The following is an 81,624-nucleotide window of genomic DNA, read 5'->3' as shown; positions in this document are numbered from 1 at the left end:
AGACTAGCTGGTATAACAACACTTGAGCAAGCAAATGAATTTTTAAACTCCTACATAAAAAAATTCAATGCTAAATTTGCCTTACCAGTAGATAGTATCAAATCTGTATTTGAAAAGCAACCTAGTTCAGATAAAATTAACCTTACGTTAGCTATATTAGATTCTCGCAAGATTGATAGCGGTAGCTGTATTAAATTTAAAACAAAATACTATATTCCAACAAACAAAGATGGCATAGCTGTACACTATCATAAAGGCACCTCCGGTATGGTTATTGAATCTTTTGATAAGCAACTATATTTTTGTATAAATAATCAAGTATATGCTCTGGAATTAATCCCAGACCACTTACCAACTTCAAAGAACTTTGACTTTGTAAAAATACCAAAAGAGCCAAAGAAAAAGTATATTCCTCCTATGACACACCCTTGGAGACAATCTTCTTTTGAGAAACATTGTAAAATGCAGGCTCATCGCCTTAAAACCGATGTTGCGTAGCAATAAAAAAGCACCAGATTTTTCTGGTGCTAATAATTAAACTATTTTAGGACATTTTCAAAAACAGTTGACATAAATTTTAAACTTATTGCTTTTTTAACACCCTTATGTTTTTATCATAGGTTCATTTTTGTTAACACTAAAATAAAATATATAAAACTACAGATATTTTTTTCGAATCCACATTCCAATGCAGTCTTCATAACTTAAACCTTTTATTTGATAAAAACATATTTTATTATAATTTAGTAAAACCATAAAAAAAGCTGAAATGCATTTAAGTTTACCTTAAATCATACATTTCAACTCTTTAAATTTATACTTAGCAAATTATAAATAACTTTTTAGATCATAAGTCTAATGCTAGGGACTAAAATATAATCCTCAAAAACCTTAATGTTACTTTAAGTTATTGTCACTAAAACTGTTCTTCCTTATTTTAATAATCCCAACACCACTTGTAATTTTTATATTGTTCTTATTACTTTTTAGCATACCTTTATTATAGTTCTGGTTTCATAATTAGCATAATTGAAATTCCATATTAAGTTTCCATAATTAAATGAATTACTTTGCATATTTGCATTCCAATTTTTATATGTATTTTAACTTACCATAGCACTTGGAATTGTCTTTGCAAACACTGATGTTTATACCAATGTTGCAATAGCTAAAGTAGCACTTAATGTTTTTACATGCTTTTTCATAACTCTACACTTTTCCTAACTCATATGTTTTAATACTGTTTGCCTAAACTTATATAATTAACTAAATTATCATAAAGCCTGTGCCCTACCTCAGATATATTTGATAGCTTTAACAAGCCTATTTCATAATAATAATGAAGGGCTCTTATAATGATACCTGTAAGTTTTGATGTTTCATTTACAGTTTTAAACTGATTTTTCATCCCAAAAATCCTCTACTTGCTTCATAATTTCACTTGCAGGTGTTAATGTAGCTTCTTCAATTGATTTTCCTGTCTTTTTCAAATAATACTTAATCATATAATAACCACATGCATAACCCGCACAATAAGGAAGTCCTACAGGAAAATATCCTTGCAGCTGTGCAAGTTCATCACCCCAAAGATATGCTGTGATACTCTCAAGTCCTGTTACATCTAAGGCATCTCTAATGATTGGCTTGATATAATCATTTAAAGTATCCATCTCAGTTTTGCTTACCCAAGGTCCAATCATATCCTCACCAAACATTGATGTAGCAAAATTTTCAGCAAGCCCTTCACAGATCATCATTTCTGCTAATGTAATATCATTCTTCCACTTTTCAAATTGAAAACGTACATTATGATTGCATTCATGAGCCAAAGCAGCAGGGATCTTGCTAATACTATATTCATTTGGTGCCAGTCCTACAAAAATATATCCAGGAATACCACCATCTCCAAGATAACCATCACTCATTGATATATATGGACTTTTTGGATTTGCAAGTATAATAGAAAACTTATACTCTTTTACTGGTAATTCATATCCTAATTTTGTAAAACGTTCTAAAGAGCTTTTAATGGTTTTTTCACAGGTTTTCCATAAATTATCCTTTGAAATTAAATTTATAACTTCCTTTTTTGTTTCATCTACCTCTGATGGTGGCAAATTTCCAAGCATACTACTTGCCATAATTACATCATAGCCACCTTTCTGTGGGGACTTAAGAGGCACATTAATGCAAGACCATTTAAATTCAAAAGGCTTCATTAATTCATAACGATAAATATCATCTCTCTTTTCCTTTGGTGAATTCATCATTTTTTTGTAAATTTCATCTGAACGTATTAGTGTAATGTTCACCCAATCACCTCCTTTGCAATATTAATATACACTATTACGTAACGTACGAGTCAATATATTTTAAGAATATCAATCTATTCTACAAAATTAAATATACTAATTAGTTCTTTATTATTTATTATTAAATAATAAATGAGACTACCGTTACAGTAGCCTCATTTATTACTTCTTATATTTTCATTTTAATTTGTATTTTATTTTTTCTATAATTATATCATCCGAAACACTAAACATATTATCTATAAGCTCAGTTCTAAAACTTCCTGTCCCCTTAACATGTTGAGAAATTTCACCACATATCCCCATAAGAGCTACTGCAAGTACAGTACCCTCTAGTATATTGTCACAAGAAATATAGCTTGCTATAAGTGCAGTAAGCATACAACCTGTTCCCGTTATCATTGAAAGCATTTCACAACCATTCATTATCAAATATGTATAGGTGCTATTTGTTATTACATCTATCTCTCCTGTTGCTACAATAACAGATCCTGTTTGTAGTGACAATTTCCTTAGCAATTCTATATTTTCATCAGAATTTTCCTTTGTTATAATGTCACATGCTCCAACATCAATTCCTCTTGCATCACTTTTCATACCACAAAACGCTTTTATTTCAGACATATTACCTTTAATAACACTTGGATGACACTCTGAAATGAATTTATTTGCGTAGTCTAGACGAAGTTTACTACACCCTACACCTACAAGGTCAATTACTTGTGGAATTTTGTTTTGAAATGCTGTCTTACCTGAAATTAACATAGATTTCATTCTGTTATCTGTTATATTCCCAAGATTAATCCCAAGTGAATTAGAAACAGCAGTAATTTGAGAAACTTCTAAAGGATGTTCTGCCATAATAGGTTTTCCACCAACAGCCAATACCATATTTGCACAATCATTTATTGAAATAGGATTTGTAATACAGTGGATAAGAGGCTTTTTTAATTTAATACTCTGTCTTATTCGCAATAGGTTGTTTATTATTAGTTCTTGGTTTATCATAAACTTTTGCCCCCAAACTTCTCTGGATTTTTGCAAGCATACCACTCTTACTTAATGCTCCTAGAAAAACAAATGCAATTGTTCCTCCAATAAGTGTTCCCATAATAAATGAAGGAACATAAAAGATCCATGTAAGCCCTGTTCTACCCCAAACAAATGTCATAACGGGATATGAAAGTATGGCTCCTATAATACCCGTTCCTATAACCTCACCTATAACAGCACAAATCAACTTCCCTTTAGATGCTCTGTATAGAACTCCAGATAAAACTGCCCCAAAAACTGCTCCAGTCAAAGCTAATGGCGGAATTCCCATAAAAGACATTCTTATTACACCAATTAATGTAGCACAAAGTAGTGAATACCAAGGTCCCAGAATTACAGAACATACAATGTTAATAAAATGAGCCATAGGACACATTCCTTCAATACGAAGAATTGGTGAAATTACAACTCCCATTGCCACCATCATTGCTAACATAAGTTTTTTTAATAGTTTTGAGTTTTTTTCCAAAATAAAATACCTCCTTAACAATATTTATTTTCCTAATATGTCATATAGGAAATAAATTCCATTAGCAAGGTAGAATTTAGCATAACTAAATAGCGTTTTCCTATATGATATAGACCATGTTGGTCGGTCGAAGCTGAAAAGCTTCCTCTCATCTTGAAACACAAGCTCCCTCGCTATTTAGTTTTATTTTTTCTATAAAAGCTCCGAGCGCTCCCTCTTCGCTTATTAAATATTATTCCTTGAAACATAAAAAATGGAATACACCAAATAAGGCATATCCCATTTATACTCATAAAATATATAATCAAATAGTATAATTTAAATATTTCCTTACGTCGGCATTACCCGAATCAAGTTATGGGTCGAAGCATACGCTTCCTCTCAGCCTGCATTGCAAGCTCCCCTTTTTTAATTATATCACACAACTTTCTTGGATTCAATATAGCCTGCAATCAAGTCTTAGTTGGCAATTATCTTTCTTAATGTAGTAATTTATTACTCTAACAACTTCATTAAAAGTACATAAAAGATTATCTCTTTTTTGTACACTGAAAGCTTTTCTCTTTTATCTCAACAATATCAATATTTTGCAATCCACTTTTTAATACGAGCTTACGTAAAAAAGAATTATACATAAAGGGACATTTTAGTAGTTTTAAGAAAATTTTTATACGAATATTAAGAGTTTTTAACCTATATTTTTTGTTAGCATTTTTACTATGAGCATTTAACACTTTACTTAAAACCTGAGCACTGCTAATGGCCAAACTAATTCCCTCCAGTGAACTGGGGCTGATAAATCCCGCAGCTTCGCCAATCAAAAAAGCATTATCTTTTCCGCAGCAAAAATCATAAAATGTTGACGGTCGTAATACCATGCAAGCCTCGGTTTTCATAGGCTCTACAAACTGAAATCCAATTTTCTCTAACTTTCTTTTCTGATTTTCAAATCGTTTCCTAGAACTACCCATAGGAAATGCACCACCAAAAATAAACTGATTGTCCTTTGAAATGGACCAAGAACAGCAGTCTGTATTTTCCGGGTCGAAAATACAAGAATAAAAGCTATTTTCGTGAGTTTCAGGAAACCATTGTTGAATTGACATGTAAGTTCGTATTCTTTTTTTAGGATAAAATGTACGACGTATCAGAGAATTTGCACCATCTGCCCCCACCAGGTATCTGCTGATAATAACCTGTTTTATACCATTTTCATAAAAAGTTACTCGGTAACCTTCCGATATTTTTTCAACGACAGAACAACGAGAATTGCTGTGAACCTCCACATGGTTCGGAATAAGTGATTTCAACCATAAATCAAATTTATGGCGATCAATATTAATATAAAACCGTTGATAATGGCGAAGGAGATCATTTTTCAAGTCTATGGTTTTAACAGCAAAAATCTGAGGGTCAACCATAACATCCTTTGGAAGAGTCATGCCTAACTTTGCCAATGCTTTCTGTGCGTCGGAAGAAAGCAATCCTCCACAGGGTTTCTGAAATCCGTTTTCACTAGAGTTTTTTCTGTCAATAGCAATGGTTTTATATTCTTTAGAAAGCAGTTGTGCTAATATTGCACCAGAAGGTCCTAACCCTATAATTGCAATATCGTATGACATAATCATTGTTTTTTTCATCCTTATTCCCCACTATCTATATCTTTATCTTCCCTATACTCTAAAATATCTCCCGGTTGGCATTGAAGTATTCTGCACAAAGCATCAAGAGTTGTAAAACGAAAAGCTTTCACCCTGTGATTTTTAAAGTTTGATACATTTGCCATTGTCATTCCTAATTGTTCTGATAACTCTGTTAAAGATATTTTACGTTTTGCCATCATAACATCCAAGTTAACTATAATCATATTTGCCCCTCCTTTTTAGAATGTCAAATCATTTTCTTCTTTAATTTCAGCAGCTCTTTTAAATATGATAGACATAATCAAAAACAAGAATCCGGCTGTTACGGCAACAAAAATCATAATTATTATAGGTACTATAGTCATTGCATATAGATAAAAATCAAGTACTACATATAAAAATAGGTTACTTAGAATGAAAAAAACAGCTTCTGTAAATGCACAGATAGCAAGAACTTGAAATTCTTTTGATATAATTGGTGAAAACGAATTTTCACTTGTAAGTAACTTACAGATTTTTTTTAACTTAAATAAGGCTATCAAGTAAGGAACTGCACACACATAAATACATGCTGTTAATATCCACTCCATATTTAAAACTGATAACTTCATCTTTGAACTTTTTAAAAGTGCTGTCAATGAAAGTGGAGTACCTATAAGTGCAAGAATTGTTAAAATAATTCCTGCAATCACTAATCCATTTAATATTTTTGAAATTGTTCTCTCTTTCATAAAAATTACCTCACCTTAAATTAGTTTTTGTTCATTGTTTGCAACCTTATTATATATCAATATTTCAATAATTACAATAATTATTTATCGTTATTCTTTATATTTTTATCGTTTTTATTTCTCATTCTTTTACTTAGATATTTATAGCCTTTTGATGTTTAATAACTAAAAAGCCCACAGACAGAGCCTGTGAGCTATAAAATCAAAAATTTATTTTAGAGGAGAGTTCGCGCCAATTCAATAATCTTCTTAGAATTCATTTATATCACTTTTTTATGCCTAAATCAGATATACTTTACATCTCTTCTTCAATTATCTGCCCATTTTTCTATATGGCAAGTTAATTTTAAAAATTAAGAAATAACAACTTTAGTTCTAAGTCCTTTGGGTATATTTTGAATATCTATTATTTTTTCAATATTTTTATACTTCCTGATGAGGTTTTAAGCATAACTTTATTATTTTTCGTCCCTATTTGCCCATTTATATCTTTTTTATCAGTTATTTTTATAGGAAAATCAGATTTAAAGTTTCCACTGGAGGTTTTGGCTTCAATCAAAAATTCAGCAGTGTCAGGAAGCTCTAATGTAACACTCCCCGAAGAAGTTTCTATATTTACGTTATGATCTTCAAAATTCTTGTAGTCTACCAACACTTTCCCTGAATTACTTTTTAAATTGAAGTCTCCAATGCTGTTTTTTAAGTTGATACTTCCCGAAGAAGTCTCTATTTCAGCCTTTTTAGCAGTATACTCATCAATGTTAATTGTCGATGATTTGCCTACCATTTTAAAGTTTTCTGTGTCTATACTTTTTATGTTAATGCCCCCTGAAGAGGAAGTTATAGAGATTTCTTTTGCATTTACTTTTTCCGCTTCTAACTTACCGGAAGAAGTATCAAGTGCAAAGTTTGCTAAATTAAAAGAATCCATCTTTACAGCACCTGACAACATTTTAATTAAAAGATTTTTTGTATATGCCTTAGGGATATATACATCCAAAACAACGTCTTCATATAGTGGCAAGTTTTCATATTTGCGCTGTACTGTTAAAAAAAGAGTTTTATTGTCTGTTTTAGATATAAGCTTTATTTCCTGCATTGCTTTACCATGGAAATCGGCCTTTACCTCATTGCTTGTTTCGTTTCTTATAAAATGAACATCTACACTTGTCATATCCACCTGTATTGAATTAATCTCATTCATAGAAACGCTTTCTTCTTCATTGATTTCTCTCATCATATTTAACCTTCCCAAACCTAAAGCACTCATAATTACTATCACTCCAATCACTATTATGATTATTTTCTTGTTAGATCTTATTTTCATTTTTCAGTCTCCTGTATGAAATTTTTTCTATTTTATGAAACTTTGAACCGTAGATGCCTGATTCCAAATCAATCAGATCATACTCTACTAAATCTTCCGCCTTTACGTTTTCAAGCTTTGTAGGTTTTGCATTCATTTCTTGTGTCATCAATTTTGCTACCTTCTCCTTGTTCATTTTGTGATATGATTTGTAAATGATTAATGTTTTTAATATTCTTTTCTAAATCCCCTTGCAACATGAATGAATATCTATTTGTTCATTCATATTGCGACAAAAAAAACTGCATGTTCATATAAATACTGATCATAATTTATTCCTTTTGTAGTAAAGATTTTACCCACTCACGTTTATCCTATAGTGCACACCCACCTTTTGTTTTAGTCAACTCTGCATGGTTCTTACGAATTTTACTTAATAATTTGGACTGCAAGGCCTTTTTTAACGATAAATCTTTTAAATTTGTATCAGAATAATGTGCAAAAGAACATGGTTCTAAGTCACCTTCAGCACTGACATGAATGAACCCCCTTCCTACGGAAAGACAACCTCCAAATGCCACTTCATCACCTGGAAACTTACAAACAAACCTGAGATTTTTTTCCTGAAAGAATCTAGAATAACAGCAAGCTCCGTTCTTTGTTCTTCTGTAATTATAATATTCTCGGTTGCTTCCTTAACTGGAACATACTCCACAAAGAAAAATAACTGGCAACCTGATTCCATAAGATCCTTTATAAAAGATTCACTTGTTAATGTCTCGAAATTTGTTCTTGTAGCAGTAAATGAGAGATTGTAAAAGATGCCCCAATTTTTGAATCAATATTTTCAAATTCATTCACGTACAGCTAAAAAAACACCTGACTGTAATCCTTCTATTTTCGGAAATCAGTCAGACCTTTCATTATAAACTCCACTAAGTAGTCTATAATCTGTGGGAAATGATGAATACCGATTTCTTCCTTGTGAATCTCAATATAAGGTACTGAATTAAAAAGACTAAGTATAAACTCATCATCCAGATCGTCCCTAATTTTCTTTTCAGTCTTCCATTTTCTGATTAACTCTGCTATACTACTATTCGTCAATTCATAAATACTCTCTATTCCTCCCTCTTCATAAAATTCCTTCTCCAATTTACTAAAGAGATCTCTGTTATACCATTCCTTCAGTATAGGATTGGAATGCATACCATTTAGGTTGATAGCAATAGCTTCTTTAACCACTTTTATTGGATCATTATCCATGTCAACAGATTCCATGATACTCTTTTTTAATTTCTCATTTTCTTTTAAATAAATCTCAATGAAAAGCTTCTCTTTGGAGGAATAGTAGTTATAAAATGTCCCTACTGCTATTCCAGCCATTTTTGCAATATTAGAAACATTCGTATCTTTAAATCCTTTAGAACTAAATAATTTCTTCCCACAATTAAAAATATCAGCTTTTTTATCTTCCATTTTATTAACCTCCAGAATATGAATGAATTTTTTTGTATTCATTCACATTCTAGCTCAGAAATAACGTGTTGTCAATCTAATTATTTACATTTCATATGAACTATAAAATAGTATGTTACACGAACTGTAAGTGGATAATATTCTTAAACAATTAGGACATACAATAAAAAACATGACAGACGACCAAACTGACTCAGTATGCCCTTGCTGATCGTATTGGTATTACATCAAAATACATAATGGAGGTAGAAAATAAAGGGATCAGTCTACTGTGTCTACTTATTTTTTTGAACAAAGTTTTTTCTATTTTGCAAGTTCCGAAAATAACCCCTCTACAAATGGATAAATTTTTTTGAATTTCTGATATTTTGTTTCATATTTTGATGCCAGCTCTAGTTCTGGTTCCACGGTGTCAATTACTTTTACAATCTTTAATGCTGCATCTTTTACAGAAGGATATTCTCCATTGGCTACAGCTGCCAGCATAGCGCCTCCTAATGCCGGACCTTCTTCGGATTCAATAACATCCACCTCGTATAATATGGTTGTAACATTTGATAGAAAACATCTTTATTTTCTAACGAACATTACTAATCTAATTTTTAATATTATTCTTTATTTTATTAAGAATCCTATCGGATATTTAACCATTTCATTTTCTAGTTTTCTATCTTAATACCTAAAAGGAAACTTAACTTTAATTGTGGATCATTGTATAATATCTCCTGAATAGAGGTTAGATGGACTCCCCCAGGGCATCTCGGTAGAGATCATACCCGTAAATAAGCGTATCATTCCATCAGTGAGATTTCTATGGTTTAGCTGGTTGGGTTTCCCGTAGGGTGTTACCACTGGAATTACCCGTGTCACAAACGAGGATGTAGACTCATTGATAGAAATGGATGCTCTATTCTATCTCAAACTAATTAAAGTAAAGGAGATATTAATTATGTCTAAATTTTTTTATAATCCAACAGTAGGTATTGATGTTTCAGCAGACTTTTCTATGATTGCTATTCTTTCACCTAACGGTGATACTTATAGAAAGGCATTTAAGATTAAACATGACGTGGACGGTTTTAACCACTTACTTAAACAAATAAAGAAAGTGGAGAAAGAGTTTAACATGAAAACTGGCATTTTCATGGAGTCCACTGGCGTGTACCATTTATCTCTTTTCCACTTTCTTAAAACCAACAACTTAGAGGCTTATATTATTAATCCTCTAGTTACTAATTCTAACAAAAATAAAAACATAAGAAAAGTGAAAAATGATAAAAAAGATGCCTTATCTATTGCTAAAATAGGTAAATTTGAAAACATAAAAGCTTATAGTTATTTTGATGTCCCTATATTTACCTTAAAATCTTTATGCCGTGATTACTACAAACTTATTGATACAAGATCAACATTCAAGAAGAAATTATCTGCTGATTTACGTGTTGTTTTTCCAGGATACAACACTGTATTTTCTAATATAACTGGAGTAACTTCAATTGCTATTCTTAAGTGTTATCAAACTCCACAAGCTATTCTTGATGCCCCTAAAGAAGATATTATAAAGATTCTTAAAGAGTCATCTAAAAAGAATATGATCTGGTGCAATAATACTTATAATAAATTAATTAAAGTTGCTTCTAATGCTAAATTCATTGCTATATCATCTATTGGATTGTCAATAAAAATAACTATTAATATTGAAACTATCGAAAATTTCAATAAGCAAATAGATCTAATATTAAAAGAAATAGAAAATCTTTTGCATAGCAATAATATTTCTTCAAAGTTTAAACAAAATATCCTGTTATTAATGTCGATACCTGGAATTGGTTTTATTTCTGCTGTAACTATCCTAACTGAAATCGGAGATTTTCAAGGTTTTTTAAAACCTAAGCAGTTAGTTGCATATTTTGGCATTGATCCTTCTGTTAATGAATCTGGTAAGTTTAAAAGTGATAAAAATCAAATCTCTAAAAGAGGTACTCGTTTTGGACGTAGAGCTTTATATGCAATAGCTTTAGCTTCTATACGAACTAAACGTATACTGGCGAAGCCAACAACAAAATCTTACTAGACTACTATAAAAACAACCTAAACGGTAAAAAGAAAAAGGTAGCTTTAGTAGCCATAATGCATAAGCTTGTAAAATATATTTTTGCTGTTCTACGAAACCAAAAAGAATACGAGCAACGCTTACCAAAACTTCATCATAAAATGTATCTTGAGAATTCCAATAATTCTGCAGCCTAATCGGCAGCAAAATTGTCACCAATTTTGTATTGTTCGTATTTTGAAGAATACTTTTTTGTCATGCACTTTTTTAAAAATTACTTCCCCAAAAATTTTTATTGACTTTTACTAGCTGGTCTTATTCTATAACAAATGTATTAATTGTATGTGCTTTTACAATTGTTGAAAATACATCGTTTTTATAATTGCATGTAAATTCCCTATCTCTATTTTGACTGTTTAATAAAACAACTACCATTTGTCCATTCGGATTTTCAAATGCAGTAGCATTTGAAGTCCAACATCCTGTTGTCTTTACAATCTTAGCCCCAGGTTTCACAAAATGAGAAAAATGCTTCATTAGATAGAACTCAGGTTGTAAAGTTAATTCTCCTGTTTTTTCATTAATAGTAGCTAAAGAATTCTGTGTCCATCCCCAAGTAGAAATTCCACCTTCTAAAAGTACCATGTTCCAATAAGCATATCGTTCCGCGCCATGACGAAAATAATACCACATAAGAGTAAATATATATTCTGCCTGTTCCCATTCATTTAATCCATCTCCACATTCACTCTCAGTTTGCATAATACGCATTTCAGGAAAACTTGCTTCAATCTGTTCCAACTGATGCTTACCCCCCCACTGAACTCCTACACCGGTTATATATTTTTTTGCTTCTTTATCTGAAAGTACAGTATTTGCCCACTGATCATAAAATTGATGATAGGGGTCTCCTAATCCTGGCCAACGATAATCTGTAAAAGGTCCATTAATTGTTCCAAGCCAAAGTTCCGTATCCAGTCCACTTTTCTTCAATTCCGGGCCCAGATATCCTTTAATAAAATCACGCATATCTTCACCATACCAAAGGCAAGATGGGAATTTTTGATCTGCCATTGGCTCATTCTGTACATGCACCATAGAAACTTGAATGTCTTGCTCTTTATATGCCTGTATAAACTTTACAAAATATCTTGCATAAGCATCTAATACTTTTTCATCCATTATAATTCTTCCGAAATTGTATGCTTTTTTCGTTTTCATCCATGTTGGCGGACTCCATGGAGATGCAAACAAGGTTAATTCTGGGCAGTATTTCTGGGCCTCCTTAATAAATGGGATGGTGTATTTTTTGTCACGTTCAATATTAAAATCTTTTAACTCATAGTCTTCATATGTTTCATCACAGCTGTACCATTCCAAACTGAAATCATTAGCTCCAATCGGAACACGCCCCATGTTAAAATTACAGCCTTCTTTACTATACAATTCTTTGATAAAATTCTCCCTTACTTCTGCTTCTACTTTCTTTAGAGCATCCCATCCTAACTCATTAAAACATCCTCCAAACCCCAATACTTCCTGCCCTTTTTCTGCAGTAAGATTCAATGTGTCTTCATATATTTCTGATAAATGAATTTTTTGTTCTTTCCAATATTCCTTTTCTCTACTTTCCACGTGGATAATCGTTTTCATATCAAACCACTCTCCTCTCTTGTTTTAAATTAAATTATAGCAACTTGTTTTTATATCAAACAGAATCTATACAAACGAAAAAATAGGTCGATTTTAACTTTCCATCTTATCGACCTATTTTTATAATTAATTCTTATTATATTTTTTTCTTAATTCCCTTGGTGTACAACCATAAGTATGCTTAAACATTCGCATAAATAATTTATAATTGTAAAATCTATGCTTTTCAAGAATTTCTTTTATAGGATAATCTGTATTTATTAAATCTCGATACACATGTTCTATTCGAACAGTATTCAAATATTCTAAAAATGTAATTCCTGTCTGTTGTTTAAAAAATCTAGAAAAATATATCTTATTAAGATGTACTACTTCTGCAATTTCTGAAAGTGTCATATTTTCTTTATAATGTTCATTGACATATTCCATAATCGTGTGCATACGCAATTGATTTTTTTCAGATTTTAATAAAGCTGCTTCATCAATCTTATATGAAAAAGAATGAATAAGTATATATATCAATTCAAACACCAAGCTGTAACACAAAAAAACATAGCCTTCTGTCTTAAATTCATATGCACTAAATAAATCCTTTAATATTGTTCTAATATGCATTAATTTTTTTTGAACACACTTGTCTTCTGATTTAGTATCTACTTTAAACCGATATTTACGAACATCTGGTACAAATTTTTTCAAAAAACTCACAGGAATTTGTAACAAAATAGCAGTGTTTCCTTTTATATTTCGGGTTGAATGGATACTCATCGGGTTTACTACCACGAAATCATTTTCCTCTAAGTACAGTGCTTTATTATTATCAAAAAACTCTAGACTTCCACTGAGAATATATATAATTTGAATCCAATCATGGAAATGTTTTGTAACAACACTGCCGGGATCAATATTAAAAGTTAATTTAATATCTATAATATCATTCGTTTTAATAAACTCATGTCTATATGTTTTCATACTACCACCTACTAATACATATTTTATTAAATTACACTTTAAATTTTCTCACCCAAACTTTAAATTCATTATGATCTTACTTTTATTTTTTTACTAATAATATAGAGTTTTCTACTTTGTATCACGTATTTTGGCGAAACCTTATATTTAAATAACTTTTTTCACATAATCCAGTTTCAATCAAGGTATAATTCTTTTCATTTCATTTACTCTAAAAATGCACATTCATTTTTTCAAAAATGGTGAAAATGTTAAATTTATCAGGCCTTTCCCTCAAGAAGAACTACAGTCTCCCCATTTATGTAATTTTATATCATAATAAAAACACAGGATAAATAGTAACAATTAAACTATCTATCCCTAGATTTTTTCCAATATATAAATTATAACAATATTTCAAACAAATTTATAATTATTTTATAAATTTATCTTTATATTTTTTATATACTATTTCTTGTTCTCATATCGTCTCCATTTATTTCTATAGCATCTGCACTACATATTCTATGATCATTATAAACACAACTATAAACTTCACAATTAACCTCTCGAACCATAATAATCCATTAAATATTATTGAAATAATTGCACACCAATGTTACACTTAAACGAGTAAGTAATCTATTGTTGTACTACTATTATAAGGCTTGCAAAATCAATAAAAGAGGTAATGCCATTACGTTTGCAGTATTGATAATAAGACATACCCTCGTGTGCTGAATCAAGAAGAAGCTTTATTACGTTAAAGTGAGAGAAAAATACATTTATTAATAAAAGGTGCGAAGCACCGCTTTTTTCGATGAAGTTCTCAAGCATTTTGGCAAAAAAAGTGGGGGATTTTGTTGCTATGAAGCCATAAGAGTGACTAGTAACGGAATTTTAATAAAAATGTAATCTCAAAGCCGCATAAAATAAGACTTTGAGATTCCGAGAGATTATTTTTACAATTAGGAGGTAAAATGTATGGATTTTCATATGCCAGAGTACAAAATCGACTACGAAGTAAACAAGCCCAATCCATATCCACTTCTTTCTGAAGGAATGAAGAAGGTCATTGATTATCAGGCAGAACACTCTGCCGATGCTTTTGATACCAATTGCTCTTGGGATGAATTGAGAACGAAATATGTAGAAGAACGTCGTTTTTGGAATGAGGGAGGGCCAAAGCCCTGCAAAACAGTGGAATTAACGGTGGAAGGTCCGATCGGTCCGATCCCTGTGCGCATTTATTACCCTGATGATAAACCACAGCATCATGCTTTAGTATTCATTCACGGGGGAGGATTTACCGTAGGAAGTATTGATACTCACGACCGCATGATGCGAAGTGTCATGGCTTCCAGCAAATGCGCAGTAATCGGTGTCGACTATCATCTTGCTCCAGAAACTAAATTCCCAGTTCCACTATTTGAATGCACTGCTGTCATCCGCTATTTCCATGAGCATGGATCTAAATATGGTATTCTTCCGGATAAAATGGCAATTGGTGGCGACTCCGGTGGAGCAAATCTAGCTTTGGGTTCAGCGCTTTATCTACGTGACGTGTTTGGCGATAACGATTATATCTGCGCACTACTTCTCTATTATGGTTCTTACGGTATGATGGACGGTCCTTCCTGGCGCTTGAATGGAACCTCCTTAGACGGTATGCGCAAAAGTGATATGTCTGCTTACGTCAGCTACTATTTGGAAAATCCCTCATTGGATGGAGAAAATCCATATTTTGCTACCTTGAATAATGATTTAACCCACGGAATACCTGCTACTTATTTATGCTGTGGCAGCTTAGATCCACTCTTAGATGATTCTCAAACCTTACATAATATATTAGCGCTCCATGGCGTGCACACGAAATTTGAGCTAATTCCTGGTGTACTGCATGCATTCATGCATTACGGGCGTATGATGGATGAAGCCCTTGACTGCTTAAAACACAGTGGTGAATTTTATGCTTCCATCTTAAAAGAATAAAAAAACTTGCCGGACTCATCACTGGCTATCCATCTACCGAATATATTATAAGGAGTGCCGCACATGCGAATATAAATCCAAATACGGCACTCCTTTTCGATATCTTCATTTAGTTTTTCATATTTTTACATAACTAGGCGGTGTCGGTGCAATTGTAATCCTACTCTCGTACGGTTCATTATGAATCTGGGCAAGAAGCAGTCTTGCACTCTCCTTTCCTCCACATAGGTATCCCGGTCTGCTGACCATAATCTTCATCCCAGGAACTACCGGAACATCCGAATCCGAAAGCACAGCAATCTTAATTTCCATTTCTTTTCTCTGATATAAGGCAGCGCATAAATGCTTTATCATCACTCCCCATCCACAAATCACGGCATCATTCTGTTCAAATGATCTAAGTCTTGGGAGAACATTCTGCACAAGAGACCGCTTACACATATCATCAAATGCCATATGCCGTTCGTCCGAAGATGTGCCTTCCATGATGGGTACCTTGCACACTATAAGCTCAGCATCCGGATACAATTTCATGGCTTTTTTCAATCCGCATAACCGATACTCCTCCTGCAGACTATCTACGCCCGGCTGCCAGTACAGAATCCGCTTCGCACCCTCTCCTAAAAGACAACATGCTACTTCAAAAGCCCCACCTTCATAATCAAAGCTTACAGAAGCCAGACTCTCTTCTTCGGGACAGCAGTCACAGGCAACAAACGGAATTTTATAGTTGTCAATCATCTTACTGCATACCGGCGGCAGACCATCCGACGAAATAAAAATAACCCCATCCGTCCGACGCTGCAACACGCTTTTCACATACTCCGGACACTTACTTTCTTTTTTCATGTGGAAATCCATCAGCATAAGACCATATCCTTCTACCCCCAGCACTTCCCGTATTCCCTGCAGCAACCTGGAGAATCGGCTCTGCGCCACAGATTTCTCCAATGCCACCGCGATACATTCCGTACTGTTCTTACGAAGAGAACGGGCGGTTTCATTCGGTACATACTTTAAACGCCTCGCTGCATCTAACACCGCTTCACGTGTTTTATCTGATATCTTCTGATTTGTATTATTGTTTAGCACATAAGATACTGTGGTATGTGAAACCCCTACCTCTGCCGCAATATCTTTAATTGTTATTCTTTGCATAAAAACATTCTCCTTATCACTGCCTCATGCAGCAGTTATCGGTCTCTACTCTAAAAAATTTTCATTTGTCTGAGTATACCAAACTATTCTTGTTATGTAAATAGCACAATTTATACAAAACAAAAGTACCACCCCACTATTTTCTATCAGGGTGGCACTTTTCCACGTTCCAATACTTTTTACATATCTGCCTGCCTTAACGATGCTTTATACTCGTCCGTCTTTCTGTATTTTAAAATCTTACGGTCACTGATAAAGGCACAGATTAAACTGAGCGCCATAGCCGCCATACAAGTAATAAATACAAATTTGTATCCGCCAACCGGGTCTGCCTCTAATCTTGCACCGCACATGGAAGTGTAAAAGGTATCTGGAAGGAATCCCAAAATAGATGCAATTCCGATAACGCTCCCCACCTCATTTTTCTGTGTTCCGAGTTCATCCACAACTGCATAGTACAATGCACGGAATACTGGATAACACAAGGTAGAGAAAATCATAATAATCATAATTGGAAACATCATTGCCTTAGAGCCTGGCACAAGTACCAACAATACATAGCTGATTACAGAACCAATTCCAGCATAAATCATAAACTTACTTGAACGCCCCATCTTTTTAGCGGCAAATGCTGCTATGGCAGCACCTATTAACGTACAGATTGTACGGTTATAATTTGCAAAAATAATGGTAGTATTCTGATCCATACCACATATCTTCGCCAGATATGGGGCCATATAAGATATTCCTGCCTGTGCCATACATGCACCAAAAATCATTCCAGAAAGCAAATATGTAACCGGCCTCTTAAATGCTTGACCCATTGCTTTGATACTGTCAACCAATCCTTCATTTGTAGCGCCCTCAACATTTGTTGCAGGCATAAGGAAAGCCATTGCAATACCAACAAGAATCATAACCACACTACAAGTGATGACCACATAACTCATTGCTCTCGCACTATTAGCTGAATATTTTGTAAATATACCAACAAAAATAGTTGTCAGTACAATACCTACAATACCACGTCCTGCTTCCAAAGAACCATACATACTTCCTTGCTCATCTGCACCTGCAATTACATTAATACATTTAATAGATGCTGACCAGTAAGTCAGTACTGTCGTAAATGCCCATGCAACATGGATGATCATTAGCATCGTGTAGCTTGGCCATGTAGCTTCCCATAATCCAAGGACGCCTGTTCCTATCATTGAAAAAATCAAAAGCTTCTTTGGATCAAACTTATCTGCAATCATTCCTCCGGGAATATAAAGAATAATATTTACAATACCATACACATTTAACAATTTACCATAATCAGCATCCCTTCCAATCAGCCCCATTGCTTCCTGAAGCGGTACATAATAAGTATACATCAGATATGGCAATACATAGATGGTGTTCAACGACAACATCATCAAGATAAGAGTCGTAATTTTTCCAGATTGTTTTATTTTACTCATTTTTCTCCCTCTTTCATTTTATTTTTTGTTCTTATATCCTAGTATTCAATTGTACGGCTATTGATGAAATGTCCGCAGATTAATTCATTTACAGGAACATTAACAAATGTATTTGGGCTTTCCGCGGCATACAGATTCGGACGCAAGCACTTCTCTCCTGCCCTAGTCCTATTTAATTCCCATATATCTAGCTATAACCATCTTCTGAACTTCGCTCGTTCCTCCATAGATTTGTGTAATCTTCGCATCGCGCATCATTCTTTCCATCGGATACTCTCTAGTATAGCCGTATCCACCACACAGATGAACCGCTTTGCTAGTCACATACTCAGCAGTTTCAGACGCATATAATTTTGCCATTGATGCTTGAGCAGCATATTTTTCCCCTGCTGTCTTCATACATGCGGCACGGTAGACCAACATACGTGCAGCGTCAACACGTGTCTGCATATCTGCTAATGTAAACTGTGTATTCTGGAAAGCAGAAATAGTTTTTCCAAACTGGATACGCTCTTTTACATACGCAGAAGTTACGTCAATTGCCCCCTGTGCAATACCAAGCGCTTGTGCCGCAATAGCAATACGTCCCCCATCAAGTGTTTCCATGGCAATCTTGAATCCTTTTCCAACTTCGCCAAGTAAATTTTCCTTTGGAACCTTAACATTGTCAAATATCAGCTCATAGGTAGCAGAGCTGCGGATTCCCATCTTATGCTCCTTACTTCCGAAGGTAAATCCTTCCATACCTTTCTCAAGAATGAATGCACTTATTCCCTTATTTCCCAATTTCTTATCTGTCGCTGCAAAGATTATATATACATCAGCGTAAGACCCGTTGGTAATAAAAATCTTACTTCCATTCAGCAAATAATGATCGCCCTCATCTGATGCCGTTGTTGCCTGAGCAGCAGCGTCAGTACCGGCATTCGGCTCAGTCAAACCAAACGCACCAAGCTTTTCGCCTGCGGCTAAATCTGGAAGATATTTCTGTTTCTGTTCTTCTGTCCCAAAAGCAAGAATAGGCCAGCAGCAAAAAGAGGTATGTACTGATACGGCAACTCCTGTACTTGCACATGCTTTTGAAATTTCTTCTACTGCCATAGCATATTCCAGGTCTCCCATTCCGACTCCTCCACACTCCTCTGGAATCGGAATACCCATTACACCGATTTCGCCAAGCTGAGGTATTAACTCTTCCGGAAACCTTTCCTCTTCATCAAGTTTCGCTGCAATAGGTGCAACTTCCGCTTCTACAAACTCCCTAATTGTGTCACGTAATAATTCTTGTTCATCATTTAATTTAAATTCCATAATTTTCTCCTTTCACTTATTAAAATGTGTTTGGAAACCCTAAGTTCTCCATTTATCTCAATCCTGGAGGGTGCTTATTTTAACTTCCCCTCCAGAATTTGAAATAATAATTTTAAGTAAAACTAAATAAAAACCATAATATAATGAGTGCTATGCACTAAAATAATGTTAGTGTTATTCGAGAGCCTACTAAAAATTAGTTTCCGAATTCACTTTTACTATACCTGATATCTCTTATCTATATTTTTTCAAAATCTGCTTGCTTGCAATAACTGTCTGAATCTCACCAGTACCTCCAGAGATACGTGTGATTCTAAGATCACGGTAAATACGGCTTACACGGCTTCCGCAGAATCCGATACCTGCCATAACTTGCATTGCATGATCTACTACAATATTGGCAGATTCAGAGCAGAATTGCTTTGCAATAGATGCTTCTTCTCTTCTTAAGCAGCCATTATCCTTATTCCATGCATAGCGTAGTAACATATCACGCATTGCTTCAATTCTCATAGCCATCTCCATAATATGGTTTTGAATTAACTGTAATCTTCCGATTTCTTTACCAAAAGCGATTCTCTGGTTTGCATATTTACATGCATCTTCGTATGCACACAAAGCTTGTGCGTATGCGTTGAATGCATCAATAAGACGCTCATAGTCAAATCCCTTTGAAGTCGCTAGTAGACCATTTCCCTCTGTGCTGAACATATCCTTTTCTTCAATTTCTACATCATCAAACCAAATATCATTTACATTTTCCATATGAAGTCCCATTGTCTCCATAGGTTCCTTCTTACAATTAGGAACATTTGTAGGAACAAACCATAAAGTCAACTGTTCTGGATTTTCACTGTTCTTCGCAAGTGTTAAGCAGTAGTCACTTCCTTGCGCACCAGATATAAAGTGCTTGTGTCCATTAATATATACTTTACCGTTTTTACGTGTATATGTTGTTAAAATTGTATTGCTTGAAAGATCTGTACCTGCAGTAGGTTCAGAAAATCCTTGTGAATATGCTGGATGTCCTTCAAAAAACAATGGCATGAATTTTTCAATCTGCTCTTTTGTTCCATTTTCAAGTAATGCATCTGCTTTAACATGATCCCAGAATAAGTACACTGGAGTTCCACATCTTCCTAAAGCTTCCATTACAAGAAGCATTGTAATTGCACCCTCGCCGTCTCCACCTGCTTCTTCTGGTAAAAACATACTAAAACATCCTAATTCATTTAAAATATCCCAAAATTTTTGTGGATGTTCATGATTCTTATCGCATTCCTGAAAATAACTCTCTAAATTTTCACGTGTCAATGCCTCTTCAATTGCTTGTACCATTAATTCTTGTTCTTCTGTAATTTTAAAATCCATACTATTTTCCTCCATTATTCTATCTATAATTTTCCCTTACGGGAAGACTACTCATTTTTCAATTATTTTCCCTGCCAGTTAGGTTTTCTTTTTTCCAAAAATGCTCTTGGTCCTTCTACAGAGTCTTCTGTTTTTTCTATATAATCCCAGCAACGGTTACAGAAACGTTGTGCATCCTCTTGTGATATTTGAGGAGCAATGTGTAAAATTTCTTTAGTAAGCTTTAGAGAAATCGGTGCATTTGCAGCGATTATTTGCGCAAGCTCTAAAGCCTTTTCAAGTACTTGATCTGACGGAACCACATAGTTTACCAACCCAATCTCATATGCGCGTGAAGCAGGAATTAATTTTCCAGTCAAGCACATCTCTGCTGCAATTTTAGGTGGTACAAGTTTTGGAAGACGAATCAATCCACCAGTAGTTGCTAATAACCCTACTTTAACTTCAGAAAGTCCAAATTTTGCATGTTCTGCCGCAACGATAATATCACATGACACTGCAATTTCAAGTCCCCCTGCAACTGCTGTTCCATTTGCTGCGCAGATAATAGGTTTTGTGGATACCCTTTCTGTGATTCCTGCGAAACCATGTGGCATAACTGTCTGACAACCGCCATTTTCATCGTATGCACTTAAATCTTCTCCTGCACAGAAACTTTTTTCTCCAGCACCAGTTATGATAATGCAACGTACCTTTGAATCATTTTCTGCATTATTTAAAATTTCTTCCATCTTTGCAGATGTTTCTGGATCAATGGCATTTCTCCTTTCATTACGGTTGATTGTTATAATCAACACTCCACCTCTTAATTCTGTAAGTACTTTTTGATTTTCCATGCTTCTTTACCTCCTTTTATTTATATGATTTGCCAAAATCTTTGGCAAATCATTTTAAATATGGATTATATCTTTTTTCTGCCGAAAGTGTCGTAACTTCCTCATGCCCTGGATACACATTATAGTCTCCTTTGATTTCTGAAATTCGACGTAAGGACAAATACATTTGGGCATCATCACCTCCGGCAAAATCAGTACGCCCAATACTGCGGCAAAACAGTGTATCCCCTGTAAATAGTCCATCTTCCACCAAAAACAGTACTGATCCTTTTGTATGCCCCGGCGTATGATATACGGTAATATTAAAACCTGCCAATTCCAGCTTCTGTCCTTCTTCTATTCCTCTGACATTCGGAAATGCAGTTACGGTTTGAAAAACCATACCCATGTCATACTGTTCTTTTTCTTTCGGGCAATCCAGCGAATGGCAGTACACAGGAAGCTCTTTCCACACTTCCTGCAACTTGGGAACTGCCAAAAAGTGATCATAATGTCCATGCGTAAGAAGAATTGCCTCTGGAACCAGATTCTGCTGTACAAGGCATTTCCTAATCACCTCTGCATCATCTGCGGGATCAATTAAAATACATTTTCCCAAAACCTTGCCTGAAATAATATAACAATTTGTATTAAACATTCCCAAAACAAGTCTCTGTACTTTCATAGCTCTCTCCACTACATTCTCCTTGTTATTTTTTAGAACATGTGCTCACCAACAACACCATCATCTATTAATTTTTGAATCTCTTCATTAGAATATCCTACATTCTCCAATATATCTCTTGAATCTTGTCCCAACAGCGGTGAACCTCTGTGAATTGGGCAAACCTCATCATTGAATCGGATAGGGTTATTGTAAAAGCGGATGTAGCCAATTTTATCTTGCCATACCATTTCTGTAACATCTGTCTGATTCGCGTGGTCTGATGTATAAGCTTCAATAAATGGAAGCATCTCTGATGCCGCAACTTTTACTGCTAAAAGCTTTTCTTCTATCTCTTTGCGAAACATAGTACGAGTCACTGCTTCTATCTTTTCAATAAGCGCTTCCCTGTTTGCAATACGTGCTTCATTTGTTACAAATCTGGAATCCGAAAGCAATTCCGTCAATTGTAAAGTATCGGCAAATATTTTCCATTTTTCCTGCGTATCGGCAATGATTGATACCCATCCGTCTCTTGCTTCAAATATCCCATAAGGTGCTACAAAGCGATCATGATTTCCAAAGCGCGCCTGTGCACTTCCTTCCATACCATAATCCATTACTGTTTCTGCACATGCCTCCATTACAACATCTGACATTCCAACGTCAATTCTGCATCCCTTTCCAGTTCTTCGAGCTTCTATCAGTGCCATAAGCACCGCATTAAACCCGTATACTCCGGTAAGCGTATCACAGTTTGCATTTCCTGCCTTCATTGGAGCTCCATCTGTCTCACCACTGCTTGCAGCAAAACCACCACGTGCTGCCGCGATTGCATCATAGCATGGGTATTTCATCAATGGTCCGCTGGCACCAAAACCGCTTAATGACATGAATACAATCTTGGGATTGATCTCCTTTAATTTGTCATACCCAAGTCCCAATCGGTCAATCGAACCACTTTTAAAATTTTCTAATACCACATCACAATGTTTTACCATCTCATAAATTACATTTTTCCCTTCCTCTGTGGAAAGATCTAGTTCAATACTTTGCTTATTTTTGTTATAGGCACAGTAAAGCGTACTCATGCCATTTACAAATGGATCCCATGTTCTAGATTGATCACCGGCATTGTATCTCTCTACTTTCCACACCTCTGCCCCTAAATCAGCAAACTGCCACGACGTGAAAACTCCCGCCAATGCAATGGTAAAATCCAAAACTTTCATGCCTTTAAATACACCCTTTGATTCCCATTTTGCCATCTTTCCTACCCCTTTCCATATGTTTCATCCCTGTCAGATTACTCCGTCTGCGCGCAAACGTGCAATCTCGCCATGTTCCATATTAATTCTCGCTAGATAATCATCGGTATTTTCTCCAAGTAACGGTGCAGACTCAATCACATTGTCCTCTTTCCCATCCCCTGAAAACTTCGCCGCTTTTCCAATCTGTAGCATATCTCCAAGCTTTTTATCATGAATGTGAAGCAACATCTCTCTGTTCGCAACTTGTTCATCACGCACCAGTTCCATCACAGTATTACATGGGCCTCCTGGTACCATCGCCTCTCGGCAAATCATATCCGCCTCCTGGATTGTAATTGTCGCAAAATAATCTTTTAACTGCTGATCCAAATCTCCGAAATAATTTTCCATTGAACGTGCAGGATCATGTGCGTATCGAGGATCTTCTGCCCACTGATTTTTACCAGCACACTGTGCAAATGAAATCCATTGTGCATCACTACCGATACTCAAAGAGAACCAACCATCCTTACATCTAAATGTATCAGTAGGGTTTGTAGTTGGAAATCCATTTCCAATCCTCTTTGGTAACTCGTTCATGCCAAGAAGACCTTCTATAAAAGTATCATCTAGTGACATCAACGTATGCCATACGCTGACAGAAACCTTTACCCCTTCACCTGTTTTCTGCATACTTAGATAAGCCGCCATCATTCCGGCACTTAGATGCCATCCTGCATAAATATATCCCAATGGGAAACCGAATTTCGTAGGCTTTGCAGGAAACCCAGTCTTTTCTTGTAAACCAGAACGGGAATTAATAAGCAAATCATAATCAGGCATATCCTTCCACGGTCCGCTTTCTCCATAAGGTGTAAGAACTCCGTAAATTAATTTAGGGTTCTTTTCTTTTAAAGTTTCAAATCCAAGTCCCAGTGCTTTCATATCCTCTTCTTTTTTATTGACAATAAGCATATCAAATTGTGGTATGAGACGCTTTATAATATCCTGGCCTGCTTTTTTATTGATATCTAGCGTCATGCTCTTTTTACCACGATTGTAAAAAGCCTGATAAATTCCTTCACCAGCATCTGCTGCACCACGTCTACGAACAGAATCTCCTCCGTCTGGTTTCTCAATCTTTAGGACCTCCGCACCATAATCAGCAAACATGCTGCCTGTATACGGATTACCATCTGTCATATCCAAAACCTTTAATGAACAAAGTGGCTTCATAATCTGCACTCCTTTCTTATCAATTTTATTCTTATCACCTTTATTCTCATCAATTTTACTTTTACGTTAAAGTTGGTATGAAAACAATTTATAAATTGTATGTTAAAAGTATAACACACACTAAAATCATAAGTCAAACTATATTATTTAAAATATAATATCGTTTTCATTGAATAATTTACACAATATAATGTCATTTTTTCCTATAATTCTCTATATTTTTCCCATTTTATCCAATGTATTTTTGGATTTTTCGCAAAAATTAGTATTTTTCTTCTGGTAACCTGTTGACAAAAAAATTCTTTTTGTTATCATAAAAATAAGCATAATGCTTTCACGAGAAAGTAACGCTTGTAATATAGTACTTATAATATAGTACTTGTAATATTCTTATAAACAAATAAAAATATAGTGTAAAGAAAGGATATATGGGTGACTATTATGAAAATAATTGCATGTTGTAAAGTTGTTCCAAATGAAGAAGAAATCAACGTTCTCCCAACTCGGGAATTATCCATGACTGGTGCTTCCTCAAAAATCAGCCAGTATGACTTAAATGCCCTTGAAACTGGAAAACAGTTAGCAGCTGAAACAAATGGAACTATGACTGCACTTAGCGTTGGTCCAGCATCAGCTTTAACAAATTCAAAAATCCGAAAAGATATTTTATCTAGAGGCGCAAACGAATTAAGCCTTGTACAGAATGACTCAGATGAATGTTTTGATTCTCTACAAACTGCCAAGGCAATCGCTGGGGCATTAAAGGTTATGGAATACGATGTTATACTATGTGGAGCTGGATCTAGTGATCTTTATGCACAGATAGTCGGCATTCAGGCCGGCACTTTACTTGATATTCCTGTCATTAATAATGTTACCAATATAAAAGTGTTATCAGAAACCATACTTGAAGTAGAACGTACATTAGAAGATGAGGTAGAAGTATTAGAGATTTCTCTTCCCGCAGTATTATCTGTTTCTTCTGAAATTAATGTACCATCCGTACCAAGTATGCGTGACATTATGAAAGCAGGTAAAAAACCTGTAAATGAGTTAACTATCGAAGCAGAAATGTCTGCATCAACACAAACATTAGAACAGCTCGCTCCTGCTCAACAGGAACGCCGTCAAGAAGTTATTGAGGGCGATGGTGAAGAAGCCGTTGACGCACTTGTTCAATTCTTAAAAAAAGAAGGTTTCTAAAAATTAATCTAGTAAAGGAGGATAATTGATATGGCTATTCCATCTATTTTTATTATAAGTGATAATTACTCTGTGCTTCCCGAATTCTGCTGTGGAGCAAAAAAACTTGCTGACAGTGTTACCGCAATTGTTTTCGGTGATGAGACTGCTGCAAAAGCTGCTGCAAACTGCTCAGCTGACAAAATGATTTTTTGCCCTGTTACTGAAGAAGGTGCACCGGAGGATTACGCTTCTGCTATTGCTGCTGAAATAAAAGCAGTACCAAATGCAATGGTATTGGTAAACAATAGCACCCGCGGACATGTGTTAGCTGGAAAGATTTCTGTATATTTAGATACTGCTGTTATCAACGCTGCTAATGATCTTTCTATTGAAGAAGATAAATTTGTATGCAGCCGCATGGTATATGGAGGTACAGCACAGCGTAAAGAGGTGTTTACAAAACCTTACGGTATAGTTACCATCTCAAGCGGTATTTTCGATGTAACACCTGATGCATGTGAAACTACAGATATAAGAGGTATTGAAGGTGCACCAAAAGATGCCATTCGACGTATCTCACGCAATGAAAAAAAGGAAGGTGCTGTAAATCTCGTAGCTGCAAAACGTATTGTTGATGTAGGTCGTGGACTTGCTGCAGAAGAAGATTTAGATATGTGCCGTAATTTAGCTAAATTGCTTGATGCAATGGTTGGATGTAGTCGTCCTGTAGCCGAAAACAATAAATGGATGCCAAAAGCATGCTACTTGGGAATTACTGGTGTACAAGTAAAACCTGACTTAATCATAACTTTAGGTTTATCCGGACAAGTACAACACATTGGAGGCATTAACAAATCAAAGGTTATCGTTGCCATCAACAAGGACAAATCTGCACCTATCTTCAAGAATGCCGATTTTGGACTTGTAGGAGATATGTACAAAATTGTTCCAGCACTAATTGAAAAACTTTCTTAAATAAAATTCTACAAACACGAGGAGTATCACTATGGTAGCAAATATGGTAGGTAGTAAAACATTAAAAAGCCAATGGAACGAAACAGTTTCTTATTACAGAGACCGCACTTTTTTGAAATACATTTCTGTCAATGATGAGGTAAATTGCTTTACCTATCATGAATTTGACTGCAAGGTAAAACAGGCTGCCAATGTTTTTTTGGCGTTGGGCATTCGTAAACAAGACTTAGTTGCCCTTCATCTTCACAATAAACCTGAATATTTGATCTGCTGGCTGGCTCTGGCACAAATCGGAGCTGTATCTGTTCCAATTAATGAACATTTTCAAATTGATGAATGTAGATACATAATTAAAAAATGTGATATTTCCCGTGTGATTACAGAACCACGTTGTTTGAATATTTACACAGAGCACTATAACGAGTTAAAACTTGACACTCTTATTTTAACAGATGGCTTCAGTGAAGATTCCCGCGTTCATATGCTAGAAAAAGAGATGGCGCTTCAGTCAGTTTCATTAAATGAGCAAGTTTCCGTTTCTACGGAAGAAACCGCTGTTATACTATTTACTTCCGGTACTACTAAACATCCGAAAGGCGCAATTTACACCCACTGCAATGTCATTTATGGCGGGCTATTTCACTGTGCACAAATAGGTATGCGCACGGAAGACATATTTTTAACTTCTATGCCCTGTTATCATATGGATTTTCAAGAAATGGCTGCGACTCCAGTTATCTGCGCCGGTGCAACACTTGTTATGGTGGAGCATTATAGTGCTCACAGATTTTGGCGTCAGATTTGTGAAAATAAAGCAACCTATACAGATACAATGTCCATCCTGAATCGAACTATGATGTTACAACCTGTACAACCCTGGGAAAAGAACCATCATTTAAAGGAAATCTATTTTTCCATGGGTTTGAGTAGGGAGGAAAAGGAAGCTTTTGAGGAACGTTTCAATGTACGACTATTAAACTCATATGGCATGACAGAAACTGTTTCCGCCGTAACTTGTGTTCCACTTTATGGAGACCAGCATTGGCCATCCGTAGGTCGTCCAGCCATCTCCTATGAAATAAAAATTATAGACGAGAACGGTAATACGCTCCCTGCCTGTTCAGAAGGTGAAATTTGCGTACACGGCATCCCTGGATGCTCAATCATACCTGGATACTACAAGGACGAAGAGGCTACCAAACTACTCATTGATAAAGACGGCTGGCTTCATTCTGGGGATTGGGGCTATCTGGATGATGATGGCTGGCTCTTCTTCCTTTGTCGTTGCGGAGATATGATTAAACGTTCCGGTGAAAATATCAGTTGTGTGGAAATTGAGTGTGTCCTCACATCGCACCCTATGATTATGGACGCCGCCGTTGTCGGGGTACCTGATTCCATCCGTGATAAGGCAGTAAAAGCCTTCGTGAAGTTGATAGATGGTGCTACATTGACAGAGGATGAAATCATCCTTTATTGCAAAGACCGCCTAGCTTGCTTTAAAGTCCCTGAATTTGTGGCATTTGTAAAAGATTTTCCCCGCACTGCCACAGGTAAAATCAAAAAAAGAGAACTAATAGAGGCAGACAAACAATAACTTTTCACTAGGAGGAATGATTATGAATATACTTGTATGTGTAAAACAAGTACCCGATACTACCGAGATCAAAATTGATCCCGTAAAAAATACACTGATTCGTGAAGGTGTACCATCCATCGTTAACCCATTTGACGGATACGCCTTAGAGGCAGCTGCACGCATTAAAGATGCAAATCCAGACACAAAAATCACCGTTATTTCTATGGGACCAGAACAAGCAAAAAATGCATTAAAAGAATGTCTAGCCATCGCCGCTGACTCCGCATATCTAATAACTGACCGTGCATTTGGTGGTTCTGATACACTTGCCACAAGCTACATTCTTTCTGAAGCTATAAAAAAAGTCGCAGAAATCGAAGGAGACTTTGATCTTATTTTCTGTGGTAAACAGGCAATCGATGGAGATACTGCACAAGTAGGTCCCGAAATTGCGGAACATCTTGGCTATTCTCAAATTACTTATGCCCTAGAAGCAGAACTTAGTGGCAACCAAATCAAAGTTAAAAAGGAAGCAGAGGAAGGCATTCAAATTATTGCTTCTACTCTACCTTGCGTCGTAACATATACAAAACCATCTTGGGATCCAAGACATCCTACTATTAAACGTAAAATGGCAGCAAACAAAGCTGAGATTCCAAATATCACAGCAGCAGATCTTTCTAGCATCAATTTGGAGCGTGCTGGTTTAAAAGGTTCTCCTACAAAAGTCAAGAAAACTTTCGTACCGCCAAGAAAAAGCGGCGGTGTAAAAATCGAAGAAGAATCCGGCGCAGATGCAGCACAAAAGCTGTTCTCTCTTATGAGCGACGCTGGTATCATTTAAGGAGGAAACATTCATGGAAGTCAAAAGCAAAGATCTTTGGGTATTTATAGAAACAAAAGAGGATGGTTCAGCAAAAAAAGTTGGTCTTGAACTTTTAAATCCTGGAAAAGACATGGCTGAAAAACAGGGTGGAAGCCTCACTGCCATCATTATTGGTAACAATGTCAACTCAGCTATTGAAGCCGCTTCAGCACACGGTGCCGATAAAATCATTGTTGTCGAAGGCGAAGAATATCAAAATTACTCTACAGATGCCTACACAGCTGTTTTAGAACAATTAGTAGAAAAATATGGTCCAACAAGTATGCTTATTGGTGCAACAAACAACGGACGTGATCTCGGTCCACGTATTGCATGTCGTTTAAAAACTGGCCTAACTGCAGACTGTACTTCATTAGATGTTGATGAAGAAACTGGAAACGTTGCATGGACACGTCCGGCATTTGGCGGTAACTTAATGGCAACTATCATGTGCCCAAATCACCGTCCTCAGCTTGGAACTGTTAGACCTGGTGTATTTAAAATATCAGACGAAGCAATCTCTAATGCCGAAGTTATCCGAGAAAATATCCATATCCCTAAATCTGATATCCGCACACAGATTCTTGAACTAATTAAAGAAATGGATGCAGAAACAATCGATTTAGAAGGTGCACAAATTATTGTATCTGGTGGTCGTGGTGTAAAAGGACCTGAAGGGTTTGCTCCGATTAAAGCACTTGCCGAAGTTCTTAATGCAACAGTTGGTGCTTCTCGTGCAGCAGTTGATGCAGGTTGGATTTCTCACCCTCATCAAGTAGGACAAACTGGAAAAACAGTTGGTCCAAAACTTTATATTGCATGTGGTATCTCTGGCGCAATTCAACATATTGCTGGAATGAGCAGTTCAGATGTCGTTGTTGCCATCAACAAAGACCCTGATGCACCTATCTTTGGTGTTGCCGATTATGGTATTGTTGGAGATTTATTTGAGGTTCTTCCTGTACTTACAGAAGAAATCCGCAAAGCAAGAGCATAATTTTATTTTTAACAAAAGGTTAAAATCAAAAAAGTAGTTTATATAATTCATTTTTGTAAGGCTGCTTTCGCTAATTAATTAGCGAAAGCAGCCTTTGTAATTAGAACTGTATTTTGATTCTAATTGCAAGGAGGCAAACACCATGACTTATACCCAGAACAGAAAATCATGTATACCTCGCAAAGTGCCTAAGACATAGGATTTCTAAATATCTGCCCGTTGTATCAACACTACCGTCTCCACATGCAACGAGCGGGGTGGATTGATGTCTTTTACATTGTCGGTAGTCGGAAACAAGTCAAAGGCACTTTTTGCACTATCGGTAGGCGGGAACATATCCATCCCTAGTGCCATAACGCTTATTAAAGGCTTGTTTTTCTCAATTATTGATGTAGTAATCTATAAACCAATATTGTATCTGGCAAAACTTTATAAAAGAAATAAAGATCATTAGAACTTCAATTCGCTCCATTTTTGTATCAGATGGATGTGCTAATTCATTCCTAGTTATCCTGGTGAAGTTTGCATAAGTCTGAAATGCTACTTTATCAACCGTTGGCAACATTTTCTTGAATTCTAGATCTGATACATTGTTTTTTATCTTATCAAAATACTTTTTGTAGCAATTAAATTTTCCCGAAGCCATTCTTATATTAGCCAGCTCAGATTGCATCTGTAAAAACTCAGTATTGAAATTCCTAGATAAGAATCCAAGTAATGCATCTAATTTCTCATCAATTATTTTTTCACTGGCTAAACCAAGCATAATTACTGCCGCTTCCATGCAATTAGCGTTGTAACACTGTAAAGCTTCTTTAATATAGAATTCTACCCATTCAGAAATGCTTGGGATACTTTTTATCTTGTCAAAATACCCATCTATATCATATGGTAAAACTCCCTGTTCTTCTAAACATTTAAGCCCGTATTCTGTTACATGAAAATAGGGTAAATTGTGGCCATAATTGCCTACTGCACCAGGCGCTATAATTCCTTGGTTAAGCAGTAGATGAAATTGCTCAAATATATTCTTTATATCACTACGGCTAAAATTTGTTGTGCTAAGTGGATGAAGCATGAAACCACTTGCACCCCATGCAGCTCCACGTAGAGGAACCTTTTCTTTAATCAGTCCTCTTTTTACTGCAAGACCTTCCATAAGACGAAATAAATCTGATTGTGCACCTTGATAACCATACATTTTGAATGTTTTACCTTCTGAATCAATATCTGCTTCTTCATATGCCAAAGTTTCTAACATTAGATTTCTGATTTCAATTGAAGATAGATTTCTTGTATCCGTTTCCATCTGATTTAACCTCCACACTAGTTAGAAAATTCAAACTTACTTAAACAGAATTTACCCTAACAACTCACGTATCTTTTCCGTTAGTATCGCTTTTCTCGCCTCGTAAAACTCCTCAAAATTCTCCAGTTCAAGCGAAACACCCTCTGGGATAAGTGATTGTTTTATAAACTCTGCTTTCTGTACATCATTCATATCATTATAATAATCTGCAAGTCTCATATCACTTTTACTAGAATTACTTCTACCTTCTAGGAGATGTAAATTAGCTAGTCTGTTTCGATTACCTCTCCATCTTCTCCAATCTTCCATAGACACAGAAATTGGTTTATTACCATCAAATCTTTCAAATGGGTGGAGGTGATCCTGTTCATATTTGAAGTGGTTATTTCTCCAATCCAAACTAAGGAAATATAAGGCTTCACTGGCAACTCTACTGCCTTTTTCCTCATTTAAAATATCTTCAATTTTACCGTCTGTTACTCTAAGATCGTTCATTTGGTTAAGCATGTCCACCGTTATTTCATAATCATTTTCATTAATTCTACTTTTCATCTGTTGCAACTTTCCAGTTGTACCTGATTGGAAATAAGTAAACAAAACTGCTCTAATCAAATATGCACGGATACCATCAAGGTTATTTTTATATTCAGGATTATAGTAGATAAAGTAGATAATCGGCAATAGCACGTTCCAGCTGCTTGCAAATCTACTAACCTCGATTTTCATTTCCTTTAATGTGACTTCTAGATTTTTTAACGTCTTTTTGAATTCGCTCCAATTATTTTTTAATTCTTCCGCTATGCTTTTACTTATATTTGATTTGACAACATCTCCATAAATCATAAGAGCAGAACGAATTATAAAATCTGTTCCGAATCCTACATAAGAGTCAACAAGTAGTTTTCCAAATTCAGTTTTTGCACTTGGCCAATATGCCTCAAGTATAGACATAGTGATTTCAGATTTTCGTAGAGCTTTACCGCCACTATTAAATCTTACAAACATTTCAAGTGCATCATCTTGTTTCATATCATGGATTTCTGTATAGCGAATTAACTTTTCTACAAAAATCTTGTTATAGAGTTTATTTAAAATGTTTCTAGCATAATCTTTACTATCTGAAGGAACCTTAGAAATAACCTCTTCAATAGCTTTATTTCTGGTACTTTCATCTTGAAATCTTGGGTCTAGTATATTTTTTATCTCAAATTGTGTTGGGCTTAACTTGCCAACTTTTTCACTAAATTTTATATCATATTTTTTACTATTATATTCTTCCTCATCAACCGTTAGTTTGTTTTTGTTTAACTCAATCAATAACTTTGTAACAATACCACCACTATTTTTTCTTCTTGCATATTTCTGCCGAATAAAAGCATTACCGAATAAAGAAAGAAATAATGAAGTCAATCTCTGTTGCCCATCAAGCACAGCTGTGTCAGTTTTATTAACATTTATATTGCTTAATTCATAATTCACAGTATCTGCTTGCTTACGATTATCAAAAGTTACTTCATATAAAAAATTACAAAAGTATGTATCCCAAGTTACATTATCATCATCTAGATGCCAAAACAAAAAGGTTGCTATAGGGTAATCTAGAAGAATAGAATCCCACAATTTTTCAACTTGCTCCATACTCCAAACATACTGTCTTTGAAATGCCGGCATAACATATTTACCTTCTTTAATATTTTGCATAGCCTCATAAATACTTATGCTGTTATCAATTAATCTGCTCATGCTTATCCTCCTAACTATTCTTAGGTAAATTACATTGATTGCAATTTATGTTTTCTACTCAGTATGCACTCTGATACAAAGTACTTGTTTTACTGGTATCTGATTTTGCTAAATTACAATCTTGACAAGATAACTGGATGTTACACACATCGTTTAATCCACCTTCATTCAATGGCACAATATGGTCAAAGTGTTTTTCATTATCTTCTAGTATCGAGTATAATCCCGTCAAATCTCTTTTACAAAAAACACAACAACCTTTATCTCTAAATAAAACAGCACGTTTCACCCATTCAGGAATATATTTTCTTTTTCTTAAATTATCTTCAAATGCAACAGCCTGTTGTTCATTAAATCTTAATAGGAAATCTCGATTTTGAAACAAAATATATTCCACTTCCGTTGCGATATCATTAAGAACATCCTCGAATAGTCCGTCTTCATATTCATTCAGGTATTCAATATAGTTATTATATGACTCAAGATAATCATCATTATTGGCTTCAAAGCCATTTCTTAGGGAGATATCTATACCTCTATATTTTAGAATTGCTTGATTTATCCAATTGATGGGATTAAAATCTGCAATTTCTCCTGAGTTTGCAATATAATTGGCCTGCTCATAGAACACCCTATCAATAAGCCAAAAGCAATATTCCCTTAGTACAGACACCTTTGGAAAATCTTCTGGCTCAACTTCAAACTGCCGTTCTGTAAATTCAGCATTAGTTCTAGCATAATCAAATTTCCCCATGCTTTCATTAGCAAGATGACAGAAATAGTACACGTTGAAAAATTTCATATTTATGACCATCATTAAACCTCCCCATTGTAAAAACTCGATTTATACTTCATCAGAATATCTTCTACTTCACTCCAAATCCAAACATTCTCTCCATCATCCTCAAATACTTTACCATGACTTTTAGCTCCATCTATTTTCATTTGTGAATAATTATTTTTAAAGGTAGGCACATATAACTCTGGGTGTTCCTTATCACTGCATAGACGTTCCATCATTGAAATCGTGGCTTTACCAGCAATATCAACTGCAGTAAAGTAAGCTTTTATAATTTTATGATTATACTGTTCTGTCTTTAATGCCCACACAGGAATACGCTGAATAGCCTTCCCATAATAATCTTTATTTGTTTCCTTAGTTTTTTTGGATATTGTTTTAGGGTTGTATTCGTGAGAGGCCTTTTCAAAAGTCTTAGCAATATACCATCTCATACACATTTCAATAGCTTCTTTTTCAGAATCCTTAGAGATGTTCATAGCAAGACAAAATTTCTCATATACATCCTCATCTATTAAAAAGTTAACATTTTTACTCATATTTTCACGCCCTTGTTAATAAAATGAAATCTTATCTTGAGTTTAGTACTAAATTAGTATTTAGTCAATACTAAACACTAATTTAGTTTCAATTAAAAAACCCTACAAGCAATTTAGCCTGTAGGGTAATGTAATAAAAACTATAAAACCACATCAATCATAGTACCCGACTTAAATTCCACTGTGAGTTTATCATCATAGACCGTTATTTTCTCTATAAGTCTCCTTACTAGTTGCTCATCATACTCCTCAAGGAGGGTGGATTGTTCATTTAGGAATTTTTCCATATCTTCTAGCCTTTGCTTGGAGCCTTTTTTGCCAGCTTCTTCTGCTAAAGCCTTATGCCTTTCCTCTCTGAGCCTATAAATCTCATCGGCTATATCGTTATAATCTTCTTTGGAATTGGCCAGTCTCAAAAGGTCTTTTTGTAATTCCTCTAGCTTTTTATCTATCTCGGCAACAATATTATTGTCCGTTTCACTTATCACTATTTCTATATTTTCCTTTAAGATAGTTAAAAAGCCATCCTTTTGCCCTATTAGTTTATTAATTGCCTCCACCGTAGCAAGGCCTATCATATCCTCCAGCACGGTTCGGGAATGACAAGTTAACCCTGTATTCTCAAGTCTACTGACGCATCTCCAAACAATCGATTTTTTACCTCGGTTATTCCAATGAACTCTACGGTATATTTCGCCACACTCTCCACAGAAGATAATTTGTGAAAATACATGATTTGAACTAAAGTTTCTTTTCTTTCCACTAGTACTTATATGTCCTCTACTTCTACGAACTAACTCTTCTTGTACCTGCATGAAGATTTCACGCGGGATAATGGCTTCATGGTTATTCTCTACATAATACTGAGGTACGATTCCGTTATTCACAACCCTCTTTTTTGTAAGAAAATCTACCGTATAAGTTTTTTGGAGCAATGCATCACCAATGTATTTTTCATTGCTTAATATTTTCCTTATAGTACTGGTATGCCACCTTTTTTTCCCCGCTCCCGTAAGTATGCCATCAGCTTCAAGTCCTTTTTTGATTTTATCCATACTTGAGCCTTCAAGATACTCTCGGTAAATCCTTTTGACTATTTCAGCTTCCTCCGGCACAATTACTAATCGCTTATTTTCATCTTTGGTATATCCTAAAAACCTAGAACAATTGACCATTACCTCTCCCTGTTGGTATCGGTATTGATAGCCAAGCTTTACATTCTGGCTTAATGACTGGCTCTCTTGTTGCGCTAAGGATGCCATAATGGTAAGCATAATTTCACCTTTGGCATCCAGTGTATTGATATTTTCTTTCTCAAAATATACCGCAACATTTTTATCTTTAAGTTTTCTGATGTATTGTAGACAGTCCAAGGTATTTCTAGCAAATCGGCTTATTGATTTGGTAATAACCATATCAATTTTCCCAGCCATGCACTCATCAATCATCCGATTAAATTCGTCGCGATTTTTTGTATTTGTGCCGCTGATACCATCATCAGCAAAGATCCCTGCAAATTCCCACTCTGAATTCTTCTTGATAAACTCTGTATAGTGTTCAATCTGCACTTCGTAACTACTAGCCTGCTCATCACTATCTGTAGAAACTCTGCAATAAGCAGCGACCCGAAGTTTTGGTGTTTCATCTTCTTTTCGATTGTTGCCTACACGTTTTATTGCAGGTATAATCATTACATTTTTATTAATTGCCATCTTGCTGCACCTCACTTTCTATTAAGCTATATACAAATTCCGCTTGTGTAAAAGGATTTGTATACTTCTGAATTACTTGTCCTATGGTAAATTTCTTAGAAATAGTAGGTTTATCTTCTGTCTTGGGTTCAAAGATTCTGCCTAGCTTTTTTGCTCTCTTTACCCTCTCTGCTTCTGCTTTTTCGTAGGTTTCTTTATCAATGATGGCAGGGTAATAATCATCACCAAGATAACGTTCATTTCTTAGCATCCTTCCAGCAGTTCCGTGATAAGCATCTATTCCAGCAGACTTTGCCGCGACCGATAAGGAAAGGCCTGATAAGTAACCCTTATATAAATTCCTAACCTTTTCAGCTTTTTCTTCATCGATAACTGCTATTCCATTCTCTATCCTATAGCCATAAGGCGTGTGCGCCATTTTTCTCACATCCTTTCCCTTAGTGTGATTCCACATTTCAGAACGAAACCTATCTCTACCCTTGAGTAAACTATAATTTTTTCAACATAATCATTGAAAATTTGCTCGCTAAAGGTATTTATCATTTCAGCCTTATTTGTAAACTTTATTAAGTTACTGACTTCTTGCACCTTTGATAATTCTCCATTTAAAGCATGAATTAAAGCTTCTTTTTGCCCCATATTATTATCTGCTTCCATTTGCAGTTCATTGTTTTCTCTGTTAAAAAGGGCAGGTTCTAGATACCCCTTTGCCATAAGCTTTACAAGCAGTTCTCTCTGTTCTGCATTTTTTTCAATTTGCTTCTCTAATTCCTGAATTCTTGAAAGGTTATCTGAGTTGCTCATTCCACGCAAAGCATCTAATAGTGGTTGTAGAATAAGTTTTCTGCCGAAAATCAGCTTGTTCATCATAGTAACAAATGCCGTCTTTATATCCTCATCTCGAATAAACTGCATTGAACATTCGGTTATCTGCTTTAAGTGTTTACTGCAACACCAGGCTACATATTTTCTTGTGCCGGATGAATGAATTCGTCTTTTAAAGGTGCTCCCACATTCCGAGCAAATAATTTTTCCGGAGAAAGAATACCGGTTTTGGTACTTATCATTACGCTTTTCTATTCCCTTTTCTTTTGCCCTTTGATTTAAGGCAGCCTCTACTGCTTCAAACACTTCATGGCTGATAATTGCCTCATGGTGATTTTCTATTAAATATCTGTTTTTCTCACCATAATTGGTGCGCTTATTAAAACGGGAATCTGTATAGGTTTTTTGCAGTATAACATCCCCGGTATATTTCTCATTTTTTAGAATTCCTCGAATTGTGGTAGCAGTCCAACGACCGCCTCTTTTAGAAGGGATACCCTTTTGATTAAGATCATCTGCTATTTTCTGTGTACCCTTGCCTGATAATACTTCTGCAAAAATATACTTCACAATTTCTGCTTGCTCAGGATTTACCACCATTTGACCGTCAATGTTGTCATAACCATATGGTGGGTATGAAATCTTAAAAGTTCCGTTCTGAAATCTCCTTTGAATTGCCCACTTGTTATTTTCCGAAATGGAGATTGACTCACTTTCTGCAAGCCCGCTTAATATAGAAAGCATCAGTTCACTTTCCATTGATTGGGTATTGATATTCTCTTTCTCAAAGTAGATATAAATCCCAAGGTCCAACAGTTTACGAACCATCTCCAAACAATCCGTAGTGTTTCTTGCAAACCTACTAATGGACTTTGTAATAATTAAGTCAATCTTCTTGTTTTCACAATCTGACAGCATTCTTAGAAGTTCCGTTCGGTTTTCTTTTTTAGTGCCACTAATTCCCTCATCATAATACAAGCCAACATACTCCCATTCTGGGTTTGCCTTTATGTAAGCCTCATAATGGGATTTTTGCGCTTGTAGACTTACTAACTGTTCATCACTACCCGTAGAGACACGACAGTATGCGGCTACTCGTAGTTTAGGTTTGATAATCGATGCAACCTTATTTCCTTCTATTTTCGTTATCTTTTTCATCGCCTCACCTCCTTCTTGGTAGGTCACATATTACCTCTGAAACCCTTATATATCAACGAATTCAGGGCATTATCTCTGCTAAAAAAGGAGAGAAAGATTGGCGATTAAGTGCCTCTATCTTGTTGAATTCTGCTTCCGTTATTAAACCTTTTTGGAGCATCTTTCTAAGTAATTTCTCTGCTTGAATATAATCAAACTCACGCTGTAGCTGCTCCTGTGACATTTTCTTTAATTCGGTGCTTTTGTCTATAACCCCATCTGAGATCTTCATAACTTTTTTATCCTCATGCTGATTCATGTAGAATCACCTCCTACCTAATAGCCGCGGGAACAGGTCGAAGTTGAGGATTTGTAAAAATTAAATTAAATCAGAGCATAAAAAAAGAGCCTGCAAGGGAATAACCCCCACAGGCTATATACATCTAATAGTTAATATTTTTTAGGGAAACTCTGTAAAGCTAAAGCATAATTGCCTATTAACTCGCTCCCCTTGATTAATCATACTTAATAAATGCATCCGTAAATCCTGCCTTTTTAGCTTTTGCAAGCTGTGCCTCAGCATTTGCTTTGACAGTGTATGCACCTATTTGTACACGATAGTATTTCTTTTTCGCTGGTTCTGCTGATTTTTCTTCTTCGCTTAGAAGTTTCTTAACATCTGCTCTAAAGGTATCCATGGTCTTGCCATGCTTAGGAAACCAGTGCATAACATCCGCATGGTTACTGGCTATACCTTGCTTATAGCCTTCACTATGACAGATGATATCCTTCTCACTTAGTCCATAGAGTTTGCAAAGATGTACACAAAGCTCTACTGCTTCCTTATAAACAGCAGGAAAATACGAGGCATCGGTTAGACCGTCCTCGCAAATCTCAAATCCTATATGCGTGTTATTCGCATCTCCTCCAGCATGCCAACCACGATGATTCCAAGGCAATGTTTGGTATGTGGCAATGGAGCCATCTGCTAACTTACCAATAAAAGCATGGACGCAAACTTGACGACCTCCGGGTTTATCCTGATTCCAATGATTGTTGTATTGGTTCTTTCCGAGCAAACCGTCATCTGGACCAACATATCTCTTCAACCACGGGTTGTTAGCCCCTGTTGAATGAACCATTATACCCTTCGGTTTTATTGTTTTGCCTGCTTTGTAGCAGGCGTTGTTCGTAAGTATTAGTTTGTATAATTTCATTATAATCACCTCAACATTTAATCATTTGGCTCAGGTGTAAGATGGACAGGGTACAGGTGATAGGTAAACTTTAAATCACAATAAGCATTTGATGATGTTCCATCACTTCCCATACAGATATACAGTCCATAACCGGCTGGAACTCTGGCCTGCCGCATTTGAATATGAATGTGCAAGGATTCTGCTGAAGTATTCGATCCGACAGGTGTACTCCGTTGAATTCTGGTGAACGTCTCCTCATCATTGGAAATATACAAGTCTAGTTCCTTTTCACTAGTATCCGATTGACGACAAAGAGTTATCAAATGGCAATCATAAGCCGTCGTATACAATTCTCCGCCCTGACCGCCAATAACCACACTATTAATAGGTAATATCGTGTGCAAAGGACCACGGACACTGTTTGCACCGCCTGAACCCGAGACATTACCCGACAAAATATATCTTGAATAGGCCGAACGGGTGAAGTCACTAATAATAGCCGTTGCTGTGGATGAGAGAGGTATTGCGGAAGTCACATTTTCTGCTCTTTCAAGTAGAAAAAGGCTCTCACCTGCCTCAACGGTAGTACTACCTATGGAAAACCTCTGACTTGTCCAGTAAGCTGTACAAATTGGGTTTGGATCAGTCCCAGTTCCATAGGCAATATTCATTTCGTCATCAATGCCCCTTATAGCTCTAGCAAGTGTCTTAACTGTATTACGAAGGGTGTCTTGAATTAGAACCTGCACATTATTTGCAGCTGGACTACCCAAAGCTGTAACGAAGGTATATGTTATCATGCCAATCACTACATTGTTTCCATTTGCTATGTTGTTAAATGTGATGGCTGCTCTCCGGCTAATCATATCCGGTGCACTAGCTGTTTCTATTGGATGCAAATGGTTGAGTAGAATACCTGTTCGCCTATATAAATTTTCGCGGGTATCCTCAACCAAATTGTGTGTTGTATTTAGCAAATCATAGTTGTTGTTTAATAGATTGTAAGTGAGGTTGAGCAGATTATTTATTTCATCAATATCCAGTTCAGCTAAAGCTGAAAGCACTTTATTTAACCATTCCTGTGCAGGAGGTTCTGGTGGTTCAGCAATTCCATCCACAAGAGCATCCTCGACTATGGTTAGTATTCTTGTGCTCTTTCCAACCACATCACCATAAGTAACCCTTATTTCAAGCCGACCAACACCAACAAATGATGTGTCAGTTGCATTGGGCTGCCATGTAAGGACACCATCAGCGTAGTTCGTGACTACCGGATATGCAACCCCATCAGGCCTTTTGTAAATCGCATTTAAGGAGGCACTTGAGTAGTTATCTTCCAGTAGGCTTGATACATCAAACTCAATATTTCGGTAATTGTGTTCACCGCGTCGACCAATGAATACCGTTACCGCTTTCGTTAAGTCAATCATATTTCATCACCTGGCTTAGGAGGTTCCTCATCACGACCATGTAGTTGCTTAAGAACCGCCTTTAGTTTTTCTGGGATGGGTAGTCCAATATGACCTGCATTCTCCAAAATGGATACACCCTCGTTACTTAGGTAGAAAAAGATTACCGCTGTTCGCAAAGCGCTGCTATCATATCCTGCACTCCCCAAAATTTGTGTATCAAGAATATGAGCGATACCTACCATTACAAAGATGAGAACCTTTTTGAAAATTCCCTTGGCACCAATTTCGCTGGACAGCTTTTTATCTGTAATCGCACAAAGGACACCTGTCAGATAATCAATAGCTACAAAAGTGACCAGTGTATATAGAAATCCGTCAAACTCGCCGAGAAACCATCCAAGAAAAGCACCAACAGCCGCAAAAGCTAACTGTATCCAATTCCAAATCTCTTTCACTGTAAACACCTCCATTACATTAATTTGTGTATTTAAAAAAGCACCCCTGTAAAATACAAGAGTGCTGTTGCCGTATCACACACCTTACAGCATCAGTATAAGATCGTGGATTTGTTGCATCACATCCGCCTTTGGACGCCCTGTTCCAATAGGGAGCCATGTCACAGGTGGTATATCAAATGCTGCAGAAGAGTCAAAACCATTAACCACTGTAATGATAGTATCAATAGCCTTTCGGATTTCAGTAATGTGAAATGGCCATTTTTTAACTGTTGTTCTTCCCGCAATAATCTCTTCACTCCAAATTACAGGGGATAAGTTGTAATAACTTAGCACTATATTTAAAGCGGTTCGAAGCGTCTGAATATGTGCTGCCTTTACGACAGTCTCATTTGCAGTAATCGTTTCAAAAGGTGGCGGTAATATAGTAAATGTCCTGACAACTTCTGTGCTTGCAGACTCAATATCACTATCAAGACAGCGGAAGGTTACAGTATGGTTTCCTACTGCAAGCGGTTCCGCTTGGTACACCGTACTAACACCATTTCCCAGATAGCCACTCGTAGAAAATCTCTCAGGATTATCCACACTATTAACCCACTCACCTGAATCAATCTTTACTTCCACAATCTGTGTCTGACCGTCTGGTTCAGTGCCTGTAGTAATCATAAAGCATGGTGTAGTGTTATAAGTAGACTTTCCGGTCATAGGACTGACGATGATCGGAGCAGCAGGCGGACTGTTTTTCTTTACCGTGTTACTAACCACATGGCTTGAAACTGCATCAAGTGTATCTGTTACGTTTATTCGATAGCGGGTATACATTCCAGGTACCGGGGAAGCATTTACCTGATGGGTACCTGAAGTAGCACTTGAAATAATAGTAGTCAATGCTTCGTATACCGACCAATTTATACCGTCTGCTGATGTAGCTTGTTGAATAACATATTGCTTGATAGCACTGGTTCCCGGTATTGTTCCGCTCCACATAAGAGTTACTGTATTCGTCTCATATATTGAAGGAGTTGCAGTAAAAGAAGTAGGCGGAATGGGCAGTGTATTTCTGCGGACAGTGTTGCTAGATATAGTCCAGTCAGAATAAAAACTCTCTCCAGCCGTACCACGTGTCCTAACTCTATACCTACGGTAATAACCGCGAGTTGTCGGTGGGCTAACAACTACGCTGCCACTTGTTGTTGAGGTAACCGTTATTGTTAATGCTGTCCATGCTCCCCATGTGCTGTTATCTGCCGAGTCACTATATTGAATCTCATAGGATGTGATGGTGTTGCCTGCTCCACTGGATGCACCACTCCATGAAAGAGTAACATTTCCTTCAGCTAAAGTTGAACTTACCGAGCAAGCAGTAGGTGCTCCACAAGCCGTGATATCACAGTAAATACTATTACTGATTTTTTCCGATGAGTAGACATCGAGATTATCTATCGTCCATACACCAAATTGAGTATATGTTCCTGGAACTCGTGACACGTTAGGGTTATAACTACCTCCACTAGCCGATAGGGCCAATATGGTTAGAACATTCCATGAACTCCATGTACTGTTATCCGTAGATGTTCGACTAGCAATCTGGTACCCCTTGATTGCACTCGTACTTCCAGAAGCTCCGCTCCAAGTAAGCGTAATTGTTTCATCACTATAATTGATTGGAGTAGCAGTCACTGTAGTTGGTGGGCTAGGAACTGTGTTTCTGCGAACAGAGTTCGACGATACTCTCCAGCCTGAATAATAACTTGCTCCTGCTGTACCTCGAGTTCGCACCCGAAACCTACGATAATTCCCCCGTGTTGATGGTGGTGCAACTGACAAGCTGCCACTAGTAGCCGTGGTGGTTACTGTAGTTAGTGCTGTCCACGATCCCCAATTCAAATTGTCAGCAGAATCACTATACTGTATCTCGTAGGAGGAGATGGCATTATTTGTACCACCGGAAGCACCACTCCATGATAATGTAACATTGTCCTCCGAGAGGGTTGCACTCAATGAACAGGATGTCGGAGCACTACAAGCTGTGGTTCTTATTGCCCAGTTAATGGTTAACACTATCTGGCTTAAATCATCTCTAGCTCGAAATCCCATATAGTTTAGTGTGCTGGAGCCAGCATCCATGAATAAACAATTACTAGCTCCACTACCGATGGAATCAATGAGTGCGGTGGAAATTGCGATATCCTTTGTACCCTGTCCGGCAGAAACAGTATAGCTATATCCAGAAGTAACTTTCGTAGGTCTACTCCCGGATATGCTGGTACCCGAACTAGGAGATGGCAAACCATATGCATTTCCAGCATAAAGTGTTATCGTTCTGGCTGAACCCCAATCACCTGCAGCTATCCTAACAAGACGAATACTGGCAGAGGTAGGATAATAGTTTGCATAGGTATTTCGAATACTTGTAAGGTCAAATAACATGGCACCAACATTCTCATAATTATTGGCTGGGGCATAAACCCCTTGTCGAACGTAGTCGGTTACACCCGCAATCCAACTGCCATTACGCCATGTACAAGCATTTATCGCTTGATAGGTTGCCATAGAAATTCACCTCACTCGTAAACCGCCGATACCAATGAGTTCACTAACCCACAAAGGCTGGTGTTTAATCTGGTATCAGTAATGTTATTTGCTGCTATTGATGTAGCCGCAGCAGGTACAAGAACGTCTGCAATACCGAGTTCATACACATCGCTGGTTCTTGTTAAGTCTGGAGCCACTGGTGTAGCAGCTGGAGTCCCTGTAACAACTGCAAGCTGAATATTCCTGCTGATTTGGCTTAAGCGAACAACAATCCGGTCAATGCGTGGATTGCTACCGTGCGCTGTAGCGAGGGGCATATTTAACGCATCTGTATTCTCATATCTATATCCATTAATCCACGCACTTCCAGCCGCCACGCTTACTGCCAATCCCATCCCTGGTGATACCTGCAGATTTGTAGCTGTTTTATAAAATATCCCGTTTGAAACAAGACTTCCAAAGTATGCTGCAAAATCCGTGGCATCATAGACTCTATCTCCATCGGATGAATTGAAAAATCCGCTTTTCTCCATACAAAAATTCCTCCTTCCTAGATGGTTTTCGTATACTCGATAACCACGTAGCCCGTATAATCTGTCCGGTCAATACCAGGTTCAACAACGACATTTGTTTTATCCACATAAAGGCCGATTTGTGAAGCGAAGTTGTTATACCGTGCAAGCGGTAGTGGCAAGAAGTTAGTGCCATTTGTTGCAAAGCCAGATAAACTAACAACTGTACTTAGGTTTGCAATACCATGGGCTACGCTCCCAGGAGTAGCATTGGGAAGGGAGCCGAGGTTTACAACTTTTCGATATATTACCTTACCATCTATCCATAGACGCCCTGTGTTTTGTTCTGTCATAGAGTAATCAGTAAACGCAGAGGAGATTTTAGTTGCTGTAATCGTTCGTTCTGCAATCTTTGTACCAGTGACCGCTCCATTTGCAATCCGTGCTGTAGTTATTGGATCGTTATTAATATTTAACCAGTTCGCTTCACCAGACGGATTGTTAAACACAAAAACAGATATCACATAAAACGTCATTGTATTGCGTGATATAAAAAATCCCATTGCCCGCTGATATCCGTTTCCCGTGTTATCCCCGCTATGCTTTACCAAAAAGACATGCCCGTCATCGCTTGGCTGATCACTGAATTTGTTGCCGCTCCACGAGGTGAAATAAAAGGCATCTCCAGGGCTCATATGGTGCAGGGCATACTGGCCGATCGATATAGCTCCTTCTCCAACAATTACCTCAAGTGAGGGCAGTTTCCCAAACAGATTGTTGATACTATCGGTAACAGTATCTCCTTGGATATTGGGGTCAAGATCATGAATATCTCCAAGTGTTTCTGACACATTGCCTAATGCTTCTGCAATATCAGAGATGCCAGTTGGGGCAGATAATGCCGTTTTAACCTCACTCATATCAGAGCGAATTTTTTGAGCTATTGTTAGCTCGCTCTTTCCGAATACTACGCTGATGCTTTGACCGTCCGCGTCATAAGTCTCCTCCACTTCAGCGATTCGTGTTGTCATAGATACACCCCATGCTTTGGAAATAACCTTAACAACCTGGCCAAGGTCAAAGTCTACCTTATAAGTCAGGTTGCCATGTGGGTTAACTGATGTATCAAAGGAATATCGTATTACTTGCTCATTTAGCTTGCTCTGCCCACGAAAAATCAGCGTATTGATATAGTCCACTCCAAAATCTTCTGCCCGTAGGTCTTTAGCATCCACAAAAATCTCATGTCGAGTTTCTCCCGATCCACTTGTAATTGCTACAAATGTCCGCTCTGCACCTTCGCCCTCCCCACCAACAAGAGCAGTGTTAGCAAAATCTGCTGCACTTACTGTATAAACCTGCTCAGTTAGGTTCTCATACTCCTTAGAGAACACTGCCTGTGATTCAGTCCCCTTATACAGCATTATTGTAAAAACCCCTGTTTCAGGAGTAAAAATAGTCTTGATACCAACCTCCGAAACTTCACATAGTTCCGTCACTGCGTCCATCAAGTTGCGGTACGAAATCTGGGTGCTAATGGGTATATCCAGGCTTGGGGATGAAAAGGATATACCGCTGATCTTTCTTGCTACATCAGAAGGATTGATAAGGTTATTTTCTATAAGTTGCTCCACACAATCAGAAATGTCACCGGACAATTTCTCCGTTTGCCATACAATGCGTCTAGCAAGAAAGGACGTGGCAAAGCGACCACTTACCGTAATAAATTCCTGATCCGTCTGAGACAAGGAAAGATGCTCAATAATCCCAGCTTCTTCATCATCGTTCTTCAAAATGATATTTCCTTCTTTTAGAAGTTCGGCATTCTCTTGTGTGGCGATGGCTTTTAGTTCAAATGAACCACACTGAGAATAACGCCGTGTCCATCGAAGATATTCGAAAGATTCCACGATGCCCACAAGCTCCCGGTTTGTATTAAAGATATATAGTTCCATACTCACACCCCCAGAAATTGTGGACGAAAGTAAATACTGACCTCCAACAGTTCCATATTAACTGAAGCGTCATAGCGCAGTGTGTTAGTACCTGCCGCAAGCTGGAAAAACGTTGAATTGGTGTCCAATAGTGAAAAAGCATTTGTAACCGTTGACCCTACAACCTGGACCACACGCTTACCAGCGAAATGGGTATACACACGAAGTTCATCACCAGCACTCATTGTAGTGAGAAGCCGGATATATTCTCCCGTGTCTATGTTTAGTAGTTCAGGGTTGGTAACCGTACCCAGTGCTCGAAATACGATTTCGCATCCACAAGATACATCACCAATGTTTTCTACTGTGATGATTTGGCTCGGCTGACGCATTCCAAACTCCATACCACTTACTGGTATCTCCAGTTCAAACTCAAATAGAGGTATCCATGATGCCAGTTCCTCTCTCACCTCATCCAATGTTTCGAAGAAAGGGGATGGACATAGTAAACTTACAAAGAAGTTTGGTATGCGTTGTCTAGTAGAAACAGTAAATCCTGCTTCCTCTACCACACAAGCAATTTGCCGTCCACGATATAAAAGAGTTCCTCGCATTTTTGGAGTAAATATCTTAAGAAATCTCTGTCTCCGTACATAAGCCTCGTCAAGAGAATCCGCTACGACCGTACCTTCTAGCGTGATATTACGCATATCCAGTGTGGAGGAAATATAAAAAGCACCGTCTTGATCCGGTGCCTTAAATGTATTAACGGTCTGGCGTATGTTGCCTGTTCCGTCTATCTTGGTAAGAAAATACGGGCGGCTTTGTTTTAGGGTGATACTCTCACCGTTTGAGTTAATATAAGTAAGTTCCACTGCCAGACCTCCTTTAATATTCTAGTGCCAGTTTGCGAGACAGATTTTTGAATTCCCTGGCTAATTCTTTTTCAGATAGAGGCTTTGGTGACACAACAGAGATATTTTGAGTGATACTTGTACCATTGGCATTCCCTTGCCCAGATAAACCTCTGTAATTAAAATCAAAACTAGTTGGTACAGCATTTTGCATATCCCTTGAAACTGCTGTCATTGCATCCTCAAAACCTACACCAATCCCTTCACCCATATTGTGGCCAATTCCAGCAAATAGCTTTGAAGGTGAACTGATGCCGAAGAAATTCTTAATCTTTGATACAACATTGCCGAAAAATCCAGAGATTTTACTCCATAGCCATGCACCTGCATCTGAAATACCTTGCCACAGACCTTTGATTAAGTTTCCACCTACTTTAGCCATCTGGCTTATATAACTGGTAAAAGCATTGACCAATCCTGAGATAATCTGAGGTACAGCCTTGACGATCTCTACGATTATCCTTGGAAGATTCGCAATTAATGCCACAAACAGCTGAACACCGGCCAAGATGATCTTGTCGATGTTACCTACAATAGCGTTTACCAAGGATGTTATTATTTTCGGAATAGCCCCAACCACAGTAGTGATAATTTGTGGGAGTGCCTGTATGAGTGATATTAATAGACGTATGCCCGCATCTATAATCAATGGAATTGACCCAATAACTGCACTGATAATACTGTCGATAATCTGCGGGATTGCTTCCACGATTGCTGTGATGATAGTAGGCAGTGCTGTAACCAATGAAGTCAATAATTGAATACCAGCATCAATAATCTGTGGAATGGATTCAACTATAAAATCCACTATTGCTTTTATGATGACAGGTAAGGATGATGTTAGTTGAGGTATTGCATCTACCAATCCCTGTGCTAATCCTATAATCAACTGCAAAGCGGCATCCAAAATAAGTGGTAGGTTATCCATTAATCCTTGAACAATCTGCGTGACCGCCGAAACTGCTGCGGGTATAAGTTGTGGTAGAGCCATGCCAATACCCTCCACAAGTGCGGTTACCAGTTCTATTGCTGCATTTATGAGCAGTGGCAGATTATCAATCAACGCACCGACAATTGTCATTACTGCATCTACTGCCGCTGGAATCAGTTCAGGCAGTAAGTTCAAGAGTGTCTCCAACACCTGCGTGAACAGGCTCGTGACAGTTTCCAATAACATCGGAAGCAGGTCACCTATTGCTGTTAAAATCGCATCGAACGCAGGTGGGAGTGCGGTTACGATGTTTTCTAAAACAGGCACGATATTTTTAACGACTGCACGGAATGCATCCACAAGATTTTCCGTCAAATTTGTCATGTCTGCATTAGCGTTACCAAGTCCTGCTGTAAAAGATCCAAGTGCAGCTTGTAATAACCCAATAGAACCAGAAATGGTCTCAGTTGACTCTCTCGCAAAGTTTCCGGCATACTGCTGTGTGTTTTCAAAAAACATCTGCATTGCGACTTCCGCTTTTTCCGCTTGTGTAGCGGTATTCCAAGTGAAATCTAGTCCCTTAGCAAGAGCATAAGCTTCGATGTTTGTAGCATTCATGGCAACACCTAAGTTATCCATCATGGTAAAGTTGCCTTTTGCCGCTCCCGTAACCGCTTCCATGGCAGAAGACATATCTATACCCATAACGGATGCCATATCTGCTGCACGTTGCATCGCTTTTTCTGTCAATTCAAGACTTTTTCGCTGTTCAATGCCAGAGCCTTGGAACAATTCACCCATTTTATTAGCCGTTGCCAGATACTCACTTTGGGAAATTCCGAGATTTCTATAGGCTTCTTCACCAGTCTTTTGAATTGAAGCAGCATACGCTCCAAAGACTGCTTCTGAGCCACCTAGGTTTTGCTCCAATTCCCCAAACTGGGTAACTACCTCTTTACCCAATTTTATAGCAGCAGCTCCAGCAGCAACTGCAACTGTGCCCATAGCCACACCGATGCCCTTGAGTATACCACCAAGCTTTTCAAATTTACCTCCAGAATCTTCCGCACTTTTGCCTGAGTTGTTTAACTCTTCACCAAGATTATCTGCTTCAACCGCAGACTGCTGAAGTTCACGCTCCATATTATTGAGTTCTGCCTGAGCTCTGTTCAGCTGAATCTGCCAGTTTTGAGTTCGGCGGTCATTTTCACCGAAAGAAGAGGTGGCATTATCAAGAGCGGCCTTAAGGGTTGAAATCTTTTCTTTCTGTGCGTCGATTTCTTTATTCAAAACCGCATTACGAGCAGTGACCGACTGGATAGATTTATCGTTTTTATCAAACTGGCTGGTCACAAGTGCCATTTCACTACCCAGCACCTTAAAGGACTGATTGATATCTCGTAGGGCGTTCTTAAACTCACGCTCGCCCTCGACGCCTATTTTCAATCCAAAATTGTCCGCCATACCTTCACCTCCTCCTATATGCCTGGTGGGATAATATCATCAATCGTTCGAGTTTTCTTCGGCTTTTCGATCCCATGCCATTGCTTGTGGCAAGCCCATAAATCAAAAAACAGTCCAATTGGCATAAGCCAGAATTCCTCTGCGTCCATGCCCATCTGAACTGTTCCATAATAATAAAGTCGGGTAAAGACTTCAGCGTCCGTTACCCGACTTCCATGTTTTTTGGAGTTTCTTCCTCACTTTCCACGTTGCGCTTTGCACCTTTGAACATTGCTTCGGTGATTGCACTTTTATATTCCGCTAAATCAAGCGGTGAGGTAAGAAGCTCCACCTCTTCCTCTGTCAACAATTCTTCTGGTGCGTTCTTATTCTTAAGATTGCGAATTAAAATGGACTGGTTTGCAAGCAGTGTGATTAGCCAAACTATCTCGTCCAGTGCCATCTCAAAGTTTTCTGATTTCATCAGTTTTTCTCCAAGATTTTCAAGACCGCCGTAACGACCAGCAATTGCCTTTGTTGCACGTGTAGTTAAAACCAGTTCATACTCTTTGTCACCTATTTTAATTGTGGCACTTCTCTCATTATCCATCATTTCTCCTCCTATGGTTCAGGTGTATATACGGGTTCATAAACTTCAGTGAACCAGCCTGTTATGGTGGACGATGAAACACCGGGGTCACCTTCTGTGACTTCTGCTTTCCATGGGTGCTTGCCCAACCCATCCAGCTTGTTCCTGCGCATAACTGTTCCTTCAATAGTAGGTGTAGAAAAGGTAATGGAATCCGCCTTTGTCTGTAAGTTGGTCGCTGGTAGTCCAAACTTAACGCGATACAACCAAAAATATCGGTATGTTCCATTGGCCTTTTGCGCACGAAAACCCACTGCAACAGGTGTACCTACACTCTCACTTGCAGAAATTAATACCCCATTGTCGTCGGTGGACGCACCAGTTAGATCTGCTGCTACTGTCGGGCCAATGTCATCTACACCGAGAGTGAGCGTACCGCTGTTAAAGTCCTTCACAACCTCGGCAGCACCATCATCGGCATACAGAATTGCTTCCACTAGTTCTACCGAAAGTTCGGCAGTAATGGCTTTTGCGAGTACCGAAGGCACACCATAGGTTTCCTCGCCATTTGAGTCCTCGGTTATTTTTGCATAGTACAGTTTATCCAAACCGATAGTTGCCATATGTTATTCCTCCATTCCATAGTTTTTCGCCACGTCGATGGCGTAATGATGATATCCAGTATCATCCTCGTGACCAATATACCTACGCTCAGTCACTGTAAAATCATCGTTTAACAAAGCCGCTGTAATCTGTCTCTTCCGCTCTAAGTAGTTACTCTTGGAAAATAGTGATATCCGTGCTTCCTGCACATCAAAGCCAGGGCGGTTATCCGCATGAACTTCGAAAACATCCGAAAGTGGGAGTATCACCACGTACTCATCCGGTGCCAAACCTGAAAAAACCCCGGTTTCTACGGGGATAGGTATTGCTGTCAGAAGTGTATTTAACTCCTCTAAGATATTCATATTTTATCAATCTCCTCCTCTAGCTTGGCGATCATCGCATTGATACAAGGTTTCCTAGATGCAGTTCTCGCAGGCTTTAGGAAGGGTTTTGCAGGCTGACCATGTTTACCATATTCAATGATTGTGGCAATTTTAGCATTGCTCTCACCATCAGAACGCGGCTCGGCAAAGCCAACTTTGACATTGAAGTTTCCGTTTCTATCTTGCTTTGCACTTGAAAGTCCTAGTGAAGATAGTAGCTCCCCAGTGCTTTTGGATGGATATTTTGTATTCTTACCAATCACTTTACTTAAATTTCCCTTAACTTTATCCAGTACCACTTCACCGCCAACTTCCAGAACCTTAGGAAGAATTACATCGGTCTGGTCAGCTAATCGGGATACCTTTAAAAGGAATTCTTCTGGCATCTTTATATTCACTTTTGCCATATCCATCACCTCACGGTTGGTTCTATCTTTTCTGCTAAAACCTCGACATACATGCCTCGGTTTCTAACATCATCAACACTTAAAATCTGATATCTGCCATCATCAGAAACGATGACCATTTCACTGGTCACCCTAAGGCCAGATATTTTTCTAAACCTAAATAGGGAAGTTGCAGAAGAAAATGATGCTCTATTCGCCCACCGCTCACTGCCATGCCGATCTTCCTTGTAGGCACGTACACTGGCAAGTATGTTATCGCCTATAGCAGCGAAACCATCCTTGTCTTTAATAGGCTCTGTACTGATGATATCAATAAAGGTGTTCATCTTTCCAAAACTCATAATTTACACCTTCCAATCCCGGTCTAGTCTAAGAAGTAGGTTCACTGTGTTCCAAACCTGCTGCCCCGCTTGTACGCTATCGGCGAAGAAACCAGCCGTCGAGCCATCTCTGCTTTCGTAGAAATGACTCGACAGCATGATTACTGCCTGTTCAGTTGTTGGGGGCATGATGTTTTCAGTGTAATAACCCTCAGCAACATGCTGATAACTTTCCGCATAAGAGACGGCGGCTTTGATGTAATGCAGCAGAAGTCCATCGTCTGCGTCATGCGTCAGGATCAGATTTGCTTTTACTTTAGGGAGAAGATTATCAGTTGTCATGCCGTCCGCCTCCCTCCGGTCATTCTTCGTCTGCTGCCATTAACCCAGCCGCTTTTAGTTTAGCGAGCAGAGCATTAAAATCCGTGACAAGAGTGGCTGTATCCTCGGCTATGCTGTCGGCTTGATTAGCAGCCTTTTTTACCAGCCCAGAGACTGACTCCGTAGCATCGGTAGGATATGCTGGAGCATACAGCTTACCGTCTTCGCCGATTTTTACTTCGACGGTATCGTCCTCGCCAGCAGCTGCGGCTTTTACACCACCGAGAGTCTCCTCTGTTGCCACGAGAAGCGGATTGGCGGAGAGCCCCGTTACCGAGGCTCCTTCCTTGATTTCAAGTGTTCCGCCTATAACAGTTTTTTCTCCGCCTTGTTCGGTGTAATTCTTAGTGTTATAGCTCATAACGCACCTCCATTAAGCTTTCTGCTGAAGTACTTTTATGGCTTCAGGTAGAATTAATTTTCCATCCACACGCTGAGTAGCAACAAAGCCTACTTGGCCAGTAACAGCATAAAGTTCATTAAGCCTCTTAAATACACGACCCTGGCGATCAGCTACCCAGTAATAACTAAAATCACCAAATGCGATACTCTTTGCAGCTGCAGCAATAGTTGGCATATATGCAGAAGTATACAATGGTCGATTGAGGATAGTATCCGGTGTACCTGCCTGTAAGGAAGGTTGCCATAGGTACTGTCCTTGACCATCCTTTAGTTTACGGATTGCTTTTACAGTGGCGTCGTTCATAACGAATACAGCCTTATTACGGTAAGGTGCCTTTAGTGAATAGAACAGATCAAGTACCTCGTCCATAGTAATTGCTGTAGCACCTGCAGTAGTCACACCAATTTGGGCGCCACCTGTAGAAGCAAGGATACCTGTCGGTTTTCCAGATCCATCACCGGTAAAGAACGCCTCTTCCTCTTTGTTACCGATACGTCTTGCAAACTCCTTAGAGATGTAGGCTTCAAGATTGAACACAGAATCGTTAAGAAGCTCCTCGGAAACTTTAATCATGGTAGCGAGTTTGTAAGCTCCTATAGAAACCTGTCCGAAGCTATCATCGCTATCTGGGATAGTGCCTTCCTCATCAACCCAGGAAGCAGTACCTTTTGTAGCTACAACAGGAATTTTCCTATCGCCAGAAGATGTATTAATAACATTGGCCAGTGAACGGAAAATGTTCTCTTCTTCAAGAGCCTCTACTAAGGTACGTTCAAACTCGTCAGGCACAAGATAACCACCTTCGGAGTCTGTACCGATTTGAAGGGCATTTCTTACGTTTACATCAAGGCCTTCCCCTGCACGAGTACGCATAGCATTCCAGAATGCTTTCTTGTACTCTGCAGACGCACGTCCTGTCTTATCTTCAGCATGTTTGGACGGTGTGTTTGTAATAGGGCTACTAGTGGCTTTGGAAAGTTCTAAGTCAATAACCGCCTGACGTTCCAAACGTTCTATTTCCTTACCAAGTGCAACAACTTCAGCTTCCATCTTTTCATAGGTTTGTGTGTCCTCTGCGGATAACAATCCATCACCGCCACGTTTTGAATCAAGGAATGCCTTCGCCGCATCCCAAACCTTAGCGCGTTTCTCGCGCAATTCAAGAATTTTACTCATTGTTATTTCCTCCTTTAAATTAGTGAGAAATTAAAGAAAGCCGCTTATCCAGCGACTCTATAGGTGTACCTGTCTTTTGTTTTTGTTTTTTGGGTAGTTTGCTAATAAGTGAGTTAGTAACCGCCATCCTGCTAAAGATAAGGCTATCCGTCAAATCCGGTGTTTCACTTTCCATAAACATGATCTTATCTGCAAAACCAAGTTCTATGGCTTTGTTTGCATTCATCCATGATTCTGCATCCATCAGATGAGAAAGCTTTGTTCGGGAAAGACCAGTCTTTAACTCATAGGCATTAATAATACTTTCCTTAACTTCATCTAATAGAGCCTTTGCTCGCAACATTTCCTCGCTGTCACCGATGGCAATGGTCGAAGGGTTATGAATCATGATCATGGATACCGGCGACATATATACATCTCCACCCGCCATTGCAATAACAGAAGCTGCACTTGCCGCAAGCCCGTCAATTTTTACAGTGACCTTTCCGGTATAGTCCATAAGCATGTTGTAAATCTGAGCTGCTGCAAACACATCCCCGCCAGGAGAGTTAATCCACACTGTAATATCACCGGTGCCAGCTAACAGTTCATCTTTGAACATTTTAGGTGTGACCTCATCACCCCACCACGTTTCTTCGGATATCACTCCATTTAAATAGAGAGTGCGCCCTTCATCAGAATCTCGCACCCAATTCCAGAACTTCTTCATTTACTGACCTCCTTCGGTTTTGGCAAACGCTCCTGCGTCAGCCAATTTCGTCATATTTCCGTTAACCAGATATAAATCGCCACCTTCCTCAGCTGGGATACGGTTCATGTCCTCCAATTCACGGATATCATTAGCTGACATCCAGCCATTTTGTCGCCCAATAGCATAGCCATTCATTCGGCTTTGATAATCGCCGCGAAGCAGACCATCTAAGTTGAACTTGATGAATACTGATGTTTTCTCAGAAGGCAAAATAAGCGATTGCTGGAGACTTTGCTCCCATCTCACCACCCACGGATCGAGAGTGTATTTTACAAACTCCAAAGACTGCTGCTCGATATTGGAGAAGCTAGATTTCTCAAGATCTCCCACCATATGGGGAGGCACACGGAAAATCCTTGCAATCTCATTGATTTGAAATTTCCGTGTTTCTAAAAACTGAGCCTGTTCTGGAGGTATACCGATGGCTTGAAACTTCATGCCCTCTTCCAATACAGCGATTTTATGTGCCTTAGCTGTGCCTTGGTAAGCACTATTCCAGCTGTCCTTGACTCTCTGTATGTCTTTAATTACTCCCGGGTGCTCCAGCACACCGCCGGGATTAGCTCCATTAGCAAAGAATGCCGCACCGTATTCTTCGGTAGCAAGTGACATACCGATTGCATTTTTCGCCATAGCAATAGGGCTATAGCCAATGAGTCCATCAAAGCCTAAGCCTGGTATGTGAAGTACATCATCTTTGCGAAGTGTGACATAGCCTCCCTTTGGATTCAGGCCACTTTCGTCTGTATCCCGGTAGTAGGTATAAACCAGTTCACCATTTGATGCTCGACTTACTTCCATCTTGTTAGGAAGTAGGGGATAAAGCGCAATTGCCTGGCCACGACCATTTCGAACTATCTGTGCATAAGCATTACCCCAAAGTAAAAGATGACTCATCAGTGTTTCTCGAAACACGAATGAAGTCATCTCTGGATTTGGTTCATCATGAAGAAGGTAATACAAAGGGTGGAATGGAATCTTTTCTTTACCTCCATCAGAACGATATCTATATACATGTAGTGGCAGTCCAGCAATAGCTTCAGCTAGTATTCTTACGCAGGCATACACCGCTGTTGCTTGCATTGCAGTACGCTCATTTACTGTTTTGCCAGATGATGTACCGCCGAATAAGAAGGAAAATGCGCTACCCACACGGTTTTGCGGTTTGTCCCTTGAACGAAACAGTCCTTTTAATAAATTCATAGGCCTCACCTCCAAATTGAAAGAATTACACCACAAACAATCATTGAAATTTATAGAATTATTAAACCTCTCTCGTCATACACCGAGTCTCCACTATTACCTGGTCCACAGCGGATGGCGCGGTCGAGTGCCATAATAGTTGCCACTGCTCCATCTATTTTTTCTGTACTTTTTTCCTTGTCCGGTTTTATATTTCCAGCCGGATCTGTTTTTATATAGATGTTATCCATCATCCACCGTAGTACTGGATGCCCGCCGTGTGCTATTCTTTCTTCTAATGTCAGTTTCATAAGTTCCTTTGTAGGTGGTGACATATCTTTAAAACCTTGACCGAAGGGAACTACAGTAAAACCTAACCCTTCAAGGTTCTGCACCATCTGAACAGCGCCCCAACGATCAAAAGCAATCTCTCGAATGTTGTACTTTTCCCCCAGTTCTTCAATGAATTTTTCAATGTATCCATAATGGACTACATTTCCCTCGGTAGTTAAAATGTGTCCCTGCTTCTCCCAAAGGTCGTATTGCACGTGGTCTCGTCGAACTCGGAGGTCAATGTTATCCTCCGGCATCCAAAAATATGGGAGAACGGTATATTTATCTGTTTCATCCTCCGGTGGGAACACCAGCACGAAGGCTGTAATGTCAGTGGTGGAGGATAAATCAAGTCCTCCATAGCATACTCGACCTTCAAGGCTCTCTGGTTTTACTGGAAACGCACAGGCATCCCACTTTGCCATTGGCATCCAACGGACAGATTGCTTAACCCACTGGTTCAGACGCAGTTGTCGAAAGCTATTTTCCTCAGCAGGGTTCTGCTTTGCACTTTCACAAGCGGCTCTAACTTTATCGATACTTACTGTAATTCCTAAGCTTGGATTTGCTTTCTTCCATACTTTAGGATCAGTCCAATCATCCTCTTCTTTGGCACCGTAGATTACGGGATAAAAAGTAGGATCGTATTTTCTGCCCTCAATAATATCAACCGCTTTTTGGTGTGTTTCATAGCAGATACTCTGGGTATCCGTCCCTGCAGTGGTGATAAGAAAATATAGCGGTTGGGTCCTCGCATCACCGGACCCTTTTGTCATAACATCAAATAGTTTCCTATTTGGCTGAGTATGAAGTTCATCAAAAACAACACCATGTATATTGAAGCCGTGTTTTGAGTAGGCTTCAGCCGACAATACCTGATAAAAGCTGTTGGTCGGCAGGTACACCAGTCGTTTAGTTGAAGCCAGCAACTTCACTCGTTTATTCAGCGCTGGACACATCCGCACCATATCGGCTGCTACTTCAAATACAATTGATGCCTGCTGGCGATCTGCGGCACAACCGTATACCTCTGCTCGTTCTTCACCATCTCCACAAGTGAGGAGAAGTGCGATTGCTGCTGCAAGCTCGCTTTTTCCCATCTTTTTAGGTATTTCTATATAAGCCGTGTTAAACTGCCGGTATCCATTAGGTTTTAAGATACCGAATAAATCACGGACAATTTGTTCCTGCCAGTCGATAAGTTCAAAAGGCTTGCCTGCCCATGAACCTTTCGTATGGGAGAGTGCTTCGATAAAAGCCACAGCGTAATCAGCAGCGTCCTTATCGTAATATGACCCTTCAGCTATAAAGGCGGTCGGCTTATATTTCTTCAGTTTCCGCATAAACACCGCCCCTTTTATGGAAAAGGACATAAGAAAAGAGCCTCAATCCTATAAATAAAGCCCTTTTCTCTATCCTATTTAGATTTAGTTATTTCTTTTTATCCACTTCACCCGTCAGTATGAAATGGGCATATTCTGCTTTATGGTCTATTAAATAGACTACCAATTCATAAAACCCTCGTTCATTTGCCTCATACTGTACTCGGTCCACATCAAACATATTTGTGACTCCACTTTCTCGGATGGAAAGGATTTGTTGCTTAATTATCTCATTCATTGGCTACCTCCTCCGATTCTATTGAATCGGTTGTCGCTTTGCGCAGGATTTCCACATCGAAGCCCGCACTCTTATAGCCTTCTAAAATTGTACTGTAATAATAACAACTCGGCTGTCCAAGCGGTCTACCATCATTCATGATGTAGACCATCGCCTTGACGGTTTTGCCTCCCAACTTTACTTTTATTGTTTCCTTTCGATAAAGGAACGGCCATCCCTCGTAACGGTCAAGTGCCGCTTCATCGGTCGGTGTAATCTCCCAAACTAAAACTGGTACGTTGCCACCCTCAAAAGGCTCGATTGTCGCCACAGCGCCCGCGTGTGCCCCTCTAAATAATAGGCGGTGGTCATTGATTTGGCTTGCTCCTACCACCTTCGCTGTGGGGCATCTGTCGGCCATTTGCTTTAGATTAAGGTTGGAGCCATAGGCAAGGTATAATTTATTCTTCATTGTAATCCTCCTTCTTAGCTTTGTGGGTTAGGGGCAGCTCAGGCCGCCCGAAACCGCCATGCAGCTGAACCCGAAAGTGCTGCTGTCAAATGTTCTCTGCAGTTTGCAAATTCATCCCCAATGAAACCAATCCGGTTTAGATAGGTTCTCATGGCAAATTTCTCGTTTTCCACCTGCGGTTTCTTTGCTGATGCACACTTTTGTGTTAAGGCTTGGTGGTTGATGGCAAGTGCTAGAACAATGTAGCTTCTTATCTTTCCTGCATGAAGTTCGCTATTGAACCCTCTAAGTTCAACTGTATGGTTTCCGGTAAAAAAGCTGTGAAGGTTGAGGAAATGGTAGCGGCTGTTGTGGTAATGAGTGTTTCTACTCTCGCTGTAGCCCTCGTACCAAATGTCCTCAATTTGTCTCATGGTTCTAGGCTTTTTACGGTTTATCTTCTCAACCAAAATGCTGTCCATCTTTTTGCAGTAATTCATTCTCTGCGGTGCAATCTGAAGTGCTTTATAAAATAAGTCATTTTTGCTTGCAATGATATTTACAAAGTTTCGAATGCTTCGTGGGGTATGTTCAGCACCGTCTAGATGAATGTGAATTCCGCAAGATGTATTTGTAAAGGCTCCAGCTTTGCGAAGCTTTCTTACTAGCTCTTGCAAAGTTTCAATGTCCTCCCGGTAGGTTAGAATTGGACTAACCAACTCAACACTATAATCTCTACCTGCAGCTACTTTTCTTCTACCTTCTTTTCTTTGGCAGTTGATGCTCCCATCGTACATAAACTTCCACACTCGACCATCTGAAGTTTTTACCTTCTTGGTGTCGTAGTAAGTCCCGCCTTCACTGTAAATGCCTTGCAAAAACTCTGCAGCGACTCTAGCCGCCCTTTCCCTTGTAATCCCTGTAAATTCAATCTCAATCCCGAATTTTGCACTTAACATCGTGTCTCGCTCCTTTTAAAGTGTGTTTGTCCTTTCGGCATGTACATATATCACTCTAAAAGGCTTATATAGCAAGACAATTCTGCAATACAAATCTACATATTTACTGCCATATTGGGCTTAAAATGTGTATTTTTATTCTTCGATTTTCTTGCATAAATCCTCTCCAAAAACCACTCCAAGGGAACTGCCTGAATCCCAACTGACGTGGATAGTTCCCATATCATCAACACTAGTAACCGTACCTTTATCTCCTGGCTGAAGCTTGGTATAAGGGTCATTCATCTTAAGTAGCATGACACGAGTTCCTGGAGTGTAATAACTTCTAAGTTGCTTTAGCATTTCTGGGTGAATGATATTCATTATTCACTCACCTCCTCATGCTTGGCACTTCCGCTTTTGAAGGCAGAGCTACCCGACAGTTTGGAGAGGAGAATTTTTCGTTCTGTTTTGTATTCTGGCCCGATAAATCCAAGTCTTAGAAGGAAACAACGGAAAGCGTACTTTTCATTCTCCACTGATTTCTCGGTCGAGTTGACGCGGGTCTGCTTCTTTGCCATTTCACAAAGTGCTGTTACAAAGTGGGTATAAGCCTTCACCTCCTCTGCGGAGCACTCACTCTGGAACCAAGGGAAGGTTATAAATTCCTCATTTATGATAATGGGAATAGAGTCAGTATCAAGTGCTTTCTTTATAAGGGTTTCTTTGCTTTCTACCAATCCTTTTAGGTTACCAAGTGCAGTTTCGCTAAAACCCTCCCTCGGCATTTGAATAATCAAACTAATAGCTTCTTCGGTTTCATTTGATTCGCTGTATACGGGAGGTTCTTCGTAATCACTATTTGGACTTTCCATACCCCCAAGAGCCGCTTCATTGGGAACTTGAATATTTTCAGGAACAGGCGCTTCTGGAAGTGGTGTGTCAAATTCTACTGTAACCGCATTGAAGTCATAAAGGCCTAATAGATCATTAACCAGTTCAGAATTATCTGGTCCTCTGACTACCCCGTTTTTGTCAATGTTGTAGTCTTCCACCTCATATGCAAATGTAGGTGCTCCAAGATATCTTGCAGGAGCATTCAGTTTTTGGCTGATTGCGTTGACTAACTCTTTTCTTTTTGCTCCTGTGACATTATAGTTTATCTGCATTTTTATACCGCCTTTCTATTTTCGGTACATACATATATCACTCTAAAGGCTGTTAATATCAAGTCATTTAGAGCATCTTTCTGTAGAAAATACTGTTCCATTAATCGGCGGTAGCAACGTCTGGCAGGTCACAATATCTTATTTTCGAACCATCTCTTAGGAGAAACACACTGTCTGAGTTTCCAACTTGCTCAATATACCTTTTCACAATAACATCACAGTACTTTTCATCCAGTTCAATGCTGTAGCAGATTCTATCTGTCTGCTCACAGGCAATCAGTGTGCTTCCTGAACCACCAAAAGGATCAAGCACGATACAATTAGAAAGGCTTGAATTCAAAATAGGGTAGGCCACAAGTGCAACTGGCTTCATCGTAGGATGATCACTGTTTTTCTTCGGTTTCTCAAATTCCCAGATGGTGGTCTGCTTTCTATCGGAATACCAGTTATGCTTGCCTTTCTTTTTCCACCCAAAGAGAATAGGTTCATGCTGCCACTGATAAGGAGAGCGACCGAGAACAAGGGACTGCTTTTTCCATATACAAGTACCGGAAAGATAAAATCCTGCATCGGAGAATGCTCTTCTAAAATTGAGTCCTTCGGTATCCGCATGGAATACATAAATAGAAGCGTCCTTCGCCATTACTGCTTCGGTGTTCTGAAATGCTGCAAGCAGGAAATCGTAGAACGTTTCGTTAGCCATATTGTCATTTTTGATTTTTCCAGCAGTGCCTTCATAGTTAACATTATATGGAGGGTCCGTAACTACCAAATTAGCAGTTTTCCCATCCATCAAGACATTAAAGGTGTCTTTCTTTGTACTGTCTCCGCAGACTAATCGATGCTGCCCAAGTAGCCAAATATCCCCTAAATGCGAAACAGCGGGCTTTTTCAGCTCGCTGTCTACATCGAAATCATCTTCTTTTATATTATCCTTAAGGGAATCCTTGAAAAGATCCTCCAACTCTCCCGGGTCAAAACCTGTCAAAGACACATCAAAGTCTGAAGCATTTAAGTCCGTGATGAGAAGTGCTAATTTGTCTTTATCCCAATCACCACTTATTTTATTTAGTGCAATGTTCAGCGCCTTCTCCTTTTGCTCATCCATTTCAACAACTACGCATTCTATCTCATCCATGCCCATACTCAGCAGGATTTTCAAACGTTGATGGCCTCCGATGACTCTGCCTGTGGTCTTATTCCATATTACGGGTTCTACATATCCAAACTCCTCAAGGGAGCGTTTAAGTTTCTCATATTCCGGATCACCCGGTTTTAAATCCTTCCTTGGGTTATATTCAGCGGGGATGAGTTGTTTAGTTTTTATCTTCTCTATCAACATACTTTTCCACCGCCTTTCTAAATTCACTGTACTTATTTACATCCTCCCACGGGAATAGACAACTATTAAAGTGACCATAAGTCGCGGTGTCAGAGTAAATCACATTTCTAAGACGTAGATTTTCAATAATGGCTGCAGGTCTTAAATTGAAAACTTCCTGTGCAGCAAGAGTTAATATTTCGTCAGAAACAATACCTGTGCCAAGGGTATTTACATAAAAGGCTACAGGATTTGCCTTACCAATGGCATAGGATATACTAACTTCACATCTCTTTGCATATCCACACCAGACGATATGCTTTGCAATGTACCGAGCCATATAGGCACCGCTTCGGTCAACTTTGGTGGGGTCTTTACCACTAAGTGCGCCACCTCCATGGGATGCAAGTCCTCCATAGGTATCAACCATAATTTTTCTACCAGTTAAGCCTGTATCGGCAGCGGGACCACCTTCGACAAATCTACCAGAGGGGTTAATGAGAATTTCTGTTTCATCATCAAATGGGAAGTCCTCAAAGCACTGCCATAGGACATTGTTAAGGATATCTGCCTTTAGTTCTTCCTGTGTTTTATTCTTATCATGCTGTACCGATATCACAATAGTCTTTATTCGCACTGGAGTGTCTCCTTCATATTCCACCGTCACCTGCGCTTTACCATCTGGGTGGATACCTTTTATCAGTTTCCCTTTTCGGCAATCATCCAGTCTCTTTACAATCCTGTGAGATAGTACAAGGGGTAGGGGAAGCATTTCTCCTGTTTCCTTTGTAGCATAGCCATACACAGTTCCTTGGTCTCCAGCACCTATCGAACCATACTGTTCGTTTATCCCATTTCTTACTTCCAGTGCAGTATCCACGCCAGTTGCAATATCTACACTTTGTTTGTGTACAAATACATAAATCAAGAATTTAAGAGGGTTGTATCCAATCTCTTTAAGGACATTCCTAACAATGTATCGGATGTCTATTTTCTCGCTGCAGGAGATTTCGCCCGCCACGATAATTTTCCCTTTGGTTGCCATTACCTCACAAGCGACACGTGATGCTTTGTCTTTACGTAAACATGCTTCTAAAATGCTATCTGCTATGATGTCGCATAGTTTATCAGGATGTCCAGCACATACACTTTCAGCTGTTAAATATCTTTTACTCATTACATATCTCCTCATCTTTATTTTCCTCTGCGGGCAGATAGCAGTCGCTCCATCACATCGTCCTGTGGGTTTAAACCAGAATACTCTGTAGCACAATTCTCTTTAACGATTTGATAAATCTCCATCCATAGTCTGTTTGTCTGGCTCATAAAGTTCTGGCTCATAGCTACATAAGGACTTTGAATAGCATTGCCGGTAGTTGGATGCTTGGCAAGAAAACCAAACTCAGTTACCGCCTCCTCACACTGTATCCATCTGGCCGCACTCATGGCATATCGTTCTAGAAGCTGTGGGAGCACCAAATGGGCACAGCCTCGCTCCTCAAGCCATTTCCAAGTAATTTCATAAATCTCGCTGGCTACTAGGGTTTTCCCGTCCTTTTGCACCGCTGAGAGCATGGCCCTTGGCTTTGGCATTTCCTGCCCCTTTAAATCAGCGGTATTTTGGAAGTCAATGATTTCTAGCTTTCTCTTACCTGGATTTCCCTGTGCAATTTTATCAGCAAGTGGTTTCTTTTTTTGACCAGAGCCTATACGGGCACCGCCACGATTTGTTCCATCTTTGGCCATTCACTCACCTCTTTTCGTTGATGGGTCTATTACCCTGTTTGAAACCGCGAATTTTCACGCGTTACCCCACGCCCGTTGCACATCTAAAAAGCTGTGGAGATTTGACTCCCCCTACCGGGTTCCCCAACGGTCTCCATCTTTTGCAGTGATGGCAGAGTGGCAAGAAGTACAAAGGGACATCAGATTGCTTCTATCATGTGTTCCACCTCTTGCAAGAGGAAGAATGTGATGTACCTCGGTTGCTGGGGTCAGCTTTCCTTGCCGTTTACACTCCTCGCAAAGAGGATGAGTTGCAATGTAGCGGTCACGTATTCTCTTCCATGCACGACCATATCGCTTACGAGTTGCTGGATCGCGGTCATACTTTTCATACCGTGCAGCTTCCTTTTTAGCATGTTCTTCACAAAAACGTCTGTCAGTCAGCTCTGGACAACCAGGGTAAGAGCATGGTCGCTTAGGTTTCCTTGGCATACTACACCTCCTTTTGCCCATAGAAAAAGCCCTCGCAGGAGAAATGCTCCCGTGAAGGCTTCTGTTTGCTAATATTCCATACTACCATTATATAACTTTCACTACGGACAAACAGTGTCATCGTATGCCAACCTGTGCCAAAGTGTGCCAACTTTTATTTAGGCACCTTTAAATGCTGCAAGGCTGATGAGTGAAGTCTATGCACAGTTCTCATAGAAACATTAAGGTTGACACAGATTTCTTCCCAGTTAAGAAAGTTAATGTAACGGTAGCGAAGAAGCAGCTTCTCATCCACGTTTTCCATCTGGTTAATCGCTTCACGAATATCTGACTTAAGCTTTATTAAACGTTCCACCTCTTGTTGTATCTGCTTCTCCAAATCTACTATTCTAATCACGTATTTTTCAAAAGATGGATCAGTACTTTTTGTTTTACTGACTTTTTCCTCAAGAACAGGAGATGAAACACTTCTTGAGAGTTCCCTTAGATTTTGCAACTCCTCAAGATCGGAATTAATCAGCTCATTTAAGCGATAAGCTTGTTTCAAGAATTCCTTTGCCGTCATCGCACCACCTCCTCATGTAGCTTTTTAATTAGCATCTCAGGATCGAGAGATGTCAGGGTAGTGAAATACCCGGAATGGAAGAAACGCTCAATCTCACGTTTCGTATATCTAGCAGAATCATTGCGAGGGTATTTTGCTAGTCTTTTCAGAGCAAAACGATAATCTTTGACCGCCTGTAGAATAATGGCATTTGCCAGCTTTTCAAATGCATCCATCATACAACACCCCTCGCTTTCCCCAGATTTGCTTTGACAGCGTTAATAAGATCGGACTGTGTCTTTTCCTTTCGTTTCAAGGCTCTCATCACATCTTCATCAATCGTGCCTTTAGTAACAATGTGATGGATAACCACCGTTTCATTTTGTCCCTGTCTCCAAAGTCTTGCATTTGTTTGCTGATAGAGTTCCAGACTCCAGGTAAGACCAAACCAGATAAGTGTTGAACCACCACTTTGTAAATTGAGACCGTGTCCTGCTGATGCAGGATGGATAACCGCCACAGAAATATTACCGTTGTTCCAGTCCATGATATCCTTGGATGTTTTAATTTCTCTAACATTAAATCTTGCTTTAATACGCTCTAAATCGTGATTATACCAATATGCAATAAGAACAGGTTTGCCGTTTGCACCTTCGATTAAATCTTCAAGAGCATCCAGCTTGCGGTCATGGATAATATGAGTATTTTTATCATCATCATAGACAGCACCGTTTGCCATTTGCAGGAGTTTGCCAGAAAGGACTGCTGCATTCATGGCATCAATCTCCTCATTGGCAAGCTCAAGAACCATCTCTTCACGAAAGTGATCGTATACTGATTGTTCTTTATCATTTAGATACACCGACACTTCATTTATCACGCATTCTGGCATTTTTAGAAAATCAACCGATTTCATTGAAATGGTAATATCTGAAATTAGCCGATATATGGCATCTTCTGCCCCAGGTAACGGTTTATATGAAAATACAATCTGCTGATTACGTTTATCTGGAGTAAAGAAGAAATTGCGGTAGTGAGTTATGTATCTGCCGAGTCTTTTACCCATGTCGAGAATACGAAACTCTGCCCACAAATCCATTAACCCGTTACTGGATGGAGTACCTGTAAGACCCACGATACGTTTCGCCCTAGGTCTGACTTTTAGTAAACTCTTAAATCTTTTTGCTCCATAGGACTTAAAGGATGACAATTCATCAATTACCACCATGTCATAATTAAAAGGAATGCCACTTTTGTTTACTAACCAGTCAACATTTTCTCTGTTTATAAGATAGACACTTGCTGGTTTCCTAAGAGCTGCTAACCGCTCCTGTTCTGTTCCAATAGCCACTGAATACTCCAGTCCTTTTAAATGCTCCCATTTGTTTATCTCAGCTGGCCAAGTATCCCTTGCTACCCTTAGTGGGGCAATGACCAGAACCTTTCCAATTTCAAAACTATCAAGGCATAGATCAAATATAGCAGTTAAAGTGATTACGCTTTTGCCAAGACCCATCTCTAAAAACACCGCTGCTATGGGATGCTCAAGTATGAAATTCGTAGCATATGTTTGATATTTATGAGGATTGTATTTCATAGAGTATCCCTCCAATCTGCTCAACATCATCAATGACATAGCAGGTAAAGCCTAACTTCTGTAATTGATTTATTCTTCTAATCTGTAGTGGACGAGGTTTCTTTCCGGGAGCCTTTAATTCCACAAATGCCATCTTTCCAAGTGGTAAAAGCACTAGGCGGTCTGGCATCCCATCCAAACCTGGGCTAATAAACTTTGCTGCAATGCCTCCCATCTTTTTTACCTCAGCCACCAGTTTCTTTTCGATATATTTTTCAAGCATAAATACCTCCCATATAAAAAGGCTCGGAACAAGAAAACAACTTTGACCCATTTTTCCTATACGCGCGCGTATGCGTGTATGCACAGGCTACACTTTCTTCTTTTTTACTATTTATAAATAAATAGGATACTTCTTGTTCCACTTGTTCCGAACCGTAGATTTTCCTTTTGATTACTAGCCTTGGGGAAAGAACCAGCATGAGAACAAGGTAAGGTACAGCTAGCTTTGTTCCTCGGTTCGGGAATAAGCTCGTTGCTTTCCATAGATAGGGAAATTGATTGTTCCGTTCTTGTTCCCGGTGTACTTGTTCCACCCACCGATCTTTCTCATAATGGCACCGATGGCATAAGAATCAGATGTTCTCATTGAGGATGCATCTTTTCCAAAACATTCACACCAAATCTCCATATTGCAGACAAGGGTTCTTTTTACTGTTCCAACACGGGTGCCGCCGCCAAATTCGCTACCGCCGAGGAAATTTCTACGCTCGTATAAAGACATAGTGTCCCAATCATCCGGCAAAAGAGTATCCAGATAGGTACGAACCAATCCTTCTCGTTCATCTGTTTCCATGGCATCTGCCTGCTCACTAGTTGCCATGGATGCATCATCACCTTCAAGGTAGAGTTTTTCGCCCTTTTCATATAGCACTAGTGTCTCTGCCCAAATCTGCTGTACTGCCTCTTTAGTCATCTGCCAAGCTTTCTTTTTACCATTACCACTAATACGGACTGGCCAGAATCTTCGATTGCCAGTTATATCTCGAAGAAACCCGCTTTCTGCATTGGTAGAACCTACAATCACACATTGACGGGGATGGCTTTCCACATTGACTCCATAACTTGCCCGGTACTTATCATCTGCCCTCGAAATAAAAGACTTCACAATTTCCACATCCGTCTTACGCATACCAGCAAGCTCACCCAGTTCCAATAACCAATATCCCTGAAGTTTCTCAGCTCCAGATTTATCTTTCATGTCCGTAATGGTCAAACTATCTGAAAACCAATCTCCAGCAAGTTTTGCAAAGAAGGTTGACTTACCAATACCTTGAGGGCCGTTTAAGATAAGGACACTATCAAACTTTGTGCCTGGTCTATAAATGCGGGCTACCGCTGCAACCATCGTTTTGCGGATGACTGCTTTTGTATAGGAATTATCTGTTGCACCGAAATAATCAATTAATAGATTATCTACTCGACTAATTCCATCCCATTTTGGCAGGGAGTCCAGATACTCCTTAACAGGATGGTAGGCTCGTTCAGCCGCTACCGCTAACACAGCATCCTTGGTCTTGGTAGGTGAATAGACTCCGTATTTGCTGCTTAAATACACTTTAAGAAGTGCATTATCTGAATCATTCCAACCCATCTTGATCTGTTCCCAAGGCAGGCCACCTTTGGCGTCAATACCATCACGGTGGCAATTAAAAGCTATATGCTGTAATTCCTTGTCATGACGAATAATTAAAACGATGTTGTCTAGAGTGTCTTTTATTCGGCCTTGCTTATCCAATTCCAAAGCTGTCTGCCAATCCTCATCACTAAACTCCTCTTCAGCCTGTGCCTGTCTCTCCTTAGCAAACTCAGCTTTTACTTTTTCATCTTTTATAGCAAATTCGCACATTGCCACAAAAGACGGCATCTTACCAGGAGCTGTAGTGGTAGAAGCTTTATCATCTAAAGAACCAAATTTATGAATACGAACGAGATCAAAAGCATTGAGGAGTAATCCACTTGCTGGGTCTGTAGCATGGTGGCTGTATGCGAATTTATCATCATAGATAATCACACCGGCACTACTATCAGCTGGAATATAATCGTATCGTCCTTCCATAGCAGATGGGGCATAAACTGCACCTAAGAATTTCTCAATTGCTTCTCGAACGGGATAGGCACGACAGAATGTTCCTACCACACCTTCCTTTAAAAGCGGGTCCGCTTGCTCTTTAAGACTGCGATTTATAACTTCAGACTGCCTGCTTGATACTGGCCATGTTGATGTATCCCGCCAGTTTTGATATTTTGAAAGATAAACATCAGGGTCAAGCAATTCTCCATCCTGCTCTTCATAGACAAATTCACCATTAGAGGAAGTGGATGGCCAATACATAAGGCGATGGGCTTCATAAGTCGTATCATCGAAAAGATCTATGCCGATTTCTTTTGCCACCATACGTCCAACGGCTGCGTATTCTTCTTCGCTAATTTCACGAGCAAGAGGAACTATTAGCCTAAGTCTTGGATTTTCCGGTGTGTGCTTATGGGTGGAATAAACACAGCATTTGAAATCAAAAAGCATACTGATTTGTTCCCAGATGTCTGGTCTACCGTAATCCATATCAAGGGTAAGCAAAGAACGGCATAAAACATTGCCCTTCTTTCGCCTTCCTCCTTTTAAATGCCCTCCGACAAAACCACCCACATCTTTGATATCATCTTGTTGACCTCTTTTTAATTTCCGATATTCTTCTACTGTTTCCGTAGTACGTTGTGTTGTCTTTACTCGGGCACAAAAATCCTCCCACGAGATATCCTTGTTTTTCCATTTCTTGTCCATCCGGCTGTTGCCCACAGCGATTTTCATAAGCTTTCGACCTCCTCATGCTCCGGACTAAAATACCTGACCGTTTGTCTGCGTTTCTTGGCTACTTCAATCTCCCTTGCCATACCGCTTGAGATGGTATTGCCTAGCACCCAAACCTCGGAGCATTTGCCCATAAGCACGATATCCATAAATATGGCAAGTTCCCGTTCCTTTGGATTTTCATCATCCATAAACTGCGGAAACATAAGATGGGGAGCAATTGGTATGCAATTATTCTCCAAGGCGAATCTACAAAAGTTGCGAGCCTTTTTAACGTTTCCTTCTACATCACCGGAATATGGAGAACAAATATATACAAGCGGCTTAAAGGCAGATTTTTTCTCTGCCTTTTTCTTTCTTATTAAGTTGGTCAGTGCCTCATGGGGAGTTGGGTCATGGTATCCTTCATGATTGAATTTATCAATTCCCATTACACACCCTCCATTTCTATCTGCGGCAAAATACCATCTGCCTTCAACAGTTCGTAAATGAAGAGTCTGCCTTTTTGAGTCCAATATGTATGGACTTTTGTATGCAGTTCACCGTTACTACCGATGTAGCTATGTGTCTTGGTGCTGGTATAGCCTTTTTCTGCATACTTCTGATATAAAAGCCAGATACCACCTTGTTTAAATTGGATGCCCTTTTTATTAAGATAGCGGTTCATCCAAATAGCTGACTTGCCGTAATCTTTGGCAATTGCTGATGTAGAAATGAGGTCTTTGCAATTTAGAACTACATCATAATAGGAGACTTTCGGTTTCATTTCCGCAATCTGCTGATTCTGAACAGCAATCGTACCTTCAAGTAATTTATTTTGATTCCTTACTTGATTTAGTTGCTGATTGGCAAACTGTAATGCCCTTGCCATGATTGCTTCTGGAGAGTTCCATCGTCTTTCAATTTCAAGAAAGTACCCGCGGCATTGTTTTCCTTTTGGAGTACGCTGTATCATGCATAGCTCTTTTGCCATATCAATTGTTATTTGGTGGTCCACAGCGGGTCTTCCACCTGTACTTTCCGACAGAAATGTCGAAAAGTCCGTACCCTCCACAAATCCATACTCACACATTCTTGGAAACCATTTATCATAGGGTGTTTTTACTTCCAAAACTGCATGCAAATCACGGCCAAGCACTGTGGGGCGGTCATTTTCATAATTGATTCTTACTAATTCGTCCATACGAATTACCTCCTGTAATATAGTCAGAGAGGAAACCCCTCTACCTAATAGCCACAGGAGGTAATGAATGTTGAGGATTTTGAAAAAATATATTTAATCTTTTTGATAAAACTGACACTCATAGCCATCAGCACTAAGTAACAGCCCTTTTGCCCATGTTGGTGTTCTAGCCATTTGCTCACAAATAGTAGAAAGTGACATACTCATATCCGCTTCGATTATAATTTCATCGTGCACATGAGCCACAATGGAACAATTCTTTAACGCCTGCATGGCGTGGCACAAAATGTCACGACTGATTGCCTGGACAATATTCTCTACAAATTTTGGACCGTAGCTTTCGATCCTTTCCCACTTTTTCGTCCCACCGATACCTTCATAAGTAACTGACTCACCACCAAATACATTCTCTCCCATACGAGGTTTCACATAGGAAAGCCGCCTGCCGGAAGGAAGGACAATAAAGAGCATTCCACTTTGATATATAAATTTAATACCGTGTGTTTCTGTAGGAGTTTTCTGCTTAACGCAGGTTTTTACAGCGCGGTCAACATCCCACCATAGTTTTGTAATATTGGGATTGGATTGTCTCCAAGCCGTTACAAGAGGTTGAAGTTCCTCTTCTTCAATTCCCATCTCCAAAGCACCCATTGATTTCAGTGCTCCAACAGATCCACCGTAACCTAGGGCTAATTCAGCAATTTTTCCCTTCTGACGAAGATGTCCATTAACACCGTTTTTCTCCACAGGTACATTAAACATCTGAGATGCACTTGCACAGTAAATGTCACCGCCATTTTGGAATACATCTATTCTCCATTTTTCTCCCGCAAGCCAGGCGATAACGCGAGCTTCAATCGCTGAAAAATCTGCAACTATAAACTTCATGCCCTCCTTCGGTATAAATGCAGTACGTATAAGTTCCGACAGTACCTCCGGGATAGAATCATAAAGTAAGGTAAGAGCATCAAAGTTTCCGCTACGAACTAATTCACGAGCCTGTTCCAAATCGGGCATATGGTTTTGAGGGAGATTTTGCAGTTGAATAAGCCTGCCCGAAAATCTGCCTGTTCTGTTGGCTCCATAAAACTGAAACATTCCTCTTGCACGACCATCATTACATACTGCATTCTCCATTGCCGTGTATTTTTTTATCGATGATTTTGCAAGCTGCTGACGAAGTTCCAAAACGGTGCCTAGGGGTTCAGGTGCTGTCTTTAACATCTCAGCAACTACTTTTTTACCAAGACTATCTGTTTCCAATCCGTTATCAGCAAGCCATTCTTTCATTTGTTGTACAGAGTTTGGATTCTCCAAATTAGTTATATCCTGCATTAAAGCCATTAGCTTTTCCCGCGACTGTTCATCCATCTTGACGGCTTGTTTTACAAAAGCCATGTCAATAGCGATACCACGATCATTGATTTTCTGGTCAAGATGATATTCTGACCATATATTCTCTGGAAGCGGGAATTTAGATAGTCTCTGCTGTATTGACATCTCAGCTTCCACATCACGGAGGTTATATGCTTTAAATCGCTCCCATTTATCAATATCGTGTTTTGGCAGATTACGAACTCGTCCTCCGTTTGATTTAGTAGGGGAGCAAGGTGTACAGAAATATTTAATGAGGTCTTTGCCTTCCGTCAATTTTTGTTTTTCCAATCCTAAGACTGCACCGACACCTTCAAGAGAAAGCGGAAGTCCCATATAAGCCGACCATATCATTGAACATTTCCATGATGTAGGGTCAAGATAATCAGTAAGGTTAAGCCATTTTGATAGGCAAACACGCTCAAACATAGCATTAAAGGCCCATTTGGTAACAGAATTATCCATAAGAGCATTGATTATTTCATTTGGGATTTTCTCTCCACAGGCAAGATCAACCACCTGAACTGCACCGCCATCAACCGAATAACCAAACAACAGAATTTCAAAATCATCACTCTCGGCATAACGGTAAACTCCACATTTTTGAAGATTGGCACTACTAAATGTCTCAATATCAATAGAAATAGAATTCATGTATTACCGCCCTTTCCAATGCAAACGAGGTAGCAGAAGAACAACTTCCACCACCCCGTTTGTATTCATACTTTAGCTGTTATGCTAGGAAATCATCATCTTCAATTGTGGTGAAATCATCAGCCGCTGTGGTTCTGCTGCCTAAAGGCTCTCCATCTCTAATCTTTTGGATGTTACCAAGTCCACAGGCCACACCCTTGTTACCGTTAGAATTGAAAGCATAGAAATTAAGTGACACTCTTGCATAGCAACCACTGTATACCTCGTTGCGATCCAGAATGGGCTTGACTGCTTTATCTACAATCTGAGGCGGAGTAGTGCTGTTGGCATTTACGAAATAATGTCCTTTATAAGCCTCATCATCTCGTTCTACATCACCATCTCGAAGTGGTAGCTTGATAGCAGCCTTATTTGGTTTTTTACCGCCAAACTTTGCAATGCCCTCTTCAATAGCCGCATCAACTGCTGCATTGATGGCATTAATGGTTTCCTTATCCGATTTAGGAATCAATACCGATACACTATACTTTTCTGCCCCACCATTGATGGATACCGGTTCCCAGCCATGAAAGTAGCTGAGACGTGTGTTTACACCAGTAATAACCTTCGTTCTGTTTTTATTATTCATATTCACATTCCTCCGTTATTTCGTTAAATTCGTTTTTTGCGTTTGATACGTTCATAGCCGGACGCTTATCCGATAGCGGGACCAGAGTCGGCTTTCCCGGTGGCTTGTATATAAGATCACCGAGTATCTTCTCAAATTTTGATTTGCCCATCAGCCTTTCCATTTCCGTAAGAGTGATGAGACTCTGACGAAATATATCTTTATAACCGTTTGCTTTGGCTACTTCAGCCACAGCATCTTCATCCTTGTATTTGCGGACAGATCTGCCCTCAACAACCTTAAAACCATGCCACTCTTTCCCGTGATTAACAGCTGCATCGGTGGCATATGCAATGATTTCATTTGCCCACTTCGTAAGGTCCGATAGTTTAGATAGAACTTCCTCGATTTCAGAGTCCGTAAGTAGTGGGGGTAGCTTGAATTCCGATTGTGCCAATTTCAGTTTTTCCTCGGCCCTAGCACGGCATTTAACTGCCGCTCGACAGAAAGTACACCACTCACCCGGAAGATATTCACCTTCACCGTCATAAGCTTTTTTAGCCCTTGGTTTTAGTTCTTTTTCTGCCCAATCTTTCAGATCCTCTACCCGTATTGTCCATGTGCTGACATTCTCTCTGCGTGGCTGGAAAATGGTCATGTAAACTTCCTCGATGTCGTACAAACTATCGTAAATTTCTAAAGCACCCAGTGCGTACAACTTCATCTGTGGATTGTCCACCGCATCTACCAATACTCCCATGCCATACTTGAAATCGATAATGTGAAGTTTCTTATCGGCAATAATGATGCAGTCACCGGTTCCAAATCCCTGTGGAACATAGCAAGAAAAATCAAGACGCTGTTCGATTAGTATTAAAGGGTCTGTGCAGCTCTGCTTTGCCAGCTCAAGCTGTTCCATTACAAATTCCACATAGGCATCACTGTGTTCTTCCATCTCATCGGAGTTATAAACTGAGACAGGACGCTTACTTCTCATGTGAAGTGCTTTTTTAAGTTTATGTTCGCAGAGAGCATGGGCGGCGGTGCCTTCAGCGGCTGCACTGGATTCGTTATTTACAAACTCCAGTTCCAATCGTGCAGACGGAAGACAATTCAGCCACCTATGGGCGCCTGATGCGGAAAGAACTGCATGATCACTCATTCCCAAGTACCTCCGCATCTTTTAACATATCTGCATAATGTTTTGGGTCCACTTCGCTTAATTTAGAGCCACCGTATTTTTGGATTATTTCTCTTACTTGGGCAGTAAGACCGGCTTGACTCTTTTCAGCGAGTTTTGCTCTGACTTCTTCCAGAGTGATTTCCTTTTTATTTGGTTCAGGCTCTTTTACAGTTGTAGTCGGTTCTTTTGTTTCGACTGGTTCATTGCCCACCATTACATCAGCAACCGCTTGTATGCTGTCTGCCAAAGAGCGCATATCGGAAACCACATCAAGGAGTAGCTTGATCTTGCTCATGGCTTATTCCTCCTTCCTTAATCTCACTGATGGCGAGTTCCTGTACGGTGTCACCCGGAACAAGGATGGTCAGTTTCTGCTTATCACCAAGTAAGAAACGAAGGAAACGCTCCCTAATGGTGACGTTTCGACAGGAAACAATCCCGCCAGACTGTGGTTTTTTTGAAACACTGATTTTCAAGTTGTGCTTCATGTATTCACCTCTTTCCGAGAGCGTCTATGTGCTGCCCTCTAACTATTAGCCATGGCAAGAGGGGAAAGTTGAGGATTTGGGATATATTTTTTTGAAATTCTTTTTAGCTGTATCTAAACGGTGGGAAATGGCACTTACACTTACCCCCTCACGTTCTGCATACTCTGTTACCGAAACACCATCCAAGACTATAGCAATCAGTAGCTCCGCTTGTTTTTCCTTGAGAGCCTTGCGAATAATTTCACAGATATGCTCATACTCTTCTTTTTTCTCTCTAGTCATTTCATCTGAGTAGTCAGGAAAATAGTCCATATGGTCGGTTTCATCAACCTCTTGGTCATCCTTGCGGAATGGTTTCTTTGGCATACCTCTGTGTCTGTCAAATTTGTGCCAGTTATTGTATTCCGGCTTGTTGAAACGTTCGTCCATTATCTCCTGTGGAGAGCGCCGGGTCACGGTTTCTTTGTCCTCTGCAGAAGATAGCCTGTCCTCATAATCCGCCTCAATCATTAAGGTGAAGTCCTCGTCTGGTACCTCCAGATAGATAGATTTGTTTTCGTGCTGAATTCTAATTTTCATTTTGCATCCTTTCCGCCGGATTGCATTGGCGGCAAAGGATACAAAAATAGGCCTGTACCAGAAGTACACAGACCTTTTTATCCTGAAAATGAGCGCAATAAGGTAAGGTACTTCTATTGCACCGCAACAATCCTTACGGATTGGAGCGAAACAATATGTATCCTCTGCCCTTATTGCAAATCAGGCATTCGATATTTTTTTGTAGACGGGAAGCAATCGAATTTTGCTACTTACGAAGAACTTGTCCGCCGTCTGTAATTATTGTATTGCCCTTTAAATAGTAAGTAAATTTGATAAAATTCGTATTACTTTACCAAAAATTTCAGCTTGACATTATTGTTAAAGTTACTTTTTAATGATATAATTTTTTTATATTATATTTTTAGTTATTACTTCTGGATAATTTTACTAAATATTATTTTTATAATTACATTTCATATAAATGAGGTTTAAGTTATGGAGACAAATAGGGAAGATTTTTTTGAAAATAATTTATTTAGATATGAAAGCTATTCTTGTGACTGTGTAAAAGATATAGAACATATTTCTCCTGGAGTCGAACCGATAACGACGCTTAAATTACAAAGCCTGCCAACAAAAAGGATTCGCTTTGCTTTCGCTGCAAAGGAAGGTCTCTTAAGATTGGCAAGCACAGGATCTATAGAAGAGAAAAATATTCTATCTTCATTGATTTCTTTACCAAATGGGAATATTGATGTGCTTTTTGACTTTTTCAAAAAGAATGGCTTTTTATTTCCCATCAGTGATTGTGAATATGAATCTGTAGATGCTCATACAATGTTAGAATTAGTCTATCGAATTAAAGCAACAGTTAGATTAATGAGCGCAATTGAAGAACCTAGAAAAAACTATCAAGATATATTGCATTTAACTTTATATCTACTACTTTCAGATCCTGTTTCAATTAATGTGATGAGTCTGAGAGAGCCTTACACTACTTGCAGACATCCATTTTATGATGAAATAGAAAATGCCCCCTATCTACAAATAGTAGACAGAGGGCAGGAGGCTTTTGATAAGGATACATATACAATCACAGACACCATTTATCAACCGACATATGAACTGGACATAAATGACTATAATGATATCATGGGTGGCTATATGACATCTAAACCTGGTTCTGATAGCAAACGATTTAAGGCAGTGGTTAATCTCTACTGTAATAAGCCAAATGCGGACCATTCTATTCGACTAATTACAGATTTTTTATTTCATTATCAATATGAGGTAGGGATTATTAAATCCTTTGATTATGAAAACGGTATTCAATATTACTCGCAACCAGACAAGACAAAGTTCAATGACCACATGAAAAATGCTCTTATTGATATTGCTCGATTAATTATTGGTGAAGAAATCAATGAAAACTTAAATGGTATTCATCCACAGTACAATGTCGCAACTATGTCACCATCATGGCGTGTAGATTCGCTTATGGGAGCAATCTACTTTTCAATTTTTTATATGAAACCCGGATTAGAATTATATAGACTATGTGCAAACCCAAACTGCAATCAATATTTCTTAGTAAAGACGACATCCACAAGGAATAAATATTGTTGCCCGGAATGTGGAAACGCCACTGCTCAAAGAAATTACCGAAAACGTAAAAAGGAAAGCCAACAATAGAAAATACCTCTGTTCATAGATATGATGCTATGACAGAGGTATTACAATTTATTCTGAACTTGGCTGAGGAAGAAAACCATTATTCTCAACTAAAGCTTTTTCTATAGATTCTGCTAATGCTATTATGCTTTTTTTTGAATTTCCCGTGTAATGATACATTAGATACCGAGTATCTACAACAATTCCTTGAATTCTTTCGTAATAATAGGTATCTCCCTTCCAATCACCAACCGCCTCACCAATATTACCAAATGGAGTAGTAAAACCGAAGTAATTTTTCGCAGCATTATATGGCATAATAAAAGCATTATATAAAGACTCATTCGGTAAGTTTAACTGTCTTTGTATATACTCGCCGTATGTTATCTGCTTGTTAATCGATGATGAATCCGGTAAATGATCTGGATTGCCTGAAACGCCGTATCTATAGTACTTTGCATCTAACACATATATCTTATCGTTATGTAGCATTATACTATCCGGTTCTAGAGGGTATTTTTCTTTGTGTTTACCTTTTCGCAAACGCCATCTTGTTCTAGGAAAATAATCCTTCTTGTTTTTGATTCCAAACACACGATCTATCAGCTTTTCCCAAACATTCTCAAAATAATCAGTTCCAAAATAGAACTGTTTTACTGATGGCTTTTCATCCATATATTCTAGCATTGCCTTCATAGATCTAAATAATTTTTTATCCTTATCGTTATATGTAGTTGCCAACTTGTCATTTAATGCAATTATAAAGCGCTTAATGTCAAGGGGTATTTGTGGTGGTTCAGGCATATATGGAGTAAATAGCCATCCTAGTTTTGAAAAACTTTCATATACACAATGTCTGTGTATATGGGTTATTAACTTATTCTCATTCGGAGTTGATTCTCGAACAGTATATTGTGTATACACTGGTGAAAAGTTAGACTGTATCAATGCCTTTTGCCTTTGTATAGTTTTTGCCCAGTCGATATTTCCACGGTCCCTTGTTTTATATACAGGTTCAGTTTCCATATAGTAACCGTTCTTCTCCATAAAATAATATATAACCTCTAGATAAGCATTAATAGGAAAGTCGACTGATTGTGGGGCCTCAAACTTATTCATAGCAAGCACTCGGTCAGAGCTATCAGTAAACTCAGCCAACACTTGAAACAAATGAAGTATATCACGTTTAACATCTATTTCATTCTCTGGAAGATGATAACCAACAGGGAAATAGACTACTACATCATCAGAATCAGCCTTAATACCGACAAAGCGATCTCCCTCTTCATTTGTATTTACACGGCAGCGTTTACGTATTTCAGAGTCTATTACCATGTTGAGTCACCACCCTTAATCATTTTGTCCATCAGCATTAGGAGAAACAAATGCATCATATACATTTTCTTTAAAAACTTTAAATCGGTCATTTTTTTTCTCGCTTGAAAATTTTGCGACTACAGCTTCTAAACTGTTATACTGGCTCACCTCAAAAATATCTTCACGGGAAAATTTAAAAGCATCGTCCCAAAGATATTTTAATACTTTTTCTGGGAAACGACTGTTGTTTTGTTTAGCTTTAATACGCTCTTTTTCACTAAGATTAGGGTTATCAGCATTTTCATCATAAATCAGATCACTCAAATGGACAAAGTATACCCCTAATCGTTTATCCTCAGATGATGTCATTCTTACATTTTTATCAAGTATTATTTTGTTAATTTCTGTGCAAAAAGTTTTCCATGTTACAGTTGTGTCCAAAATTGGATGATTTGCAAATTCCGCATCCGCTTTATCAAAATTATTCTCTATCATACGCATTTCCCATCTACGTTGAAACGCGGTATCTAGCGTGAAAACATTTTGATCAGAAGTATTCATAGTACCTATTATGTTTAGATTTGATGGGATACGCACTTTTCGCGTCTCATCACCATATACAACTTTAGCTATATCAGTATTTGAAATACCATATTCACTTGCACCTGTTTCATCCCTGTCAAGTAATTGAAAGATTTCTCCGAATATAGCAGGTGCATTACCCCTATTAATTTCTTCAATTATAAGAAAAAATTCAGTAGTAGGGTTTTCGTATGCTCTTTTTAGCAGTCTTGTAAAAGGACCTGGTTTAAATTTATAGTTTACGATTCCATCCGAAACATCAGGTAGTATTTGTCCTACAAAATCTGAGTATGTATAATCAGGATGAAAAACTAAACGTTCTAGTCTATTCTCATCATCACAATACTCTTTTTTTATTGTAAAACTTTTTCCACTACCAGGAACGCCGTAAAGTAATATATTTCTCCCGTGAAAGTCGGTATTTCCTGGCGGCTCGTTATCTGAAGATTTAATATTACGTTTTTCCATAATAGCCTTAATATTTTCGTCAATCTTACTATCAATTGATTCATCAAAATTATTACTCATCATCTGACCCCCATTCTCTTAGAATCTCATCAATTATATGTTTGTTTTTTTCGTTAATTGTGATCTTCATATTTTCTTTTTTACCTTCAACTTTGATTAATCCCACATATGCGAAGTTTCCCAAAATATAAGAATGTGATAATACATTTTCCGTAATCTTTAAGTCAGAAGCTTTTAATGCCCCATTCCTAATGTCAGTAATATATTTATCAAACTCCTGTTCTTCCTCAGGATTGTTATCTGAAGTAATTATTGTATTAAGTAGATACCACTCCCAGTAAGTTAAATATTCATACTTTTTCAAAGCTTTTAATAGAATAACTGCAGGATGAAACTCATTACCATCCTTATCTCTTATAGTGTATTTTACTAAAATTTTCAAATAGAATAATTTATATATTTCTTTAATTCTCTCTATCTGTTCATAAGAATCCTTGGAAGGCTTTTGTTTCAAAAGTTCTTCGCTTTCAAATAACCTTATAAGAACCTCCCCATTTTCAGAATAAATATTTGATTTATCTGGTACTGTCCGTCGATTTAATGCACCAGGTTTTAATATATCAAACTCTTCCATCATTCTTTTTATGGTCCGAACTTGTCCATCAGAGATTCCTATTTGGTTACCAATAAATTTCTGTAAACTCCCACCCCATGTTCTATTCTGAACCTTCTCAGGGTCATTCAATATTTTGATTATTTCCATAATCTGATGTTGTAAATTATCACTGATAATTCTGCCTTCATATTTCCATCCAGATAGGTTCAAGCTTATCCCTCCTTTTTAAGAACTAATACATGATCTACATTAATTTTTCCTCCCTTATTTTTTCTCGGTATTCTTATATAAGGGTTTTGGATTAAATAATTAAAATAGGTTTCGGTTTTAAACCCAACAAGTTCCGAGAGTTGTTGGATAACCTTCCAGCTTTCAACTTCCACCTTACGTATTGAGCTGTTCCCAATTACTATCATATAATGACCACCCGGCTTTAGGTATTTATAAGTATTCTTGAGGTTACCTTCCATATCTTCAAAGAACTTTTTAACAATCAGCGCTCTTTTTTTGTCCTTTTCAAAAATTTGATTGTAATATGATTTAAGAATTATACTTTTCTCCAAAATTTCGAGGTTTTTTTCCTCTTCTGCAACCTTAATTGATTCGGTACCTACATAATCTTTCTTTTTCTCCCTCAACTCGTTTTCAGTCATAGTATCCAACCAAAGGTTTTCCAATCTCATTGTCCGGGCATAATCAAATGCATTTATATATGGTGGCGACGTAACTGCCAAATCATATAAACCATCAAACTCAAAATTCAAAGCATCCCCGTTTATAATGCGAGCCTTTTTTGTCAGTCCAAGATTACTAAGTTCTTTTATTCCTTCAAAGTATTTAGTAAATGTAGACGAAAACTCTTTGATAGTCTCTGGCGGGTTCTTTATAACTTTATTGGACACATATGGTTTGGGAGAAACATCATCAGCATTTGATACTCTTTTAATTATTGAAACAAAACATACTTTGAAAAAGTCACGGATATCTTTGTCATCAATGCTATCGATGTTCATTTTAATTCCGGATAATTTTACAATTGCATCTTCCGTGAACCAATGGTTTAAATTATTAATGCCAGGAAGTCTTTGAGGTTTTTGGCTTGTATCTATGTTTGTAATAATCCTATTAAATTCATTAGCTATTTCATCTAACTTATCTTTAGTAAAAGGAGTAGTTTTTACTTTAATGATCAATTTTGCAATATTATCAATCTCAGTTCCATAAGCCTCAAAATCATTAATAACACTTTCTAATAGCGTAGTACCGCTACCTGCAAACGGGTCAAAAACAGAACCATTTTGAACTCCAGTTAAATATTTTTGAATAGCCCATCTTGGAATCTCTGGAATAAAGCGGCATGGATATTTAAAGAATGAATGTGTATATGTGTTTGGATTAGATTGAGCAATTATGTATGACCCTCCAAACTCTATATCCTTTGGTAGACTTTCAACAATGATGTGATTATTTATTTTTTTAGACATACAACACTCTCCCTTAAATATTTACCATATTCTTTAGTAGATTCGTACTGTTGGGAACTGGTGATAATGTATCTATCAACTTCAATCTTATCTACTTTAAACCCAATTTTTTGAGCATATTCTGCTAAGATTAAATCTGTCGGAAATACAACTCCACCATAAGAAGAATTACCTACAACAATGGCACAAAACCCATTATCTTCAAGTGCAGCATAACTCTGATCTATTACCTTAAACATATCGAGGTAGTACAATTGAAGCATCAAAGGAATTCTCTTATCCCATAATTTTTTTGTTGCTAAAGAATCAAGTAACTCTTGAGTTGA

The 81,624-nt window shown here is 38.5% G+C and carries 82 protein-coding genes, 3 pseudogenes and 1 riboswitch (1 of these 86 only partly in view); of the genes and pseudogenes, 9 read left to right on the top strand and 76 right to left on the bottom strand.

The features are described from left to right. Positions 1–498, top strand: a pseudogene (locus OW729_RS03435) (ISNCY family transposase); the annotation flags it as partial. A 736-nt stretch (positions 499–1,234) separates the two neighbouring features. On the opposite strand, the gene OW729_RS03430 reads toward OW729_RS03435, so the two are convergent. The 11 genes from OW729_RS03430 to OW729_RS03380 all read right to left on the bottom strand — a co-directional run bounded on the left by OW729_RS03430 (position 1,235) and on the right by OW729_RS03380 (position 9,479). Then, entirely contained in the window at positions 1,235–1,408 is a 174-nt protein-coding gene (locus tag OW729_RS03430; RefSeq protein ID WP_407647629.1) for a MerR family transcriptional regulator, read from the bottom strand. After that, positions 1,392–2,312, bottom strand: a complete 921-nt coding sequence (locus OW729_RS03425) for a DUF2268 domain-containing protein (protein WP_268060018.1) — start codon at positions 2,310–2,312, stop codon at positions 1,392–1,394. The genes OW729_RS03430 and OW729_RS03425 overlap by 17 nt, the downstream gene beginning before the upstream one ends. Positions 2,313–2,489: 177 nt before the next feature. Next, positions 2,490–3,287, bottom strand: a complete 798-nt coding sequence (gene thiM, locus OW729_RS03420) for a hydroxyethylthiazole kinase (RefSeq protein WP_268060038.1) — start codon at positions 3,285–3,287, stop codon at positions 2,490–2,492. Continuing rightward, on the bottom strand, positions 3,265–3,834 hold the full coding sequence (thiW, locus tag OW729_RS03415; RefSeq protein ID WP_268060017.1) for an energy coupling factor transporter S component ThiW: 570 nt from the start codon (positions 3,832–3,834) through the stop codon (positions 3,265–3,267). The genes thiM and thiW overlap by 23 nt, the downstream gene beginning before the upstream one ends. A 308-nt stretch (positions 3,835–4,142) precedes the next feature. Continuing rightward, positions 4,143–4,249, bottom strand: a riboswitch (TPP riboswitch). 115 nt (positions 4,250–4,364) lie between these two features. Further along, entirely contained in the window at positions 4,365–5,462 is a 1,098-nt protein-coding gene (locus OW729_RS03410) for an FAD-binding protein (protein WP_268060037.1), read from the bottom strand. 14 nt (positions 5,463–5,476) lie between these two features. Further along, entirely contained in the window at positions 5,477–5,701 is a 225-nt protein-coding gene (locus tag OW729_RS03405) for a helix-turn-helix domain-containing protein (RefSeq protein WP_268060016.1), read from the bottom strand. A gap of 15 nt (positions 5,702–5,716) precedes the next feature. Next, positions 5,717–6,208, bottom strand: a complete 492-nt coding sequence (locus tag OW729_RS03400; RefSeq protein WP_268060015.1) for a DUF2975 domain-containing protein — start codon at positions 6,206–6,208, stop codon at positions 5,717–5,719. Between the two features lie 406 nt (positions 6,209–6,614). After that, positions 6,615–7,535 (bottom strand): DUF4097 family beta strand repeat-containing protein, encoded by a 921-nt coding sequence (locus tag OW729_RS03395; protein ID WP_268060014.1) that lies wholly within the window; start codon positions 7,533–7,535, stop codon positions 6,615–6,617. Next, the gene (locus OW729_RS03390) at positions 7,519–7,686 is read right to left on the bottom strand and encodes an NADPH-dependent FMN reductase family protein (RefSeq protein WP_268060013.1); all 168 of its coding nucleotides are present in this window, start codon (positions 7,684–7,686) and stop codon (positions 7,519–7,521) included. Before OW729_RS03390 ends, OW729_RS03395 begins: the two co-directional genes overlap by 17 nt. A gap of 722 nt (positions 7,687–8,408) precedes the next feature. Then, positions 8,409–8,993, bottom strand: coding sequence for a TetR/AcrR family transcriptional regulator (locus OW729_RS03385; protein WP_268060011.1), 585 nt, complete (start codon positions 8,991–8,993; stop codon positions 8,409–8,411). Positions 8,994–9,296: 303 nt separating this feature from the next. After that, on the bottom strand, positions 9,297–9,479 hold the full coding sequence (locus tag OW729_RS03380) for a hypothetical protein (RefSeq protein ID WP_407647628.1): 183 nt from the start codon (positions 9,477–9,479) through the stop codon (positions 9,297–9,299). 463 nt (positions 9,480–9,942) lie between these two features. On the opposite strand from OW729_RS03380, the pseudogene OW729_RS03375 reads away from it, so the two are divergent. Beyond that, positions 9,943–11,243 (top strand): annotated as a pseudogene (locus OW729_RS03375) (IS110 family RNA-guided transposase). Positions 11,244–11,361: 118 nt separating this feature from the next. Here OW729_RS03375 and OW729_RS03370 read toward each other — a convergent pair. From OW729_RS03370 to OW729_RS03360, 3 genes and pseudogenes are all read right to left on the bottom strand, one after another. Beyond that, entirely contained in the window at positions 11,362–12,699 is a 1,338-nt protein-coding gene (locus OW729_RS03370) for a glycoside hydrolase family 30 protein (RefSeq protein ID WP_268060009.1), read from the bottom strand. A gap of 126 nt (positions 12,700–12,825) precedes the next feature. Continuing rightward, positions 12,826–13,671: a helix-turn-helix domain-containing protein gene (locus tag OW729_RS03365; protein ID WP_268060008.1), complete on the bottom strand. Its 846-nt coding sequence runs from the start codon at positions 13,669–13,671 to the stop codon at positions 12,826–12,828. 440 nt (positions 13,672–14,111) lie between these two features. Then, positions 14,112–14,228: pseudogene (locus OW729_RS03360) on the bottom strand (DUF1540 domain-containing protein); the annotation flags it as partial. Between the two features lie 406 nt (positions 14,229–14,634). On the opposite strand from OW729_RS03360, the gene aes reads away from it, so the two are divergent. After that, the gene (gene aes / locus OW729_RS03355; RefSeq protein WP_268060006.1) at positions 14,635–15,642 is read left to right on the top strand and encodes an acetyl esterase; all 1,008 of its coding nucleotides are present in this window, start codon (positions 14,635–14,637) and stop codon (positions 15,640–15,642) included. 117 nt (positions 15,643–15,759) lie between these two features. Here aes and OW729_RS03350 read toward each other — a convergent pair whose 3' ends face one another. The 8 genes from OW729_RS03350 to OW729_RS03315 all read right to left on the bottom strand — a co-directional run bounded on the left by OW729_RS03350 (position 15,760) and on the right by OW729_RS03315 (position 24,913). Continuing rightward, positions 15,760–16,800 carry a LacI family DNA-binding transcriptional regulator gene (locus tag OW729_RS03350; RefSeq protein WP_268060005.1) on the bottom strand — a complete coding sequence of 347 codons (1,041 nt, stop codon included), beginning with the start codon at positions 16,798–16,800 and terminating at the stop codon, positions 15,760–15,762. Positions 16,801–16,979: 179 nt separating this feature from the next. Next, the gene (locus tag OW729_RS03345) at positions 16,980–18,266 is read right to left on the bottom strand and encodes an MFS transporter (protein ID WP_268060003.1); all 1,287 of its coding nucleotides are present in this window, start codon (positions 18,264–18,266) and stop codon (positions 16,980–16,982) included. A 168-nt stretch (positions 18,267–18,434) separates the two neighbouring features. Beyond that, complete coding sequence (locus OW729_RS03340; protein ID WP_268060002.1) at positions 18,435–19,577, bottom strand: acyl-CoA dehydrogenase; 1,143 nt, start codon at positions 19,575–19,577, stop codon at positions 18,435–18,437. A 234-nt stretch (positions 19,578–19,811) separates the two neighbouring features. Continuing rightward, positions 19,812–20,963, bottom strand: coding sequence for an acyl-CoA dehydrogenase family protein (locus OW729_RS03335; protein WP_268060001.1), 1,152 nt, complete (start codon positions 20,961–20,963; stop codon positions 19,812–19,814). Between the two features lie 47 nt (positions 20,964–21,010). Beyond that, positions 21,011–21,784 carry an enoyl-CoA hydratase/isomerase family protein gene (locus OW729_RS03330; protein WP_268060000.1) on the bottom strand — a complete coding sequence of 258 codons (774 nt, stop codon included), beginning with the start codon at positions 21,782–21,784 and terminating at the stop codon, positions 21,011–21,013. A gap of 49 nt (positions 21,785–21,833) precedes the next feature. After that, positions 21,834–22,448, bottom strand: a complete 615-nt coding sequence (locus tag OW729_RS03325) for an MBL fold metallo-hydrolase (RefSeq protein WP_268059998.1) — start codon at positions 22,446–22,448, stop codon at positions 21,834–21,836. Between the two features lie 32 nt (positions 22,449–22,480). Beyond that, positions 22,481–23,695: a CaiB/BaiF CoA transferase family protein gene (locus OW729_RS03320; protein ID WP_268059996.1), complete on the bottom strand. Its 1,215-nt coding sequence runs from the start codon at positions 23,693–23,695 to the stop codon at positions 22,481–22,483. A 33-nt stretch (positions 23,696–23,728) separates the two neighbouring features. Beyond that, positions 23,729–24,913, bottom strand: coding sequence for a CaiB/BaiF CoA transferase family protein (locus OW729_RS03315; protein ID WP_268059995.1), 1,185 nt, complete (start codon positions 24,911–24,913; stop codon positions 23,729–23,731). 441 nt (positions 24,914–25,354) lie between these two features. Between OW729_RS03315 and fixA the strand changes: the two genes are divergently transcribed. Genes fixA through OW729_RS03290 form a run of 5 tightly spaced genes read left to right on the top strand, consistent with a single transcriptional unit; the run spans position 25,355 to position 30,514 of the window. After that, a complete protein-coding gene (gene fixA / locus OW729_RS03310; RefSeq protein WP_268059994.1) occupies positions 25,355–26,116 on the top strand; it encodes a putative electron transfer flavoprotein FixA in 762 nt (253 codons plus the stop codon). A gap of 30 nt (positions 26,117–26,146) precedes the next feature. Further along, the gene (locus tag OW729_RS03305) at positions 26,147–27,073 is read left to right on the top strand and encodes an electron transfer flavoprotein subunit alpha/FixB family protein (RefSeq protein ID WP_268059993.1); all 927 of its coding nucleotides are present in this window, start codon (positions 26,147–26,149) and stop codon (positions 27,071–27,073) included. 31 nt (positions 27,074–27,104) lie between these two features. Then, positions 27,105–28,670, top strand: a complete 1,566-nt coding sequence (locus tag OW729_RS03300) for an AMP-binding protein (RefSeq protein ID WP_268059992.1) — start codon at positions 27,105–27,107, stop codon at positions 28,668–28,670. 22 nt (positions 28,671–28,692) lie between these two features. Beyond that, positions 28,693–29,496, top strand: a complete 804-nt coding sequence (locus tag OW729_RS03295) for an electron transfer flavoprotein subunit beta/FixA family protein (protein WP_268059991.1) — start codon at positions 28,693–28,695, stop codon at positions 29,494–29,496. A gap of 13 nt (positions 29,497–29,509) precedes the next feature. Next, on the top strand, positions 29,510–30,514 hold the full coding sequence (locus tag OW729_RS03290) for an electron transfer flavoprotein subunit alpha/FixB family protein (RefSeq protein WP_268059990.1): 1,005 nt from the start codon (positions 29,510–29,512) through the stop codon (positions 30,512–30,514). 379 nt (positions 30,515–30,893) lie between these two features. On the opposite strand, the gene OW729_RS03285 is transcribed toward OW729_RS03290, so the two are convergent. The 49 genes from OW729_RS03285 to OW729_RS03045 form a co-directional block, all read right to left on the bottom strand. Further along, positions 30,894–31,841: a hypothetical protein gene (locus OW729_RS03285; RefSeq protein ID WP_268059988.1), complete on the bottom strand. Its 948-nt coding sequence runs from the start codon at positions 31,839–31,841 to the stop codon at positions 30,894–30,896. A gap of 33 nt (positions 31,842–31,874) precedes the next feature. After that, entirely contained in the window at positions 31,875–33,566 is a 1,692-nt protein-coding gene (locus OW729_RS03280) for a DUF262 domain-containing protein (protein ID WP_268059987.1), read from the bottom strand. A 58-nt stretch (positions 33,567–33,624) separates the two neighbouring features. Then, on the bottom strand, positions 33,625–34,380 hold the full coding sequence (locus OW729_RS03275; protein WP_268059986.1) for an HNH endonuclease: 756 nt from the start codon (positions 34,378–34,380) through the stop codon (positions 33,625–33,627). Positions 34,381–34,382: 2 nt separating this feature from the next. Then, positions 34,383–34,904, bottom strand: coding sequence for a hypothetical protein (locus OW729_RS03270; RefSeq protein ID WP_050355283.1), 522 nt, complete (start codon positions 34,902–34,904; stop codon positions 34,383–34,385). 140 nt (positions 34,905–35,044) lie between these two features. Then, positions 35,045–36,616 carry a recombinase family protein gene (locus OW729_RS03265; protein ID WP_268059985.1) on the bottom strand — a complete coding sequence of 524 codons (1,572 nt, stop codon included), beginning with the start codon at positions 36,614–36,616 and terminating at the stop codon, positions 35,045–35,047. Next, positions 36,606–37,034 carry a recombinase family protein gene (locus OW729_RS03260; protein WP_268059984.1) on the bottom strand — a complete coding sequence of 143 codons (429 nt, stop codon included), beginning with the start codon at positions 37,032–37,034 and terminating at the stop codon, positions 36,606–36,608. The genes OW729_RS03265 and OW729_RS03260 overlap by 11 nt, the downstream gene beginning before the upstream one ends. Before the next feature lie 5 nt (positions 37,035–37,039). Next, entirely contained in the window at positions 37,040–38,599 is a 1,560-nt protein-coding gene (locus OW729_RS03255) for a recombinase family protein (RefSeq protein WP_268059983.1), read from the bottom strand. Positions 38,600–38,660: 61 nt separating this feature from the next. After that, on the bottom strand, positions 38,661–38,897 hold the full coding sequence (locus OW729_RS03250) for an SHOCT domain-containing protein (protein ID WP_268059982.1): 237 nt from the start codon (positions 38,895–38,897) through the stop codon (positions 38,661–38,663). A gap of 196 nt (positions 38,898–39,093) precedes the next feature. Continuing rightward, positions 39,094–39,795 (bottom strand): N-acetylmuramoyl-L-alanine amidase, encoded by a 702-nt coding sequence (locus OW729_RS03245; protein WP_268059981.1) that lies wholly within the window; start codon positions 39,793–39,795, stop codon positions 39,094–39,096. A gap of 17 nt (positions 39,796–39,812) precedes the next feature. Beyond that, complete coding sequence (locus OW729_RS03240; protein WP_268059980.1) at positions 39,813–41,207, bottom strand: hypothetical protein; 1,395 nt, start codon at positions 41,205–41,207, stop codon at positions 39,813–39,815. Then, complete coding sequence (locus OW729_RS03235; protein WP_268059979.1) at positions 41,204–41,644, bottom strand: phage holin family protein; 441 nt, start codon at positions 41,642–41,644, stop codon at positions 41,204–41,206. Before OW729_RS03235 ends, OW729_RS03240 begins: the two co-directional genes overlap by 4 nt. Before the next feature lie 84 nt (positions 41,645–41,728). Continuing rightward, the gene (locus OW729_RS03230) at positions 41,729–44,200 is read right to left on the bottom strand and encodes a phage tail protein (RefSeq protein WP_268059978.1); all 2,472 of its coding nucleotides are present in this window, start codon (positions 44,198–44,200) and stop codon (positions 41,729–41,731) included. Between the two features lie 11 nt (positions 44,201–44,211). Beyond that, positions 44,212–44,715 (bottom strand): hypothetical protein, encoded by a 504-nt coding sequence (locus tag OW729_RS03225; RefSeq protein ID WP_012102972.1) that lies wholly within the window; start codon positions 44,713–44,715, stop codon positions 44,212–44,214. A gap of 17 nt (positions 44,716–44,732) precedes the next feature. Further along, on the bottom strand, positions 44,733–46,649 hold the full coding sequence (locus OW729_RS03220; RefSeq protein ID WP_268059977.1) for a siphovirus ReqiPepy6 Gp37-like family protein: 1,917 nt from the start codon (positions 46,647–46,649) through the stop codon (positions 44,733–44,735). Positions 46,650–46,651: 2 nt separating this feature from the next. Continuing rightward, complete coding sequence (locus OW729_RS03215; RefSeq protein WP_079411126.1) at positions 46,652–47,503, bottom strand: phage tail family protein; 852 nt, start codon at positions 47,501–47,503, stop codon at positions 46,652–46,654. Between the two features lie 13 nt (positions 47,504–47,516). Beyond that, complete coding sequence (locus OW729_RS03210; RefSeq protein ID WP_268059975.1) at positions 47,517–49,937, bottom strand: phage tail protein; 2,421 nt, start codon at positions 49,935–49,937, stop codon at positions 47,517–47,519. Positions 49,938–50,139: 202 nt separating this feature from the next. Continuing rightward, complete coding sequence (locus OW729_RS03205) at positions 50,140–50,529, bottom strand: hypothetical protein (RefSeq protein ID WP_438825485.1); 390 nt, start codon at positions 50,527–50,529, stop codon at positions 50,140–50,142. A gap of 8 nt (positions 50,530–50,537) precedes the next feature. Then, positions 50,538–51,128, bottom strand: coding sequence for a major tail protein (locus tag OW729_RS03200; protein WP_012102978.1), 591 nt, complete (start codon positions 51,126–51,128; stop codon positions 50,538–50,540). Between the two features lie 3 nt (positions 51,129–51,131). Then, a complete protein-coding gene (locus tag OW729_RS03195) occupies positions 51,132–51,473 on the bottom strand; it encodes a hypothetical protein (RefSeq protein WP_079411122.1) in 342 nt (113 codons plus the stop codon). Beyond that, positions 51,470–51,901 (bottom strand): HK97 gp10 family phage protein, encoded by a 432-nt coding sequence (locus OW729_RS03190; protein WP_035150353.1) that lies wholly within the window; start codon positions 51,899–51,901, stop codon positions 51,470–51,472. Before OW729_RS03190 ends, OW729_RS03195 begins: the two co-directional genes overlap by 4 nt. Positions 51,902–51,906: 5 nt before the next feature. Beyond that, a complete protein-coding gene (locus tag OW729_RS03185) occupies positions 51,907–52,242 on the bottom strand; it encodes a head-tail adaptor protein (RefSeq protein ID WP_268059973.1) in 336 nt (111 codons plus the stop codon). Between the two features lie 3 nt (positions 52,243–52,245). Beyond that, positions 52,246–52,563 carry a head-tail connector protein gene (locus OW729_RS03180; RefSeq protein WP_012102982.1) on the bottom strand — a complete coding sequence of 106 codons (318 nt, stop codon included), beginning with the start codon at positions 52,561–52,563 and terminating at the stop codon, positions 52,246–52,248. Positions 52,564–52,582: 19 nt separating this feature from the next. Next, positions 52,583–52,963, bottom strand: a complete 381-nt coding sequence (locus OW729_RS03175) for a head fiber protein (protein WP_407647626.1) — start codon at positions 52,961–52,963, stop codon at positions 52,583–52,585. Positions 52,964–52,975: 12 nt separating this feature from the next. Then, a complete protein-coding gene (locus OW729_RS03170; protein WP_012102984.1) occupies positions 52,976–54,181 on the bottom strand; it encodes a phage major capsid protein in 1,206 nt (401 codons plus the stop codon). Positions 54,182–54,200: 19 nt separating this feature from the next. Further along, positions 54,201–54,890, bottom strand: coding sequence for a head maturation protease, ClpP-related (locus OW729_RS03165; protein ID WP_018664390.1), 690 nt, complete (start codon positions 54,888–54,890; stop codon positions 54,201–54,203). Further along, positions 54,891–56,135, bottom strand: coding sequence for a phage portal protein (locus OW729_RS03160; RefSeq protein ID WP_012102986.1), 1,245 nt, complete (start codon positions 56,133–56,135; stop codon positions 54,891–54,893). Between the two features lie 50 nt (positions 56,136–56,185). Next, positions 56,186–57,790 (bottom strand): terminase large subunit, encoded by a 1,605-nt coding sequence (locus OW729_RS03155; protein ID WP_265446318.1) that lies wholly within the window; start codon positions 57,788–57,790, stop codon positions 56,186–56,188. 88 nt (positions 57,791–57,878) lie between these two features. Then, positions 57,879–58,067 (bottom strand): DUF5049 domain-containing protein, encoded by a 189-nt coding sequence (locus OW729_RS03150; RefSeq protein WP_018664388.1) that lies wholly within the window; start codon positions 58,065–58,067, stop codon positions 57,879–57,881. Further along, the gene (locus tag OW729_RS03145; protein ID WP_074050022.1) at positions 58,060–58,518 is read right to left on the bottom strand and encodes a gamma-glutamylcyclotransferase family protein; all 459 of its coding nucleotides are present in this window, start codon (positions 58,516–58,518) and stop codon (positions 58,060–58,062) included. Before OW729_RS03145 ends, OW729_RS03150 begins: the two co-directional genes overlap by 8 nt. Before the next feature lie 38 nt (positions 58,519–58,556). After that, on the bottom strand, positions 58,557–59,456 hold the full coding sequence (locus tag OW729_RS03140) for an amidoligase family protein (RefSeq protein ID WP_079411115.1): 900 nt from the start codon (positions 59,454–59,456) through the stop codon (positions 58,557–58,559). A gap of 135 nt (positions 59,457–59,591) precedes the next feature. Next, complete coding sequence (locus OW729_RS03135) at positions 59,592–59,819, bottom strand: DUF4314 domain-containing protein (protein WP_019155121.1); 228 nt, start codon at positions 59,817–59,819, stop codon at positions 59,592–59,594. Further along, positions 59,819–60,604 carry a virulence protein gene (locus OW729_RS03130; protein ID WP_268059968.1) on the bottom strand — a complete coding sequence of 262 codons (786 nt, stop codon included), beginning with the start codon at positions 60,602–60,604 and terminating at the stop codon, positions 59,819–59,821. Before OW729_RS03130 ends, OW729_RS03135 begins: the two co-directional genes overlap by 1 nt. A 100-nt stretch (positions 60,605–60,704) precedes the next feature. Then, complete coding sequence (locus OW729_RS03125) at positions 60,705–61,946, bottom strand: site-specific DNA-methyltransferase (RefSeq protein WP_268059967.1); 1,242 nt, start codon at positions 61,944–61,946, stop codon at positions 60,705–60,707. Continuing rightward, entirely contained in the window at positions 61,921–63,102 is a 1,182-nt protein-coding gene (gene metK, locus OW729_RS03120; RefSeq protein WP_268059966.1) for a methionine adenosyltransferase, read from the bottom strand. Before metK ends, OW729_RS03125 begins: the two co-directional genes overlap by 26 nt. 17 nt (positions 63,103–63,119) lie before the next feature. Then, the gene (locus OW729_RS03115; RefSeq protein WP_024400905.1) at positions 63,120–63,671 is read right to left on the bottom strand and encodes a P27 family phage terminase small subunit; all 552 of its coding nucleotides are present in this window, start codon (positions 63,669–63,671) and stop codon (positions 63,120–63,122) included. Positions 63,672–63,782: 111 nt separating this feature from the next. Further along, on the bottom strand, positions 63,783–64,142 hold the full coding sequence (locus OW729_RS03110; protein WP_035150329.1) for an HNH endonuclease: 360 nt from the start codon (positions 64,140–64,142) through the stop codon (positions 63,783–63,785). 154 nt (positions 64,143–64,296) lie between these two features. Then, positions 64,297–64,707 (bottom strand): DUF1492 domain-containing protein, encoded by a 411-nt coding sequence (locus OW729_RS03105; protein WP_268059965.1) that lies wholly within the window; start codon positions 64,705–64,707, stop codon positions 64,297–64,299. Continuing rightward, positions 64,704–64,922, bottom strand: coding sequence for a hypothetical protein (locus tag OW729_RS03100; RefSeq protein ID WP_035150322.1), 219 nt, complete (start codon positions 64,920–64,922; stop codon positions 64,704–64,706). Before OW729_RS03100 ends, OW729_RS03105 begins: the two co-directional genes overlap by 4 nt. Beyond that, entirely contained in the window at positions 64,922–66,283 is a 1,362-nt protein-coding gene (locus tag OW729_RS03095) for a DEAD/DEAH box helicase (protein WP_268059963.1), read from the bottom strand. The genes OW729_RS03100 and OW729_RS03095 overlap by 1 nt, the downstream gene beginning before the upstream one ends. Then, positions 66,264–66,545 carry a VRR-NUC domain-containing protein gene (locus OW729_RS03090; RefSeq protein ID WP_268059962.1) on the bottom strand — a complete coding sequence of 94 codons (282 nt, stop codon included), beginning with the start codon at positions 66,543–66,545 and terminating at the stop codon, positions 66,264–66,266. The genes OW729_RS03095 and OW729_RS03090 overlap by 20 nt, the downstream gene beginning before the upstream one ends. Positions 66,546–66,764: 219 nt before the next feature. Further along, positions 66,765–69,131 (bottom strand): virulence-associated E family protein, encoded by a 2,367-nt coding sequence (locus OW729_RS03085; RefSeq protein WP_268059961.1) that lies wholly within the window; start codon positions 69,129–69,131, stop codon positions 66,765–66,767. Further along, entirely contained in the window at positions 69,128–69,562 is a 435-nt protein-coding gene (locus tag OW729_RS03080; protein ID WP_268059960.1) for a DUF7768 domain-containing protein, read from the bottom strand. Before OW729_RS03080 ends, OW729_RS03085 begins: the two co-directional genes overlap by 4 nt. After that, on the bottom strand, positions 69,562–70,314 hold the full coding sequence (locus OW729_RS03075) for a phage antirepressor KilAC domain-containing protein (protein WP_079413288.1): 753 nt from the start codon (positions 70,312–70,314) through the stop codon (positions 69,562–69,564). Before OW729_RS03075 ends, OW729_RS03080 begins: the two co-directional genes overlap by 1 nt. A 93-nt stretch (positions 70,315–70,407) precedes the next feature. Continuing rightward, positions 70,408–72,342, bottom strand: a complete 1,935-nt coding sequence (locus tag OW729_RS03070) for a DNA polymerase (protein ID WP_268059959.1) — start codon at positions 72,340–72,342, stop codon at positions 70,408–70,410. Between the two features lie 79 nt (positions 72,343–72,421). Then, entirely contained in the window at positions 72,422–72,970 is a 549-nt protein-coding gene (locus tag OW729_RS03065; RefSeq protein ID WP_044036310.1) for a DUF2815 family protein, read from the bottom strand. Then, positions 72,963–74,111, bottom strand: coding sequence for a DUF2800 domain-containing protein (locus tag OW729_RS03060; protein WP_268059957.1), 1,149 nt, complete (start codon positions 74,109–74,111; stop codon positions 72,963–72,965). The genes OW729_RS03065 and OW729_RS03060 overlap by 8 nt, the downstream gene beginning before the upstream one ends. After that, positions 74,104–74,427, bottom strand: a complete 324-nt coding sequence (locus OW729_RS03055) for an rRNA biogenesis protein rrp5 (protein WP_035150293.1) — start codon at positions 74,425–74,427, stop codon at positions 74,104–74,106. The genes OW729_RS03060 and OW729_RS03055 overlap by 8 nt, the downstream gene beginning before the upstream one ends. Next, a complete protein-coding gene (locus OW729_RS03050; protein ID WP_067424292.1) occupies positions 74,402–74,620 on the bottom strand; it encodes a hypothetical protein in 219 nt (72 codons plus the stop codon). Before OW729_RS03050 ends, OW729_RS03055 begins: the two co-directional genes overlap by 26 nt. Before the next feature lie 45 nt (positions 74,621–74,665). After that, positions 74,666–75,199, bottom strand: coding sequence for an ECF-type sigma factor (locus tag OW729_RS03045; protein WP_268059956.1), 534 nt, complete (start codon positions 75,197–75,199; stop codon positions 74,666–74,668). Positions 75,200–75,655: 456 nt separating this feature from the next. Here OW729_RS03045 and OW729_RS03040 point away from each other — a divergent pair, with 456 nt between their 5' ends. After that, the gene (locus OW729_RS03040) at positions 75,656–76,852 is read left to right on the top strand and encodes a CGNR zinc finger domain-containing protein (protein ID WP_268059955.1); all 1,197 of its coding nucleotides are present in this window, start codon (positions 75,656–75,658) and stop codon (positions 76,850–76,852) included. Between the two features lie 48 nt (positions 76,853–76,900). Here the strand turns inward: OW729_RS03040 and OW729_RS03035 are convergent, their stop codons facing one another. The 5 genes in view from OW729_RS03035 to OW729_RS03015 are tightly spaced (at most 15 nt apart) and all read right to left on the bottom strand, a layout consistent with a single transcriptional unit that may run on beyond the window. Next, entirely contained in the window at positions 76,901–78,166 is a 1,266-nt protein-coding gene (locus tag OW729_RS03035; RefSeq protein ID WP_035150284.1) for an LlaJI family restriction endonuclease, read from the bottom strand. A gap of 15 nt (positions 78,167–78,181) precedes the next feature. Then, positions 78,182–79,258: an McrB family protein gene (locus OW729_RS03030; protein ID WP_051593381.1), complete on the bottom strand. Its 1,077-nt coding sequence runs from the start codon at positions 79,256–79,258 to the stop codon at positions 78,182–78,184. Then, the gene (locus OW729_RS03025) at positions 79,251–80,024 is read right to left on the bottom strand and encodes a hypothetical protein (RefSeq protein ID WP_035150283.1); all 774 of its coding nucleotides are present in this window, start codon (positions 80,022–80,024) and stop codon (positions 79,251–79,253) included. The genes OW729_RS03030 and OW729_RS03025 overlap by 8 nt, the downstream gene beginning before the upstream one ends. 2 nt (positions 80,025–80,026) lie before the next feature. Further along, the gene (locus OW729_RS03020; protein WP_035150282.1) at positions 80,027–81,298 is read right to left on the bottom strand and encodes a TRM11 family methyltransferase; all 1,272 of its coding nucleotides are present in this window, start codon (positions 81,296–81,298) and stop codon (positions 80,027–80,029) included. Further along, positions 81,283–81,624, bottom strand: the 3' end of a protein-coding gene (locus OW729_RS03015) for a DNA methyltransferase (RefSeq protein ID WP_035150280.1). The gene runs 939 nt beyond the window's last position; 342 of the gene's 1,281 nt are visible here — the last part of the coding sequence; its start codon lies beyond the right edge, outside the window; it ends in the stop codon at positions 81,283–81,285. Before OW729_RS03015 ends, OW729_RS03020 begins: the two co-directional genes overlap by 16 nt.

This window comes from Clostridium brassicae (assembly GCF_026738875.1).
GTDB lineage: Bacteria > Bacillota > Clostridia > Clostridiales > Clostridiaceae > Clostridium_H > Clostridium_H brassicae.
The sequence above is the reverse complement of the archived record's forward strand: the minus strand, read 5'-3'. Positions and strand labels throughout refer to the sequence as shown.

Bases quoted from the DNA above. Each gene is read 5' to 3' on its own strand.
- OW729_RS03370 (WP_268060009.1), bottom strand. From the start codon at position 12,699: ATGAAAACGATTATCCACGTGGAAAGTAGAGAAAAGGAATATTGGAAA.
- OW729_RS03095 (WP_268059963.1), bottom strand. From the start codon at position 66,283: ATGAAATACAATCCTCATAAATATCAAACATATGCTACGAATTTCATA.
- OW729_RS03410 (WP_268060037.1), bottom strand. From the start codon at position 5,462: ATGATTATGTCATACGATATTGCAATTATAGGGTTAGGACCTTCTGGT.
- OW729_RS03100 (WP_035150322.1), bottom strand. From the start codon at position 64,922: ATGGATGCATTTGAAAAGCTGGCAAATGCCATTATTCTACAGGCGGTC.
- OW729_RS03070 (WP_268059959.1), bottom strand. From the start codon at position 72,342: ATGAATTCTATTTCTATTGATATTGAGACATTTAGTAGTGCCAATCTT.
- OW729_RS03225 (WP_012102972.1), bottom strand. From the start codon at position 44,715: ATGGAGAAAAGCGGATTTTTCAATTCATCCGATGGAGATAGAGTCTAT.
- OW729_RS03105 (WP_268059965.1), bottom strand. From the start codon at position 64,707: ATGACGGCAAAGGAATTCTTGAAACAAGCTTATCGCTTAAATGAGCTG.
- OW729_RS03320 (WP_268059996.1), bottom strand. From the start codon at position 23,695: ATGGCAAAATGGGAATCAAAGGGTGTATTTAAAGGCATGAAAGTTTTG.
- OW729_RS03185 (WP_268059973.1), bottom strand. From the start codon at position 52,242: ATGAGTTTTGGAAAGATGAACACCTTTATTGATATCATCAGTACAGAG.
- OW729_RS03330 (WP_268060000.1), bottom strand. From the start codon at position 21,784: ATGGAAAATCAAAAAGTACTTACAGAATTAAGAGGTGGAGTGTTGATT.
- OW729_RS03325 (WP_268059998.1), bottom strand. From the start codon at position 22,448: ATGAAAGTACAGAGACTTGTTTTGGGAATGTTTAATACAAATTGTTAT.
- OW729_RS03040 (WP_268059955.1), top strand. From the start codon at position 75,656: ATGGAGACAAATAGGGAAGATTTTTTTGAAAATAATTTATTTAGATAT.
- OW729_RS03305 (WP_268059993.1), top strand. From the start codon at position 26,147: ATGGCTATTCCATCTATTTTTATTATAAGTGATAATTACTCTGTGCTT.
- OW729_RS03295 (WP_268059991.1), top strand. From the start codon at position 28,693: ATGAATATACTTGTATGTGTAAAACAAGTACCCGATACTACCGAGATC.
- aes (WP_268060006.1), top strand. From the start codon at position 14,635: ATGGATTTTCATATGCCAGAGTACAAAATCGACTACGAAGTAAACAAG.
- OW729_RS03270 (WP_050355283.1), bottom strand. From the start codon at position 34,904: ATGAGTAAAAATGTTAACTTTTTAATAGATGAGGATGTATATGAGAAA.
- OW729_RS03155 (WP_265446318.1), bottom strand. From the start codon at position 57,790: ATGCGGAAACTGAAGAAATATAAGCCGACCGCCTTTATAGCTGAAGGG.
- OW729_RS03055 (WP_035150293.1), bottom strand. From the start codon at position 74,427: ATGAGCAAGATCAAGCTACTCCTTGATGTGGTTTCCGATATGCGCTCT.
- OW729_RS03145 (WP_074050022.1), bottom strand. From the start codon at position 58,518: ATGAAGAATAAATTATACCTTGCCTATGGCTCCAACCTTAATCTAAAG.
- OW729_RS03255 (WP_268059983.1), bottom strand. From the start codon at position 38,599: ATGAAAAAGATAACGAAAATAGAAGGAAATAAGGTTGCATCGATTATC.
- OW729_RS03030 (WP_051593381.1), bottom strand. From the start codon at position 79,258: ATGAGTAATAATTTTGATGAATCAATTGATAGTAAGATTGACGAAAAT.
- OW729_RS03110 (WP_035150329.1), bottom strand. From the start codon at position 64,142: ATGCCAAGGAAACCTAAGCGACCATGCTCTTACCCTGGTTGTCCAGAG.
- OW729_RS03075 (WP_079413288.1), bottom strand. From the start codon at position 70,314: ATGGACGAATTAGTAAGAATCAATTATGAAAATGACCGCCCCACAGTG.
- OW729_RS03350 (WP_268060005.1), bottom strand. From the start codon at position 16,800: ATGCAAAGAATAACAATTAAAGATATTGCGGCAGAGGTAGGGGTTTCA.
- OW729_RS03195 (WP_079411122.1), bottom strand. From the start codon at position 51,473: ATGAATATCTTAGAGGAGTTAAATACACTTCTGACAGCAATACCTATC.
- OW729_RS03175 (WP_407647626.1), bottom strand. From the start codon at position 52,963: ATGAGCTATAACACTAAGAATTACACCGAACAAGGCGGAGAAAAAACT.
- OW729_RS03050 (WP_067424292.1), bottom strand. From the start codon at position 74,620: ATGAAGCACAACTTGAAAATCAGTGTTTCAAAAAAACCACAGTCTGGC.
- OW729_RS03125 (WP_268059967.1), bottom strand. From the start codon at position 61,946: ATGTTGATAGAGAAGATAAAAACTAAACAACTCATCCCCGCTGAATAT.
- OW729_RS03165 (WP_018664390.1), bottom strand. From the start codon at position 54,890: ATGAAGAAGTTCTGGAATTGGGTGCGAGATTCTGATGAAGGGCGCACT.
- metK (WP_268059966.1), bottom strand. From the start codon at position 63,102: ATGAGTAAAAGATATTTAACAGCTGAAAGTGTATGTGCTGGACATCCT.
- OW729_RS03280 (WP_268059987.1), bottom strand. From the start codon at position 33,566: ATGAGCAGATTAATTGATAACAGCATAAGTATTTATGAGGCTATGCAA.
- OW729_RS03260 (WP_268059984.1), bottom strand. From the start codon at position 37,034: ATGGCGCACACGCCTTATGGCTATAGGATAGAGAATGGAATAGCAGTT.
- OW729_RS03180 (WP_012102982.1), bottom strand. From the start codon at position 52,563: ATGACAACTGATAATCTTCTCCCTAAAGTAAAAGCAAATCTGATCCTG.
- OW729_RS03265 (WP_268059985.1), bottom strand. From the start codon at position 36,616: ATGGCAATTAATAAAAATGTAATGATTATACCTGCAATAAAACGTGTA.
- OW729_RS03190 (WP_035150353.1), bottom strand. From the start codon at position 51,901: ATGGCAAAAGTGAATATAAAGATGCCAGAAGAATTCCTTTTAAAGGTA.
- fixA (WP_268059994.1), top strand. From the start codon at position 25,355: ATGAAAATAATTGCATGTTGTAAAGTTGTTCCAAATGAAGAAGAAATC.
- OW729_RS03385 (WP_268060011.1), bottom strand. From the start codon at position 8,993: ATGGAAGATAAAAAAGCTGATATTTTTAATTGTGGGAAGAAATTATTT.
- OW729_RS03045 (WP_268059956.1), bottom strand. From the start codon at position 75,199: ATGAAAATTAGAATTCAGCACGAAAACAAATCTATCTATCTGGAGGTA.
- OW729_RS03115 (WP_024400905.1), bottom strand. From the start codon at position 63,671: ATGGCCAAAGATGGAACAAATCGTGGCGGTGCCCGTATAGGCTCTGGT.
- OW729_RS03345 (WP_268060003.1), bottom strand. From the start codon at position 18,266: ATGAGTAAAATAAAACAATCTGGAAAAATTACGACTCTTATCTTGATG.
- OW729_RS03230 (WP_268059978.1), bottom strand. From the start codon at position 44,200: ATGGCAACCTATCAAGCGATAAATGCTTGTACATGGCGTAATGGCAGT.
- OW729_RS03315 (WP_268059995.1), bottom strand. From the start codon at position 24,913: ATGAAGCCACTTTGTTCATTAAAGGTTTTGGATATGACAGATGGTAAT.
- OW729_RS03080 (WP_268059960.1), bottom strand. From the start codon at position 69,562: ATGGGAATTGATAAATTCAATCATGAAGGATACCATGACCCAACTCCC.
- OW729_RS03205 (WP_438825485.1), bottom strand. From the start codon at position 50,529: ATGATGGATAATGAGAGAAGTGCCACAATTAAAATAGGTGACAAAGAG.
- OW729_RS03065 (WP_044036310.1), bottom strand. From the start codon at position 72,970: ATGAATAATAAAAACAGAACGAAGGTTATTACTGGTGTAAACACACGT.
- OW729_RS03090 (WP_268059962.1), bottom strand. From the start codon at position 66,545: ATGCTTGAAAAATATATCGAAAAGAAACTGGTGGCTGAGGTAAAAAAG.
- OW729_RS03130 (WP_268059968.1), bottom strand. From the start codon at position 60,604: ATGCAGATAAACTATAATGTCACAGGAGCAAAAAGAAAAGAGTTAGTC.
- OW729_RS03220 (WP_268059977.1), bottom strand. From the start codon at position 46,649: ATGGAACTATATATCTTTAATACAAACCGGGAGCTTGTGGGCATCGTG.
- OW729_RS03335 (WP_268060001.1), bottom strand. From the start codon at position 20,963: ATGGAGGAAAATAGTATGGATTTTAAAATTACAGAAGAACAAGAATTA.
- OW729_RS03365 (WP_268060008.1), bottom strand. From the start codon at position 13,671: ATGAAAACATATAGACATGAGTTTATTAAAACGAATGATATTATAGAT.
- OW729_RS03300 (WP_268059992.1), top strand. From the start codon at position 27,105: ATGGTAGCAAATATGGTAGGTAGTAAAACATTAAAAAGCCAATGGAAC.
- OW729_RS03340 (WP_268060002.1), bottom strand. From the start codon at position 19,577: ATGGAATTTAAATTAAATGATGAACAAGAATTATTACGTGACACAATT.
- OW729_RS03060 (WP_268059957.1), bottom strand. From the start codon at position 74,111: ATGAGTGATCATGCAGTTCTTTCCGCATCAGGCGCCCATAGGTGGCTG.
- OW729_RS03035 (WP_035150284.1), bottom strand. From the start codon at position 78,166: ATGGTAATAGACTCTGAAATACGTAAACGCTGCCGTGTAAATACAAAT.
- OW729_RS03160 (WP_012102986.1), bottom strand. From the start codon at position 56,135: ATGAATTTATTAAAAGGACTGTTTCGTTCAAGGGACAAACCGCAAAAC.
- OW729_RS03290 (WP_268059990.1), top strand. From the start codon at position 29,510: ATGGAAGTCAAAAGCAAAGATCTTTGGGTATTTATAGAAACAAAAGAG.
- OW729_RS03395 (WP_268060014.1), bottom strand. From the start codon at position 7,535: ATGAAAATAAGATCTAACAAGAAAATAATCATAATAGTGATTGGAGTG.
- OW729_RS03170 (WP_012102984.1), bottom strand. From the start codon at position 54,181: ATGAGTAAAATTCTTGAATTGCGCGAGAAACGCGCTAAGGTTTGGGAT.
- OW729_RS03150 (WP_018664388.1), bottom strand. From the start codon at position 58,067: ATGAATGAGATAATTAAGCAACAAATCCTTTCCATCCGAGAAAGTGGA.
- OW729_RS03240 (WP_268059980.1), bottom strand. From the start codon at position 41,207: ATGATTGACTTAACGAAAGCGGTAACGGTATTCATTGGTCGACGCGGT.
- OW729_RS03430 (WP_407647629.1), bottom strand. From the start codon at position 1,408: ATGAAAAATCAGTTTAAAACTGTAAATGAAACATCAAAACTTACAGGT.
- OW729_RS03405 (WP_268060016.1), bottom strand. From the start codon at position 5,701: ATGATTATAGTTAACTTGGATGTTATGATGGCAAAACGTAAAATATCT.
- OW729_RS03200 (WP_012102978.1), bottom strand. From the start codon at position 51,128: ATGGCAACTATCGGTTTGGATAAACTGTACTATGCAAAAATAACCGAG.
- OW729_RS03210 (WP_268059975.1), bottom strand. From the start codon at position 49,937: ATGGCGGACAATTTTGGATTGAAAATAGGCGTCGAGGGCGAGCGTGAG.
- OW729_RS03275 (WP_268059986.1), bottom strand. From the start codon at position 34,380: ATGGTCATAAATATGAAATTTTTCAACGTGTACTATTTCTGTCATCTT.
- OW729_RS03140 (WP_079411115.1), bottom strand. From the start codon at position 59,456: ATGTTAAGTGCAAAATTCGGGATTGAGATTGAATTTACAGGGATTACA.
- OW729_RS03135 (WP_019155121.1), bottom strand. From the start codon at position 59,819: ATGAATATCATTCACCCAGAAATGCTAAAGCAACTTAGAAGTTATTAC.
- OW729_RS03380 (WP_407647628.1), bottom strand. From the start codon at position 9,479: ATGCTGGCAGCTGTAGCCAATGGAGAATATCCTTCTGTAAAAGATGCA.
- OW729_RS03245 (WP_268059981.1), bottom strand. From the start codon at position 39,795: ATGAAATTATACAAACTAATACTTACGAACAACGCCTGCTACAAAGCA.
- OW729_RS03085 (WP_268059961.1), bottom strand. From the start codon at position 69,131: ATGAAAATCGCTGTGGGCAACAGCCGGATGGACAAGAAATGGAAAAAC.
- OW729_RS03250 (WP_268059982.1), bottom strand. From the start codon at position 38,897: ATGAATCAGCATGAGGATAAAAAAGTTATGAAGATCTCAGATGGGGTT.
- OW729_RS03400 (WP_268060015.1), bottom strand. From the start codon at position 6,208: ATGAAAGAGAGAACAATTTCAAAAATATTAAATGGATTAGTGATTGCA.
- OW729_RS03020 (WP_035150282.1), bottom strand. From the start codon at position 81,298: ATGTCTAAAAAAATAAATAATCACATCATTGTTGAAAGTCTACCAAAG.